Origin of the sequence: Flavobacterium geliluteum, assembly GCF_017948595.1 — a bacterium.
Taxonomy (GTDB): Bacteria; Bacteroidota; Bacteroidia; order Flavobacteriales; family Flavobacteriaceae; genus Flavobacterium; species Flavobacterium flavipigmentatum.
This window is the reverse complement of sequence record NZ_JAGFBV010000004.1, coordinates 1-115,343: the sequence shown is the minus strand read 5'-3', so window position 1 is coordinate 115,343 and position 115,343 is coordinate 1. Positions and strand designations below refer to the sequence as shown.

Below are 115,343 nucleotides of genomic sequence, written 5' to 3'. Positions count from 1 at the left end.
TTTTTATCATACAGATGAAGAAACCATTTTTTTAGAAAATGCATTGTTCAAAATTGCCTCCAATTTATTATTTGATGAAAAACAAATTCAGAATATCATCAAAGATAGCCAATCGACAATTGTAACGGTTTCTCGTGATTTCTTTGTGATTTCAAAATCAGGAAGACGTTCCGAAATTGAAGAATTATATGAAAAATTTAAACCATTTGGCATCATGCAATTTGTACGTTCGGGCAGAATATCTGTTTCTAAAGAAAAAATGGAGATATCAACATTATTGGAATCATTCAAATAATACAATTTTAATCAACGGTTAATCAAATTATTAAATTACACATTCATTAAATATTTTTAAAAAAAATGGCAAATTATTTCAACACATTACCACTTAGATTACAATTAGAACAATTAGGCGTTTGCGAATTTATGGAGCAATCTGAATTTGCAGACGGAATTTCGGCATTAGCAGGAAAAAAAGTTGTTATTGTTGGTTGTGGTGCACAAGGTTTGAATCAAGGTTTAAACATGAGAGATTCAGGTTTAGACATTTCGTATGCGTTGCGCGCTGATGCAATTGCAGAAAAAAGAGCTTCCTATAAAAATGCTTCCGAAAACGGTTTTAAAGTAGGTACTTATGAAGAATTGATTCCGACTGCTGACTTGGTTTGTAACTTAACGCCAGACAAACAACATACTGCGGTAGTTACTGCCATTATGCCATTAATGAAAAACGGTTCTACATTAGCCTATTCTCACGGATTTAATATTGTAGAGGAAGGAATGCAAATTCGTAAAGATATTACGGTTATCATGTGTGCGCCTAAGTGCCCAGGTTCTGAGGTGCGCGAGGAATATAAAAGAGGTTTTGGTGTACCAACACTTATTGCGGTTCACCCGGAAAATGATCCAAATGGCTTTGGCTTAGATCAGGCAAAAGCGTACGCTGTAGCAACAGGCGGTCATAAAGCAGGAGTTTTGAAATCATCATTTGTGGCTGAAGTAAAATCAGATTTAATGGGTGAGCAAACAATTCTTTGCGGATTGTTGCAGACGGGTTCTATTTTGTGTTTTGATAAAATGGTAGAGAAAGGAATTGAACCTGCTTATGCTTCAAAATTCATCCAATATGGATGGGAAACCATCACAGAAGCTTTGAAACATGGTGGTATCACCAATATGATGGATCGTCTTTCTAATCCTGCAAAAATTGAAGCGTATGAATTGGCAGACGAATTAAAAGATATTATGCGTCCGTTATTCCAGAAGCATCAGGATGATATTATTTCTGGGGAGTTCTCCAGAACAATGATGATTGACTGGGCCAATGATGATATAAATTTATTAAAATGGAGAGCGGCAACAGGAGAAACTAACTTTGAGAAAACGGCTCCTCAAGAGGCTTCAATTCCAGAGCAGGAATATTTTGATAATGGCGTTTTGATGATTGCAATGGTCAAAGCTGGTGTTGAATTGGCTTTTGAAACCATGACAGAAGCAGGTATCATCGAAGAATCTGCTTATTATGAATCATTACACGAATTGCCTTTGATTGCTAACACAATTGCAAGAAAGAAATTATTTGAAATGAACCGTGTAATTTCGGATACAGCCGAATATGGTTGTTATTTATTTGATCATGCTTGTAAGCCTCTATTGACTGAATTCATGAAAAAAATCGATACAAATGTAATTGGAAAACCATTTTCAACTTCAAACGGAGTAGACAATGCTGTTTTAATTGCCGTAAATAAAGAAATTCGCCAACATCCTATCGAAGAAGTGGGAGAATGGTTGAGAGCGTCTATGACCGCAATGAAAAAAATTGGATAATAAAATTGGGAATTACCACACATCAAAATGTGATGGGATTTGCACTGTATCTTTGATTTAAATATAATATTTTGAATTAGTAAGCACTTATTTTTAAATAATACAGATATAGATGCATATTACATTCACTTAACCTCATAACGATTGAAGTTAAGTTGCGGTAATCTCAAGGATTGGGGTACGTTTAGTTGATGAGCGTACTTGTTGAAATTTCTGTTTTAATTAATTAAAGTTGCTACTATTTTTACAATAGTACAAAGTTGGTAATTGTTAATTACAAGATTAATTGTTATTGAAATTGTTTTAGGGAAAAGGCATGGTATTTTTTACCATGCCTTTTATGCAGAAAGTATTCTTTGTTTAAAAAAGTGTTTTTTTATATTAAATACATAAAAAAAAGGTGTTTTTTTTATTATGTGTTTTTTTTTCATAAAATTTATAAATTAAATAGTTTTTAGAATACGTCGATATTTAATACATTTATAAAAAAAAAATTCCACAAGCTATGAGTTATTATAAAATTGAAAATTTAGAACAATATTTTAAGCATTACAATAAATCAATTAGAGAACCAAGAAAATTTTGGGGAAAAATAGCGGAAGAAAACTTCACTTGGTACCAGCAGTGGGACAAAGTGGTGGATTTTAATATGGCTGATGCCGAAGTAAAATGGTTTACAGAAGCCAAAGTTAATATTACCAAAAATTGTATTGACAGACATTTAAGCAAAAGAGGAGAGAAAACGGCAATTATCTTTGAACCGAATGATCCCTCAGAAAGTGCACTGCATATAACGTACAACGAACTTTACGAAAGAGTTTCTAAAATGGCGAATGTTTTGCGCGAGCAAGGCGTTCGAAAAGGAGATCGAGTTTGCATTTATTTGCCTATGATTCCAGAATTGGCAGTTGCTGTTTTGGCATGTGCCCGAATTGGCGCCATACATTCTGTGGTTTTTGCAGGATTTTCAGCCTCTGCTGTTTCGGCTAGAATTAATGATTGCGATTGTAGCATGGTAATTACTTCTGACGGAGGTTACAGAGGAAATAAAACCATCGACTTAAAAGGAATTATCGATGAAGCTTTAGAAACTAGTCCTTCGGTAACTAAAGTTTTGGTTGTCAAAAGAACGAATACAGATGTTAAAATGAAAGAAGGACGTGATTTATGGTTGCAGCCTTTGTTGGATGCAGCTTTGGATAACAGCGTTGCAGAAATAATGGATGCAGAAGATCCGTTATTTATTTTATACACTTCTGGTTCAACCGGTAAGCCAAAAGGAATGGTACATACGACAGCAGGATATATGGTGTATACTGCTTATACTTTTAAAAATGTTTTTAGCTACGAAGAAAATGATATTTTCTGGTGTACTGCAGATATTGGCTGGATTACCGGTCATTCATACATTGTTTACGGGCCATTATTAAACGGAGGAACTACTGTAATTTTTGAAGGAGTACCTTCATATCCTGACTTTAGCCGTTTTTGGGAAATTATAGAAAAACACAAAATAACACAATTTTACACGGCGCCAACAGCTATTCGTTCATTAGCAAAAGAAAGTTTAGATTATATTCAAAAATACCCTCTAAAATCGCTGAAAGTCATTGGCTCGGTAGGTGAACCTATCAATGAAGAAGCTTGGCATTGGTTTAATGATCACGTGGGAGATAAAAGATGTCCTGTGGTAGATACTTGGTGGCAGACAGAAACAGGTGGTATTATGATTTCGCCAATTGCATTTGTAACCCCAACAAAACCTACTTATGCCACACTGCCATTACCCGGAATTCAGCCAGTTTTGATGGATGAAAAACGTAATGAAATTGAAGGCAATCAAGTAGTAGGAAGTTTGTGTATTAAATTTCCGTGGCCAGGAATTGCAAGAACCATTTGGGGAGATCATCAACGTTATAAAGACACATATTTCTCTTCTTTTCCTGGTAAATATTTTACTGGTGACGGAGCATTGAGAGATGAAGTGGGTTACTACAGAATAACGGGCAGAGTGGATGATGTCGTGATTGTATCAGGTCATAATTTAGGGACTGCGCCAATAGAAGATGCTATCAATGAGCACCAGGCTGTTGCAGAATCTGCGATTGTTGGTTTTCCGCATGACATCAAAGGAAATGCCTTGTACGGATATGTAATTCTGAAGGAAACAGGTGAAGTTCGTAATAAAGAAAATCTGATGAAAGAAATCAATCAATACATTTCTGATCACATTGGACCTATCGCAAAATTAGATAAAATTCAGTTTGTATCTGGCCTGCCAAAGACCCGTTCAGGAAAAATCATGCGTAGAATTTTACGTAAAATAGCCGAAGGAGATTTTTCTAATTTTGGTGATACTTCTACTTTATTAAACCCTGAAATTGTAGAAGAAATTATGAATAACAGAATTGCATAACTTTTAAATTACGAGTTACAAAAGGGCCTTTCCTTCTTATTTTTAATAAAGGATAGGCATGAAAATATTTTTTAAAAAAGAGAGGCTATTTTTTGACAGCCTCTCTTTTTCTGAAACATTTGATATTACTTTTTTGTGGTCAGTAGAATTATTTTCTGGCAGTAACATTCTTAAAAAATGCTTTTAACCCCAAAAAAACCAGTGTTTTTGATACACTGGTTTTTCTTTTTATTGTGGAATATAAATTAGGATTGTTTACTTTTTTTCTCCCTATTCTTCATCTCTTTTTCCTGTTGCTTCATTTCTTTTTCACGCTGCTTCATCTCTTTTTCATACTGTTTCATTTCCTGCGCATGCTGCTTCATATTTACATCATACAGTTTCATATCAGTGCGATATTGCTGAGAGTTGGCACCATATTGCTGTTCCATATATTGATTGTATTTCTCCATATCAGAATTAAAACTTTCCATGGCAATTTCATATTTCTCCATTTCTTTGTCAAAAATAGCAGAGCGTTTTTCCATGATTTCATCAACTTCTTTTTCGTAAGCAGACATATCAGGCTCAAAAGCTTCCATTTTTTTCTCGAAATCCGCCATTTCTTTCTCAAATTTTTTCATGGCTGCCTTATCGTTATGATTGACAGGAGGTGTTGGTGGTTTTGGCAGACCAGACAAATCGGGAACTGGAGGAGTTGGCATCGGACCCGTTGGAAAAGCAGGAGGAGTCGGTGGCGTCGGAGGTGTTGGTGCCAGTCCAGCAACATCATTACTTTGTGTAACTTTAGTTTCAAATGTGCGATTCTCGATCACAATAGGCTTATCAATTGCACCGTCGGTGACTACATTTATTTTTTTTCTTCCGTTATCTGTTGTAACAATGATTCCGCAGCTTTTTATAGGATTGTTTCCTTCTATTTGAATCGTTTGAGCCTCTCCAGTACCTTGCTCAATATCAACTTTTATTGCTGTCAATTCATTATCAGAGTTTCTTTTTACCTCAGAAATTACCACTTCAACATTATGATTTTGTTTTAATTTTTCGGTGATTTCTTTTAATTCCTGATCGGTTGTTGACTTTTTAATTTTGTAAATGTCAATTTCTTGTTTCTTTTCGGAAACTTCTTTGATTTCTTTTTTCTCCTGCGCTATAGTTTCAATTTGAAAAATTAACACAAAGGCCACAAGTGCCGGAATAATGGCATAGAACTTCAGATAGTTCCACTTTTTTGATTGATTTTTGTTTAACATGACAATTCGTTTTTTGATTAATGATTGATAAAAATGATTGGTAATGGCAACACAGCTTTCATGTGTTGTTATTTTTAAAAGCGTGTATTGATACGCTTTTTTGTCTGATATTTTTTTTGCAGCTTCACTATCTGCGATAAATTCTAGATTTTGCAAAATGGCTTTTTTGTAGAGCCACATTATTGGATTGAACCAAAATAACACACAAAATACTCTCGAAATCAAAACATCTATAGTATGATTTTGCTCGCTGTGTACTTTTTCATGTTCAACAATATTTTCTAATTCTGATGCGCTGTACATTGATGAGTTGTACACGATGTAATCAAAATAAGAGAAAGGGGCAATATTTTCATTGATATCAACAAATTTAAAATCAGCTTGTTGTTGCACTTTTTTTCCTTTTAAAACTAAATTTAGACTGTAAAAATCAATTCCAAATTTGATTAAAAAAGCGATAAAACCAATCACGTAAACGGCAAACATTACATAATCCCAATTGATTGTAAAACTTTCAATAGCAACAGACTGCGGAGCATTCATCTGTGGATAATTGGTGAACTGGGAAAAAGATGCAACAGGCGTGGGGTCTACCCAAACAATTTTGGTGTATATGATTAGTGGCAATACTATCGAGCTAATTAAACCTGCCAGTAAAAACCATCTGTTGCTGTTGAAAAAAGTGTCTTTTCGCAATAAAAAATAATAGGCAAAATAGAACAGCATTAGCAACCCACTAGACTTTGCGATAAAAATGAAAAGTGCTTCCATAGTAATTATTTTTCTTCTTTTGGACTTTCGATCATGGCCAGGATTTCGCGTAATTCTGCAGCAGAAATTTTTTCCTCTTTCGCAAAAAACGAAACCATACTTTTATAAGAGCTGCCAAAATAATTATCAATGGCATTGCTCATAAACCTTTTTCTGTATTCTTCGATGCTTACAATCGGGTAGTATTGGTGTGTGTTGCCAAATGCATTGTGACTCACATATCCCTTTTCCTCTAGATTGCGAACAATAGTAGAGAGTGTGTTATAATGTGGCTGATCCTCAGTAATCTCTGCTTGAACCTCTTTTACAAAAGCTTTTTTTAGCTTCCATAAAATGTGCATGATTTCCTCTTCTTTGTTAGTTAACTTTTGCATTTTTTTAATTTTAATTCAAAGATAAACTATTTTTTTAGTTACACAACTATAAAAATAGTTATTTAACTAAAAAAGAAGTTAAAAGAAAAGTATTAGGCATTAAAAATACTTCTAATTTATATTTAATTAAATGAAAATCAAGTACTTAATTACAAGTGAACTATTTTTTATAATTTTTCATCAATCAAGGCTTTTTTTATCCAGAAGCAGCAAGCTGTTGCGATAATACCAATAGAAGCCATAAAAAACCAGTTGGTTTGGTAACCCATTCGATCGATGATTTCAAACCCAACTTTAGAGCTGACAATGTGCGCCAAGCTAAAACTCATCGTATATAAGGCCATATATCGGCCTTCCTGACCTTTTGGTGCACGACTTAACGCAAAAGCATTCGAAAAAGGAAAAGCCAAGATTTCACCAATCGAAATAAAAATCATACTTATAACCAATATTCCGACCCAAACATTAAGTAGTAAGATGTAAAAACTAATGGCCATTATAAAAGAACCCCAGATAATAATTTTGATTTTTGGAATTCCTTTTCTATCAAGGAAACCAACGGTGGGCATTTCTAAAGCAAAGATTATTAGTCCGTTGAGTGTCATTAAAAGACCTGTTTGAAGTTCGGTTAAACCAAATTTTTCGTCATGATATAAAGGTAATGTTGTAAAAAGCTGAAAGAAAATCATAGCAGTAACAAAACTCACAAACAAGAAAACCCAAAATATTTTGTCATGAAAAACTGATTTTGTCTCAATAGAATGCTGCGATTGATCATTCTGAATTACTTTTTTCTTCTCTTTAACCAACAAAGCAAAAATTAAAATAGAAATAATGCACGAAGCACCATCAACCCAAAAAAGACCCGAATACCCGATCCCCATAATAATCAAACCACCTAATGCGGGACCCGCAGCAAATCCTAAATTTACTGCCAGACGCACTAAGCTAAGCGCTCGTGTTCTGTTTTCGGGCTTGGCATAAGCTCCCAAAGAGACAAACATAGCGGGACGAAACATGTCTGCAATGGTCATTAGTACAAACATAGCGCCGCAAAGCGCCCAAAATGTAGTTATATATTGCACCAAAAACAACGAAATTCCGCTGGTAAAAAGACTGAAAATCATTACTTTATAGAAACCTATTTTGTCAGATAACTTGCCGCCTAACCAAGATCCTAACATTGATCCTAAACCAAAAGCAACCAAAATCCAGCCAATTTGAACGTAATCAAAATGAAGCTCTTCTTTTAGATATTTGGACAAAAAAGGCAGTACCATTGTTCCGGCACGATTAATAAAAGTAACAACAGTAAGGATCCAGATTTCTCTTGTAAATCCTCTAAAGTTGTTAATATAATGGTTGAAAGCGGTTTTAAGCATTGCAAAGAGGAATTTTTCGGCAAAGTTAGAAAACTTTGTAACGTATAGCGGTTGCTGCTTTGTTAGTTTTGAACTATTTTTGCATAAATTTTTGAAGATGAAAAACTTATTTTCTTTTGTTATAATCCTGATGTGGAACTTTGGCTTTGCTCAGGCAAATTTTAGTAAAATTGAAGTTGAAAAATTCCAGAGCACCATTAATGCAGAATATACTGACGCTAAAACAAGTCCGTTGATGGAGGAAGATTTAAAAACCTTCAAAACCCTAGAATTTTTCCCGATCAATAAAAACTATTTTGTTGATGCAAAATTTGTAAAAGCAAACAACGAGAAAGTTTTTGAAATGAAAACTACGGGAAAAAGAACACCAAAATATATAAAATACGGAACCGTTTTTTTTATCATTGATGGAGTAGCATTGCAACTGAATGTTTATAGAAATATAGAACTTTCTAAACAGGAGGAATACAAAGATCATTTGTTTTTACCTTTTTCGGATGTCACTTCTGGAAAAGAAAGTTACATTGGCGGAAGATATATCGATTTAAAAATTCCAAAAGGAGATACAATCGCAATAGATTTCAATCAGGCTTATAATCCGTATTGTGCTTATAATCATAAGTATTCTTGTCCGATTGTACCCTTAGAAAATGATTTGAAAGTAGCTATAAAAGCAGGAGTTAAAGCATTTCATTAATGGATTTTTTTAATTTTCATACCCATCGCTTTACCAATCAACCTCTTATTTTGGAGTTGGTCAATCAATATCCTCACGAATTTGATAGTACAATTCTGTTTTATTCAATAGGGATTCATCCGTGGTATATTGATGAAAACAGAATTGATTATGATTTAAAAATTATAGAAGAAAAATTGCAAACTAAAAATTGTTTGGCAGTTGGCGAATGCGGCTTAGATAAGCGAATCGAAATTCCGCTGGAACAACAAATGAAAGTTTTTGAAAAACAGTTGGCTTTGGCCGAAAAATATCAAAAACCTGTTGTAATACATTGTGTAGCGGCTTTTCAGGAAGTAATAGCCATCAAGAAAAAGATGAAAATTTCGGTACCGATGATTGTACATGGTTTTTCTAAAAACAATCAAGTAGCACAACAACTGATTAAAGAGGGTTTTTATATTTCTTTTGGAAAATATTTGCTCCGTAATCCAGACTTAAAAACAGTTTTTCAGGAAGTTCCCATTGACAAATTTTTTCTTGAAACCGATACTATCGATGAAAGTATTGAACAGATTTATGAGTTAGCATCAGAATATAAAAACATCACAATCAGAGAATTGAAAGATGTTATTGCAAGTAATTTTAGAAAAGTATTTGAGAGATAAAATAGTCAGGCGGGTACCTTTAAACTTGAAACAGAGAAAACTTGAAACTAAAAAATAAACAAAAATAAAAATAAACAAAAATAAAAAAATATATGGCAGAATGGACGGAAAGAGCCGAGCTTTTATTTACAAAAGAGGGATTAGAAAAACTACAAAACGCTAATGTTTTGGTAGTTGGTTTGGGAGGAGTAGGATCGTTTGCAGCCGAATTTCTGGCACGAGCAGGAGTAGGAAGCATGACCATTGTGGATGGTGATGTAGTAGATATTACCAACATCAACAGGCAATTACCCGCTTTGCATTCGACAGTTGGCGAACCTAAAATAAAGATTGTCGGCGATCGCCTAATGGATATCAACCCAGAACTAAAACTTACTCGTGTGCAGGAATTCCTGTCGCCAGAACGTGCTTTTGAGATCGTTTCGCCTGATTTTGATTATGTTTTAGATTGTATTGACAGTATCACTCCAAAACTAAATCTAATCATCGCTGCAAAACGCAAAAGAGTCAAAATATTAAGCAGTATGGGCGCCGGCGGAAAAATGTTAGCCTCAAAAGTAAAAGTCACCGATATTTCTAAAACGATAAATTGCTATTTTTCTAAGACAATCCGAAGAAGATTGAAAGAGTTTAAAATCAATAAATTAAAAGTAGTTTTTTCGTCTGAAATTCAGGATACAAAAAGTTTAAAATTAACAGACGGGAAAAATTTTAAAAAATCCTTCTACGGAACAAACAGCTATATGCCCGGATTATTTGGTCTGCATGCAGCCGAAACCGTGATCAGACATTTACTTAAAAACGAGTAATGTTTGAAGTCTAAAGTTTCAGTTTTTGGTACAAAGCACTTGAAACCTGAAACAAAAAACTTATAATCTTAGTAACTAAGAACCTTAGCACCTAAAAAAAGATGATAAAAACAGTAATTTTTGATATGGATGGCGTAATTGTAGACACAGAACCTGTGCACCGTTATGCGTATTACCAACAATTTTCGGAGTTGAATATTGAGGTAACCGAAGAAATGTATACTTCGTTTACAGGATTTTCTACCCGCAATACTTTTCAAACCTTAAAAACTCATTTTCCGGAAATTGAGCACGAAGTTGAAGATTTGATTCAGAGAAAAAGAAGCATATTTAATGATGCTTTTGATACAAAAGAAGATTTATTTTTATTGGAAGGCGTAGAAAATCTTATAAAAGATTTGTATCAAAGCGGAATTCAATTGATTTTGGCCTCATCGGCATCAAAAGTTACTATTGACCGCGTTTTTACAAGATTTAATTTACATCAATATTTTACCGCTATTGTAAGTGGTGAAGATTTTCCGCAATCAAAACCCGATCCTGCTATTTTCCTGTATTCAGCCTCGCTGTCTGTGGCTCCAAAAGCGAATTGTATTATTATAGAAGACAGTACAAACGGAGTAAAAGCAGCCAATGCAGCAGGTATCTTTTGTGTAGGTTACAACAGCACTCATTCTAAAATGCAGGATTTATCAACTGCCGACCTTATTATTAATGATTTTAGCGAATTGAATGCTCAAAAAATAGCACAGTTACATTTCTGAATTATATAAAATTTAACATTTGTTACTTAATGGAATTTGTAAATTTGAAGAAAACTAAATAAACTAAGAAAATGAAGAAATTACTTATCGCATTGGCCATTGTTTTGGCTCCTTTTGCTACAGAAGCACAAATAAAAACTCCGCAAGCGAGTCCTAAAGCTATTGTAAAACAAACTGTTGGCCTAACAGATGTTGAAGTAGTATATTCAAGACCAGGATCAAGAGGCAGAGCTGTGTTTGGAAATTTGGTTCCGTTTGGAAAACTTTGGAGAACGGGTGCCAACGAAAATACGATTATTTCTTTTAGTGATGATGTCGTAATTGATGGAAAAACGCTAAAAAAAGGCAAATATTCACTTTATACGATTCCTAAAATCGAGAGCTGGGAAATAATTTTTTACACAGCCACAGACAATTGGGGACTACCGGAAAACTGGAATGAGGCAAACGTAGCGCTTAAAACTACTGTAAAAGAAGACGCTTTACCAACTCCAGTAGAGACATTTACGATCGGAATTAATGGTTTGGATCCTAATTTTGCATACCTCGAAATGGCTTGGGAAAACTCTCATGTTGCTCTAAAATTTGAGGTTCCTACCGCAAAAATAGCTACAAGCAGTATTCAGAAAACATTAGGCGGTCCTTCTTGGAGCGATTATTTTGCTGCTTCTCAGTACTTATTTCAAACAAACGGAAGCATTACTGAAGCTAGAACTTATATCGACAAAGCTTTAGAATTGAGTACTGAAAAACCTTTTTATGTTACCCGTTTAAAGTCTCTAATTCAGGCCAAACAAGGTGACAAAGCGGGGGCAATAGAAACAGCAAAAGTTTCGCTTGCAGCGGCAGAAGCAGCTAATAATCAGGATTATGTAAAAATGAACAAAGATAGTATTACGGAGTGGAGTAGATAAAACATACCCTATTTTATATTTATTGAAAATCCAAATTTCAGGTGCTTTGCTGCATGTTGAAATTTGGATTTTTTTGTCATGTTAAACTTTTATCAGCTACTAAAAATAGAAAGAATTATAGATGAGCATTATTAATTGCTGGTGAAGTATAAGGAGCTATTTCCTGCTGTTCCTTCCAAATCTTTTGCTTTTTGAAAGAAAAAAGCAAAAGGATTTTCCCTCCCATCAGGGCTAGGGCACTTGTTTTTCAGAGGTTATTAAACGGTAAAAGAACTTTTAAAAGCAAAAGATATTTTTGTGCCACGGTTTTGCGTGAGTGATAGGAGCAAGCTACCGAAGTAGCGCGGATAGCACGCCACCCTCTAAGAAAAGGCCTCATCAACGTTGCGTTCATGAGGCCTTTTCTTAGAGGGTGGCACGCCCTTATTATTACAATTTACTGCCGTAAAATTATGAATGTGTTTTGCTTTATGCTAAATCGGTTGTGACGGCTTGTTTTCTAAAAAAAGTAATTTGCATGAACAGCGAAAGGAGAATGGTAAGCATGGCGCCAATAAAATTGAGCCATAAATAACCCAGTTTTTCCTGACCACTAGGGTAAATATAAATCATAAAGTAATAAATTACAAAAATGGTAATTTGACTTATAATGGCACTGTAAAACATTGCTTTTTCCTGTACGCGGCGTAGGTAAAACCCAACCAAAAAGATGCCTAGAACGGTTCCGTAGAAAATCGATCCGATGATGTTAACCAACTGAATTAAATTTTCGAACAATGTGCCCACGCAGGCAAAAAGTATCGCTACGATTCCCCAAAAAAGCGTAAAAAATTTGGTAGCATTAAGATAATGCTTGTCTGATTTTTGAGTTTTGAGATTTCGTTTATAAATATCGATTGCTGTTGTTGATGCCAAAGCATTTAAACCCGAAGCAGTAGAAGACATGGCGGCTGAGAGAATAACGGCCAGCAACAATCCGATGAGTCCTTTTGGCAAATAATGCAAAATAAAGTGGAAAAAGACATAATCTTTGTCGTTGGTTTCGCTATTGCTGTCGGCTTTAGAAATGATTTCTTTGGCGCGATCGCGAAGGTCTTTTTCTTTGTTGGATAAAGTAACCAATTCTTTGCGCAGAATTGGGTTGTCGTAATCGAGATTTAACTGCTCAATATATAAAAGATTAATTACTTTTTTGTCTTCAGAGAGTTTATTGAGTTTGGTCTCTAAAGCATGATATTCGTCTTTATAAGCCGATTTTTCGATCACAATTTTATTATTGGGATTGAAATTTAGAGGCACGGGATTGAACTGAAAAAATACAAAAACCATGACACCCGTAAGCAAAATAAAAAATTGCATAGGCACTTTGAGCAAACCGTTCATGATAAGTCCCATTTGGCTTTCTTTGACTGATTTTCCGGAGAGATAACGCCCGACTTGAGACTGATCGGTGCCAAAATAGGCGAGAGCCAGGAAGAAACCTCCTGTGATTCCGCTCCAAAAAGTATATTTTTCTTCAGGATTAAAAGAAAAATCTACTATATTCATTTTGTCGTTGGCTCCAGCGATATGCATGGCACTCGAAATCGTCATGTCTTGCGGCAGATAATGTAATATTAGAAAAAAAGTGATAAACATTCCCGACATAATCACAAACATTTGCTGCTTTTGGGTGACGTTTACGGCTTTTGTTCCTCCGGAAAAGGTATAAACGATGACCAGAAGACCAATTACAATATTCATAAAAGTCAGGTTCCATCCTAAGATAGCCGACAAAATAATGGCTGGGGCATAAATGGTTAATCCGGTTCCTAAACCGCGTTGCACCAAAAATAAAATAGCCGCTAGAGAACGTGTTTTTACATCAAAACGTTTTTCTAAAAATTCATAAGCAGTATATACTTTGTTTTTATGATACATTGGGATAAAAGTCACGCAAATGACAATCATGGCAATTGGCAGTCCGAAATAGAATTGTACAAAACCCATTCCGTCGTGATATGCTTGCCCTGGAGTAGATAAAAAAGTGATAGCGCTGGCTTGTGTTGCCATCACCGAAAGACCTACCGTATACCAAGGAGTTTCATTATTTCCTAAAATAAAATCCTCCACACTTTTGCTTCCTTTGGTTTTCCAGGAGCCATAAATGACGATAAATAAAAGCGTAACAATTAGTACAATCCAATCAAATAGTTGCATAGTTTAAGAATATAATTGCATGATTAAGAAAAAAATTAAAATATAAACGGCGTTTGCTACCAGTACATAAGTGTAGCTTTTTTTCCATTTTTTAGTTTTTTTTGCTTCCATTATTTATCGCTTAATTTCTAGTTTAGGTGCTTCTACGGGTTGTTTCAACGAAATCATATTCGATAATAATCGAAAAGCTCCTGAAACGCCTTCCGGTAATTCTCTAAAAAAGCTCAACCCCGTGTAAATATAATATCCTTTTCCGTACGGAGCCACTAATAAAGCCCCTTTTTTGGCAGATTCTCCTTTATCATGCGAAGAAAGGATAGGAGTAAAAGCAGCATCATATTCGTTAGGGTAATACAAACCCTGTTCTTGTGTCCAGCCCTGAAAATCCTTTTCTGTTATTGTATTAGGTGTATTTAAAATAGGATGATGAGGCGCTAAGAATGTAATTTTTGCATTTTCATCCGTTACTCTATCAGCAGATATTTTTAAAGGAAAAGGCGCTATTTTATCGGTAATCAAACCATTTAGCGTATTGTATTGTACAATCATATTTTTACCGCTTTTTACAAAATCAAAAAGAATATTTTGCTTGTTAGACAATGCATTTACGGTATTATAAGTTCGAACTCCAGTCATTACAGCATCAAAAGCATCCAGTTTTTCGGGGGTAATTTCTTCTGGTTTCAGGATGGTTACCTTGTACCCCATTTGAGCCAGACTTTCAGGAACTTCATCACCGGCACCCATGATATAAGCTATTTTTTCTCCGTTGGTTTTCAGATCTAATTTGATGCTTTTGGATTCTGCTGGTTTTAAAACCATTTGCTTCGTTATATGACTGTAATTGATGATAGTTTGGTCCTTATCAAAACGCTTTCCATCAACAATGGCAACCGCTTTTGCAGTGGTTTCTTCTGGTTGTGAAGGAGCACTTACCTCAAAATAAAAAATTTGCTCTGTTCCTTTTTTATGTAAAGTAAACGGAATTTGTTTAGGCGAAATCATCCAGCTTTTTGGTAATTCTAGTTGCAGATTCCCTTTTATATTATCTTTTCCGGCGCGAACTTTTACGGGAATCATTTTAGTCTTAACGCCATTAAAAATTAGTACTTTTTCTAGGATCGAAGTCGTAACTTCTGGCACAATATCAAGAAAATTGTACATTTCTCCTTTTACATCGTCATTGTATTTGTAAACGACCGTACGTTCGAACGGAATTTCGGTTCCGTTAATTTTCACATTAAAAACAACTTTTACTTCTCTGATAATATCCGGAATTCCAATGCTTTCTTGGTTTAAAACGGTATACATACCTACACTTGCTTTATCTTTCAACCAATAAGGCTGTGTGTATTCCAGAGTAGCTGGAAGCTGTATTTGTGTTTTGAATTTCAGATCTTTGTTATTATGTAAAGAACTGTTTTGAGGAATAATTTTATGATCTGGTAATGACATTATACTAACTAATTCCATACCTACTGTACTGCGATTTATAGCTTCGAGAGTAAGGTTGACGATACTTCCTGGAGTAGCCTCCTGCTCTTGTACAACTGCTTCGAGGTACAAACCTGCACTTGCCGCAATGATATTTTTTATCGCTGCCAATTTAAGCGTTTTCCAGTGTTCATCTTCTAAAGACAGCATCATACCATATGCTTTTATCAGGTCAGGAATACTAGCCGACGGATTATTAAAATCGTATTTGTCGATGATTTTTGAAATTAACTCTCCAACTGCTTTACCATTTTTAATGCGGTTCCAAGTCGTGTCAATACCATCAAAAAGATTGTCTCTTTCTTTTGGATCTTCACCGTTTATTTGTTCTAAGTATTCCGTTTCATTTCCACGCGCTCCAGTACTTCCAAAACCTTGCGATTGGTGTCGACTGCGACTAAGTGCCGCAATTTCCTGATTGGATTTCCCGATTCTATTGTAGTAAACTCCAGTTTCCAGTTTAGTGAATTTTGATTTATTTGCAGCGTCAAATTTTTCCTGACTTCCGTAAAACCACCACGATGGATTAAAAAACTGTCGTTTTACCTGCCATGGTTTTACATATTGCAGTTGTTCAGGGTATTTTTTGGGATCATTTGTCAAATTAAAACTTTCTACACTCAACATAGCTGATGATGTATGATGTCCGTGTGTCGTGCCCGGAGAACGGTGATCAAAACGATTTATAATAACGTCTGGCTGAAATTTTCTGATGGTCCAGATCAGGTCTGCCAGAACTTTGTCTTTGTCCCAAATTTCCAAAGTTTCATCAGGATTTTTTGAAAACCCAAAATCATTCGCACGAGAAAAAAATTGCTCTCCGCCATCTATTTTTCGGGCTTCTATCAATTCTTGCGTACGAATTACGCCTAACAATTCTCTCAATTGCGGACCAATTAAATTTTGTCCGCCATCACCACGAGTTAATGATAAATAACCAGTTCTGGCGTTCATTTCGTTAGATAAGTAAGAGATCAAACGTGTATTTTCGTCATCGGGATGAGCTGCTACATACAAAACAGAGCCTAAAAAATTAAGCTTTTTTATTTGATTATAAATTTCTACCGAACTAGGTTTTTGTGGCTGTTGGGCAAAAGAAGATAATAGTCCTATTAAAAAAATAAAAAAAGATTGTGTTGCAATTTTAAGCATATCGTGAATAAATGTTTTTGTAATAGCTTCAAAAATACTAATAATATTCTTGTAGCGTATTTAAACGATATGTTAATGTTTGTCTTTTATTTGTTAACACAGAAAAAAATTAAATAATAAAAGCCGCAAGGATCACTAGCAGCTTTTAAAAAGAATTGATTTGTAAACAAATCTTGTGGTATTCTTAGGATATAAAATTTGAATTTTATTTTTTCAACTTATTTAATTTGTTTTTGCAACTTTCTTTACTAAATCAGGAGTTTGTAACAATTTATGTCTTGCTTTTTTTTGTATAATATTGATTTTTAATACTTTATCAATTTATTTTTCCAAAAAAAACAATTATCTCTACTATTAAAGAAATTTATTAAGTGCAAAGTTAATACATTAAAGACAGAAAAAACCTATTGTTAACGTTTTTTTCAACAAATTATTTTTTTAAATATCATTTTTTTTATTTCAGGAGTAAATTAACAATTCTGTCCATTATTTAAAAAAAATAGCAGCACCTTTTAACGATGCTGCTATTTTTTATGTATAATTGAAAAACTATGTAAACTTGATCAAGAAGAGGTTAAAATAACTAGTCTCTGTGATGTTTCCCATGTCCTCTATCATGACGATCATCGTGGCGATCATTTCTGCGGTCATCGCGACGATCATTTCGCTCGTGTTTGTAATGACCATTTCCTTTTCTTGGTTTGTAGCATTTTTGAGGTGCACCGTGGTATCCTTTGTAATATTTTACTCTGTGATTCTTAAAATATGTGTAAGGACGTCTTCCGTGATAATCATTCAAAACTACTTTATAACCTCCGTACAAATCATAATTTCTGTATTGTCTTGGTAAACGGCTGGAACGAATCCATTTTCCCCCTCCAAAATAAATAAATTGTGTAGCTCGAACATCATAATAGGCTTCGATATCAGGCAAGTAGTAATATTCCATTTCTGTGTAACCTACAGGTCCCCATTCTGGAGGAGAACCAATATTAATATTTACAGAAACTTGAGCTTGTGTGGCATTGGCAACCAAAAGAAATATTCCGAAGATTGTTAATTTTAGCGTTTTCATTTTTATTGTTTTTATGTTAATCTGTATGTGAATATTCATATACTGTGCCAAAATTAAAAAACAAATGCATTTTACTCTTAAAATTTAGTCTATTTGTTTATGAAATTTCACTATTTAAAAGGAAAAATACTGATTATTAAATATTTATAAAAACATTACGAAATTGTTTTTATTTGATAAAATACTACTAAAATTTAAAACAGAAGTTATTTATATTCTACAATTCGAGGTTTTCCAAGTCCAAAGCTTTGCATTCCAAAATCTGAATTTTGAAAAGTATTGGTTTTAAAGATATTGTCTCCCTGATTTGGAATCGTTGGATAGTAGGAAATCGAAAGCTGAAAAGAACTAAATACCAAATAGTCATTATTAATAGTGAGACCAAGGCTTAATTTCTGATAATATTTATTTTGCAATACGCCCACATTACTATTTCCTAAAACAGCAATAGAATAATTAAAAAACGGATTAATCCTAAATCCTAAAATTTCGTTCGGAGCGTACGTTTGTGTTTGTAGCGTTAGTAACATTTTGCTGGTTCCGTAAATTGCGGTGTTAAAACCTTGGATGCCATAATCTTCATTTATATTAAGCTGGTCGCCCATAGAACCGGCTCTATTAACACCTATTATAAATTCGGGTTTAATAAATTGCCTCAGTTTCCAGTTGCCCATTTCAATTAAGTTGGTAAAATAATTGGCTTGAAAAGAAAACGCTGTCTGATATGTTTTTGATTGATGAAAGTAGGTTCCGACTTCAAAATTGGTACTTAAAAATCCCCAGGGAAAATAATCTCCAAACGAAGCCTGCGCGCCTGCATAAGGACGCCAAATTTTATTTTTGTATTGATAGCCCAATGTAATTCCGTAAATTCTTCCAACGGGTACATCCTCAGGGTTTCCATTTCTAAAAATATAATTGTCTCTAACGAATTCACGGGTATTCAATCCAAATCCAAGCAACATTTGCTTTTCATCAGAAAAAAATTGAATCGAATCATAAGCAGGAAGTGGGCTTTCGACATAATCAACGTCTAACAATCGTGTTGCTAAAATAAGATTTGTTGTCCGCTCTTTTTTAGGATTATCACTGGTAACATCGAATGCTTTTGCGATCCAAAAATCGTGTACATTGTATTTGAAATTTTGATAAGCAAAACTCAAATCTGCAGCTTGCAAAGTATCTCGCTGGTATCTTTGCCCCAGAATGATACCGCCTGCATATTTTGTTAGAGGAGAATAAAACGGACGCTCGATAGCAATACTTTTGCTATAATTATTATCCAAATCAATTCTATATTTTACGCGAGTACTTATAAAAGTATTTTTGATATTCGGAATTGTATAGGTACCATCGTGACCATCGCGACCATCCTGAAATCTATTGGTAAAGCGATATTCTAATTGTTGCCCTGTACCAAAAATGTTTCGATCTAAAAAACCGGCATTAACTCGGGAACTTGATATAGAAAATCTTGGCAGTATGCTCCAGGCATCCAGAACACGAACTGTAATATCTATAGAATCGTTGGTGGTTGTAAGTAATTCTTCAGAGATAGTTACTTTACTCACATAACGTTGCGACCTGATAATACGTTCAGATTCTTGTACTTTGTAAGCATTGTAAGGTGTGTTTTTTTTAAAAAGCAATAAATTTTGTATGGCAAATTTTTTGGTTTTGAGATGAAATTTATTGCCGTTTCTTTCTCCCCAATTTTTAGGAACGACAGTAGAATCAGTATCTGAACGACCAAAAGGATCAAGCGTTACGATTCGGATTTTTCGAATAATTTTGCCCTCAAATTTCGCTGTATCTTTTATGATTACAGGAATTTGACTGGTTTTAGATTTTGGAGATCGAAAAATTACTTTCTTAAAGAATTTTGCTGCTTTAATCTTTTTGGCTCTTTTTTTTATCTCAGAATACGTTTCTGTTTTGTCTTTTTCTTTTTTAGTATCTTTTTCTTGCGATAATACTTCATTAGAGTACATGCAAAGTAAAATAAAAAACAATATTTTAAAATTTCGAAACATCAAAAAAAAGGGTGTATAGATAATTATATCATGAATATAAGTCAAATAATATAAATATTCTCAAATAAATTCGTTTTTAACTTTCAATTTTAATTTTTCGAATTCTCCATGTGAATTTTTTAGGCATGTGATTTCCCATAAAATAACCCCAGGGTTCCAGAGATTCTATTCTGTCAAAGATAATTTTTAGAATGGCCAAAAGAGGAATGGCAAGAAACATTCCAGAAATTCCCGAAGCTGCACCGCCAATAATGATTCCGATAATAGAAACCATAGCATTTATTTCTACTTTAGAATTAATAATTAAAGGAACAAGTATATTGTTATCAATTAGTTGTACTATAACGTTTACAATCAAAATACTAATAATTACAGAGGTTTCCGGAGTTCCTGTGAGCGAAGCAAAAATGGTAATTACACCAGCTAGCATGATACCAATATACGGAATCATATTCAAAATACCAGTAATAAGTCCTAATAATACAAAATATTTAACCCCAATAATCCAAAGTCCTAATGCCGTTAAAATAGAAACAATGATCATTTCCAGAATTAGGCTTATGATATAATTGTTGACAGAAACCTTTATCTGACATAAAATATCTTTTAGAGTATTGTGGTTTTCTTTTTTGATCAATTTGGCCAGAAAAAGAATAAAATGATCTTTATAAATTAAAAATAAAAAGGTATAAATTGGAATTATTGTACAATCTAAAAGCAAATCAGAGACAGAGATTAGGGCAGAACCCAAAGTAGCCTTGCCATTCTTTACAGAATCCTTTGCCACATCGTCAATGTATTTATTTTGTTCGCCAAGACTAAGATTAAAATTGTCTTTTATAAACTTTTGAATGTCGACCAGAAAGCTATTTGCATTTTTTTTGATAGTAGAGAAATCATTGGCAATATCGCTAACCTGATACGATATAAAGACCATAATACCAATGATACAGGCAGCAAAAAACAGTACACTAAGGATCGCAGCCAAATAACGGGGAAATCTAAATTTTACATTTAGAAAAGTAAATATGGGTAATAATAAAACGGCAACCAGAAAAGCCATTAACACAGGCGTAATAACGTCTTTACCAATATAAAAAAGGAATCCGAGCGAGAGTAATGTAATTAAAATAAAGGCGATCTTTGCGAAAAAAGGCAATTCTATCTGCTTAATCATGTTTTTGAAAGTTTGGTGAAACTAAAATTTGGATGAAGCAAATATGGTATTTTACAAAGATTTTATTGTTTTAATTTTTTAAGATTAAATTACAAAATTCCCATTAACAATTTAATCAAAGAAGTCTTTCTCTTCGTAAGAATGGGCAGGCATGATCGAAATACCTTTTTGAAGCAGTAAATTATTGGGGTAAATAATTCGTTCGCCATCTTTGGTTTTTAAATTGACATGAAAGGCGCTTATATCCTCAATTTCTGCTTCTATCGGAAAATCTTTGTCGTGAATTTTTATTGTATCTCCGATTTTAAAAGGAAACGAAAAAAACAAAATCATCCCCGAAGTAACATTACTTAAAATAGACCATTGTGCAAACAGCGCTACTCCAATAACGGTTGTAATGGAAGAAATCGTGATAAAAATGTCTTTAGTATCAACACCCCAGATCACAATCAAACTCGTGATTACCAGGATATTCATTAACAAATGAACATATTTAATTACCAAATTGGTTCGGTGCTCTAATCTTTCACTGGTTTTTGCAAATTTTCGAATCAATTTTGCAACAATAACTCTCAGTAACATCAATACGATAAAAAGTACGATTGTTACCAGTATTTCCTGTGAATATTCTTTGAAAGAAAACATAATTTTAATTTTATTCTAAAGTACTTAAATATTCGTAAACTTTAGCAGTTGGAAGCCCCATAACATTTGTATGCGAACCTTCGACTTTGGCTACAGCCATAAAACCAAACCATTCCTGAATGCCATAAGCACCAGCTTTGTCGTACGGCTGATAATTTTGAATGTAATACAAAATAGCTTCATCAGAGATATCATTAAAGGTAACTTTGGTAGTATCGTGTAAAAGGGTAGAAGCAGTACTAGTTTTAAAACAAACAGAGGTAATCACTTCGTGAGTAGTATTCGACAATGATTTTATCATCGTAAAAGCTTCCTCGGCATTTTTTGGTTTTCCTAAAGCTTTATTCTGATGCCAGACGATAGTATCGCTGGTTACTAAAATTTCGTTAGGCTGCAATTCTCCTTCAAAAGCGCTGGCTTTCAATTCAGCAAGAAAATTTGTTATTTCGACTGCTTTTAATTCCGGAGGATAAATTTCTTCGATATCTTTCAATCGTATTTCGAAATCCAAGTCCAAATCCTTAAAAAACTGTTGTCTGCGTGGTGAACCTGAGGCTAGTATTAGCTTGTATTTTTTTAATTTTTCTTTAAGCATTATAGCGAATATTGAATGTGATGACTACAATTGATAAAATTCCGAAAAGTAAAATCAATTTTAAAACGGTACTCAAATGATGAAAATCTTTTTTTGATTTTGCTCCATAGATTTTTACAATAAAATAAAGCAGGGGAGCCAATACAAAGGCAAAAGCATAAAAAGTGACGAAAAAAAGACCGTTTTCTACAAAATATTTGTTGCAGTAAAGAAGCAGTAAAATAAAGGAAAAAATGGCCAAAACCAACGCTATGATAGCTGCTCTGCGATTTCCTATGGCAATAGGCAGCGTATTCATTCCTTGATTGTAATCACCGTCTACATCTTCTATATCTTTGATGATTTCACGAATTAAATTAATCATAAAAGCAAACAAAGCATAATCTGTTAAAATAGAAAAAAAACTTGCCATTTGCGCCTGATTTTCTGAGTTAGTGGCAGGAAATAAATCAAATACCCCAATGATGACAACGCTCGAGGCGAGCAATAGTGCAACAACAATATTCCCTAACACCATAATTTGTTTTAAAGCAGTAGCATAAAAATAAAGAAGTGTGGCAATTAGAATAAAAAGTACGGCAAAACTAGGTCGCATTATCACATTAGACAAATAACAACCAATGGCAACGCCTGTAATATTGAGGGTAATATAAATATTATAGGCTGCTGTTTCTGTAATTCCTTTACCAATGACAACATCTTTTGGTTTATTGATGGTGTCACTTGCGACATCCATGATATTATTGATTACATAACCTGCGGCCGCAATCAAAACTGTACTTAAAATTAGCAATCCATATTGCCAGTCGGCCAAAGCCAGCGGAATATTTTGCAATTTTAAAAAAGCATATCGAAACAATACCTGCATAAAAGCAAGCATGAGTAAGTTCTGGTATCGAATGAGTTTAAGGAATTTCATTTTTTTTTAAGAGACAAAGGTTCAGAGTTACAAAGGTTCAAAGGTTTTTCTAAAATAAAGTTGCTAAAGCTATATTTTACTTTTTACAAAATTCATTTCAAAAAAAATCAATCGTGTTTTCCATCAAAATAATCCATCCATTTTCCTTGTACTTTCATGACTTGCTCAATCACATCACGTACCGCGCCTCTTCCGCCTTTTATGTGCGAAACGTAGCGGCAAATATTCTTGATTTCTGGACTCGCATCCTGTGGACAGGTAGGTAATCCAACTAATTTCATCACATGAAAATCTGGAATATCGTCACCCATATACAATACTTCTTCCGGTTTTATGCTGTAAATATCAGTGTATTCTTTAAAAGTTGTTACTTTATCAGGAGTACCTAAATGAATATCGGTAATCCCTAAATTGCGCAATCTAATGCGAACGCCTTCGTTGCTTCCTCCCGAAATAATACAAACATTATAACCACTTTCTACAGCTGCTTTCATGGCATAACCATCGCGAATATTCATCGTGCGAAGCATTTCTCCCTCGTTGGTTACAAAAACAGATCCGTCTGTAAGTACGCCATCAACATCAAAAACAAAAGTTGTGATGTCATTCATTATTTCTTTAAAATGTTTTGCCATTATGCTGTATAGATTGTGTTAGGAGTTTATAAATATTTTTTTGATTCTCATTGGTGAGATAGTCCAAATGTGCTTCGATTGTGCTAGAATCATTGCGTTTTGCAGGGCCCGTTTGTGCATCAGCGGGATTTAAAATTTTTATTTTTTGTGCAGTTTCCTGAATCAAAGGCTTCAGAATTTCAAAAGGAACCTGATGTTCTACGCAAATTTCATGACCTATTTGATACAAATAATTGGTGAAGTTATTTACAAATACGGCAGAAACATGTAATGCTTTTCGTTGTTCTGAACTAATCGGAAAAACGGCATTCGAAATGCTTTTGGCTACAGTTTCTAAAACACTGTAATCGGAATGATTTTCGGTTTCTAAACAAAACGGAATTACGGAAAAATCAACAGCTGCGTTTTTAGAAAATGTTTGTAAAGGATAAAAAACACCACGTCGATTTTTTGGATCTAAAGCGTTTAAAGAAACCGTTCCTGAAGTATGCACCACCAATCGATTTTTAAAAGCTAATTGCTCTGAAACGCTTGCAATAGCATTATCCGCTACTGCTATGATATATGCATCTGACTCTTGTAAAGCGGAATAATCAGTTACAATTTGAGTAGGATCGAGTAGGTGAGACAACGTTTCTTTTTGCCTCGAAAATACCTGTACAATGTCGACAAGCTCACTTTTAGCGAAAGCTTGTATCAAATGTTGCGCAACATTCCCAGAACCAATTAGCGTTATTCGAATCATAGCGCAAAATTAGCATTATTTTTTAAATTGTGGAGACGCTACTGTTTTGCGTCTCCACAATTTATTTTTATTAAAACTTCACAGCTCCTTTTGCAACGGTTTCTCCAATGGTTGTTTTTTTAGAAAAATCTAGATTTTTAGAAGAGGCTAACTCGATGTTTTTACTTTCTGATCCATCTATAGTAATTGCTTTTGCAGAAGTCGAACTGAATTCGATGTCCTTGAAAGACATGTTTTTACTGTTGTAAATTTCGAATACCGTTGGGTTTTCAATATCCAATTTTGCATTGCTAATTTGGATTCCGTTCGCATCAATAATAGAGAAACCTTTTTTAGCTTTGGCTATTAAATTTGAAATTTCGATATTTTCTAAATTCATTTCAGGCAAACCTTGCAAAAATACGGCTTGATAAGCTCCGTTTATCGTTATGTTTTTTATCGAAATATTTTTAAACTGAGGTGTTTCTTCGTTTACAGGAACCGCTTTAGTATTGATTTTATTGCCACCTTCCGCTAATGTTTCGGCAATAGATTTTCCTCCATAATAAAGATCGAAAGAAATGGCTTGAGAGGGAATATCAGTCATGAAAATATCCGAAATATAGATATTTTCAACGATTCCGCCTCGTCCGCGCGTGCTCTTAAAACGCAATCCTACATCTGTACCCATAAAAGTACAGTTAGAAACATGCAGATTTTTTACACCGCTGGACATTTCGCTTCCTACCGTAACACCACCGTGACCATGATAAACTATATTGTTTTTGACGATAATATTTTCGCAAGGAATACCGCGATCGCGACCGTCTTTATCTTTTCCAGATTTAATACAAATAGCGTCATCACCAACATCAAAACTAGAATTTTCTATGATTACATTTTTGCACGACTCAACATCAAGACCATCACCATTTTGAGAATACCAAGGGTTGCGAACCGTTATATTGCGTACAATTAAATCTTCTACCATGAGTGGATGAATATTCCATGCAGGTGAATTTTGAAAAACAGGACCGTCAAAAAGTACTTTTTTACTATTTTGAATACTCACCAAAACAGGACGAAGAAAATCATGAATGGCTTCAAATTCTTCTTTGGTTTTTAGATCAAGACGTACATTTTGATCCGCTCCTACAGCCGCCTTCATAAAGGCTTCAGAGGGGTACCAAGTATCTTTTTTTTCGTTTAGGACTCCACCTGAGGCAACAAGTTCTTTCCATTGGCTCTCGTTAAGTTTGCTTTTTTTGACTTGTCTCCAAGCTTCTCCGGAACCATCCCAAACACCATTTCCTGTAAAGGCTATATTTTCTAGATTTTTGCCGTAAATGGGCGAGATGCAACGCCAGGTATTGAGTCCTTCAAAACTAGTCTGAATGATCGGATACAATTTTTTGTCAGTAGAGAATTTTATTAGAGCGCCCGTTTGAGCGTGCAATTCGATGTTGCTTTTAAGTATAATTGGTCCTGTTAGCCAAATGCCTGGTGGAATTATAACTTTTCCGCCACCTTTTTTTGATACAGCTTCAATAGCATCAGCGAAAGCTTGAGTATTTAAAGTGTGACCACCATTTACAGCGCCAAAATCTTTGAGGTTTACTACATTATTTGGAATCACAGGTTCTTGAACCTTAGACATCTTAAATTCGATGTTTTCGTAGGTATCATAATCCTTAACTGTTTGAGCTATACTTTTGTTTGGATAATTTGCTGTTACAATTGCAAAAGCAATATACAATAGCCGAATTGTTTTAGTTTTCATTTTTTTTATGTTAGATGCGGTTGGATAGTTATGTATTAAATCGTCGTGTGATGTTATCTGTTTTTATTAAAAGTGGAAAAAATATTCTGTTAAATAATCACAATAACAATGTAATCGATTACACAAATTTAATAAAAATTTTTTAAAAAGAGAAAAATATTGTGTTCAGTTGTTTTGTAAACCTAAACTTATGATTGAGGTAAATTTGATCAAAATGGCAGTTTTTTTTGGTTTTAATTAACAAATGCCAAATATTAGAACTCAACAATTTTGAGTACTTTTGTGGCACTTTTATACAATGTAATTCGTTAAAAATGGATAAAAAAATATTCTCTTTTTTGTTTTCTACACGTTTAATGGCCACTCTTTTTTTAGTATTTGCAATCGCGATGGGTGTCGGAACTTTTATAGAAAGCAAGTACAATACAGATACTGCCCGCATTTTAGTTTACAATTCTTGGTGGTTTGAAGCAATAATGGTCTTTTTCATGATTAATTTCATAGGAAATATTAAACGTTATCAATTACTTAAAAAAGAAAAATGGGCCACCTTATTGTTGCATATTGCTTTTATTTTTATTCTTTTAGGAGCTTTTGTTACGCGATACATTAGTTATGAAGGTGTAATGCCCATTCGAGAAGGCGCTGCCGAAAATCAGGTTCTTTCTGAAAAAACGTATCTAACGATTTTTGCTGATGGCGAATACAAAGGCGAAATGAAGCGCAGAGTTTTCGAAAAAAGTCTTTTATTATCTCCAGTAACCAACAATGATTTTACGGTTTCAGGTAAGTTTGACCAAACTCCTTTTGAAGTGACTTATTCTAATTATATTCTGGGGGCCAAAGAAATGGTAAAACCCGATGCAAAAGGAACTTTATATTTAAAATTAGTAGAAGCAGGTGAAGGCGGGCGTGAAGAGCATTTCTTGAAAGAAGGAGAAGTTCAGAATATTCATAATGTTTTATTTGCTTTGAATAAATCAACGGCAGGTGCTATAAACATTAATACTACGGGAGAAAAATATACAATTCAAACACCATTTGAAGGTACTTTTATGCGAATGGCCGACAAATTACAAGGAACAGTAACCAAAGAAAATATTCAGCCTTTGATGATGCGTTCGTTGTACAGTATTGGCGATATCCGTATTGTATTTCCAGATCCTGCGGTGAGAGGAACTATTGCCTACGAATCAAATAATGATTTTAAAGCAAAAGCGCATAACGATGTTTTGGTGGTAAAAGTAAAAGCAGAGGGTCAGGAAAAAGAAATAACACTTATGGGGTCAAAAGGCAGGTTAGGGGAACCAAAATCGGTAAAAATTGGCAACATCGATTATACTTTATTCTACGGAAGTAAAGCTTATGTTTTACCTTTCAAAATAAAACTAAACGATTTTATTGCTACTAAATATCCGGGAACCGAAAAAAGTTATTCTGCTTTTGAAAGTAAAGTAACCGTTCAGGATTCTGCCACTACTTTTGATGCAGATATCTACATGAATCATGTCTTGGATCATGAGGGATTCCGCTTTTTTCAATCTTCATTTGATCCAGACGAAAAAGGAACTGTGTTGTCTGTCAACCATGATTTTTGGGGAACTTCTATAACGTATTTAGGCTATTTTATGCTATATTTTGGTATGATGGCCATTATGTTCACCAAAAATTCTCGTTTTACAGATCTAAAACGCAAATTAGACGTAGTAAAAAAGAAAAAAGAGAAACTTATTACTATTTTGGTTCTAATGCTAAGTTTTGCAGGTTTTGCACAGGCGCCTCATGTACATAAACATCAAAATAATGAAGACCCGAATGATCATGCTAATCACGTAACAGCTCCACCTAGCGAAAAGCAAATCGATTCGCTATTGAATATTTACAAGGCACCTGAGGCTCATGCTGCAAAATTTGGTCGTTTGATTATTCAGGATGCGGGTGGAAGAATGAAGCCAATTAATACTTTTTCATCAGAATTACTTCGAAAAGTAAGTCATAATGATACATATAACGGAATGAATTCTGATCAGGTATTTTTGTCCATGACGCAATATGCTCAGGTTTGGATACAGGTTCCTATTATTCATTTAAGAGCTGGAAATGATAGTATTAGAAAAATTATCGGGGTGGAGAAAGACGCGAAAAAAGCCCCTTTTGTGAAGTTTTTTGACGCTAACGGAAATTATAAATTATCACCTTATCTGGATGCTGCTTACAAAGCAGCAAATCCAAATCAGTTTGAGAAAGATTTTATCGAAACTGATAAAAAAGTCAACTTAATGGAATCTGCTTTGAGCGGAAGCATCCTTAAAATTTTCCCAATTCCGAATGATCCCAACAACAAATGGGTCTCGTATTTAGAGCTGGAACATGCTGGTTTAAAAGGAATGGATGCTACTTATACCAAGCAAATTATCCCGTTGTATTTTAGTGCTTTAAATAATGGCGCTATCACCAAAGATTTTAAAACTGCAGATCAGTTAGTAGAAAGTATCAATGGTTTTCAGAAGAAATTTGGAAGCAAAGTTCGTCCGAGCGAAAGAAAAATCGATCTTGAAATAGCCTCTAACAAATACAATATTTTACCAAAAATGGTTTATTGGTATTCGCTTACCGGAATATTTATGCTGATTTTTACACTTTTCAGTACTTTTTTCGATAAAAAGTTTTTACGCGTTACAGTAAATGGTTTTCATATTTTAATCGGATTAATATTTGGAGTTCATACACTAGCTTTAATCGCACGCTGGTATATTTCTGGCCATGCACCTTGGAGTAATGCATACGAGGCGATTGTATACGTTGCATGGTCTACGATGTTCTTTGGATTAGCTTTTGACCGAAAATCAAAACTTACTGTAGCTTCAGCAGCTTTTGTTACGGCAATGATTTTTATGTCTTCAAATTTAAATTGGATTGATCCTGAAATATCAAATTTACAGCCAGTACTTAATTCGTATTGGTTGATGATACACGTAGCGGTAATCGTAGCGAGTTACGGACCTACAGCACTTGGAATGATTCTTGGTTTTGTGGCGTTGATATTGATTTTCTTCACCAACGAAAAGAATAAAGAAAAAATGAGCCTGAACATCAAAGAAATTACCTATATCAACGAAATGGCTTTGACAATTGGTTTGATCATGCTTACAATTGGTAACTTTTTAGGAGGTCAATGGGCCAACGAAAGCTGGGGACGCTACTGGGGATGGGACCCGAAAGAAACTTGGGCATTAATATCGATTATGGTTTACGCCTTCGTAATTCATGCGCGTTTTGTACCGTCGCTTCGTAGTGCTTGGTTTTTTAATGTGATGAGTATGTTTGCGTTTATATCAATTTTGTTTACCTACTACGGAGTCAATTTTCACTTGGTTGGGTTGCACTCGTATGCAAGCGGAGAAGCGCATTCTCTCAGTTGGATTTGGTATTCTATGGGCGCAATTGGTGTTATTGCTGCAATCACATACCCTGCTTATCGTAAATATTATAAAAAATAAAACAGTAAATTCGTTATATTAATTCACAAAAAAAAAGGTTCAATTTGAACCTTTTTTTTATTTAAATTTTAATAAGAAGCTATTCCTGCTGTCCTTCCAAATCTTTTGCTTTTTAAAGAAAAAAGCAAAAGGATTTTCCTTCCCATCAGGGCTAGGGCAGTTGTTTTTATTAGAAATATTTCAAAAAAACTCAGCATCTCAGTCACGAAGCAGCTTAGTGCCTTAAAAAAAATTTTTTCCTAAACCAAAAAGCCACATTTACCAAAGCAATCAAAGCAGGAACTTCGACCAAAGGGCCAATTACGCCTGCAAAAGCTTGCCCGCTGTTAATACCAAAGACACCAATAGCAACGGCAATGGCGAGCTCAAAATTATTTCCCGTAGCCGTAAAAGCGATCGCAGTACTTTTAGAATAATCTGCACCAAAATACTTTCCGATAAAAAAACTAGCGATGAACATCAGTACAAAATAAATCAATAACGGAATCGCAATCCGAATAACATCCATCGGAATCTTAACGATCAATTCACCTTTTAGGCTAAACATCACTACAATTGTAAATAGTAGCGAAATCAGTGTAATAGGAGAAATAAACGGTACATATTTGTCTTGAAACCAGGTTTCACCTTTCCATTTTATCAAAGCATATCGACTGAGGATACCCAGCGCAAACGGAATTCCTAAATAAATACCAACACTTTCTGCAATTTGCCCGATGCTAATGGTAACATTAAATCCGGTGTAACCAAAATAAGGAGGCAAAACGGTGATAAAAATGTACGCATAAACGCTGTAAAGCAAGACCTGAAAAATACTGTTTAAAGCGATTAAACCAGCCGCATATTCCCTGTTTCCATCTGCAAGATCATTCCAAACTACGACCATAGCAATACACCGCGCTAATCCAATTAAGATCAAACCAATCATATATTCAGGATATCCTTTTAAGAATAAAAGCGCCAAAATAAACATCAAAATGGGGCCTACAATCCAGTTCAAAAACAAAGAAGCGCCTAATACTTTTGTGTTTTTAAAAACGTCGCCCATCTTCTCGTATTTCACTTTTGCCAAAGGAGGGTACATCATCAAAATAAGTCCAATTGCGAGCGGAATATTAGTAGTTCCGCTCGAAAAAGCGTTGATAAAATTTCCGCTTGACGGAATAAAATAACCAATCGCAACGCCAATAAGCATGGCTAAGAAAATCCAAAGGGTTAAAAATCGGTCTAAAAAACCCAGTTTTTTTCTCGCGACTGCGGGAGTACAATGATTGATAGCCATATTATTTTTTTATTAGAGAAAAAACATAAAACATTTCGTTTGCAATCTGAAGGCTTCTTTCCTCATATTTCGCGGCTTGTTGTGGCGTACCATCAAATGCTTTTGGATCTTCAAAAGTAATGGGAATACGTTTTTCGGCACCCGCAATAAAAGGGCATCCGCCATCAGCTTGCGAGCAGGTCATGATCGCTGCAAAACCATTTTCGGGGTTAAAATCAGCATCATAGGTTTTAGAAAAACCGATTACAGGAGCTTGATTCTCTGCAAATTTTATTGCGTAAACAGGATTGTTTTCTTGAGATAATTTCTGAATTTTAAAGCCTGATTTCTCCAAAGTTTTAGCTACTTTTGGGAATAGGGCAGTAGCTTCTGTACCGCCAGAATAGCAAAATACGTTTGAAATGCCGTAAAAATAAGCCGCTGTTTGCGCCCAAACCTGAGACAAATGGCTGCGTCTGGAATTGTGTGTGCAAATTAAATTTAGCCTGATTTCGCTTTGTGTATCTACTTTTTGCTGAATAAAATCTGCCAGCGGTTGCAGAATGTTTTTACGTTCCGGACTTATTCCTTCAAAATTAAAAGATTGAACTATAGTTTGAATTTCCGGGAATAATTGGTTTTGACTTGACATCTTATATAAATTGTTAATACATAGGTTTATTGGTTTTCGATAAGTTAAATATTAGCAGCAACCTCCGCCGGGAGTGCAGGAATTGGCGCTGTCTGCATTTAATTGTGTAAGTTTTAGTTTTGGCTTTTCAGAAGGGATTCCGCATTGGTCTTGCGCCAGACAAGCCGTTTGTTTGTTTAAAAGCATAAAATCTTTACCATTAAAACCTAAATCATATTTGCCAATTGTCGTGTCCTGATATTCTACTTCAATTTCAAAATCTTCAATTCCTAAAACTTTTTCCGAAAGTTCAATAATGTTAAGTAATTTATTGGGTTTTAAGCGGTGATCAAAATCATTGGCGTCCCAAAGCTGAAAGTTGACAACGGTTTCTTTGCGTACCGTTCCGCCACAATCAATAAAGCTTTTGGTGATCAGGCCGACTTCAGTGACGTGAAAATGTTCCGGAACAAAGTTTCCGTTTGGTAACTGAAAATTTACAGTTTCAACTGTTTCTAATGTTTTTTTAATTTCTGATAGTTTCATAATATTTTATATTGATTGTTTATTGCAATATTGCGATGCTAAAAAGCAAAAAAATGCTCTTTAGCAACATTTTTGATTGGTAACTGTTGTGATGATTTTTGAAAAATAGTCTTTTAGGATATCAAAAGTTTTTTCGTCAATACAATAGCAAATTGAGTTTCCTTCTATACTTCCTTTTATCAAGCCTGCATTTTTTAGCTCTTTTAAGTGTTGTGAAATAGTAGGTTGTGCAAGTGGTAATTCGTTTACGATATCGCCACAAATACACGAATTTACTTTGAGCAAATAGTCGATTATGGCAATTCTGGCGGGATGTCCCAATGCTTTTGCGATAATTGCAATTTGGTTTTGCCTGTCTGTAAAGTGATCTGTTTTGGTAGCTCCCATTTTTTGTTTATATCTATATTGTAATATTACGATAAACATTGTGTAAAAAAAAGAAAAATCACTATTATTTTGTTTGCCCTATTATTAATGTCTTTGATAACTAATATTTTAGAGTTCTCATCTTAGCCTGTAAAGAGAAAAAGGGTTATTGTAAAGATGCGATCATATCTTCGACTTGCTTTTTTTGTCTGGCGTATTTTTGCTGCAGCTCAGAACCTTCGCCCATGCGTTGGTAATATTCCAGACCTTTTTGAGCGAAAAACTTTTTATGAAAAGTCGAGATTTCGGGAATTTGCGGAAATAAAATATTAAAATTCATTTCGTAATAGGCCTGCCATTCCCGTTCATTTTTGTCTAAAACATAGGGTTTTATCGTTTTTTGATTGACATGTACCATTTCGTGCACGATTAAAATTAGCATTAATTCTAACGGAAATTCGAAGGTGTTTTCTGGAATTCGGATGATTTGTGGTTTCCCGAAGTCGCCTTCGGTGGTCATGAGGATAAAGTAGGGTTTGGCTTTTTCTCTGAATTCGAATCCCTTTAGATTGGCATTTTTGAGATTGTATTTTTTTAGCAGCCAAAATACGGCGTTTATTACTTGCCCGTTTTGATGGAGTGTTGCTATTTTTTGCTTTATTTGGTCAAGAGTCATTAAACAAAAATAAGTAAAGATTTCTAATTTGAAATTTAGTTTTTTGGGAGAGTTCTAAAAAAGTCCTTCACCTCTAATCTAGCCCCGATAGAGCCCAATATCCTTTTATGGCAGTGTTTGCCATAAAAGATAGGGGCGAAAGCGGGACTTTTGGTCTTGAAAAGCGATAAAAGTGCTGCTTCTGAGCAATTGACTGATAATCATCGGTTATTTATTTTGCAGGTACAAATAAATGTATTAATTTTGCAATCCTTTTGGCAAAGAAGAGTTTCCATTAGGAATCAACTATTTATGTAAAACAACTTCTGTTTTTTCTACTGCTTTATGAAACTCGAGGAAAACAGAATACAAATTTTTTATCAGCATGTCTGAACAATTAAAATCACAAGAAGAGTTTTTAGCAAATTTTAACTGGCACAATTTCGAAGAAGGTATTGATGCAGTAGATGAGAAAAACTTACAAGAGTTTGAAGACTTAGTATCAAAAACTTTTATCGCTACAGATCAAGAAGAAGTAGTTGAAGGAGTTGTTGTTAGAATTACAGATAGAGACGTTATCGTTGATATCAATGCTAAATCTGAAGGTGTTATTTCTTTAAACGAATTCCGTTACAACCCAGCTTTAAAAGTAGGTGACAAAGTAGAAGTATTAATTGACATCCGTGAGGACAAAACAGGTCAATTGGTATTATCTCACAGAAAAGCACGTACTATTAAATCTTGGGATAGAGTTATTTCTGCAAACGAAACAGGAGAAATCGTTAATGGTTTTGTAAAATGCAGAACTAAAGGTGGTATGATCGTTGATGTTTTTGGAATTGAAGCTTTCTTACCAGGATCTCAAATTGATGTTAAGCCAATTAGAGACTACGATGTATATGTAAACAAAATGATGGAATTCAAAGTGGTAAAAATTAACCACGAATTCAAAAACGTTGTTGTATCTCATAAAGCGCTTATCGAAGCGGATATCGAAGTACAGAAAAAAGAAATCATCGGTCAATTACAAAAAGGACAAGTATTAGAAGGTGTTGTTAAAAACATTACTTCTTATGGTGTGTTTATTGACTTAGGTGGTGTTGATGGATTGATTCACATTACAGACCTTTCTTGGAGCCGTATTAACCACCCAAGTGAAGTTCTTGAATTAGACCAAAAATTAAACGTTGTAATCCTTGATTTCGATGATGAGAAAACAAGAATTCAATTAGGATTGAAACAATTAAACGCTCACCCATGGGATGCTTTAGATGCTAATTTAACTATTGGTGATAAAGTAAAAGGTAAAGTAGTTGTAATCGCTGATTACGGTGCATTTATCGAAGTTGCTGAAGGTGTTGAAGGTTTAATCCACGTTTCTGAAATGTCTTGGTCTACTCATTTACGTTCTGCTCAAGATTTCGTAAAAGTAGGTGATGTTGTTGAAGCTGTTATCTTAACATTAGATAGAGATGACCGTAAAATGTCATTAGGTATCAAACAATTATCGCAAGATCCTTGGACTGATATTACTTCTAAATACCCAGTAGGTTCTAAACATACAGGTATTGTTAGAAACTTTACAAACTTTGGTATTTTCGTAGAATTAGAAGAAGGAATCGATGGATTAATTTACATCTCTGACTTGTCTTGGACTAAGAAAATCAAACACCCATCTGAATTTGTAAATGTTGGTGAGAAACTTGATGTAGTAGTATTAGAATTAGATGTTGACGGACGTAAATTATCTTTAGGTCACAAACAAACTACTGCTAATCCTTGGGATCAATACGAAGATTCTTTCGCTGTAGGAACTATCCACAATGGTGAAATTTCTGAAATCGTTGACAAAGGAGCTACTGTAGAATTCGGAGATGATATCGTTGCTTTCATTCCTACTCGTCACCTTGAAAAAGAAGACGGAAAGAAATTGAAAAAAGGAGATTCTGCTGATTTCAAAGTAATCGAATTCAACAAAGAATTCAAAAGAGTAGTTGCTTCTCACACTGCTATTTTCCGTGAAGAAGAAGAGAAAAATGTGAAAGCTGCAACTGAAAATACTTCATCTAACTCTTCTACAAATGCACCAGCTGCAACTTTAGGAGATAACAATGATGTATTAGCTGCATTGAAAGCTAAAATGGAAAAAACTGAGAAAAAATAATTCTTAGATTTTTATAAATAGAAAGTCCCACAGTGATGTGGGACTTTTTTTTTGCTTTTGTTTCAGAATTTTGTTTGTTTTAAGTTTTCTTTGTTTCAGGTTTCAAGTTTGTAATCGAGAACCTTTTTGCGCTTTTTGTAGAGACGCGCCGCAGCTCTCTTACTTTTGTTAGAGTAGTAATATTAGAATTTTCAGAAGCTATTCCTGCTATCATTCCAATCTTTTGCCCCGCTAAAGGAGCGGTACAAAAGGATTTTCCCTTCTATCAGGGCTAGGGCAGTGGTTTTCAGTAAAAAAATTCATTTTTTCAGAATCTTACCATTTTGAGAAAGACGAAGAATCTCTGCGATATTTTATTTCAAAGCCAATAATTTTGATTCTTCAGGAGTGAAGTCGTTTACAATTGCGTAGGTCTCAATTTTTGCAATTGCCATTTCATCCAAAATGTCAACCAAATTTTTAAAGTTGCATTTTTTACTTGGTTTTATGATTACAATCGCGCCTCTTCCTGATCGTCCTTTATAACTTGAATATTCAAATTCGCTTTTATTTCTCCTTAAAAGTTCTTTACGTATTCCATTTTTACCATATTCTATTTCTCTAGCTGGAGCTATAGGGCTTGCTAAAATTCCCATATAAGATACTAATTTATTATTTTCACCCAGCAGTATTGTTATTGTTCGGTCTTCACCACAACCACGTCCATAACGACCACAAGTCAAACCATTATCAGGTAAACTTAAATCAATACCTTTTGGTTTTGCCAATTCAATTGTCACCATAAAAAAGATGATCAATAAAAAAGAAACACTCACCATTGCGGTCAAATCAACTCGTGTATTTAACTTTTTACTTCTTACTTTTTTTGGTAGATTTTGCATATTGAGCTAATTTTTATTAAAGTTATCGAAAAAAAGAATACCAAAAAGGCACGGAATCGAAAAATTTTTAAAAATAATTTTAATCAGTAAAGCCTTGTTTTACAGTGTTTTTTTATAATGTTTTAATAAAGGGATCTCTTTTTTAATTTTTTTATAAAACCAAAACGAATCTTACGCCGTAAATGAGCTTATAACTTAAAACATTAATTATGAAAACTAGAAATTTTTTAGCCGTAGCAGTATTAGCATTAGGATTTGGATTTACATCATTTGCTCAAAAAACAGTAATGGTTGGTGGAGCAGCCATGTATCCAAATAAAAATATTGTAGAAAACGCAGTTAACTCAAAAGATCACACTACATTGGTAGCCGCTGTAAAAGCTGCTGGATTAGTAGAAACATTACAAAGTAAAGGACCATTTACCGTTTTTGCCCCAACAAATGCCGCGTTTGATAAATTGCCTGCAGGAACAGTAGATACATTATTGAAACCTGAAAATCTTAAAACATTACAAACGGTGTTAACCTATCATGTTGTTGCAGGAAAAATGAATGCCTCTGATATTGCAAAAGCAATAAAAGCCGGTAACGGAAAAGCAACTTTTACAACAGTTAGTGGTGGTACTTTGACTGCCTGGATGCAAGGAAAAGATTTATACATCACAGATGAAGGTGGAAACAAATCTAAAGTAACAATTGCAGATGTTAACCAATCAAATGGTGTAATTCATGTAGTTGATACAGTATTATTGCCAAAAATGTAATACTCTTTTAAAATTTAAAACCTAAATTCCAAATTCCAATTTTTAAAAAGTTGGAGTTTGGAATTTTTAAGTATTTAGAATTTTGTAAATTTATTTCTTGGCCGTCAAAGTTGATCCGGCAGAAGCTATTACAACACAAATTACTGCCAAAATTTCGTAAAAAGTTAGATTTTCTTGTAAAAATATAAAGGCGCAAATGGCTGCTGCTGCAGGTTCTAAACTCATTAAGATACTAAAAGTACGTGGAGGAAGTTGGCCTAAAGCTTTCATTTCTAATGTAAACGGAATAGCACTTGATAAAAGTGCAAGTGCGACACCCATACCAAAGAATTTTGGAGTGAGATTCGCAAATCCGTTCTCGTAAAAACCAAAAGGGAGAATAAGAATTGCAGCAAAAAGCATTCCTGTAGAAACGGCCTGACCACCGTTCATTATTTTAGAAATTTTCCCTCCCAAAACAATATAAGCAGCCCAAAGCGCTCCCGCAACAAGCGCAAATAAAACACCCAAAGAATCAATTCGGGTATTGGTCCACGGAGCAATCAAGGCGATTCCTGCTGCAGCCAGTACTACCCAACAATAATCAACCAGGCGTTTAGAACCAATTATAGCAACTAACAAAGGCCCGATAAATTCAAGTGTAACAGCGAGCCCAATTGGAATTCTTTCTATAGCGAGATAAAAAATCAAGTTCATGGCTCCCAAAGACAGTCCGTACGGAATGACTATTCGCCATTGTTTGGGTGTAATTTGAAATAAATTCGGTCGATACGCCAACAATAAAATTAGAGCCGAAATTCCGATTCGAATAGATGCCGTGCCCGCCGCTCCAATTGCAGGAAAAAGAGTTTTGGCAATTGCTGCGCCACTTTGAACACTAATGATAGCTAAAAGAACTGCCGGTACAGGAGGAATATTAAATTCTTTATTTTTCATGTTCAAATTTAGCTTCTAATTTTTAAAATAGTCAATTCATCTACTTTTCTGTCAGTGAATGTTTTATAGACAACATAATACCATTTTTGCTGATTCAGATCAACAGTAAAAATATCATTTTGGAGGTGATTTTTTACGGCTGCTTCAAATTCTTTTACCATCATGCCTTCCGCAAACCAGCCTAAATCACCGTTTTTATTGCTGTCCATGTTGTATTCATTGGCCAGATCAGTAAAAGAAATTCCGTTTTTGTATTTTTTCAAAATAGTATTTCGCAAATCATTTATCGATTGTATCGAAATTTTATTTCCATCCAAAAAAATATAACTTACCCTGAAGGCATTGGTTTTTTTCGAATTAATAACTTTATAAAGACCATTTTGATCCGAGAAAACATCACCTGGTTTCTTCTTGTTAAAAATTTTATACGCTAAATTCGTTTCAATTTCGGGATTAACTTTCCAGATTTCACTTTGAAGTTCTGAATGGCTTTCAATAAATTCATTGGCCTGATCAATCGTATTTATTGACTTTAATTGCTCTTTGATACCTTGTCCTAAAACAGATAAACAAATCAGGGAAAAAGTTATAGCGAAAAAAAATTTCATATTAAAAAAATAAAAGCAACAAAATACCTGACAAAAAAGAATGCGTTATCAATAATCTTGCGGAATAATAAAATTGTTTATCCCAAAGCTCGTTTTGTAACATAAGCACGATAGCCAATGATCGCCATTTGCCATTTTTTTGCTTTCGAAATATCTAAACCTTTTTTGGTAAAACTAGGTAATAGAATTTTGTTGAGTCGGGCTAGAATTTTATACATAGTAGGTAGATTTTTGCATAGATTTTTTCAAAGATATAAAAAAAGACCTTGTGTTGATACAAAGTCTTTTGGTTTTAGATTTAACATAGAATATCTTAATATTTTATTTAATTCCCAATCTTGATTTTAATTTTAAGAATAAAAGTGCAATTCTATAGGCATTTTCAGAAGTAGAAGGTCTGTCGCTTTTTGGGATTTTATAAATTTCACATAAATCATCTAGCGTAAATTCCTTATCGGTGATATCCTTGTGCTTTCTGTACATCATGTCTACATCTAGTGCTTCGTTTCTAAGTCTGCCGCAATCTAGTCGTTCCAGCGCCTCGTTGAGCATTTCTATATTAAAATTGATATGATGTCCGACCAATACAGCATTGCCAATGAAGTCAATTAATGACTCAATTGCTTCTGGTTCAGTAAGTTTCTTCATTTTGCTATCAATAATAAAATCATTCGAGAGCTGATGATCTTGCAGGAATTGATATTGAAGCAAAACGCTCTCAAAGCTATCTTTGATTATAATGGCATCCTCTACAATAGCAAAAGCGCCCACTGACAAAATAACATCCTTATCTGGGTTTAAACCAGAAGTTTCAGTAGAAAGTACAACAAATCTATTCGGTTTTGAATCGAATTTTGTTAAGTAGTTTTTCCAGAATTCCGGATGTTCTTTATTTATATTTTTAAGCCAGTCTAACATGTTTATGAAAATTGTGTAAGTTGAAATTTGCTCTTAATAAGCTCCTCAAGATCTTTCATAGGCTGCAAAGCATTTTTTAATTTCTCTCTGTCAATTTTAGAAAACTCCTTGATATTAACATATTCACCAGAATCATCATTTTTTAATCCTTCGATCGTTCTAAATTTAGACAAGGTCAAAAAAGCTTCGGCACAGCTCAAATAAATTTCAGCATTTTTAGAATCGGTTATTGCCAATTGCTTGAATCTTAAATAAGTATTTTTAATTCCTTTGATGTTTGAACTCAAAATTAAGAGGCGTGCAGAATCGATCAACGGCATCAAGGCTCTTGTTTTTATATCAAATTTTCCTTTATGCGGTCCTTCTTCCTCCAAAATTAACTTTTTGAAGAAACTCAAAGGCGAATTTTTTCGTAATGCATCATTTCCTAAGAAATCAAAGAAAAGAGTGTTATTGGTCGCATTTTTGAAAATAACATTTTCCAGTGCTTCCTCAATTTTAGGTTCACCAAAAACAATTTCATAATCAAAGAAAATACTGCTCAAATCATTACTGTTTTCACCTGGAGTATTCATCCAACTATTGTATTGTTTTGTCCAGTCTGTCAATGATTTACACCACAACATATTGCTTCCCATGTGTCCGTTAGGGCAATAACTGTAACCAACTTTTTCTAAGATAGAAGAAGTTCTTTTGGCCAATCTTAAAAAATAATCTTTTACATCACGGTATTTTTCTGGAGCCACATCTTCAAAAATCAAAATACTATCCTGATCGGTAAGCAATAATTGTTCTTTACGTCCTTGACTACCAGTGCTTAACCATGCAAAACGAGCAGGAGGGGAGCCCAAATCTAAAATAGACAGCTCTACAGCACGCCTGATGATGGCCAAATTAATCTCTCCAGCAATGTTTGTAATATGAGATAGCGGTACATTTTTTTGAATTGAATTTTGAATCAAATCTGACAAACGATCGCGTATTTGTTTTAAATCTTTTGCCAGTTGTGCACGTTTGATTTCTTTGATCAAGACCCCGGGATTACTGGCTTGCGCAACAATTAAATCGTGCTCAGAAATAATTCCTTTTACAACAGATTTACTTGTGCCATCTTTGGTAACGCACAAGTGCGAAACATTGTGTTTTAGCATCAATAATTGTGCTTCGGCCAAAGAAACATTTTCAATAACGGTAACCACCGGAGACGACATGATTTTATCGATAGTCTCGGTAATAGGATAGCGTCCTGTTGCAATTTTTGACGATAAATCGGCTTCTGTAACAATACCAATCGGATGCTTTTTTTCGGTAACGACAACATTGTCGACCATTGCATTTGTCATCAATTGCGCGACATCTTTTACAATACTGTTTTGATCAGCTGTAAGAGGCGAATTGTTGTATGAAAGTGACTGAATGTATTGCATTTCAGTCTGTTGGTCTACATAGAAACCCGTGTCTGAAATTTGTTTGCTGCCCGATACAGTGTCTTTTGTATGACGCGAGTTTACAGCGAAACTTTCTAACAGAAAATTCAGTACATTAGAATTATTGGCGACAAAAGGTCTAAAAACAGCTATCGGAATGGCGTAAATGATACTTTCTTCCCGTGCTTTTGCCGTCATCATATAATTGTTCTTGGCAAAAAACGGGCGAAGTCCAAAAACGTCACCTTCATGACATTTATTTAGAATTGTTTCCTCTGCATCAGCAATGGTGCTCAGATTGATCGTTCCGCTGGCAACAACGTAAAAACTATCGTGCAATACGTCATTAATCTGGAACAAAATAGCGTTTTTTTCTAAATTCAGTACATGAATATTAGAAGCAATTTCAGATAATTCTTGAAAAGTTAGATTGTCAAATGGCGGGTATTCTTTTAAAAAATCTGCAATATGCTCAGCAATAGTATTCATACGTTTGATATTTTTTTTAAAGTATCGAATGTAAAAATAATAAAATAAAACCTTACAATGAAAGCATCTTAAACAGAATATATTTATTTTAATAAAATGCTAATTTTTAGATATTTATAATTTGTTAATAGTTTTTTTAAAGGCTTTAATGGAGTAATTGATCAATTTGTTTTTTTGAATTTTAAGAATCGAATGATAATTAGGTAAAATGATAGTGTAATAGGTAATTTTTAAAATATTCTATTTTACATAATATAAATTATAGTTCAAAATATATACACTCTTAAACCGTTATGTTTTTGATTTTCAAAGATTTGTTATTTCTTTCTATCATAGAACTTTCGTTTTGTAATGATATACACTTTATTCTAATTATACAAATCTTACAGCAGAAAAATTTTGAACATAAAAAAAAAACGTTTTATTGGGGTTTATTTATTAGTTTTTATATACCTTTTAACAAGCAGAATAATTAGTATTTTCGTCAAGAATTAAAAAATAAAATATGTCAGAGTTTATTTCAAAAGTTGTCGAATATAGTCCTATTTGGATTATTGCTTTTTTCTTTGCTTATAGTTTTATTTCGTCGAGAACTGCTAAGATGAAACAAAATGAATCGTTTAGAAAATATGAATTTCTCTTTAATTCAAAAGTAAAAAATGTTTTAAAACTAATAGTTTTTATTCCTGTAACATTTATAGCTTGTGTGTTACTTGAGTTTACAGTTAGAACATTAGGTATATACTTTGAAGGTAATATTGATAATACTTATCCAAAAAATGATTCTGAAGCTATTAGATTTTTTTGTAACTGTATTAGATTAATTACAATAACATCTTCAGCATTTGTCTTTATTCCGACAAAACATAAAGGAATTAATTTTTTGTTTGGGTTTCTATACCTTTTTATTGCTTTTCTTTTGCCAAACGAAATACACGTAAGCAATTTTACAATTGTAATTTACAAAGGCTTTACTTCATTTATTGGAGGATTATTTGGAATTTTAGTAACTGGATTTATTATTAGTTATGAAGATGAATTTTATAAATCGTTAATCAATAAAAAACCTTTGTAACTCAATACAAAGGTTTATCTATTATGTAATCATTACAGTATTGTCTAGAAATATATTTTCCTGTTTTTCGGTTCTAAATATTAATGTAATAATAATCAAATCCAACTTTTTTACACCAATTATGCAAGTAAAATATTCATTCACTAAACTCCACAAAAACAAAAAAAAGCACCATAAAATGGTGCTTTGAAAGTCTAAAGAGTAGAAATTTATTTTTTCTTATTTTTTTTCACATAAACAGCTTTACCATTCATAGAAACTTCGATTTCGTTTGTTGCTTTATCAAATTTAGTTCTTAAAACATTACCGTTAAAAACCGTGATATCACCGTAAACTGTTGCTCCTTCTTTTGTAGTGTACTGATAAAGAAGTTTTTGGTTATCTGGCTCAATTCCTAATTTGTATTTTGAGAAACTTGATCCTCTTAAGTCAAATTCTTGTTGAGAATCAATGATTTTATCATCTGCATAGAAATTTGTGATGTTTTTGTTTAGAGTAATGTCTGGATAAAACTCATTTACTTTTTTTAGCAGCTCGTATTGGCTAACGCTCACTTCTTCAATTTTAGTAGTAATCGTTTGAGCAAAAGAAACGCTTGCACAAATAAGCGTAAAAAATAAAATGTACTTTTTCATAATTTTTATTATTAGATTATTATTGGTTTTTAAACACTCTCTTTTATAGAGGAATATTATGGTACTAAGGTACTACACAAGTCATTGTTATGAGTTTCAGAACATTTCTCAAAACTTACAGAATAACCACTTTTGTCATAAAAAGTAATTATTATACGTGATCCGATAGTAAATTTTTACCTTTGCAAAAAAAATAAAAGCAGTTTTTGAAGCAAATGACAACAAAAAAATACATTAAACTCATCCTTATATTAGGCTTTCTAACAGCCCTTGGACCTTTTTCTATCGATATGTACTTGCCTGGTTTTTCGGGTATTGCAAAAGATTTAAACACAACTATCGCCAAAGTTTCGATGAGTTTGTCCAGTTATTTCATCGGAATTTCAGTCGGACAATTACTTTATGGTCCTTTATTAGATCGTTTCGGACGAAAAAAGCCTTTGTTTGTAGGTATTATGGTTTATATTCTTGCTTCTTTAGGATGTATTTATGTTACAAATATTGATTATTTTATACTTTTACGTTTTATGCAGGCCATTGGCAGTTGTGCAGCGACAGTGGCTTCAGTAGCCATGGTTCGAGATTTATTTCCTGTAAAAGACATTCCGAAAGTATTTTCATTATTGATGCTTGTCCTTGGGCTATCACCAATGCTGGCACCCACAATTGGAGGTTATGTAACCGAGGATTATGGCTGGCACACAGTCTTCTTTATTTTAATGTGTATGGGAATTGCTATTTTGGTGGCTTCGCAGATAGGTTTGCCCAACAGCTACAAACCAGATACTACAATTTCGCTAAAGCCCAAACCCATTATTACCAACTTTCTAAAGGTGCTTAAAGAACCTCAATTTTATACGTATGCCTTTACGGGTTCGATTGCTTTTTCGGGATTGTTTACTTATGTGGCGGCTTCTCCTACCATTTTTATGGATATTTACCATGTAGATGCCAAAACATACGGATGGATTTTTGCCTTTATGTCGGTTAGTTTTATTGGCTCCAGTCAGTTAAATTCTATTTTATTGAAAAGATTTTCCAGCGAACAAATGATTTTTGGTGCTTTGGTTTTACAATCTGTGGTGAGTATTGTTTTTCTGTTACTTTCTTTAAATAATTTATTAGGATTGTATGAAACTATTGGTATGCTGTTTTTGTTTTTGGCGTGTTTAGGAATTTCAAACCCCAATACTGCTGGTCTGACAATGGCTCCTTTTGCCAAAAATGCCGGAAGTGCTTCTGCTTTAATGGGTGCCATTCAGCTGGGATTAGGTGCTTTGGCTTCTTTTGCGGTTGGAATTTTTGTAAAGGATTCAATAACACCAATGGTTGCTATTATGACCGTAACAACCATTATCGCATTTGTTTTTCTCAATATTGGAAAGCGTTTTATCAAACAAAAAGTTGATGTATCGCCAGATGAAGAAACTCATATTTCGCATTAATGATCAAAACAAAAAAGCCAGAAAATATTCTGGCTTTTTTGTTACTGTTTTCTATCAGGTCTGATAATCATTCTGAGTGACTGATCACTGGCAAAATAAGCGATCATCCAGTTATAAAAGGTCTTCAGCCTGTTTCTGTACGTGATCAAAGATATTAAGTGAATAAACAGCCAGATTATCCAGGCAAAAAATCCTTTAAAATGCCATTTTGGGCTAGGTAAATCTACTACAGCTTTGTTTTTTCCGATAATCGCCATAGAACCTTTGTCATTGTAAGCAAAAGGCTTGAGAGGTTTATTTTGAACTAAAGCTTTAAAGTTTTTGGCTAAATTTAATCCTTGCTGAATTGCTACCTGAGCAACTTGCGGATGCCCATCAGGAAAGTTTTTATCTCCGGCAGTAATCGCAGTGTCGCCAATAGCATAAATATTTTCAAAACCTTTTACCTTATTATACGGATCCGTTGCCATACGTCTGCCACGACCATAACTTTCTTTTGGAATTCCTTCGAAAATTTTAGCAGTAACACCAGCAGCCCAAATTAAGTTTTTAGTTTTAATAGTTTCTCCATTTTCAAAAAACACGGTATCATCAACATAGTCTGTCACTCGGCTGTTCAATTTTACAACAACACCCAGATTTGTCAGTGCTTCTAAAGTATCTTTTTGTGAAGCCTTACTCATTGGCGAGAGTAATGCGTCTCCTCCATCGACCAAATACACATTGCTCGCAGAAGTTTCGAGCTCTGGATATTCTTTTAAAAGTATATTTTTTCGCATTTCAGCAAACATTCCAGAAACCTCTACTCCTGTCGGACCTCCTCCAGCCACAACAATAGTCAATAATTTGCGACGTTTGCGAATATCTTTTGTAATGGCCGCTTTTTCGAGGTTTTTAAGTAATGTATTTCGCATTTCGATGGCATCGTTCAATGTTTTCATCGGAATGGCGTTTTTCATTACATTTTCCATACCAAAATAACTGGTTTCGGCACCAGTGGCAAAAACCAGATGATCGTAAACCAATTCGCCATTATTAAGAATGATTTTGCTTTCGGAAGGTACAACAGAAAGCAATTCTCCTAAACGAAATTGGAGATTTTTTTTACCGGCAAAAAATTTCCTAAAAGGATAACTAATGCTAGAAGGCTCCAAAAAAGCTGTAGCAACCTGGTATATAAGTGGTGGAAAAAAATTGTAATTGTTTTTATCTACAAGTGTAACCTGTATTTGAGGATGATTTACAAGTTCTTTTGCCAAATTGATGCCCGCAAAACCACCTCCAATGATGACTATATTCATATAAGTTGTTTATTAAGTAGGTTTTATTAAAAAAATACCTCCTAAATGTACGACATAAATTTGCAAAGTCAACAGTTTGAAATATTACTTTTTGAATTTTTTAACAGGTTTTTCAGTTACATCTACTTTGTTTTGCAAAACATAATTGGCCAATAATTTTTCTATTAATTCGTCTTTGGTAAGATGATGAAATACTGTTTTTACCTTTGTTTTTAAATCCCCAGAAAGTTCGTGATTGGGTTTGGTTTTGAAGATTTGCTTGGCCCATAAAAGCGTATTATTCTCTTCTAAACTTGCTACCGAAGGTTTTTTGAACTCGGTAAATTTTAAACCTAATGCTTTTTCAAATTCAGGAATTTCTATTACTTCTTCCTGTTGTAAAACTGTTAACGAAAGCCCCTTTGCTCCTGCTCTGGCAGTTCTTCCACTTCTGTGCACATAGGTCTCGTAAACGTCTGGTAAATGATAATTGACCACATAAGAAATCTCTTTCACATCAATTCCTCTGGCAGCTAAATCTGTCGCTACCAAAATATTAATGTGTCCTTCACGAAATTGTTCCATAATTCGGTCACGAATTCCCTGCGACAAACTTCCGTGGATTGCTCCCGAAGAAAAACGGTTTATCGCCAGATTTTTAGCCAATTTATTAACAGCAGCTTTGGTTTTGCAAAAAATAATGCCGCGTTCTCCGTCTCTGGAGTTCAGAAAATGCATTAAAACATCTAATTTTTCTATAGGATCAACCACAATGTATTCATGATCAATTCCTTGGTTACCAACTGTCTCCATGTTGGCACTTACCTGAACAACATTTTTGTTTAAGTAATTCTGAATCAGTTGTTTGATCGTTCCTGGCAAAGTTGCTGAAAACAATAAAGTACGGTGTTTTTTTGGAAGCTCAGCCACAATTTCGTCTAGACTTTCTTTAAGAATCGTAACCATTTCATCGGCTTCGTCTAACACTAAAAATTGTGTTTGTTTTAAATCTATTGCTTTACGCTGAATCAAATCGATCAAACGTCCCGGCGTGGCTACCACTATATGAGTTGGATGTGCAAGTCGCTCTATTTGAGGTTTTATCGGGATTCCTCCACAAGTTGCCGCTATCGAAATGTTGGGTATGTGTTTGGCAAAATCTTCTAAATTTCTAAAAATCTGATGTCCTAATTCTCGTGTTGGCACCAAAATAACAGCCTGTACAATGGGCGATTGTGTATCTATCAATTGCAACAATGGTAATCCGAAAGCGGCTGTTTTACCCGTTCCCGTCTTGGCCAAACCCACTACGTCATGAGTTTCAGCCAAAAGCAACGGAATTGTTTTTTGTTGAATTTCTGTTGGCTCAACAATGTTCAATTCGTTTAACGCTTTTATAATCGGTGCTGAAATCCCTAATGCTGAGAATTGTTTAGACATACTTTGTATTTTAGAGTTCTGATGTTAGATTTTTAGATTCTGCCACAGATTACTCAGATTAAAATGATTTTTTATTAGAACTTTTTATTCTTAATTTTTATTGTGTATCTATTTTTCTTGTAGAACCTAAAGCCCTAGCCCTGATGGGAGCGGCATCCTTTTGTGCCGGGTTTCGGCATAAAAGATACAGCGGACAGCAGGAAATAGCTCCTTAAATTATTGTTTAAATTCCAATGTTTAACGTCACAACCTGAAACTTGAAACCTGAAACAAAAAAACATAAAACAAATTGCTATTCATCCGGTTCGTTCATGATTTTTTCACGGTATTTTTTACCGATTAATAGTACCATTTTTAGTTTGTAATCATCAACCAGCCATTCGCGGTAGTTTTTACTGCATTGGCTCAAACATTTTGCATAGCGTTTGATGCGGCATTCGATATCATCATCCAGCTCTTTTCCTAGTGCTTTTGCTTCCTGAAGGGTTTCAGAATTGTCGACGCACATGGCGGCGTGTTGTTCCAGCGACTTGTCTAAAACCACTTTTGAACGTAAATTTTGCTTGATAATTAATTTGTGTTCTTCGTCTACATCAAAAGTTACATCGGCTGTTTTGCTAAATTTAGCACGTAATTCCGGTGGCATCGTATACTTAAAATACAATTCGATTTCGGTATCATCACGTAGGTTTTCCAGGTAAAATTCAGGTGATTTAAAGATATGTTGCCAGTTTACAGGCTCGCTCCACAGTCCAAAACGAGCTGCGTTGTTCCCTAAATCAATTACCGTAAATTCGTCTTTACCGGGTAATTTACGAGAACCACGACCAATCATTTGGTAGTACAAAGTCAATGATTTTGTGGCTCTGTTTAAAATAATAGTTTCTACCGTTGGCTCATCAAAACCAGTGGTTAAGATTCCGACAGATGTTAAGATTGCATCTGGAGTTTTCTTAAACCATGCCAAAATATCTTTTCTTTCTTCGGCACTACTTGTATTATCAAGGTGTCTGATGTCGTAACCGGCTTCTCTAAAAGTTTCATAAACGTATAAAGAAGTATGGATACCGTTGTTGAAAATCAGGGTTTTTTTGCCCAAAGATCGTTCTGTATATGCATGCAACAATTTCTCCTGCATGATGGTATTGGTGTACAAATCATCTGATGATTTTACGGTATAATCTCCGTTGATACCCACTTTTAGCGATGTCAATCCTACATCATAGCTATATGTTGTTGCTTTTGCAAGAAAACCTTTGTCGATCAGGGAACTAATCGTATCGCCTACGATAAGCTCATCATAACTCTGATGCATTGGCAATTTTATATTCGAACTCAAAGGTGTTGCCGTTACTCCAAGAATAAAAGCATTTTTGAATGAGTTTAATAATTTTCTGAACGAATTGTAATGTGCCTCGTCAATGATGACCAAACCAATATTATCAAGGTGTAATTTTTCGTCGTTGATACGGTTTTTAAGCGTTTCTACCATCGCAACAAAGCAAGAATAATCGTTTTGATCCGGCAATTCTTTTACTTTACTGTTGATAATTTTATTTGTAACTCCAAAACCTTTAAGCATTTTAGAGGTTTGCTTACAAAGTTCGATACGATGCGTTAAAACCACTACTTTTTTATCATTATTGGCTAGATAACGACGAACGATTTCGGAGAAAATCACAGTTTTTCCTCCACCCGTTGGCAGTTGATATAATAAATGATGTTTTGAAGAAGCATTGTCTAAACGTTCAAAAATGGCGTCGATGTCACCTTTTTGATAGGCATAAAGTTCTTTTTTCTCTTCTCTTTCTATTTCTAAAGTGTTTTGAGACATTGTAAATTTTTGGATTTTTGCAAAAATACACCTAAAAAACAGTTATTCACCTTATTTTAACGTAAAATAAATGATTTTTTTAAATAAGATTTTTTATAAGAAAACCTTTCAAAAGTCGATTTTCTCCAGAACCACCTCAAAATCATGCTTATTCTTCCATTTTTGTTGGGTTGTTTCTTCTTTTATGGAGACAATTCGGGATTTAAATTCTGATAAAATTCCGTTTGAAATTATAAAATTTACCGCCTGTTCAAAGGAGTTAAAGATGCTTTTGTAAAATAATTCTTGTTTAATATAATTTCCTGAAGAAAACGTTTGCGCAATTTCAATATTGTACAGCATAACATCGGCGATCACAAAAGGATCGACACCAAGTAAAATAAAGTGTTTGATGTATTTTTGTGCCACAGAACGGCGCATTTTTGCCTTTGACCGCGATTTGGTACCCGGTTTTCTGACAGGAAAATACTCCTGCGAGATTTTTGTCTTGCATTCTTGCAAAAGTTTGTCTTCTTTCGGATTAAAAACAAAATCGTAATACACTTTTACAGGACTGAATTTCTCGTACAACTCGATAATTTGTTCTTCGAGTTGCTCTTTGGTCAGTTCGCCCAGGTATTTTTTTAAATCGCGTTTACTCATTATCAAAGTTTAAGAATACAAAAGTAAATTACTTTTAGCATTCCTAATCAAAAACCAAGGATAATACTTAATTTTGCTTTTACAAATTAAAAAAATAATTAAATGCTCAAGATTTTTAAGGTTACAGCAATTTTAGAAGGAATCTCTTATTTGGTATTAATTGTCAATATGCTTATTTTAAAAAGCAATAATCCGGAACTTTACCATACAATAGTTCGTCCTTTCGGAATTGGACATGGTGTTTTGTTTATTGGTTATATTATTTTGGGTATTTTGCTTAGAAAATCTCAAAATTGGGATCTTAAAACATTCGGAATTATATTGATTGCGTCTCTTATTCCGTTTGGTACTTTTTATATAGAGAAAAAATACTTAGCTGTAAATGCATAATATTTTGGATAAATTATTCAACTTTTTATATCCTGTTTTTAGACATTGGGGAATGAGTCGCAACTTTGCGTCTTACATCAGCCTTGCCTTCAATATTGTCCTCATGCTCGCTTTGGCGTATGCTATTTATTATGTTGCCAAATTTGTTTTGGTAACATTAATGGCCGTTTTTGCGCAAAAAACCAAGACAAAGTTTGATGATTATCTCATTCATAATAAAACAACCAAATATACCGCTTACCTTATTCCGTTTTTCTTTATTTATAAGGCGGTTCCCATCATTTTGGACAAATATGAGTACTGGGAATCTGTTTTTGGAAAAATAGTGGGCGTTTATATCGTTTTGATCAGTTTATGGATTACCAGAACTATTTTTAATGCTTTAAAAGATTATCTAAAACAGAAGCCCGAATACAGCGACAAACCAATTGATAGCTTTATTCAGGTAATCATGATCGTGCTTTGGATTTTTGGAATCGCAATGATCATTTCGACTTTATTTGGAGTAAAAAAAGGTGAATTACTAACTGTTTTAGGAACACTTTCGGCTATTATTATCTTGATTTTCAGAGATACTATTTTAGGTTTTGTTTCGAGTGTACAAGTAGCGATAAACGATATGGTGCGCATTGGCGACTGGATTACAATGGACAAATTTGGTGCTGACGGTGATGTTATCGAAATCAATCTGACCACCGTAAAAGTTCGAAATTTTGATAATACCATTACCACGATTCCAACTTATGCATTGAGTTCGGATTCTTTTCAGAACTGGCGCGGCATGCAAAAATCGGATGGTAGACGCATTAAAAGACATATTTTAATCAAAAGCAGCAGTATTCGTTTTCTATATCCCGAAGATTTGGAGCAGATGAAAAAAGTACAGCTTATTACTTCTTATATCGAAACCAGACAGGTAGAAATTGAGAAATACAATGCATCCAACGGAGTAGACAAAACCCTCGCCCTAAATGGTCGCAATATGACTAATTTGGGTTTGTTTAGAAAATATATCATTCAGTATTTGGTGACGCATCCGGGTCTTAACAAGGATATGCATATTATGTGTCGTCAGCTGCAATCTACTGCGCATGGTGTTCCTCTAGAAATTTATGCTTTCTCGAGTGACAAACGCTGGGCCAATTACGAGTATATCATGTCGGATATTTTTGATCATGTAATGGCGTCTGTACAATATTTTGATTTAGAGATATTTGAGCTTCCTTCTAAGATTGGAAACACAGAATAAGGTCATTGTAACGCAAAATGATATAAGTAAATATTGTTTCATTTAATATAAAACTTAAAATTTACTTATATCATATTGTCCCTTATTTTATTTTTTTTCTACTTTTATTTCTTCAAAAAGAAACTCAGGATTTGTATAATCTATAGGAATATCAGGTATATAGCAGGGAAGATTAAGATAAGTTCCTATAACGCCTGTACCCAGAAAAAGTTTGTTGTCTTTTTGTAACAAAGCCAGTGGCACTCTTTTCCAGCTCCCGCCATGAGTTTTATAATGAAAACTCCCTTTTAGCGTATCTCCTACTATATTTCCTTCTACATCGCCAGAATCTTTGCCAATTTCATAATGGGTTATTTCGTATTGGCCAAAAAAGCGTTTTTCATTTTTGTTTAATGTTAAAGTTGCAGTATCGTTTTTATTAACTGCACGGTACAAAGAAAATTTGTACGTATCTTTATCTTCCTTTGAATTGCAAGCGACTAAAATACTTAAACTCAGCACAACAAAAAGCAGTGATCTTTTTGACATTTTTAATGTTATTTTAAAAAATATAACTTAACTAATAAAACTCTTTACAAACGATCTTTTACAAACTCAATTTGTGTTTTTCCGTGTGCTTTTGGCTTCCCGTCTTCATCCAGATTTACCATAGTCGTACTGTCAATAGTGATGATAATTTCGCGGGTCATCATATTTCGAACAGCACATTTTAAGACGAGAGAAGTATTTCCAAACTTTACCACATCAATACCAATTTCGACAATATCACCTTGTCTGGCAGAGCTTTTAAAATTGATTTCAGACATGTGTTTGGTTACTACTCTTGGGTTTTCTAATTGAACAATCGAGTACAAAGCCAGCTCTTCATCAATCCAAGCGAGTAATTGTCCGCCAAATAAAGTACCGTTTGGATTTAAATCTTGGGGTTTGACCCATTTTCTGGTATGGAATCTCATATTTTACTATTATATAAACAAAAATAACCTTTTTGTATGTTATTTTTTTTTAAATTTAAAGAAAAAACATGGCAGACAGAGATACTTTTTTAAGAGAATTTAGAGGCGAAACTTTAGGAACCGTTGGTACTCAGTCTTCACCTGATGAATTATTTCAAAATCAAACAATTAGACCAATTTTAAAGCTTCAAAATGAGCTGTTTATCGCAGTTTTTATCAATTATGTAAATAAAAACAAACCTGACTTTTATTCGCATACGATCGAAAAGAAGATACAGACGATCGAAAATTCAATTCAAAAAGATATTAAATTTAGAAATGCTCTAAAAGGAATGGTGATTGGGCTTTTTACTGTCGAAGAATACACTACTTACATTCAGAATTCTTCCAGTTTAAACAAAAGAATGATGAATTTATTGGTTGAAAGACTGAAAAGTCAATTGCAATTGTTTGAGCTAGAGTCAAACTCAAAGTAAATTGTATTACAAGCAAAAAGGTTTGATGAAACTCTAATCTCATCAAACCTTTTTTACAAAATATCTTAAGGATTTACTCTTTCGACAACATCAATTCCTTAATGTATTTTACGGGAGCGCTTCCAAAACTTAAGAATTTTTCATGAAATTCTTTCAATTTGAATTGATCTCCTTGTTGTTTTTTAAGTTCTTCTCTTAAGTTAAAAATCTCTGTATAACCTGTAAAATAAGAACACAATTGCACTTGAGAAAGTGTTACACGTTTCCATTTTCCATCTGCTTCAGCTTGTTGCTGAAATGCTTCTTTAGTCAATAAATCGATCGCAGCTTCTTTAGACATGTTTTTGGTATGTACACTATAATCCAAAATAGTATTGCATGTCGTTCTTAGATTCCATTTGTAGTACATCAACCACATTTCATCTGAGTTTTTATAGCCACTTTCTAGCATCATCAATTCGGCATAAACCGCCCAACCTTCAACCATTGCACCGTTTCCTAAAATAGATTTTATAATACTTGGCGATTGGTTGCTGTAAACCAATTGGGTGTAATGTCCAGGAATTGCTTCGTGAATATTCAAAATTTGAAGGATATAATCATTGTATTCACGTAAATAGCTTTCAGAGTTTTCTGCAGTCCAGCCCGCCATGCTTCCCACATTGTAATAGGTATTTGCATTTTTATCGTAAGGTCCAGGAGCAGAGATTGAAGCGCCTGCAACACCCGCCATATAAGCCGGTTCTTTACGAACCACTAATGGTTTTGAAGGATCGATGTACAATAAATCCTTGGCTTTTACATACGCTGTAAGTTCCGGAATTTGTTTTTCTATTTCAGATTGAAATTTCTCCGGAGTGGTATGTTTGAGCGAGATTTTATCAATTACTTGTTTGATTAAATCTAATTTCTCAGCTGGTTTTGGCTCGTTTCCTTTGTATTTGGACCATAATTTATCGGCCAAAACAAACATTTTCTCGTGTAAATCTTTTTTATGCTCGGTTGCGATTTTAAAAATTTCATCGGCAGAATAACCTGATTGAATATTAAAATCGAATTTTTTAGCATATAATTCAGTTCCTAATCTAAAAGAACGAGGCGTTTTATTGGGAGTTTTTTCTAGCCATGCAGCATAATCCGTAATGGCTTTTTTGGCTAATTTGGCTTTTTCCTGAATTTGTTTTTTCTCGACATCACTCAATTTACTTTTAGCCAAAATATCGTTTAATTCGCCCTCAAATACCGAAGAGCCGCCTAAATTTTGAGCAATTGCTAGTGCTGTATGCTCAACAGTTGGGTTTTTAATGTTCTTTTTTGCCGCTTCATAATACGCAGGAACGGCACTTAATTTTGCACCAAAAGCACGTAAACGAACCTCTTCCGAGGCGTATTTACCATTTAAAATTTCAGAAAAAGAACCGCAAACATTGTATTCAGAAGGATTCCATTGCCATGATTTTAATTCTTTGATACTAAAAACAGTACTTTCAAGCTGATTTTTTATCATTCGAAAATCGGTTTTATTATTATCCGACAGATCTTCAATTTCAAACTGTTGTAAAGAATCGAGTTGCGCTTTTACAAAATCAAGCTCTTTTTTTTGTTGTGCGCCATCGGGAATAACCAAAATACTATCAAATTTGTGATAGCCCTGACTTGAAGCCCAATCAGGATTTAGTTGCCATAAAGAAGTGACAAAACCTTCTTTGTATTGATCAAATTTTTTATCGGAAGCTTTACTCTCATTGGTTTTTGTGCTTTTATTACACGAAAAAAGAAGCGTAAAGGCAAGAATTGTAACAAAGATTTTTTTCATAAAGTAGATTGTTTTAATGGTTTAAAGATAAAAAAATCTGCTTTATAAAAGACAAATAAGTTATATAGCTGTTAGGCTATTTTATGATGAGTTGTTCTCCTGCAAGGTTTTTTTAATCTTGCTGGCATCTTTGACACATAAAATAAGACCTACAAGGTTTTGAAAACCTTGCAGGAATGTGAAAACTTAAATTTTAGTAATCCAATAATTCTTTTAAAACTTCTTCAAAACGATTTTTAGGCAAAAATTGATCTTCGAGAGCTTTTGTAAACGGAATTGGCGAATCTAAACTTGCTACTCTTTTTACGGGAGCATCCAAATATTCAAAACATTCTTCCATAATAAGTGCCGAAATATCGCTCGCAATTCCGCCAAACATTGTATCTTCCTGGTAAATAATCACTTTTCCGGTCTTTTTTACCGATGCAAAAATAGTTTCGGTATCCAAAGGCTGTAACGTTCTCAAATCGATTAAATCCGCCTCTATTTCAGGATTTTTTGCCAATGTATCCAAAGCCCAATGCACGGGAGCTCCGAAAGTAATAATCGTTACCGAATTTCCTTCTTTTAATAAAGCTGCTTTTCCCAGCGGAAGCGTATAATAATCGCTCGGAACGTCTTGATAAATACTTCTGTATAATTGTTTGTGTTCAAAAAACAACACAGGATTCGGATCATTAATTGCCGTATTGAGAAGGCCTTTAGCATCATACGGAAAAGCTGGGTACACCACTTTTAAACCTGGTGTTTTGGTAAACCAAGCTTCGTTTGTTTGCGAATGAAAAGGACCCGCTTGCGTTCCGCCGCCACAAGGCATTCGCACGACAACATCGGCCTTTTCTCCCCATCTGTAATGTGATTTTGCTAATAAATTAACAATTGGATTAAAACCTGTAGAAACAAAATCGGCAAATTGCATTTCGACAATAGCTTTGTAACCGTTGATGGATAATCCCATCCCGGCAGAAACAACAGCGCTTTCGCAAATTGGCGTATTGCGCACACGTTCTTTACCAAAAAGTGCTACAAAACCATCCGTAATTTTAAAAGCACCACCATATTCGGCAATATCTTGTCCCATAATTACCAGATTTTCATGACGTTGCATCGATTGTTTTAAACTGCTACTAATAGCATCAATAAAACGAATATTTTCTGTTAATAAACTTGAGCTAATCTCTTTATATTCAAAATCTTTGTAGACGTCATCTAATTCTCCACTGTAAGTCGGAATTATTTCTGGTTCGGCATTTGCTATGGCTAAATTTTCGTCAATTTCTTTTTTAATTTCTTCATGTAACTGGGCATCATATCCTTCAGATAAAATACCTTCATCCAATAAAAACATTCTGTAATTGTCTACTGGATCTTTTGTTCCCCATATTTTCATCAATTCTTCAGGAACATATTTGGTGCCACTCGCCTCTTCGTGACCGCGCATTCTAAAAGTTTTAAATTCTAATAAAACCGGATGTGGATTCTCTTGCATTTCGGCCTTTAGTTGTGCTAATTTAGTGTAGACTTCCAGAATGTTATTTCCATCAATGATATGACTTTCAATGCCATAGCCAATACCTTTGTCTGCCAAATTCTCACATAAATATTGCTCATTTGTAGGCGTAGACAGCCCGTAACCATTATTTTCGATAATAAACATGACAGGCAATTTCCAAACTGCTGCAATATTTAGCGCTTCATGAAAATCGCCTTCGCTGGTAGCTCCTTCGCCAGTAAAAACGGCTGTAATTTTTTTATTGTTTTGAAGTTTATTTGCCAAAGCGATTCCGTCTGCGATACCTAATTGCGGGCCCAGATGCGAAATCATTCCGATAATATTATATTCCTGCGTTCCGAAGTGAAAGCTGCGATCTCTGCCTTTTGTAAACCCGTTGGCTTTTCCCTGCCATTGCGAAAACAAACGGTACAAAGGAATATTTCGGGATGTAAAAACGCCTAAATTACGATGCATGGGTAAGATGTACTCAGAATCATCCAATACTGCTGTAACCCCAACAGCAATAGCTTCCTGACCGATTCCGGAGAACCATTTAGAAACTTTTCCCTGTCGAATTAAGATTAGCATCTTCTCTTCGATCAAACGTGGCTTTAATAATTTTTTATATAAATCTAATAATTGAGTATCGCTAAGGTTTTGTCTGTAAAAGATCATGTCGGTTGTCGTTTTTAGTGTTTCAAAGATAAAAAATTATAACAATTTTAGTTGTTTTTGTTATATTTTTTTGATTTTAATATAACTTTTAAAATTCAAATCTAAAATATTCTCTACCTTTGTTACAGAAAGGCTTTACAACTCCTTTCATCTTAAAATAAAAATGTAAAGTATGCAAAACATTCCTAGTGTAGACTTACGTGATTTCCTTTCGGACGACCCGAAACGTAAACAAAAATTTGTAAATGAAATCGGCAGTGCATTTGAGAACATTGGCTTCGTAGCCCTAAAAGGTCATTTTCTTGATGACCAGTTAGTAGACGAGCTTTATGGCGAAATTAGAAAATTCTTCGCTTTGCCAATAGAAACCAAGCATAATTATGAAATTCCTGGAATTGGCGGTCAAAGAGGGTATGTTTCTTTTGGAAAAGAACATGCTAAAGGACGTAAAGAAGGAGATTTGAAAGAATTCTGGCATTTTGGCCAGTATGTTGACGCAGCTTCAAAATACGCTGCAGAATATCCTGAAAATGTAGAAGTAAAAGAGTTGCCCCGTTTTAATGTTGTCGGTAAAGAAGCGTATCAAATGCTTGAAAAAACAGGTGTTTACGTGCTTAGAGCTTTGGCTTTGCACTTAGGACTTGATGAGTTTTATTTTGATCAGTATGCAAAAGATGGAAACTCTATTTTAAGACCGATACATTATCCGCCCATTACTTCTGAGCCAGAAAATGCAATTCGCGCTGCTGCTCATGGTGATATCAACCTGATTACTTTGTTAATGGGTGCTCAGGGCAAAGGTTTGCAAGTACAAAATCATAATGGAGACTGGATTGATGCGATCGCAGAAGACGATCAATTGGTGATAAATGTGGGAGATATGTTGTCGAGACATACCAATAATAAACTAAAATCTACGATTCATCAGGTAGTGAATCCTCCGAGAGAATTATGGGGAACTTCACGTTATTCTATTCCGTTTTTTATGCACCCCGTAAGCGATATGCGTCTGGATTGCCTTGAAAACTGTATTGATGCCGAGAATCCTAAGAAATTTGAAGATATTACAGCGGGAGATTATTTATACGAACGTTTAGTGGATTTAGGTTTAATAAAAAAATAAACTAAAATAAATTCAATTAAAAAATTCCAAATCCCAGCATTTCTAGTGGGATTTGGAATTTAATTTTTAGAATAAAAGAGCTATGGACTTACAAGACCAACTTAAAAATCTGTTTCCAGACCACGTAGAATCAAATGAACCGGAAGAAATTCAGGAGCAAGAACATGTACTTTATGTGCAAAAAGAGCCCATGATTTGCAAATTCGAAAAAAGAAAAGGAAAAGCAACCACTATAATCGAAGGTTACGAAGGATCAGACGAAGATTTTAAAATCCTGGCCAAAGAAATTAAAACAAAACTAAGCGTAGGCGGAACTTTTAAAGACGATTCGATTATAATACAAGGCGATTACCGCGATAAAATAATGACAATTTTAAAAGAAAAAGGATTTAAAACGAAACGTGTTGGCGGATAATGGTTTCATGTTTCAAGTCATCACAGCATGAAACTTGAAACTTGAAACAAAAAACCTTAGAACTTTAGCAACTCAGAATCTTAAAAAAAACCTTAGCAACTAAAAGAAATGATACAAAATTCAGAATTAATACTTAATCCAGACGGAAGCGTTTATCATCTAAACCTTCGTCCTGAGCATATTGCACACGACATCATTTTTGTGGGCGACCAAAATAGAGTCGAAAAAATCACACAGTTTTTTGATTCGATAGAATATTCTACTCAAAAAAGGGAATTTAAAACCCAAACCGGAATGTATAAAGGCAAAAGAATCTCTGTTATATCAACCGGGATTGGTCCTGACAATATTGATATTGTTTTGAATGAATTGGATGCCTTGGTCAATATTGATTTAGAAACCCGCCAACCCAAAGAAGACCTGATTTCTCTAAATATTATTCGAATTGGAACTTCTGGCTCTTTACAGGCATCTATTCCTGTGGATAGTTTTGTAATGTCTAAAATGGGTTTAGGATTAGACAATATGCTCCGCTCCTATTTGATTGATGAAGTTTCGAATCATGCGGTCGAAGACGCTTTTGTTCTACACACCAATTGGGACATTAAAAAAGGAAAGCCTTATGCAATTGCGTGCTCAGAAAAATTAGAAAAATTAATTGAAAGTGATATTATTTTTAAAGGAATTACCGCTACAGCCGGAGGTTTTTATGGCCCTCAAGGACGTATTTTACGTTTGAATATTCAAGATGAAAATTTGAATGCCAAAATGGATAATTTTGATTTTGATGGCAATCGAATTACTAATTTAGAAATGGAAACCGCAGCTATATATGGGCTTTCTGCGCTTTTAGGACATAACGCCTTATCATTAAATGCGATCATCGCCAATCGTGCTTCGGGAACTTTTAGCGAAGATCCGTACAAGGCTGTTGATGAATTGATTGCATATACGTTGGATAAATTGGCAGAAAAATAGTGTTCGGTTTTTTAATTGACCACATGATTTTTAAGCCTCTAAGAAAATTTACTTTAGGTATGGGAGGTTTGTTCAGATGGAGTTTTTTTCAACTTCTAAATGTATCTATTGAAGAAAAATATCCTAAAAGCTTAGATTATTACTGGGATAATAACAATGAAAATATTGATAAAAATGGATTCACGACAGCTCAGAAAAATTTATTTGCTGGATTTATACTTTTTATCTGTTTTATAATTTTAATTGAAAAAATAGAAAATTGATTCGACAACAATCAATTTGAAAATTAGATAATGGCAGAAACACATAAAAAAATACTATTCAAATATTACAGCACTTACTTGGAAGAAATCGTTTCAGAAACCATGTGGGGTGAGATTGTTGATTTAGAAAAAGGATATTTTAAATTGGATAATATTCCGTTTTTTGGACCTTTTATAGCGACAGACGATATCTTTCGCGCAGAATATGATGAAAATGAAAAGTGTTTCTTTCACAAGGAAACCCTTCAACATTCTGGAAATTCGATAATTCAGGTCTTGATTTTAGAAGAAGGTTTTGACAAAGAAATCATTAGAGAAAAGTTAAAATCAATCAATTGTGTATCTGAAGCTTTAAACGATACTTTTTTTGCTGTTGAAGTGATAAAAGATGTTGATTATGCTGTTGTAAAAAGACTTTTGAATGAATATGAATCACTTTCTATTATAGAAGTTGCAGAACCTTGCCTTTCTGAAAAACACAAAACGGATTTATTGAAGAATTAGTTGATTTTGAACTAACAAACTTATAATACGCATACCAAACTAACTTAAACTTGAACAAAAATGAAGACTGTAAAAATTGTAGGTGTGCCCGAACACTTCAATTTGCCATGGAAAATATGCATTGAAAATGGCGAGTTTGAAGCAGAAAATATTGATTTGCAATGGCAAAATATTCCGGAAGGAACAGGTAAAATGTGCCAAATGTTGCGGGATGCCGAGACAGATATAGCGGTTATTTTGACCGAAGGTATTATAAAAGATATTACGGCAGGAAACCACAGCAAGATTGTACAAATCTATGTTCAATCTCCTTTGATTTGGGGAATTCATGTGGCTGAAAAATCTGATTTTCATAACATTAAAGATTTAGAAAATAAAAAAGCAGCAATCTCCAGATTGGGTTCTGGGTCGCAATTGATGGCCTATGTCAATGCAGATAATCAGGGTTGGAATACTGATAATCTTCAGTTTGAGATCGTGAATACCATTGATGGTGCTGTAGAAGCTTTGACCAACGGAACGGCTGATTATTTTATGTGGGAACATTTTATGACAAAACCACTTGTCGATCAGGGAATTTTTAGACGTGTCGGCGACTGCCCAACTCCGTGGCCTTCGTTTGTTATTGTAGTTCGCGATGAATTTTTGAAGAAAAATTCGAAAATAATAGAGAAAATCCTCGAAATTATTAATAAAACGACACATGATTTTGCTAAAATTCCGGATATTGATAAAACTTTGGCAGAACTTTTTAATCAAAAGCTGGAAGATATTCAAGAATGGTTGAAGCTTACACAATGGTCGCAAAAAAATTTAAACGAAAAAGCATTCATTAAAATTCAAAATCAATTATTTGATCTCGGAATTATTGATAAAAAAAGTACATTTGTTGAAACCGTAAAAGCACTATAAAATATTGCTTTTTGTAAGTATGATAAGAATTCCTAAAATTAACTTTCCGCAATTAAAATCCAAACTACAGGTAAAATCGCCTTGGGACCGGATTATCATCATGTTGCTGAGTGTTTTAATAACGATTCCTGTCTTCATTATTCTACATCAGAATTTAATCGATCTGCAATGGCCTTTTAACATCGACAGAGTGTTTATTTTCTTGTTTGTTTTGGCCTGTTTTTTTCTAATTTTAATGTATTTGCGAACCATTATAATTGTTTGTATTGCCTTATATTTGTTGGTTTTGGTGTATGGTTCTGTATTTGGAAACTATGGTTTTAATGAAATTTCGGAAGATTACAATTCGATGATTTACACCATGTCAGACAATCCGTTTCCTCAGGATATTATTGTGGCCAAATTGCTTCCGTTCCCTAATAAATCAAAAATTATCAATGCCATCGAATACCAAGATCCAAAGGTTCGAAATTTTGCGATTATGGCCACTACAGAACATTTTAAAGGTATAAAAGGCTATTCGGATTATCGAACCATTATACAGTGTTTTGCCGTTTTTAAAGAAATTAATAGCCGTTGGAATTACGTTAACGACCCAAAAGAAGGTGATTATATTGCTACCGCAAGCGAGTCTTTGCAATATTTTTCCGGGGATTGCGACGATCATTCTATTTTGATGGCTGCGGCGATTCGCTCTATTGGAGGCACTCCGAGGCTTATACACACCAAAGGTCATATTTATCCTGAAATTCTTATTGGCTCTTTAATCGACTTAGAAAAGGTCAATTATTTGATAAAAAATGTACTTTTTAAGAGAGAAAGTTACAAGAAAAAGCTACACTACCATATTGATGAACGTGGTCAAGTATGGCTAAATCTCGATTATACGGCTCAATATCCAGGAGGGCCATTTATGTATGAAGAAATTTTAGGAGCATTGACTTTAAACTAAATTACAACTATTCTTTATTTTTTTCTAGTAAGGTTGCTATCATCATACTTTTGGATCATTTTTTATCAATATTTTAGTTTTTCATCCTACTTTTACACATTGGTTTATCGCTAGATTATATTATTTTCTTGTCGTAATACTATTTAATTTCGAATTCATCTATGTTAATTCTCCTTCTATAAATAATTGATTTTTAGCAACATGTAATTGTTTTTTTTGTATCTTTTGCTTTCTAACTTTAAAACCAAAAATCATGAAAAAATCAAAATTACTTATTGTTGCGATTGCCATCTTTGCACTGTTATTTGTTTCCTGTCACAAGGGGAGAAAAAAGCTTATTAATTCCTGGAAAGTTACCGCTGTGGAACTTAAAAAACCACTATCTGATTCGTTAAAAAATTTAATTTTGTCCAAAGGAAATCTAACCTTTACAGAAGATGGAAAAGTAACCGGTTTTTTGGAACATGACATGAACGGAACTTTTATTTTATCAGAAGGAGGAAAAAGTCTGGTCTTAAAGGACGAAACGCAAACACCTTATAAGTATGTAAGTGACATCGAACATGAGGGTTTAATACTAGATAACCCAACGATGAAAATAACACTTACCAGCAAATAGAAACCTGTTTATACCAAAAAACTCCTCATGTGTGAGGAGTTTTTTATACTATTTTTTTGGGCTTATAAGCACTTGTACGCATTGTCTGCGTTGGTTTTCTTGAATAAGATGTTAAAGAAAAGCATTAATCACTTGCCTCTATTTTTAGCACTTTTTTCTCAATATGGTGCGTCATTTTCTCGGCTTTAAGCCAATATTCAATAATAGATTTGATCGTATTCTTGAATTTTTCATAGTTATAGGGTTTTACAAAATAGCTTTTTGTTGGATTAGAATAGGCATCAATTATAAAATATTGCGCTACTGCCGTAGTAAAGAACATGTAAGGACAATTAAGCTCTTTGCTTACATTTTTGTACGTTCGGTCAATTAACTTATGATCTTCCATTTGAAGCAGTACAATATCTGAAAATATTAGAAATGGATTTACTTTATTTTTAATAATCGTATTGTAAGCCTCTTTTCCCGATTTAAAATAGGCTATTTTATTAGAAAACCCCAATTCTCTAAAAACCTCAATAAATAAATTTTTATCACGTTGATTATTTTCTATTACTATAATATCTCCTTTTTTATTCATTTGTTTCTTTTTTAAAGTCAGACAAAATGTTCAAAAAATATTTTTATACGAAAACCAAACGGTAAAATCGTACTATTTATAATACAAATATTCTATTTTGTTTTTAATTCTTTTTTACAAAATTTTAAAAAAAAACTTCGAAATTTTCATTTTAACGCTCGAAAATATTGAATATTTTATCACAAATAATGATAATTTTCTAATGTTTTTATCAGTAATGTATAAGCTTAGACAAAGAATGTGCCTGAATAAAAAATCCTTGCATTCACATTTTATTTTTATTGAACAAATTAGCGTTATTTAAAAAATTATAATTGACTTTTTAAGAAAAATATGATAAAAATCATATCTTTAAGGATATTTAAGTCGTTCATTTACATTTCATTTTAAAAGAACAAATCGTCATGCTACATAAATTGACTTCTCCGCCTCTTTTTTTATCAAAAAAGAAAATGTTCTTAATTGCTTTATTTTCAATTATGCTACCATCGTTGGCGCAGCAAAAAGACAGGACATCTTCTACAGATACCATTACCAATTATTCTGCTTACAAGAGAAAACTGAGTTTTGCGGGCGTACTGCAAACCCGCTATGTCTATTCGCTGACAAAAGACGCAGACGTTGATGGAAAAAATTTTGAACCTAACACAACAAAAGGCATTACCAATACCTTTATGCTAAAGCGAGCAAGAGTAATGCTCAAAACAGATATAAATGACCATTTTTCCGCCAATGTACTGGTGAATTTTGCCGAATTCAATGATAATCCGTCTAATAAGGTACTTGAAAATGCGTATATAAAGTACAAACTCAATCCATATTTCAGCCTACAGGCAGGACAATTTCGTCCTTTTTTCGGAATAGAAGATGTTGTTCCCGTTGATATCATACGCACACTTGATTTTTCAAATCAGTATTATGCATTTGGAAAAAACGGATGGCAGAGTTTCCAGATCGGGGTATCTATATTTGGAAATATAGTACCAAGTGGCAGTTTAAGATATTATGCAGGAGTCTACAACGGAAACAATAAAAACCAGAAGAAAGATAACAATAATACAAAAAATACCTATCTGAGGCTAGAAACTGATGTAGCCAAAACGATAACAATCGGAGCCAATATTGCGAGAGGAAACCTTGGCGAAAGCGGTATCGGAAATGCTTACGGTATTGATCTTACGGGTAAAATTAATTTCTCAGAAAAATGGCAACTGCTACTGATGACCGAAGGAAAGACAGGTACCAATTTTCTGGCATACATGGCAAGTAATTCAGATGTAAATCAAGTTATAAAACCATCTATAAGTGAGTTTAAAATGCAGGGTTTTTACCTGCTTCCTACCCTAAGATACGATTGTAAGAATAGAAGATTGCGGGCTATCGAATTTTCTTCCCGTTATGAATATTTTGATGAAAATTACAAAATAGACAGTAATATACGCCAAACCTTAATTCCTAACCTGTCTCTGATTTTTGCGGATGATTTTTATGCCGCACTACAGATGGGAGTTTCTATAGATATTTATAAAAAAAGTATTCCTCTTACGACCACAAATTCTAATAGCCTTGCTTACGTACAATTGCAGGTAAGATTCTAAATTAATTATTATGAAAGAGATCAATTTCAAATCTGTTTTTATTACCTGCGCCATAGGCCTTACAATTTGGTTTATCCCAAATCCAGAAGGCGTGCAGCCCAATGCATGGCACCTCCTTGCTATTTTTGTCGCTACTATTGTGGGGATCATTTCAAAAGCTGCTTCAATGGGAACTATGGCTATAATCGGAATAACATTATGTGCCGTCACCCAAGTACTTGCTCCCGGAGATCCTGCAAAATCTATTGTGAATGCGCTGAGTGGATTCGGAAACGCTACAATATGGCTAATCGGACTTGCTTTTTTTATTGCTAGAGGATTTATTATAACAGGTCTTGGGACAAGAATAGCGTACAATTTTATTAAAATATTCGGAAAAAGTCCGCTTGGTCTAGCCTACGGATTAAATACGGCTGATCTTATACTTGCCCCGGCTATTCCGAGTAATACAGCAAGAGCCGGAGGAGTTATCTACCCTATCATGAAATCAATTGCCACAAATATGGGATCGCATGCTGAAAAACCTGAAACACACAGAAAAATTGGCGCTTACCTTACCCTTAGCAGTTATAATGCTAATATGATTACCTCAGTACTGTTTTTAACAGCTACCGCCAGTAATCCTATGGCGCAGAAATTCGCTGCCGATCTGGGCGTAAACATTACATGGGGAAGCTGGGCACTTGCTGCCTCTGTCCCTGGTCTTGTTTGTTTTTTACTGATTCCGTTATTTCTTTATAAATCCTATCCTCCAGAATTAAAAGAAACGAAAGAAGCACCCGCAATAGCAGCAAAACAACTTGACGAAATGGGGCCTGTTTCTCTAAAAGAATGGTTAATGGTCGCTACTTTCATCATATTGCTCGTACTTTGGATCTTCGGAAATTTATTTGCCATTGATGCCACTACGGCAGCATTAATAGGACTTTGCATCTTGCTATTGAGCGGCGTACTAACTTGGGAAGACGTAAAATCTGAAAAGGGAGCTTGGGATACCATTGTCTGGTTTTCATCTCTTGTAATGATGGGATCCTACCTAAATTCACTTGGACTTATTGGTTGGTTTGGCAAATTGGTCGGTAGTGAACTTTCTCAACTAAGCTGGCATTGGGCTTTTCCGCTTATTATTATCGTATATTCTTACTGCCATTACATGTTTGCCAGTGCAACAGCACAAGTAGCCGCAATGTATTCTGTTTTTTTATCCGTAGGAATTGCAGTAGGAGTTCCGGGAACGATGCTTGCCATATTCCTCGGAGCCTGTGCCTCACTCATGGGGTCGCTTACTCATTATGGTCATGGTCCCGCTCCTATTTTCTTTGGAAGCACCTACGTAGACTTAAAAGATTGGTGGAAACAAGGATTTTATATGAGTGTTCTTTTTCTACTGATATGGTTTACTGTAGGAGGACTTTGGTGGAAAGCTATCGGGCTTTGGTAATAATATCTTTTACTATGAATTTTTATAATATTTTGATCTTATGAAAAATAGCACACTAAAAAAGAAGCTATTTATAGCTAACACAGGTCTTTTTCTGTGCTTTTTTCTCGTGATACATTTACTGGGAAATCTTCAGCTTTTACTGCCCGAAGATGTGGCAAGAGAACAGTTCAATTGGTATTCAAAGATGCTCTCCAGCAATATTCTGATCAAAATAATTTCGTGGATATTGTATGTATCAATTATGGGTCATGTTGTGTTGGCTCTTCTTATCACGATAAAAAATAAGACAGCAAGCGGAAAAAATTATTACTATGATAAGAGAAATTACGCCAGCGCATGGAACAGCAGAAATATGGGAATTCTCGGTACTATATTACTATTGTTTCTTATAATTCATTTTAAGGATTTCTGGTATGTGTACCAATTTACAGAATTGCCTCTCGACAGCAACGGTCACAAGGATTTATATGCAATAGTTGTACACTCTTATTCTCAGTTTTGGTACGTTTTGATTTACGAAATATCCTTGGTTGCACTGGGCTTTCATCTACTGCACGGATTTTTTAGTGCTTCCGGAACATTGGGGCTTTATCATCCTAAATATATAAAAGCAGTAAAAATAATCGGATGGGTATATACACTCATTATTACAGGAGGTTTTATGGCAATACCTCTTTACATTTATTTTAAATAAGTATCAAAATGATCGACTCAAAAATACCTGAAGGTTCTCTGGAAACTAAATGGGACAACTATAAAGCCACAGCAAAGCTTGTCAATCCTGCTAATCGAACTAAACTCAACATCATTGTAGTAGGTACGGGATTGGCAGGCTCTTCTTGTGCCGCTTCTCTTGCAGAACAGGGTTATAATATAAAATCCTTCTGTTTTCAAGATTCGTCCAGAAGGGCACATTCTGTTGCGGCGCAAGGCGGTGTTAATGCTGCAAAGAATTACAAAAATGACGGCGACAGCGTTTTTAGAATGTTTTATGATACCATAAAAGGCGGTGACTTTAGATCTAGGGAAGCAAACGTGTACCGACTGGCCGAATGTTCTGCCAAACTGATTGACCATGCCGTTGCTCAAGGAGTTCCTTTTGCAAGAGAATATGGAGGATATCTAAACAACAGATCTTTTGGAGGAGTTCAGGTATCAAGAACGTTTTACGCTCGCGGACAAACGGGACAGCAACTTTTATTGGGAGCTTATCAGGCACTTCTACGCCAAGCAACTGCTGGAAAAGTTGCCTTGCACACACGTCATGAGATGGTAGAACTTGTCCTGATTGATGGAAAAGCCAAAGGAATCATAGCCCGAAATCTGGAAACAGGAGCTCTGGAACGTCATGAGGCAGATGCTGTAGTGCTGGCAACAGGCGGATATGGCAAGGTTTATTACCTTTCTACTCTGGCAATGGGCTGCAACGGATCGGCTATATGGCGGGCACATAAAAAAGGCGCATATATGGCGGGCGTTAGCTGGATTCAGTTCCATCCTACCTGCCTTCCTCAACGGGGCGAAAGCCAATCTAAGCTAACATTAATGTCTGAATCACTTAGAAATGATGGACGTATTTGGGTACCATTGAAGGCGGGAGACCAACGCAATCCTAATAGTATTCCTGAGGAAGAACGAGATTACTACCTCGAGCGCCGCTATCCTGCTTTTGGAAATCTTGCGCCAAGAGATATTTCTTCACGCGCCGCAAAAGAGCGTATTGACGCAGGTTTTGGCGTTGGATCTATGAAAAATGCAGTTTATCTTGATTTTTCTAAAGCAATTGATTTTCAAGGAATTGAAAAAATAAAGTCGAAATATGGTAATTTATTTTCGATGTATGAAAAAATTAACGGAATCGACGCTTACAAAGAGCCGATGCTCATTTCTCCTGCCGCACATTTTACGATGGGCGGACTCTGGGTTGATTATGAACCAATGACGACTATTCCCGGACTTTTTGCATTGGGAGAAGCTAATTTTTCGGATCACGGAGCCAACAGACTCGGAGCCAATTCTCTTCTGCAAGCTTGTGTAGACGGTTATTTCATTGCACCTTACACTATTCCAAATTATTTGTCCGGTGAGCTAAAAACACCAAAAATAAATACGGATCATCCCGCTTTCGCGGAAGCGGAAAAATCGGCTCAGGAACAAATAAATATGTTTTTGAACTGTAAGGGAAAGTATTCTGTAGATTATTTTCATAAAAAAATTGGAAAACTTCTCTATGAAAAATGTGGGTTGTCGCGAAGTAAAGAAAAACTGCAGGAAGCAATCGATTCGCTACAATTATTGAAGAAATCTTTTGAAAACGACCTTTTGATAACGGGAGACGAAAAACTAAACAGTGAACTGGAAAAAGCAGGACGTGTAGCAGACTATATCGAGCTGGCCGAACTTATGTGCCATGATGCGCTGCAAAGAGAAGAATCCTGCGGGGCACATTTTAGAGAAGAATTTCAGACGACAGAAGGAGAAGCAGTTCGAAATGATACTGATTTTTGCTATGTCTCTGCTTGGGAATGGAAAGGAGAAGGACAGCTTCCGGAACTTCACAAAGAACCGTTAGTCTTTGATTCGGTAGAACTTGCGGTAAGGAGTTACAAATAATTTCAAAAAAATAAAAAATGAAACTGCATCTAAAAATATGGCGCCAACTTGACACCGCTGCCAAAGGAAATATGGTCGATTATGAAATAGATGATATCTCTGAACACATGTCTTTTCTCGAAATGCTGGATCTTTTAAACGAATCGCTTTTACAGCGTGGCGAGCGAGTGATAGAGTTTGATCACGACTGCCGAGAAGGTATTTGCGGACAATGCGGAATAATGATAAACGGCAGGGCGCACGGCCCGCTCAAACATACCACCACCTGCCAGCTGCACATGCGAAGTTTTAAGGATGGAGACACTATTTACATTGAACCTTTTCGAGCTTTAGCATTTCCTGTGCTGAGAGATTTAAAAATCAACCGAAAATCGTTGGATGCGATCATCGGCTCAGGAGGTTATATTAGTGTTTCGACAGGGCAAGCGCCAGAGGCCAACAGCATTCCTATCACTTACGAAGCAAGTGAGGCTTCTTTTGATGCTGCAGCCTGCATCGGATGTGGTGCCTGCGTTGCAACCTGTAAAAATGCCAGTGCTGCATTATTTACAAGTGCAAAAATAACACACTTGGCCTTATTGCCACAAGGAAAGCTGGAAACCTCAAAAAGAGTCATTACAATGGTAAATCAGATGGACGAAGAAGGCTTTGGAAGTTGCTCAAATACTGGAGCTTGCGAGGTAGAATGCCCTCAGGATATATCGCTATTGTCGATCGCTCGAATGAACTATGAATACAATAAAGCACAACTTTTAAAAAAGTAAAGCTGTTTTTTTGTAAAAATAAACTTATCTTAAAAACAAATTGTATCACTCCAATTGTGTTCTTTATTTAATATTTTCTGTAACTTAGCTACGTTTAAAGTAAAAAAACTTCTTTGACAGCTATTTTACGTACTTCGAATATGAAAGAACTTCTAAAACAGAACATTAGAAAACATATTGTACTTTCTGAAAATGAAACAGAAGAATTTTGTGATTTATTCGAGCAAAAGTCAATTCAGAAAAAAGGTTTTTTACTCAGAGAAGGCGAAGTCTGTAAGTTTGAAGGTTTTGTTACAAAAGGTCTTTTTCGGGTGTACCATATAGATCAGAATGGTTTTGAGCAAATTCTCTATTTTGCAGTAGAAAATTGGTGGATTACCGATATTGATAGCTTTTGCAATGAAACTCCTTCACAGCTTTATATAGAAGCTCTCGAGGATAGTGAAGTGCTGGTCATTACAAAAATAAACAAAGAATTTTCATACGCTAATTTGCCAAAAATAGAAAAATTATTCAGGGTAATGACGCAAAAAACGCACGTAGCGCTTCAAAGACGAATGATTGATAATCTGAGCAAAACAGCAGAATCTAGATATATCGAATTTAGAGAGAAATACCCACACATCATACAACGACTCTCTAATATACAAATAGCTGCTTATCTTGGGATTACCAATGTTTTTTTAAGTAATATTCGAAAAAAAATTGCTTTGAAAAAATAATTTTTTAGCTCTATTTACTGATCCGTTTAGGGGTTATTACAAAAACAGCTTCTATATCTGCAAATTATTCCAAAAACACAAATACCTACTTGATTTTGATATTGTATCCGCAGGAATGCGGAAACATGGTATTGCACAAAAACAATCCACACTTATTTTGCACTAATTTATTAAACTAGTTTAATGTTTTCGGACAGTAAATGACTGCATTTTTGCAGTATTAATTTTAATATAAAAATATGAAAACCAGAATTATAACAATATTATTAATGTCCTTAACTTTATTTAATATGGAAACACAAGCACAAAGTTTTAAAACATTCGAAACAAAAGAATTAAAACTTCAAATATTCAATGCATCCGAAAATAGTTTCGGTGTTGCATCGGTAATTGTCTCTGGGAAAACAGATGCCGTTCTAATTGATGCACAATTTACTTTAGCGGAAGCTGAAAAAGTAGCACAAGAAATTAAGAATTCAGGCAAAAAATTAACTGCTATTTATGTTTCTTACGGTGATCCTGATTTTTATTTTGGATTAGAAGTATTTAAAAAATATTTCCCCGAAGTTACCGTTTATGCGGTTCCTAAAACAATAGAACACATCAAAGAAACCGCTCAGAAAAAACTGGAAGCTTGGGGAGAACGATTAGGCAAAAATATTACCTCAAATGTTGTTTTGCCTCAGGTTTTAAAAGGAAATAGTATTGATTTGGAAGGAAAAAAGTTAGAGATAATGGGTTTGGAGGATTTTCCGGAGAAAACATTTGTCTGGATCCCTTCTATGAAAGCCGTTGTGGGAGGAATTAATGTTTTTGGCTCTACTTTTCACTTATGGATGGCGGATGCGCAGACAGCAGAAGAGCGTAAAAGTTGGATAACTGTTTTGGACAAAATTACGGCTCTAAATCCGGAGATTGTAATTCCGGCTCATGCCAATTCTCTAAGTCCGTTTGATATCTCGGCTGTTAAACATACTAAAAGTTATATTCAGTTTTACGAAGAGTCTCTAAAAACAAACAAAACTTCAGAAGCATTAATTTTAGCTTTGAAAGCAAAATATCCTACACTCACTTTTGAAACCGCTTTGATGATTGGTGCAAAAGTAAATACTGGAGAAATGAAATGGTAAAATGGTTATTCAGTTGCAGCTTGGTGGTGCTTTTTGCACTGTCAGGCTGTACTTTAAAGAAAACTAAAATGACAAATCTTGAAATAGTAAAAAGTACTTACGAGGGAAAAAGTTCAGAGGAAAATGGTCAAAATTTGGCTAAATATGTTGCTGATGATGTTTCCTGGACAGAAGCAAAAGGTTTTCCTTATGCCGGGACTTATATTGGTTTGGAAAACGTGACTAAAAATGTGTTTAAACGTTTGGGCAGCGAATGGATAAACTACAAATTTACTCCCGAAGATTATGTTGCCCACGATGATAAAGTAGTCGCTTTTGGTACTTATACGGGTACTTACAAAACAACTGGAAAATCATTTGAAGCCAGAGTAGCTCATATTTGGAAATTGAAGGATGGTAAAATAATTAGTTTTGAACAGTTTGTCGACAGCAAAACTGTCACCGATGCGATGCAATAAGAATCATTTTTTATACCTTGCACTGGTTTAATGTAATTATAAAAACCAATGCACGAAGCACTTTTTACCTATATTAATCGGCATATTGGATTACCGCTCACAATTGATGAAGAAGCATTGATTGAAGCTAATTTTCAGCCCAAGAAACTCAGAAAGAAACAGTATTTTTTGCAGGAAGGCGATGTTTGCAAACAGATTGGTTTTATTGTAAAAGGTGCTATGCGACAGTACAGTGTAGATGATAAAGGCGTTGAGCACATTGTACATTTGTATATCGAAAATTATTGGGCAGGTGATCGTGAAAGCTCGATTATGCTTACCCCGTCTAAATACAATATCGATGCTTGGGAAGATACTGAATTGCTTCTTATCACGAGAGCAGAGATGCTTGATCTAATGCACAAAATACCTGCATTGGCACAAATGATACGTACAATGGACGAAAGAAATGCTATTGCGAACCAACGAAGACTAAGCTCTACTATCAGTAATTCAGCTGAAAAGCGTTATGAAGAATTTGCCAGCAACCATCCACAATTTGTACAGCGTTTTCCGCAACATTTAATCGCATCTTTTTTGGGAATCACAAAAGAAACGCTAAGCAGAATTAGAAAACAAGCATTCAAATGAATATTGAATTTAATTGTTATTTTTTACAAAACCGTTGATAAATATCAACGGTTTTTTTTATCATATCTCATTCTTATGAGGCTTCCTTCTGATGCAACTTTGCCTTATCAAAATGAATAAAAAAATAACTTTTAAATTTTAAAAAAATGGAAAACTCAAAAAATACTTCAGCAGTTCAACTTCTTCGTAACAGTTTAGACACTTTTCTTGCCAAAGATATGAAAGGCTGGTCGGCGCTTTGTGCAGAAGATGTAGTGGCAGAATTTCCTTTTGCTCCAGAAGGTTCACCATCTAGATTTGAAGGTCGTGAGGCGCTGTATGCCTACCTAAAAGACTACCCTGGTTTTATAGATGTAAAGACAATTCCAGCCTTAAAAATCTACGGTACCGATGATACAAATGTCGCCATCGCAGAATGGAGTGCATCCGGAGTAGTAATTGGTAATGGAAATCCGTATGAAATGAGTTATGCCACTTTTGTAACTTTTCGTGATGGCCTTATTGTAAATTACCGTGAATATTGGAATCCACAAGCTTTTCAGAAAGCAATGAGTGGTGGAAGTTTTGCTTCAGAATAAACATCAGGTAAAAATATTGTTTATAAATTGAAAATCGCTGACTACTATCAGCGGTTTTTTTTATGAGATATTATTCATTTAAGAACTATTAATTAAATTTAAAACAAAAAACAATTTGACATTCGAGAGAACAACTAAACACTATTTGTTTGGCGGTTTTTCCGAAAATTTTAAAGTAATTTTGTACTGCAAATCTTTTAGATAATGAAAAGATTTGCATTTAATTATAAAAAATTGAAAAATAACGAAACAAGCTGGACTGTTTGTGAGGAATGTCAAGGACGTGGCAAGAAAAGTCGGGGTCTCACCAAGAAAGCAAGACTCCGCTATCAAACGGAATTAGCACAATTTGAAAAAACAAATGGTGAAGGACAAGCTCCTATTCCACCAAAAGGGCATCTACATTTATGTTCGAAATGTTCGGGATCTGGATTGAAACCTGCTATTAGCCCTCCTGCCCCTGATGATGAGAACTTTCCGCATATTGCTATTGTGGGTGGCGGTATCGGAGGCGTGGCTCTGGCTGTGGCTTGTTTGCATCGCGGAATTCCTTTTACTCTCTATGAGCGAGATAGTGAATTTAGTGCACGATCACAAGGTTACGGACTCACTCTACAACAAGCCAGCAAAGCAATGGAAGAGTTGGGTATTTTATCGTTAAAAGAAGGTGTAATTTCAACAAGACATGTCGTACACACTACAGAAGGAAAAATAATTGGGGAATGGGGAATTAGAAAATGGCTCCATTCGGACAAAAAAAAGGCTCCAAAACGTACCAACATACACATTGCCAGACAATCTTTGCGTCTTGCGCTTTTGGAGCAACTAGGTGAAAGTAATGCTGTAAATTGGGGACATCAACTAATAGACTTTAAGGAAGTTAATGATGATGGCATTGAACTAACTTTTCAGGTTAATGGTGAGTTGAAGACCTCAAAGGCAGATCTTTTGGTCGGAGCCGATGGTATTCGTAGTATCGTACGCAAATTACTGATTGGGGAAGATAGTACCCCGCTTCGTTATCTGGGCTGTATTGTAATATTGGGTATTTGCCCACTAACAGCTCTCGAAGGTCTTAACAGTTCTTTACTAGATTCAGCTACTGTATTTCAAACTGCCAATGGCCACGAGCGCATCTATATGATGCCATATACAGCCAATGCTGTCATGTGGCAACTTAGTTTTCTAATGTCTGAAAAAGAAGCTAAGGCGTTAAGTATTCAAGGATCTCAGGCCCTAAAGGAAGAAGCGTATCGTAGAACACAGTGGCACGATCCGATTCCACAAATAATGGCAGCAACGCCTGAAGCTCAGATTTCGGGCTATCCAGTGTATGATCGAGAATTACTTCAATCTGAATTATTAGAAAAAAAAGGTTCCGTAACATTAATTGGTGATGCAGCTCATCCGATGAGTCCGTTTAAAGGACAAGGAGCCAATCAGGCACTGTTGGATGCGCTTACACTTGCTAGAGAAATCTCCAGAGGATGTAAATCTGCGAGGTGGAAAAAAGCAGGTATTAGGGAAAGTGTGCTAACTGATTTTGAATTGAAAATGTTACAACGCAGTACATCAAAAGTAAAAGATTCTGCTGATGCTGCTGAGTTTTTGCATTCTGAAGTTGTACTTCATGAAAGTGATGCGCCAAGAGGAACGTATTTCCAACAAAAAGACAAATAAAAACGGCTTTTTACAGTGAGATAAAAAGCACTATTGTTTCTCTATATTCGTTTTATTTGCTCATTTTAGAAATAAACGGTAACATAATTACAAATAAAAAAGGCATTTGCTTGATACAAATGCCTTTAGAAGTAACTGTTATAGTGTGATTATGCTATTACTACGTTTACTGCGTTTGGACCTCTACGGCCTTCTTCTACGTCATAACGTACTTCATCGTTTTCACGAATGTTTTCTGATAGACCTGAAACATGAACAAAAACTTCGTTTCCTCCATTACTAGGAGTTATGAATCCGAATCCTTTTTCTTCATTGAAAAATTTTACTGTACCTTCTTGCATTTTTAATGTATTTAATTCCTCAAATGTAATCATTTAAATTGAGAACTAACTGAAAATAAGTTTTTTATTTTAAAAATAATATAGGAACTCCTAATTTATCTCAAATTTTGATGAGATAATACCGTTTCAAAAGAGTCAATTATTACCAATTCTCTATCTCTATTTTATGTTTAAACGAAAATGCTATTTTTTATAGAAAATAGTGTTTTTTAATTTTCTTATTTTACTACAATCGTCATGTTAGGCACAATTATCGAATCACCTGTACCTCCTGTAAAACGCTGTGCAAAAATTTCGATATAATCGTTATTTGATAGTTCAACTGTTGCAGTTATTGGAAGAACTACTATATCATTGGCTGCGAGACCTCTTCCATAAACTTTGTATTGAGTTAATGCTGTGCCGTTTTTTGCGACATAAATTATATAGGTTCCAACAGCAGGGACTTGAAAAGAAATAGAACCTGAAACCTGAAAAATTCTTTTCTTTTTTCCCAAGTATCGTAATCTATTGTTATTGTTAGGATTAGCATCTATGGCAAACCTAAATAAGTTATTTGATGTAGAAACTCCATTAACTTTTACAATATTACTAGGATTTGAGGTATTAAAAGTCGTAGCTGCCCCTGATCCTACTGCATAATCCACAGAAAAATCTCCAACAGCAGTTGCATCCGTTTCAGTAGGTATTCCTGCTGACCTCACATTCCAGCTGTTGTTAAAATTATATCCTGTGTAGGTTCCTGTGGTGTAAGGTTTTACATATCCTGCAGTATTAGTACCGGTAAAAACAACCGATTCTAACACAGCGTCACCAGTAATAGTCAGGCCTGTGGTAGATACATCAAAGCCAATGGCGGTACCATTTACAGTACTAAATCCGCCTTGTTTTTCTATTAAGGTAAAAGTTCCTGTAAATTTTTCATAAGTGCCTGTATTACTGCTAAACCATCCCAGATTACTCAGTAATAAGTTGCCTATATTATCGTATGTAATACCTGTTGTATTTGCAGCATACTGAACGATGCTGCAAAAAACCAATCCAAAACCTGATATTGTACCTACACTAGCAGAACTAGCTACTACAGAATCTCTAAATATCAGAGTTTGAGTTGCAGCACCACTAAGATTAAATACACTACCAGCAGCAGCTCTTAAAGTAAGGGTCTTAATAGTTCCGCCAGTAGCGCCCTCAAAAAGATTTCCTGAAGCCTTAAAGATAACATCATTTTGGGAATCTAAACCTTGAATGTAAGCATTGTTTATCTCTATAGGCAAGGTAAAAGTAACGGTACCATTGATTTCGTATAAAGTATTAGAGTCCAACAAATATTTTGCACCCGCACCAGCTGCTAGCTCTGTTGCCAAAACAGTTGCCAAATTATCACCTGTGCGTATTCTCTTAAAATTTTGTCTTGGTGTAGCGCCATTATTGATCACTGTCCATGAAGATGAAGTTGATACGTAATAATAAAATGATTTTAAATCTGTATCATAGACAATCAACCCATCTGCAGGCGTTGTTATGGCATTTCTTTGAGTTGTTGTCATTCTCGGAGCCAATAAACCTTGTGTAGTAGAGGAAATATCTAAAACAGAACTTGCATTGGGTGTAATTGTACCAATACCAATTTGTGCATTTCCAATAGATGAGAGTATGAAAAATAGCAACAAGAAAAATGTCTTATTGGTTTGTGCGATAAATTTATGTACCATAATTTTTGTTATTAGCATTGTTCGTAATAAAGTAGATTTGAGAAATTGTAAAGTGTTTAAAAAATATAAAAATTGAAAGTAAAATTTTAGAATTTTGATTATTGCATTCCTGAATTTGAGATAATAATCTTTTGAGTTATTTTTTCATTATCTGAAGTCACAAATGTGGCAATGTAAATTCCTGAACTCAGCCCCGAAGTAGAAAATGTATAATTTTGATCAGCTCCTAAGTTCTTTTGAGATAATATCGTCTTACCCAGAATATCAAACAATGCAAATGAAGATATGTTTTTATTATCAGGATTTGATACTTTCAAGACCTGATTAGTATTATCCTGAGAGATAAAAAAAGCATATTTTGTAAGATTATTAGTACTTAATGTCTGACTTGTAAAAGCAATTTTAAATCGCTCTCTATCAACTCCTGGCGGGATAGTAACTTCATAAGTTCCATTTTTAATATCATGGTATGTTGAGTTAGATCCATCAAACAAATAAATGTTTTGTGTAGGATCAAAATTTATAATTTCAGGAATATAAAATTTTAAAGTAGTACTGGTGGCAGCTTTTACTGTTAAAGGTATTTTTTTTGAAACATCAAAAGTAAGTCCTTGTATCACGTAGTTACCGTTTTCCAGCCAAAATGAAGCATCATTTGGAAGGCTTCCATCCATATTCAAAGCATCAATTCCGGCGTCTACGCCATCCGTTGCTTCTGGCAAAAACGCCAATGCAAGCTGTCTCGTAAATTGATTATTGATAATAGTATTTATTTTAAAATGCGAAATTTCTGCAACTGCTTCAGTAAGCTCACCTTTGCTTTCCGATTTATCAGTGGTTTTATTTTCTGATTTATTTTTTGAAGGTTTTGCAAATTGCGACAAACCAGCACCTTCGATATAATAAACTCTGTGGGCATTTTTAAAAGTAACCGAACCGTTTGCAGTACCATTTATTAAAAAACCCTGCCCAATAGGCGAATATTTTCTTTCTATCACCAAACCAGATGATGTTCCAGCGGTATTTAATGATCCATCAGGGTTATAGCTACTAAAAGTCGCCGCAGTATAAATTCCGTTTGAACCTAAAGTTCCAGGCGAATATGTTCCGTAACCTCCTCTATAAGCAGAAAGATAATGAGAATTTACTGTTTTGTCCTGTTCCCAAAAATAAGCCACACGCGTACAGGCACTATTTGTTGGATCTAATAAAAAGGCATTTAAATCTAATGCAGAAGGGTACGGATTTCCTGTTAAGGTTGCGGCATTCCCACTACCTACTGCTACCGTAATAGTCCCATCATTGGGTTTTCCTCTAAAATCATATCGCTGTAAGCCAGTTCCCGGATTGTTGACCACACCTGTACTTTCAGGATCTGTGGTATCTGTACCGCCTGTTCCTTTCATCGTAAAACCTTCTCCCGGAGCAATAGTGGTAGCACTTGCAACTTGTACCCATTGTGAGTAGTTATTTGCGTTGGTCAATTTGTAAATCCAATAAGGCGCTATTGCCAATGGACTTGCAGTTCCGTTGTAATTTCCTATAGGAAGAATCGTAGCTGGAGTTGCGAGAACCGAAGTAGTGGGACGATTTAATAAAGTGATTCCAAAATTGTTATTTACCGATGAAGAAGTCGGCTCACCAACAGGTGAACACCAATAATTATATTCAAAGTTGTCTGAGGTTCCTTCTTGGTAAACAGAAAGTATTCCTGTTCCCACGTTGGCAGATGATCCCGCTGTACCCTGTACCAACTGAGAATTATTTCTTAAATAAAGATTTGAATTGGTATCTAAGTTTAAATTCTGTCCGACATATAACACCTGACTTTTTACATAAACGGGTGTATTAGCACCAATAAAGAGCTGTGAATAGGCCTGTAACGAAATAAAAAAAGAAAATAAGAGTAATTTTGTTCTCATAATTTTTAATCTATTTTACATCAAAAATTAGATTTTAAATCAACCTAATTTTTAGTGTATTCTATTTAATTGATTTATCTTTTCTTACTGATGATGTAAGTTCCCAAAATAATACCGCCAATAAACAAAACACTTATCATACTATCTACTGGTAGTGGCGGCGGTGGTTCATCGGGTAAACCAGGTGGTGGCGGATTATCCGAAAAGCACCAAAAAGGAACTAAAACAAACAAAAGGATAAGAAATTTTTTCATTATTATTTTGGGGTTAAATTCGTTGTAATAGTGATGTAAGATTGTTGCGTAAAAAAAAAATAACCTAAGGGGTTATAAGGAAAAAAAAGAATTTCTTGAAAACGGCGTGTAGTAGTAATCTTTTGCTGCACTTCTATATAACTTCTTAAAAGTGAGTTACTCAAATTTACTAAAAAAAATAATTATTCTTACATCATTAAGTGTTAAAGTTTTATAATTCTCACCTGTTGTGTTTTTTTTGTAATCAAATATTTACACTAGTTGCATTTTTTAAAATGAGTTATTGAATTTTTTCTTTGTAAATTAAAAACCTTTTACATTTTTTAGGCAAAAGATTGCTATCTTAGTATTATTCTGAAATTAAAAAGTTCAATTTACTATGATCCCTCAGTTTAAATCACAAATTCAAGAATGAGAAAAATTATAATCATATCGTTTGTCTTTACTTCTTTGTGCAGTTGGTCTCAAAATCAGAAGGAAAACGACAGCATCAGTAGTGATACGGTACAAAATATTAAATACAGTTATAAACAACTTATTATTCCCGGCGTTTTGATAGGTTATGGTTTTTGGGGAATTGAAAGCGGTCAAATAAAAAGCTTCAATCACCAGATTCGCGAAGAAATTACAGAAAACATAGATCGCAAATTTTCTGTTGATGATTTTTCGAGATATGTACCTGCGCTTTCTGTTTATACTTTAAATGCTTTTGGAGTAAAAGGAAAAAATAACATCAGAGACCGATCGGTTATTTTAGGTACTTCACTTATTATCATGACAGGAACCGTTTTTGCATTAAAATCAATCACAAAAGCCGAACGACCTGACGGAACATCAAATGATTCTTTTCCTTCAGGTCATACTGCTGTAGCTTTTGCCGGTGCCGAATTTTTGTATCAGGAATACAAACACCAATCTATATGGTATGGTGTTGCAGGATACGCTGTTGCTGCTGGCACAGGAATCTTTAGAATGTACAATAACAGACACTGGCTCACAGATGTGGCGGCGGGTGCTGGTATCGGAATATTGAGTACTAAGGTAGCTTACTGGATGAATCCTTATTTGACCCGAAAACTTTTTGGAAATAAAGAAAACAACTCTACCTCTTTTTTAGCTCCAACTTATGATGGCAAAAATTTTGCTGTTAACTACATCAAAACATTTTAATTGCTATTAAAAAGGCTTCAAATATCGATTATTTTTTGAGTTTTAAATATTTATTTTCAATTAATAAAAGCTATTCTAGATTAAAAACATTTCCTAAATGTTCTTCCATAATAAACGATGGATCATGAGTTTGCGTCACCGACCTTATATGAATTAAACTAGTTTTACTCATCATCCTGAGCATCTGGCGACGTTCGCACTTTATAATTTTTCCGTTCTCTTCGCGTTGTCCGGCAACAAAAGCACTTCTGCCATGAGCACACAAATGATTGTTGACAAAGATTACATCTCCAGAATTTGGAATGTAATCACTATTGATAAACTCTTTAGCTTCGTTCCAAAATTCTGTCAAATTATAAAGAGCTTCCGGAGTTTGTCCTGCATTTTCGTTGAAGATTTGTTCGGCAGCGTCAAAACGAATAAAGGGAAGCTGTTTATTTCCATATAAAACCGAAGCCGTTGGTCCTGAAACGACTTGCTTATCGCAATAATTGGCATCTTTTGGACATTGATAGATAGGATCAAACAACTTTTGCATAGTTTCATTAACTTTTCCATGAGAACGAATAGAATATAGTGTAGAAGGAACTCTTTCTTCATTTCTTAGATAAAGAAAACTTAAAAAATCAGCTTGATGAAGTAAAAAAGCATCTTCTGTATGCACATATAAATCTGTTTTGGACCCAGATCCCGTTTGTGTTACTGCCATTTTTTCATCCGGAATTACAGCATGCAAGAGTCCTCCACCCTTTCGTTGCGCATAATATTGCACTGGTTTAGAAGGTACAGCGCCATGAAGAAGCGAACAAATAAAACCGTATTTATTCAATTTTGCATAATCCGTTTCTTGCCAGTTTGGAGGAGTTGGTCCCAACTCTTCTTGGTCAACCTCTAAAAGTCCCTGAAAAACAATTGCGCCATATTGATTTGCTGAAAAATCACTTCCAAAGTGACTTAAGATTCTACTAATTCGTTCCGGAAGCAATTGAAAAGCTTGAAGATGGAGTGCTGCGATATAATCTGGATTTTCGTAATTGCCAAATGCTTTTACTAAAAGATTACCAACATTTGATAAAATATTCCTTTCCTGAGACGTTACCACTACGATTAATGGTTTTGTAGGAATGTCAAAATGTAAATTAGTTTTTGCAGGTCTTTCTTCTGCAACAATAGTTTGTGATTTCATTTTTTTAACTCGTTTTATAGTTATTAAAAGATAGAGGAATTAACAAAAAATAATTATTAATCAGTATTATAATAAATAATTAGCTACTAATTAAACATTGCTATGTACGTCCATTCGTATAAAATTTTCATATTTATTTTTTTTATTGATATTAATTTATACATTTGTTTTTCATTATTCTTATTTATTCTAAATAGTAATTACTTACAAATATATTTTTATTTAATCTAAATAAAAAGAAAATAGTTAAAAAAAATCAAAATATATATGAAAATTAAAGACAATCCCAGTAAAAACAATAGCTCCGAATATTCTGAAAAATTAAATAAAATTTCGAAGAATATTCGTAAAAGGAGAAGTGTTTTCGCCAATGACTTTATTAAAAAAGAGTTACCCGAAAAACTGCTTGAAGAAATACTAATTAATGCTACTTGGGCACCAACTCATAAAATGACAGAGCCTTGGAGGTTTATTGTTTTTAGAGAAAAATATCTAAAAGAATATGGCCAATATATGGCGCATTATTACAAAGATTTTTATGATGAATTATCTGCCGAAGCCAAGAAGGAAAAGCTAAATTATCTCGCAAACTACCCATTAAATGCTGCTTGCCTTATTGGTGTGATTATGGTGCGAAATACAAAAATTGATTTGCCAGAATGGGAAGAGATTGCCGCAATATCTTCGGCGGTACAAAATATAGCACTTACCTGCACTGCTCATAAAATAGGCAGTTATTGGAGCACCAAGCAAGTAGCCCTTGATTATGTAGCCCAATTTGGTCTTGCAGCAAATGAAAAGTCACTTGGGCTTCTCTATCTGGGCTATTATCCAGAAAACCTCAAGTCATCTAGTAAGAAAAGAACGCCTTTATCCAAAAAAGTAATCTATCTCGAATAAATATAACTAAAATCCTTAAACAATTATTTTATGAACAACACATTGATCCATAAGGAAGAGTCTGTAAAAGTACCTCTTATTAACGAAGATTTCTACAAAGACATTTTTCACCAGAATTCTGGAGCTGAATATGCTCAGGCTGTAAAATTAGCACAAGAACGTGTTGCTAATTTCTTAAAAAACAATCGTAAACCTTTTAGCGGAATAAGACCTGAAGAAATTCGGACAAAAGTCGAACAAATAGATTTGGCATCCCCTCTACCGGATTATGAAAGTTTGCTTAATGAAGTTGATGAGCTTTATGTTAAACATGCTACCGCTTATCACCTTCCGGAGTATATCGCACACTTAAATTGCCCTGTTGTAATACCAGCATTAGCAGCAGAAATACTTATAAGTGCTATAAATTCTTCGCAAGATACTTACGATCAAAGTGCTGGCGGAACTTTTATAGAGCGCAAATTAATTGATTGGACAAGTGAACAAATTGGGTACAGAGAAGGCGATGGTATTTTTACTGCTGGTGGCTCTCAAAGCAATTTAATGGGGTTGCTTTTGGCTCGAGATTATTATGCTTTACACTATCAAAAACAGAATATCAAATTGGATGGTCTTCCTTCAGATGCCTCAAAATTTAGAATTTTTGTTTCAGATAAAGCCCATTTTAGCAATCATAAAAATGCTTGGATTTTAGGTCTTGGAGAACAATCTATCGTACATGTGGGAGTTGATCACAGATATCGTATGAACCCGGAAGAGCTAGAAAAAGCGATTGCTGACGAAATAGAAAAAGGAAATATTCCGATTGCAATCACTGCTACTGCGGGAACTACAGATTTTGGAAATGTTGATCCGCTAATAGCGATTGCAGACATTGCCGGTCGATATAATTTATGGCTTCATGTAGATGCTGCTTATGGTTGCGGATTGCTTTTGACCGACAAACACCGTCACCTTTTAAACGGTATCGAACTAGCCGATTCAGTAACTATTGATTACCATAAATCATTTTTTCAGCCTATTAGCAGTAGTGCTTTTATTGTAAAAAACAAATTGCACCTCAATATCATTAAGCATCATGCTGATTATTTAAATCCAAAAGAGCAAAATTACGACGCACTTCCGGCTCAAATCAACAAATCGATTATACAAAGTACACGTCGTTTTGATGCGCTGAAATTATGGTTTACGCTTCGCTACATGGGCAAAGAAAAACTAGGACAGTTTACAGACACTATTATCGAAACAACCCAAAAAACAGCAGAATATATAGAATCTGACCAAAAATTTGAGCTTTTGTGCCACTCAGATATGGGGGTTTTGGTGTTCAGATATCTTGGAGATTCAGCAAAAAATAGCTCTTGTAAAGTCAATCAGTATATCAAAGAAAAACTCTTTTTTAGCGGAGAAGTTTTAGTAGCCAGTACCAAAGTAAACGGAGAATTCTATTTGAAGTTTACCATTTTTAATCCCATAACTACCCTTAGTGATATTAAAAAAATTCTTAACCTCATAAAACAAAACGGAGATGAATACTACGGACTTAACTAATTTTCCCCAAGCGGCAGAAGAGATAAATTTTAAATCTCTGCTCAATTGTTATTGCCGGGAATTCAATAATTGGAGCCGTTACGAAGGTATTCCAAGGTACGACCAGACATTAGCCGATTGTATGCAAACGATAGGTCATACCTCTTTTATGAGATTTGATTTTGCGTCTATTAGCCAGGAAGTTTTTGCGCCTTTGACTTATTTTTCAGAGAGTGGCGTGCATTCTTTTGGTTTCCCTGTTGTGGTTCGTGATGTTGCTACAGAAAAGATTACTGCAATAGATCCGTTACAATTTACGGAACTCGTAGCTGCATACAGCACCGAAAATTATCCTGATATTGATTCTTTGCCAACAAAAGAGCGTTTAAAAAATAGTATTGATAATCTTGCGCTATATCTATCGCATTATAAAAATAGTGATCATGCCGCCAATACTATTGAGCAAACCTTTATTGAAGCAGAACAATCCCTTATTTTAGGACATACCGTACATCCTTTGCCAAAAAGTAGAGAAGGATTTACAAATGAAGAACTCCAAAAATATTCTCCGGAAACCAGAGGTGAATTTCCTCTACACTTTTTCTTAATTCATCCCGAAAATGTACATGAAAAAAGCGCTGTAGATTATTTAATTACAGACTATTTAAAAAAAGAAATTCTAAAGTACGCAGATCCTGCAAGCAAAGGATTACTAGGTCGCTACCCAAATTATAAAGTGGTACCAACTCATCCTTGGGAAGCTCAATATTTATTGAATCTGACCGAAGTAAAGGAAATGCAGACAAAAGAAATTCTATTTAGTCTCGGGGAGTTTGGTCCCTCCTACACCGCTACATCCTCTGTTCGGACGGTTTATAATGCCGAAAGTGAATGGATGTACAAATTCTCTTTGCATGTAAAAATCACCAATTCGTTTCGTGTTAATTATCTTCATGAATTAAATCGTGGTTACGATGCAGCAGAACTCATGAAAACAGATTGGGGAAAAGGCATTCAAAAAGACTATCCTCAAATAGAACTTATTACTGATCCTGCTTTTATTACGGTTACTTACGAGGGTAAAACTATTGATGGTTTTAGCACTAGCGTTCGCCAAAATCCTTTTAGTGGAGTCAATGTCAACAAAAATGTAACGATGATTGCCTCTCTTTGTCAGGATGGTATTTTAGGCGAATCTCCGCGAATTCTCAATATTATTAATGAAGCTGCGAAGAAACGAGATGCAACGGTAGCTGATACTGCGCTTTTATGGTTTAAACACTATTTAGATATTAGTCTGAAACCGCTAATAGGTATTTTTAATCAATACGGATTTGGAGCTGAGTTTCATCAGCAAAATATGCTTGTCGAGTTTGACGAAAATCTTTTTCCTTCAAAGCTTTATTTTAGAGACAATCAGGGCTATTTTTTCCGTGAAGGAATAGTAGAAAAACTGGAGGAATTGATTCCTGGTTTTGGTAAAGAAAGCAGATCTTTTATTGCCGAAACTAAAATTATTAATCTCTGGGGATATTATTTGTTGGTAAATCATTTATTCGGAATTGTAAATGCTTTTGGTAAAAATAAACTTGCCGAAGAAAGCACACTTCTTAGTTTGATATATGAAACGATAAAAGAGGAAGCCAAATCTGATACCACGGGTTTGGTTGCTCAGCTCACAAATAGTGTAAAGTTGATGGTAAAAGGCAATTTGCTAACAAGCCTGAACAACATGGACGAAGCAAGTGCTCCGAGAACAAATCCTGCAGTTTACAAAACGTATCCAAATCCTTTAAACAAATCCTTTTTTTCTAAAAAAATGATTAATCCAGAAGGAAAGGAATCTGTTTTCAGCAGGTATTTTGAAAAGGAAAATGTAACAATCACATTACGACCTGTAGATATTGATAAAGATCTGGAGATGCTTCACGAATGGTTTCATCGCGAGCACGCGCTAAAAATCTGGCAAATGAATTGGACAATACGCAAATTAGAAGCTTATTATCGCACGCTTCTTCCGGGAGATCACGCACATAGTTACATAGGTGAAGCCAACGGTGTTCCAACTTTTAATATTGAAGTGTACTGGGTATGCCGCGACATATTGGGCGAATATTATGATGTGAAACCCTCAGATTACGGCACGCATCAATTTATTGCGCCGGTTGATCCTAAACTAAAATATGGTTCGCCAGCCACGCAATCTATGATGGATTTTGTATGGGCAGAGTCAAAAGTAGGTAGAATGGTTGGTGAAGGTGCTGTAGATTCGATCGCATCGATGATGAACAAAGCTCATGTAGGATTTAAAATTGATAAAGTTATCGAAATGCCTCATAAAACTGCCAATCTAAACTTTTGCTACAGAGAATGGTATTGGGCAAAATTTCCTGCCGCAAAAGATTTTCAAAATAATCCAATAATTGCCTCTCAAGTTTAATCCTTAAACAAAATAACAATGCATACAGAAAAAATATATTCGGTTATAGGGATCGGGATCGGCCCTTTCAATCTTGGTATGGCGGCTTTAATAGAGCCCGTAGAAGAATTAACATCATTATTTTTTGATCAGTCTGAAAGCTTTGACTGGCATCCTGGATTAATGTTAAATAACGCAACGCTTCAAGTTCCTTTTTTGGCAGATTTGGTAACAATGGCAGACCCTACGAGCAAATATAGTTTTCTTAATTTTATTAAAGAAAGCGGACGTTTATATCCTTTTTACATTAGAGAAAATTTCTTTATTTACAGAAGAGAATATAACGAATATTGTAAATGGGTGGCGTCTCAATTAACCAATTGCAAATTCTCACATAAAGTAGTTGCTATAAATCATACAAATGATTTGTATGAAATTATAGTTAGAAACACAAAAACATCTGAAACAACTACATATTATTCTCAGAAAATTGTTTTAGGAACTGGAACTTCACCGTATCTACCTGATTTTATTGATAATGAAGCATTTCCAAATGTAATTCATGCATCAAAATATTTATACTATAAATCGCATATCCCAAAAAACGCCACTGTTAGTATTATTGGTTCTGGACAAAGTGCTGCAGAAATATTTCGTGATCTTTTACCTGAAACTCAAAACGGATTGCAACTAAAATGGTTTACCCGTTCTTCGCATTTCTTCCCACTTGATAATAAGTCAAAACTAACTTTAGAACTTACTTCACCAGAATATATTGATCATTTTCATAGTTTGTCTGATGAAAAGAGAAAACGACTTTTGGCCAGACAACACGGGCTTTATAAAGGTATAGATCAGGAATTAATAAACGAAATTTTTGATAGTTTATACGAAATGAGTCTGGAAGATACTCCTCTAAACGTAGAATTACGTTCTAATATGCGCCTGACTTCTGTAAAAGAAACTGTCGATGGTTCTTATAATCTGGATTTTGTTCATACAGAACTTGATGCACCTTATGACGATCAGAGTGATTGCATTATTTTGGCAACAGGTTATAAATACAAAGAACCAGCGATTCTGTCAGGAATTGAAGGAAAGATCAATCGTTTGGAAAAAGGTTTATTTAATGTTCATCGAAATTACACAATTGATAAAAACGGGACGGATATTTTTGTGCAGAATGCAGAACTTCATACACATGGTCTCTCTACGCCTGATTTAGGAATGGGAGCTTACAGAAATTCGTGTATTATCAATCAACTTGCAAATCGTGAAGTCTATAAGGTAGAAAAACGAATTGCTTTTCAACAGTTTGGTGTACAAAAAATTACAAAAGAGTTTACAGAGGCAAATGTTATCGAATTGGTAAACGAGTCATTAAACCATTAAAATTGAATTACAATGATAATTTCAGAAAATATATTCACAGGCGCACAGCATCTTAATGCTCCTATTTGGAACAAAGTAAATCGAAACCTGTTGGCCAAAAGCATTGCAGAATTGATACGAGAGGATTTGGCAAAGCCCGAAATAATTGGCAAAGATGAGAATGAACTTACCCATTTTATATTAGCAACAGATAAAGAAAATATTCATTATCGCTTTTCTGCGTATCCGAGGTTTCTTAATTATTGGCATATTGTTGCAGAAAGTATTCACAAAATAGAAAATGGGCAACAATTAGAACATGTAGACGTACCTAATTTCTTTATCGAACTTCAAGAGACTTTTGGAGTCAATTCTTTTACACTTGCCCACTATGTTGAAGAACTATTGCATACTTTATATGCTGATGCTTTCATTCATTCAAAGCGTCGTTTGTCTGCAGCAAAACTAGCAGATGCTGATTTTCAAACTATAGAACACAGCCTTGATGGGCATCCGTGGGTAATTGTTAATAAAGGCCGAATTGGTTTTGATTCAGAAGATCATAAAAATTTTGCACCAGAGTCGGGTCAAAAAACACGTTTGGTCTGGATGGCGGCTCATAAAAACAGAGCCAATATACAGCTGCAAACCGATATGAATGAGCATGATTTTTATGAAAACGAAATAGGTTCTGAAAAAATTAATAGTTTTAAAAATAAGTTAATCCAATCTGGTGTAAATCCTGATGATTATATTTTTATTCCGGTACATTTGTGGCAATGGCAACATAAACTGGTCATGCAGTTTTCGCACGATATTGCTTCAAAAAAGCTAATTCCGTTAGACCTTTCAGACGATATTTACAGTCCTCAACAAAGTATTCGCACCTTTTTTAATTACAGCAAACCACACAAACATTATGTAAAAACTTCAATGTCGATACTGAACACAAGCCACATCAGAGGGCTGTGTCCGAAACAATTATCGATAGCACCACGTCTTACAGAATATATTAAAGAGATACTTAAAAAAGATCTTCATTTGCAAAATATGGGTGTTGTGTTGTTAGGCGAAATAGTTTCGGTAACGTATACGCATCCTAGTTACAGTAAAATTGAAAATCCGCCTTATCAATACAATGAATATTTAGGGGCAATGTGGCGAGAAAGCCCTATCAATTTTCTAAAACATGGAGAAAATTTAATGACAATGGCAGCCTTGCTTTATGTAGATGATCATGGCCAAAGTCTTATTGCGGAATTGATAACAAAATCAGGACTTTCTACAGAACAATGGTTAAAATCATATATGAGAGCCTACCTTAAACCTGTACTTCAAATTTATTACCAGCATTCTTTGTGTATCGATCCTCACGGACAAAATGTGATTCTAATTCTAAAAGATTATGTGCCAACGCGTATCGCTTTGCAGGATTTTGTGGGAGATATTTTAATCAATGAAGAAGGAAAGAAAAAACTACCGCAGGAGTTTATAGATAACATGTTTAATGCTTCTCCAAACCCTGAAAATGCGCCGTTAGTAATCCTGATTGCCGTTTTTGATGCTTTTTTTAGATACCAGAGTGATGTATTAATAACAACTGCCAATTATTCAGAAGTTTCTTTTTGGAATTGCGTTTACGACATTATTTTAGAGTTTCAGGAAGAGCATCCAGAGCTACAGGAGATGTTTGAGAAGTATAATTTATTGATACCAGAATTCAAACGTCTCATTTTTAATAGCCGACGTTTATTTAATGGTTATGAAGAAACAGCTGGTTTTCCACACATGAAAAAAAGTGGTTTTATTCCAAATCCATTGTTTCAATTGGTGAATAAAGAATTATTAATAGTAAAGGAAAATTCATGAAAGAAGCGATTCTAAAAACACGCTCTTTCTTGGGGCTTATAAGTCGCTCGCTCTCAGGAACTGAAACTAATTTTACATCTGGGAGTATCAATAAAGCCATTATTCTATTGTCTGTACCAATGGTAGCAGAACTGCTAATGGAATCTTTATTTGTTTGTTCCAATCTTTTTTTTGTGAGTAGATTAGGCACTTCTGCCATTTCGATTGCGGGAGCAACTACGACATTTATTACCTTTTGTTACTCAGTTTCAATAGGTCTTGGTATTGCGGCATCGGCCATGATTTCGAGAAGAATAGGTGAAAAAGAGTTCAAAATTGCAGGTCAAACCGCCATGCAGGTTATTTATGTAACAACACCAATAGCGATAATTATTAGTCTCGTTTGTTCGATATGGGCAACCGATATCATGAGCGCAATGGGACTTTCTAAAGCAATGGTTGAGGAAGGAAAATGGTATGGCATGGTCATGTTTGCTTCAAGCGGATTTTTGATTCTGCGAATAGTAATAAACGGCATATTTCGTGGAGCCGGCGATGCTTCTACTGCGATGAGAATCCTTTGGCTTTCGAACGCCTTAAATATTGTATTGTGCCCCCTGTTTATTTTTGGATGGGGGCCAATTCCTGCTTACGGTTTACTAGGAGTAGGTTTAGCGACCTTAATTGCCAGAGTTATCGGCGTGATTTATCAGGCCTGGTATTTGGTAAAAGGCAAAACGGTGCTTAGAATTGCTAAGGCTCAGCTCCTATTCGATTTGGCTATTTTTAAAAGAGTAGTAAAACTGGCTTTTGGCGGCACCGTTCAATTTATTATTCCTGCTTCAAGCTGGGTATTTATGATAAAAATTATGTCTCATTTTGGAGAAAATGCATTGGCAGGTTATATTTTGGCTCAAAGGGTAGCCTCAATAGCAACAATGCCAGCATGGGGACTCGGGAATGCAGCTGGAATTTTGACCGGACAAAACCTAGGAGCCAAACAACCTGAGAGAGCCGAAAAATCTGTATGGAGAGCCGGAATGCTCAATATGGGATTCCTTATTTTAATCGGGATTTGCTGGATTTTCATGGCAGCTCCCGTAGTGAAGTTTTTTACAGATATTCCAGAAGTTATCTCTTTCAGCACAAGGTACATTCATTTTATTTCGATAGCCTACATTTTGTTAGGCTACACGATGGTCATCTCCAGGGCGCTCAACGCTGCGGGCGAAGTCAAGGTGGTAACATGGCTTTATATTTTAATGTTTTACATCGTTCAGATTCCGCTGGCCTATTCGTTAGGAATTGCTTTTGAGTTAGGGGCAAATGGTGTTTTTACAGCCATCCTTCTGTCAGAAATTGTATTGGCTGTAGCCTGTATTATTGTCTTTCGTAAAGGAAAATGGAAACATACCAAAGTTTAATAAAATATCAATTTAAATACTAAAAAAAGATGAATACAATAGCACAATTACACCACGTATTTGCAAGAGCGTTTGAAATACCTGTTGAATCGGTAAACGACCAACTAGAATATCAGGCAATAGTAGAATGGGATTCTATGAGTCATCTCGTACTAATTGAAGAACTAGAAAGCACGTATAAAATCTCAATAGAAATGGAAGATATTCTAGAAATGAGCAGTGTTGAAAAAATAAAAATAGTCCTTAAGAAATACGGATTTGAAATTAATTAGAAACCCAAAGCTATGGAATTATACCATTTAATATCAGAAAATAAAAATTTAATTTTTACCGATGCTACAACTGGATTTTCTAAAACTATAAAAGAAATGCATCAATCGCTGGAGATCGAAAACCTTCGTTCTGTTGTGTTTATTTACAATGATAATCAGTTACCAGCCGTTGAAACTTTTTTAAATTTTTACCAAAGCCGTTTTACCATTGCTTTATTAGGATTGGGAGTGAATGTTGAATTTAAAGAAAATTTAGAAAAAAATTATACGCCTTATTATATTTACGATCCGTCAAGAAGCGAAATTGAAGGATATAAGGTTGTTGATGCATCACGTACAATACAATTATTCAAACGTATTGAAAATGCTATCTACCCGATACATCCAAAAGTTAAACTCTTGCTGAGCACTTCTGGAACAACAGGATCACCTAAATTTGTGCGATTGTCTGATGAAAATCTTGTTGAAAATGCACAATCGATTTTGGATTATCTGCCTGTTAAAAGTGATGATGTGGTACCGCTCAATGTTCCGATAAATTCTGTTTACGGATTATCGATATTTAATACCAATTGTATAAAAGCACATCAAATTGTCTGTACCGACAAAGATGTTTTTAAGAAGGAATTTTGGCATGACTTGAAAAATTTTGGCTATTCTACGCTAGGTGGCGTGCCTTATTTTTATGAAATGCTTCAAAGTATAGGTTTTTTTAAAAAAGACTATCCAGCATTACGCTATTTTACGCATGGAGGCGGCATTATCAATCATAAATTAATCGAAGTCATTTCTGAATATACCGAGAAATATGGTAAAAAGTTTTTTGCACAATATGGTCAGACCGAAGCGAGCGGACGTATGGCTTTTTTGCCACCTGAAGACTTACTCAGAAAAAGAGCTTCAATTGGACGCCCGATTCAAAATGGGCGCTTTGAGATTGAAGAAAATACTTCGGAACTCATTTATTATGGTCCTAATATTTTTGGCGGTTATGCCGAAAGAAGGGCAGATTTACAATTTTATCATCAGGAAGAAAAACTGCATACCGGCGATCAGGCACGAAAAGATGATGAAGGTTATTATTACATAACAGGGAGATTAAAACGAATTGTCAAATTATTTGGCAGCCGTATTAATTTAGACGAAATCGAACTTCTTTTAAAAGACACTTTCGGTGGAAAAACCTTTATTTGCTTGGATCTGAATGATAAACATTTAGCTGTTTTGTACACAGATGCTAATTTGAATAGAGAAATAATGGTACAAACCTTAAAAACAAAATTGCATTTGCATGCGAGTTCTGTAAAAATAATTCACATAACTGATGTACCATTGACGGTTAATGGAAAAGTAAATTACCCGCTTATCAAAGAATCTTTAGAATCTGAGATACTGGTACAATAGAACCATTGATTTATAAAAAAAATCACCTCTATACTTAAACAGAGGTGATTTTTAAATTTTGATTTAAAGAAATAATTAAAACTTGAAAGTTAAATTTACTAAGAAATTTGCCGGAGCCTGAGCTGCTCCCCACGTACTCCAATATTTTTCGTTAGTTATGTTATTCAATTTAAGACCAACTCTCCAAGTAGGCTGTTCGTAGAATAAAGTTTGATTAAAAATGGTGTATGACGGAATGTAAAAAGTATTGGTGGTAGCCATAAAAGTATCATCAACATAATTAGCTCCAAAACCAATACCAAATCCTTTCAGACTATTTTGAAACTTATAAGAAGCCCAGATATTCCAAACGTTTTCGGGTGCATCTGCTGCTTTTTTTCCTTCAAGAGAAGCCGTTGCCGATTTTACGATGCGATTATCATTATAAGCATATCCAGCAATGATATCAAGTCCTGCAATTGGGTTAGCGATTAACTCAAAATCAAACCCTTTACTCACTTGTTTACCGCCTTGTTGGTACGTTAAATCTGTAAACCTCATGACGGCATTATCATTAGTGATATTGTAATAACTAATGGTAGTACTTACTTTTTTGTTGAATGCCTCAACTTTAATACCACCTTCAAATTGATTAGCATATAAAGGATCTAAAATCAATTGTGCCCCATCTGGCTGATTTACTGGTGCAAGATTTTGAAATCCATTCATGTAATTACCGAATAACGAAACCTGATCTTTTACAACCTGATAAACCAACCCTAATTTTGGTGATAAAGACGTCTGATTGTATGCTGGAGTAGTACCACTTTCTTTACGGTCAAAATTATCTACACGCAAACTTAACATCACCGAAAGTCGGTCTGCAAAACTAATTACATCCGAAGCATAAGCACTAAAAGTATACTCTTCTCTACCCGCTCTTATTACGGGAGCCAGTGCTACGGCATCAATATCATTTTTTCTAACAGGAACGAAGTTTGTCGTAACATCAATTGTTCTAAAAGGAGCTGTAGGAGTTGGTGTAGACGAAAAAGTATCTGAATAATACCTGTAATTAATACCCGTTAAGAGTTTGTGTTTCAAGAATCCAGTGTTAAACTCCCCATTAATATTTTCCTGAATATTGGTATAATTACTAGAAATTGGCCCAAAAACCGTGGCGCGAATAGTAGCCGTTGTTGGCGAAGTCCAAGTAGGTGTAACTTGATAGCTATAATCGACATTCTCACTTACAAAAGAATACAAAGTAGTTGATTTCCAGTGATCTGAAATTTGATATTCTGCCTGTACGAAAGCTTTTGAAGCCGATGACTTAGCGTCTGCATCTTCATGAACCAATGATTTTTTATAATCTATTTTAAACTCCGAAGGGTTTGTTATGCCAGAAGCAGCAGTCACTGTAGGATATAATGGTTTAGTACTGTTTACATTAAATAATTCAGCATCTATGTTAAATGTAAGCCTGTCTGTCGCCTTGTAGGTAATACTCGGAGTAACTGCAAGTGTATTATTAAAACCATAATCCAAGAAGCTTTTCTCCTTATTAACCGCTACATTAAGTCTGAACAATACTTTTTTATCTTTTGTAAGAGGCGTATTAATGTCGGCCGTAAGTCGGTTTAAACCAAAACTTCCGCCAGTGTATGCTATTTCAGATGATGTTGCTTCAAAAGGTTTTTTGGTTACCAAATTCACTACGCCACCAAAAGAAGATGCTGAGGAACCAAATAAAGTTCCAGAAGGGCCTTTCAAAATTTCGATTCTTTCCAGATTTGCTATGCCAACAGAAGAACGGCCTGACAAAGTTTCCATTCCATTTCTGGAATTAATTCCAACTGTAAATCCTCTAAAAATAGCTGCAAATCCTCCTGAAGGATAATTAAGCGGAACAACTCCAGGAGAGTTTCGAACGGCACTACCAATTTCTACCGCCATCTGTTCTTGCAAAAGTTCTTTATGTACTACGCTATAAACCTGCGGATTTTCTAAATTTTTTAGAGGCATTCTGGCCACATAATCTGTTTTTTTTGAGACAATACTTTTTCTGCTACTAATTACAACTTCATTCAATTCTTTATTAGAAACCTTCAATTGTAGGTTGATTGTCGTTGTCTCATTGTCTACAACCACCACTTCTTGCTCTGATGTTTCGTATCCTATCAAAGAAATCTGCAAAGTATACGTATTGGGTTTTACTCGGCTCAATTCGAAGCTACCATCATCATTTGTTGACGTATTGTATTTTGAGTTTTTTAATATGATATACACATCGGCTGCAGGATCGCCATCAGATGTGGTAATTTGACCTTTTATTTTTCCATGATTTTGTTGGGCAAAAACAGAAATGCATGAAAACAAAAAGATAATTGTAAACAAAAAACTTGTTGTCTTAAAAGTAATATATTTCATTGTTTTGTAAATATTAGTTATTGTTTTTATTCATTCTAAATAAAAACAAGGCAAAAATATAAATTAATATTTATTTAACAAGTTATGATGAGAAGAATTAGTTTTTTTTATCAACCAATGACGAAACAGAAGAAATGTTTTTTATATTTCACTTTAATTATTTATATATAGTCTAAATAATTATAAATTTGAAGAAAATTTAAAGGATCACTCGTGAGCATCCTTTTCTCTCTAAAACGCACGGAAAAACAATGAAGAAAAAATTAATGAAAACTTTTGGAAAACTACACCTCTGGCTGGGCTTAGGTTCGGGACTTATTGTTTTTATAGTAGCATTGACAGGCAGTATAATGGTTTTTGAAAAAGAAATTGACCAATATATAAATTCAGATTTTTACTTTGTTTCCACAATTGGCAAGACAAAAAAGCCCATTGATTACTGTACCGATTTACTGCAAAAAGAATATTCGGTAAAAAAAATAACCCGAATTAGCACATTTAATGATCCTAAGCGAACACTATTAATTGTGGGAAAGGATACAGATGATCAAAGTATCATTTTTGCGTTTGATCCCTATTCCGGTAAAATTTTAGGATCAGTAGATCAGGAAACCAGATTTTTCTCTATCGTTTTGTCGCTCCATAGGCACTTATTATTAGATGATATAGGAAAACTTATCACTGGAACCTCTTGTCTGATCTTTGCTTTTATGCTTATTTCCGGACTTATTTTGTGGTGGCCCAAAAAAATAAAAAACCTCAAACAAAGATTAACCGTAAAATGGGGAGCTTCTTTTAAAAGAATCAACTGGGATTTTCATTCTACTTTTGGGTTTTACAGCTTTTTATTTTTATTAACTATTTCGCTAACAGGTCTTGTATTTACCTTCGATTGGTTCGAAAAAGGCATTTATTATTTTGCTGACGGCACTACAAAAAAGCTTTCGAATAAAGTTGAAAACCCAACCAAAACAGATCCAAAATTGAATAAAACTGCCTTTTATCAGACCATTTATAATCAAGCAGATAGTATTTTTGATTACCAAGGAAATATCCAGATTAGAATGCCAGCTGATACCATAAATAGTATTTTGGTACTAAAAGAAAATGTAGAAAAAACAATTCCATTTCAGTCCAGCGCAGCTTATTTTGATAAATATACGGCAGAAATTATTGAGTCAAGACCTTATGAGAATTTTTCAAGAGGTGATAAAATCAGACGTCTCATCTACCCTATTCATTCGGGCAGTATTTATGGATATCCTACCAAAATAATAGCTTTTCTCGTGTGCCTTTTTGCCTTGACTTTACCTGTATCAGGATTTTTAATTTGGTGGGGAAGGAAGAAAAAATAGTAGTTGTTGTGCACCACTATTTTACTGGATTTGGGTCTTTTGATGAAGTTTTTAGATGTTGGTAACTACAACTTTAGGAAAAACACCTAAACGTTTGGTTTTGAAACCTAAAAACTTAACGAGAAAACCTAAACAATTAGATTAAAATCTTTCTTGAAAGGCGTTTGATTTGCTTTTTATCTCTCACCATACATTTATAAAGTAGGCTTTCCGCTCTTTTTTGGTTATGAAAAATAAACTTCTACTCTAGCCCCGATGGAAGTGTATCCTTTTGCTTTTTTCTTTAAAAAGCAAAAGATATAGCGTACAGCGGGACGGGTGGTGATTATAAAAACAAAATTTCTGCTCCTATTCTTTAAAATCAATACTTTTCTGTGGTCTTATGTCTTTATTTTCGGCTCAATTGTATGTGAAATTTATTGTTTTAAATTAGAACTATTATCCTCCGCTTTCTTCAAAATTGGTCAATCATTTTATCTTTTTTATTTGTTTAATTAAACAAAATAAAGAGTAAACAAATTATTTTAGTGCTTCATGCAAAAAGTTTCTGTTTGAAATACTAATTAATCCATTATTTTATTCTTTTTGATTAAAAAAACACGTAATTTTGTTTAACATTAAATTCAAATAGTTAAACAAAATTATATTGCTTTTTTTAAGCTGTAAATAATCTGAAAGTAATAACCTCGATAGCATAGTAATTTTGAAAAAAAGGTTCCGTGCTTTACAAAACTGATGAGAAAAGTAAAAAAAGAAAACCTACCGACTAAAATCTGCATCGTGTGCAAGCTGCCGTTTACCTGGAGAAAAAAGTGGGAGAAAGTTTGGGAGGAAGTAAAATATTGTAGCGATAAATGCAGAAAAAATAAAAATGAAAAATAAAAATACACCAACACTTCGGCTGGTTCTTGGAGATCAACTCAATTACAATCATTCGTGGTTTGAGACTATCGACAATACGATTACGTATGTGATGATGGAGGTTCGAACCGAAACGGATTATGCAACCCATCATATTCAGAAAGTGGTTGGATTTTTTGCTGCAATGCGCCAGTTTGCTGATTGGCTGCAATTGAAAAATCATAAAGTACTGTATATAAAAATAAACGATTCAAATAATTTACAATCTTTTGAATCGAACCTAAACACGATCATCAAGCAAGAGAATATCGCTCATTTTGAGTATCAGTTACCAGATGAATATCGTTTGGACTGTGTGCTGAAAAACTTTTCGTCCAGTCTTTCTATTTCGAGCGAAGTCTTTGATACAGAGCATTTTTTTAGCACTAGAAATGAATTAGGTGCTTTTTTTGAAGGAAAAAAGACTTTTGTAATGGAAAGTTTTTATCGCACTATGCGAAAAAAACATGACATACTAATGGAAGGAAATAATCCTATTACCGGCCAGTGGAATTACGACAGTGACAACAGAAAAAAGTTGCCAAAAGGCCATCTTGCCACAACTCCTTTGCTTTTTAGCTCCGATGTTGCGTTAATAGAAGAGGAAATTTCGAAAACTACTATCCAAACCATTGGAAAAATAGAAGCAAAAAACTTTATTTGGCCCATAAACAGAGATCAATCACTAGAACTGCTGCAATTTTTTATAGCCGAGTGTTTGCCTTTGTTTGGTTCTTATCAGGACGCAATGTCGCCGGGTCAATGGTCTTTGTATCACTCGCGATTGTCTTTTTCGTTAAACACAAAAATGATTAGCCCGTTGGAGGTGATAAATGAAGCCATTCGGGCCTGGCAAAATCATCCTGAACGGATAGAATACAATCAATTAGAGGGTTTTGTGCGTCAAATTATTGGCTGGAGAGAATACATGCGTGGTATTTACTGGTTGAAAATGCCTGAATATGCGAAACTAAATTTCTTTAATCATAAGGAAAAATTACCCGACTGGTTCTGGACAGGAAAGACCAAAATGAATTGCTTAAAAGACACCATTACACAATCTTTGGAGTATGCTTATGCGCATCATATTCAGCGTTTGATGGTTACCGGGAATTTTGCACTCTTGGCTGGAATAGATCCTGACGAGGTCGATCAATGGTATTTGGGTATTTATATTGATGCAATCGATTGGGTAGAAATTACCAATACTCGTGGTATGAGTCAGTTTGCAGATGGTGGCATTGTAGGTACAAAACCGTATGTAAGTTCTGCTGCCTATGTGGATAAAATGAGCCATTATTGTGGAAGTTGCTTCTACAATAAAGCAAAAAAAACAGGCGAAAAAGCATGTCCTTTCAACAGTTTATATTGGAATTTTTATGACAAACACAAAGATAAATTATCCCAAAATCCGAGGATTGGAATGATGTACAATGTTTGGAACAAAATGAAGCCAGACGATAAAACAGTGCTTTTGGAGCAAGCGGATTATTATTTAAAAAATATCAATAGTTTATGAAAACAGCTATAGTTTGGTTTAAAACAGATTTACGACTTACGGATAACGAAGTGTTGCTAAAAGCAATTTCGCAGAGTGACAGTATCGTCCCTGTTTATTGTTTTGAGGATGCTCATTTTGAAACTACACCTTACGGATTTAAAAAAACAGGTGATTTCAGAGCGCAGTTTTTAATGGAATCTCTGATCGATCTGGATGCAAATTTAAGAGCACTAGGCTCCGGTTTAATTATTTTGAAGGGAAAGCCAGAAATTGAAATTCCGAAGATCGTGAAACAGTACAGAGCGGCTAAGGTGTATGCGAAACGTGAAGTTGCTTTTGAAGAAAAACAGCTAGAAACATTAGTACAGTCTGAACTTTGGAAAATTAAATGCGAATTGCTAACACTGAGCACCAGTACTTTATATCATGCCGAGGATCTGCCTTTCTCTATAAAAGATATTCCGGATGTCTTTACAAATTTTAGAAAAAAAATTGAGAAAGATTCGGTTATTCGAGTGTCTTTAGAAAAGCCATCGACGATCAAGTCACCAGAGATTCCTAAACTAGAATTGCCGGACCTGAAAGAATTAGGTCTAAAAAAAGTAAAAATAGACAAAAGAGCGGCGATTGCATTTAAAGGAGGTGAATCGCAGGCCCTGAAAAGATTGGATTATTATTTTTTTAAAACAAAATCAATTTCGAACTATAAAGATACCCGAAACGGAATGGTCGGTGCCGATTATTCATCCAAATTTTCGGCGTGGCTTGCTTTGGGATGTATTTCCCCAAGGCATATTTATCAGGAACTTCAAAAATACGAATCTCTTCATACTGCCAATGAATCGACATATTGGCTGGTGTTTGAATTATTGTGGAGGGATTATTTTAGGTTTATGATGAAGAAACACCAAAACAAATTTTTTCAGAAAAACGGCATTAAAAGCACTGACTCAGGAGTGAAAAAAGTTAATATTGAGCAGCTTCAAAACTGGATTAACGGTAAAACCGGCGTAGATTTTATTGATGCCAACATGATAGAACTCAAACTGACCGGATTTATGAGCAATCGCGGTCGCCAAAATGTTGCCAGCTACCTGTGTAACGACTTAAAACTTGACTGGCGTTATGGAGCAGCCTACTTTGAGCAGCAGCTTATTGACTATGATGTTTGCAGCAATTGGGGAAACTGGTCTTATGTGGCGGGCGTGGGCAATGACCCCAGAGGCAATCGTTATTTTAATATTGATAAACAAGCCTCAGATTATGACAAAAATAAATCATTTAGAAATTTATGGCTTAAGGATTAATAAAAATCCAAGCCTTTTTTTTCTAACAAAACCCATTTTTTATCACTGTTGAGCTTAAATGAGCCAATAAATTCCTTATTCCATTCCTCAGGTGATATTAGAGACAAGAATTCTTTACCATCCGTGTCAAGATAGAGATGATAAATTTCGCCCATTACAGGTTCAAACGAAAACCTGGCATTGTACACAAGTTCGTTCCATTTAAACTCTTCAATTAATTTCTGATATTCAGATTTAAGTTCATTAAACTTGTTCTCGAATTCTTTATTGACATTATGAATTCCTCTGCTCTTCCAGGCCACAACGTCATCAACTTTTATTACGGGAGCACCAATATTTGTTGCGTATGGCAACTTACTTGAGTTGTATCCTTCCTGCTCAGAATAAACAATATTGTCTGGTTTTTTATTTGGCATAATTGGGTTATCTCTTTATTTTTTTTTTTTAGATTATAAAGATACTATTGATTACAATCTTTAACAAATATTATGGATAAAATTACAGGTAAATTTGCCGTTTTAATAGCAATTTTAGTCTTAAAAAAAGAAATAAAATCTTAAAAAGAAATACAAGCAAATACCAACCCATGCTAAATGATATTTAGTAAGAAAATTGCCTGTTTTTTGCTTTTAAATTTGATACAATCGAATAGTTAAAAGCGAAAAAGTTGCCCTATTAGTTGTATTTTTTTCTTTAATTTGTCATTTTCCAGCGGTATTTGCAAAGTTTAAAAACCTTATATTTACGTTCTGGTTGACAAAATTACACTGTACAAAAAATCAATTTAAGCATCGTAAAGCAATTAATTTTAAGAAGTGAAGATGGAAAAATATGCCGTATCTGAAGCAATATTACCTTTGGTTGATAATCCAATAGCAAATAGTTTCATAAAGAAAGCCGATTTATCGCCTGATCCTGAATCTTGCCTGAATTCAATGGACAAGAAAGAAAGACCCATGCAGGATTTGAGTATTCCGTTTAGAGATGTAACCAATGCTACCACTAAAAAAGAAAGTTTTGCGCGACTTATTGAGAAATTAGACGTTGAAAATAGTATCAGATATCAAAAAACAATAGAAGATACCTATTGCAACGTGTATTCTTACGATTATTGTTATTTTTCTAAAGTCTACCTACCAACGGTTTGGTGGACACCAGAATCTATTGAAAAAATACTAGAAGGCCAGGAAATAGAAGCTGTTTTTGAAGAAACGGTTGACCGTATTTATTCTAGCGCCATACACGACTGGTTTTTGCAGTGGGGAGCTAGTTTTGGCTGGAAAAGAATGTTTACCGCTGATGAAATTCAGAATCATGTAAACACCAATGGCGGTGTTGGAATTATTTGCGCCAAAAGAAAAATAAAAGGTCTCTCTGGACACATTGTGCCTGTTGTGCCAGAAACGGATTTACATAAAGCCTATCGAGAAAATGGCGTAGTCGTTTATCCGTTGCAATCGCAGGCAGGAAAGCTCAATTACAACTATTTTTCAGAAGTTAGAAAAGATTGGTGGAATGACGAATTATACTCTTCTTATGTTTTTTATTATCATGAATAAATAAAAATGGGTAACCCAATTTCTAAATTTAAAACCGTAATTGATTTTCAATATATTAGCTACTTGTAAATAACATAAAAAAGAACTACTTTTGCAACTTAGAAAAAAGAAGAATAGCAAAAGTTGCAATTAGGTTATTCATCTGCTCAAAATACTGATTTAAAAGTAATTAATAACTTTATTGATTTTATAACTCTTTTATAAAATTTGACTTTTATATTCGTCTTTCGGTCGATACACGTGCAAAATTTCTAAGAAAAAAATAGAATTTCATACAATTTTAAAAGTAAAACAAGCCTTTTTTAGTGGATGCAACCCGGATGCTTTCTCCATTAAATGACTTTTTGGCTCTGATTATTAACCGATTACAATTGTATTTTCGAAAAAAATAATGCCTTTAAAAGAATAATTCATCATAAAAAAAGAAAATTAGTATAAATGAAAGACAATCAGACACAAAAATATTATTGGGGAATAGGATTAGAAAACGAAACCTACATGCAATTTGAAGAATCCCTAATAGTTTCTGGTGAGTTTATACAAGAAAAAATTGGTTTTGAAAAATATAGTATTGACTACAGAAAATGCTACAAACCAGAAAGTTTAGCCCCTTTGTTGAAAAAAGCTTTTGGTTTGGATAAAAACTACAAAGTGAGCCGAATGATGAACAGTCATTCGCTTGAAAAACTAGACATCAACTATCAGCACAAAACGTTATCACCCATAAAACCATTGCTTGATACAGAAGCTGGAGAAGTGATCGCACAACCCACCGAAAACCCTGAATATCTGGGACAATCGATCATGGAGCTTTTTCTTGAAGATCAGCCGTACAACATTCAGAGCATGATTACCCAAAGAAATAAAACAATGGGTTCTGTACATTTTGATGGCGATTCTATTGAATTTGTAACCAAATATTTTGAAAACAGAACAGTTGTTGATTCGTGTAAAGAACTAAAAGCAACCAAAAAATTATTCCTTGATAAAATCAATGAATCAGCAGTACTTGACGGAAAATTAAATTTTCCAGACTACAACAATGGTCTGAATATGTTTATGACCAATCAGGAGAATCTGGTTTTGTTTAATAACGGAACCTATCATTTTCATATCACTTTGCCTACGCTAACAGAAGACAGCAGAATTATTGATTACGATAATTTTGAGAAAACGCACGCCAATGCTATTTATTTATTACAATGGTTTGAGCCTTTTTTTATAGCCACTCTTGGAAGCCCTGATATTATGGGCGTAATTAGCGATAAATACAGTTTAGACAAAAAATTCACTTTGGGCTCTATGCGCAATGCGATGTCGCGATACATAGGTGTAGGAACTTTTAATAAAGCGATGCCAAAAGGTAAAATTTTAACTTATAATGTAGATGAGTTTAGAAAACTTCTGAAATTTGAAAAAGAAGAAAACATTTGGTGGCGAGACCAGATAGAAGTCGAGATGGAATATGAACTACTTTCGGAAGTTGGACTTGATTTTAATCAGGAAAAAATGTATCAAAGTGGTTTCGAATTCAGAAGTTTTGATGAGTTTCCAGCTGAGTATTTAAACGATGTTCTTTTTTCTATTATTTTAATTTGTGAGCATTCTTTAACCCTTCCAAATGTACAATGGGGACATGATAGTGTAGCCTGGAACAACTTGGTTTTTAAGACTTTAAAAATGGGTTATGCAACCGAAATTAATGAAGACGAAAAGGCTGAAGTTTTAGATTTATTACAATTATTAAACCCATCAGATGCAGATTACAATACGCTAAAATCAGAGTTTGAAGCTATTGTGATGCTGGATCAATTTTTCTTTAAAATTTTGGCTGTTTTGCATGACAGATACAAAGACAGCAACATTTGCCTGGATGCTATGTACGGTCAAAAAACGAGTGCTCCACCAAAATGGAATAACTTCAATAAATACCAAACAGAAAAGCATTTGCAGCAAATTGGTGCTTTTTGCGAAAACTAACACTAAACAAAAACGGCTCAGTCACTTTATGATTGGGCCGTTTGTTTTATTAAGGAACACTTTATATCACTCCAAATTTTTCTTTGTATCTCTTTAGTTCTAAATCAGTTTTGCAAAGTAACTTTTCTAAAAGAAAAACCTTGTCTTCATAGAGCTTTTCTACTTTACTGCAAGTAGCCATAAAATCTCCAAGGTCGTTTTCTTTGACATTCTTAAAATAACGCTGACCTTCAAAATAAACGATATCTTCTAAATTTACCTCTAAAACAATAGCTATTTTTTCTATTTTTTTATAGCTAATATTGTTTTTTCCACTTTCAATTTTGCTGTAACCGGCTTGTGTAATACCAAGGCGATCTGCCATATATTCCTGTGTATAATTTTTTAATTCTCTTATACTTTTAATATTATTTCCTATTGAAGTATTCATAAATTCAATTTAAACAAAATCACTTTACAACTAAAAGTGAAATGATGTTTGAGATTTTTTTGATTATTAAACTTTTAGAAATCTACCTCTTCGTTCGCACTACCCTACTCTCTATATAACCAAAACATTAATGAAAATATTTCATCACAACAAATAATAAAAATAAATAAAAACGGAATATACTATTTTTGTAATAAAAATAATACCAGACGTAAATTAAAACCCTATTTGCCTTTCTGAACAATAGTAATGCAAAGTAAAAATAGGTTTTTATGATAAACAATAACATTTGTTAACAGTTTGAATCAATCTTCCTTGTTTGCGTACTTCAATCGGCTTAAATGAACAGAGGTAATATTGAGATAAGAAGCGATGTAATGTTGCGGCACACGCTCGAGTATTCTGGGAAACGTAGCATTCATGCTATTGTAACGCTGCAAAGGAGTCTGAGTGTATAATGCCTTAATTTTATCATTAAGCATAAAGAAGTAATTTTCAGCAATCAACCTTCCTAATTTTTCACCATTCTTTAGATTTTTGTACAACTCTTGCACCATTTCGATCGTGATAACAAGAACCGTTGTATCCTCACTTGCCTGCATTGAAAAACTGGAAGGAATACCTTTTATAAAACTTTCATAATTGGTCGCAAAAGTATTTTCTACAGCAAAATGAAAAATTCTTTCTTCATCGTTATCATCAATATAATAACTTCTTATTAAGCCATTTATAATAAAGTATATATTTTTGCAAATTGTATTCTGACAAAGAATAACCTCTTTTTTACTGAATTTTTCAACAGTAAACTTTGGAGAATATTGAGCCCATTCTGAATCACTAATTTCAATAAAACTTGAAATCAATTCACGTATTTTTTCAAGATTATGATCCATTTACTATTATATTCTTAGAATTTTAAACCAACTTACAAAAGCATTTAGCCTTTGATACTTCAATATACTATCAAATAAATGCTAAATCATAAATTGGTAAAAGCTGTCTCTTTATTTAATGTGTAAAATTAACGCTTTTGATAGTTTCACCTTCTTATTAAAAACTTAAAAAAACAAAAAATGTAAACGATTACTTTTTTATTATTAAAAGTTAACATGAATTGGATCAATAAATTGAAAAATCAAGTACAATTATCTTTTAATTTAAAATATTGATTACTGTATTTTGGTGTAAATCCCCATCCCAAACTTCATGTTTCCTTGAAATTTCAATGCAATGTCCCCAGCATTTAAATCTATTATTCTTTGACAATTATTTACGGTGCAGGCAATAAATAGGTGAAATAAATGTTTTTAAATAAGTTTTACTGTAATGGATCATGAGGTTCATTTATATTTAATTTATTAAAAGCTAATGACTATGAAAAGGATATTTTTTACAATTATGATGATGGCTATTGCCCTGCAAGGATATGCACAAAAGGAAATGAGCAATAAATATAGAGCTATTCCGCCAGCAGATTCAAAAATGAGGGAAATTGTTCCTCCAAAGGAAATTATTCCTCGAATCGCTCCGTTAGAATTTACTAAAAAGCCAGATTCATTAGAAATCAACCCTGAGGAACTTTTTAAGAATACCATGCTTTACAAAAAAGAAGCCAATACCGATGGTATTTTTTACAGAAGAAATCAGTTTTTAGGAAATTTTAAAACGAAAGCTTTTGTTTCTACTATTCGTTACAGAGATGCTGCTTTTGTTGATGGAGACAAAATAAAAGTATATCTGAATGATAAAATAATAGAGCCCGAAGTGGGTTTGAATGGTGAATTTCAGGGATTCAAAATTAATTTGGTACCCGGAATTAACAAAATTGATTTTGAAGCGTTAAACGAAGGTTCTGCATCGCCCAATACTGCAGAATTTCAGGTTTATGACGATAAAGGAGTGGCTATTGAGGCAAGTCAATGGAATGTTGGTACGGGTTATAAAGCTACTATTGTGTTAATAAAAGAATAAATGAAAGTTGTTAAAAAACTGATATTTCTCCATTGAAATGATCGCAGCCAAAGTCATCATCAAAAAAGCATAAAATAAGAGAGCCAAAAAAAGTGACATTTTTTCATTATAGAAAATGAAAAATGCCACTTAGGTTTGTAAAATTTAATTGAATTTAGTTGATGAAGCCAAATTTATCTTCAAACATTTTTCCAATAACCGGAATAGGTTTCTTTTGTTCGTTGGCAGCATTAATTATTCCGAAAATCCACAAAATAAAAAGAGCATAACCAATGTAATTAAGAAAATAAAGCGAAGTTACCGTAAAGACCACAACAGAAAGTATAATATTTACTGCAAAAGAAAATAGAAAAATTCCGAAGCCTTGTTTAAGGTGATAGGTTACAAGATCACTTTTTGGTGTTACATCTTTGCTTTTTACAAAAGCTATAATCCAACCAATTATGGTGATGTAGCTCAGGATTGATAAGGTTTTATTATTCATTGTTTCAATTTTTAGTGTGGTTCAAAAGTAGATACAATTAGAGAAAAACAAAACAACCACTTTGTCATGTGTAGCTTTTGGTTGGTATTTGGATCAGTTGAATTTATATGCAGTGAATAATTAGATTTCGTCTTTCATTAATTTAAAAAATTGCTCTTTTTTTGCTCTTGATATGGGTAGTACAGATTTATCAATCATGTGAACCATACCTTCTCGGGAATAACTCAGAATAGCATTTACATTAATAAGATGTGATTGATGTACACGAAAGAAAACTGGTGGTAGTAAAATGTCTTCATAATTTTTTAAAGGTTTTGAAACCATTATTTTTCGGCCGTCCGTTAGAAAAAAAGTGGTGTAGGAGCCCGAAGTTTCACACCTTAAAATCTGTTCTAATTTTACAACATACATTGCTTCCAGAGTTGGTAAAACGAGTCTGTCAGGAGTTTTAGAAAGATTGGTTTGCAATTCGGTGATTTGTTGTTTTTCTAACACTCTTTCCTCTAAAATGGCAATACGGTCAATTGCTGTTTTTAGTTCTTGTGAATCTATGGGTTTAAGCAAGTAATCGACAGCACTGTATTTGAATGCGTTTATAGCATGCTGCTCGTAAGCGGTTGTAAATATGAGATGAAAAGTATTAAAAGAAATTTGCTGCAGCACCTCAAAACCAGTTCCGTCTTTGAGCATAATATCCATAAAAACCAAATCGGGTTTGAGTCTGTCAATCATTTTTGTGGCTTCTTCAACGCTTTCGGCATATCCAATGATCTGAATATTTTCTCCGGCTACCATTTCAAGCATAATAGACAAAGCTTCTCTTAATCGATGCTCGTCTTCTATAATTAAAGTTTTGTATATCATGACAATATCGGAATGTTTAAAATTACTATACAGCCCTGCCCGTCTGTTTCAGGCTCTCTCTCTTTTACAGTAAAACCGGCGTTTGGATTCTCTTTTTGCATTTTTGTCAATCTTTCATCTGTAATGGTGGTAGATAAAGATTGATGTGTATCGTTGATTTTTAATTTTCTTGAAGCCGCTAATCCAATTCCGTTGTCTTTGATGGTACAGATCAAATTTCGTTTTGTTTCGTCTTCTTTAAAATAAATTTCTATTAATCCTCGTACATTATTCTCCTGAGGTTTCAAACCATGTTCTACGGCATTTTCTATAAAAGGCTGAATCAACAAAGGCGGAATTAAAATATCAGTTTCAATAGTGCCATCACATTCAATTACATAATCAAAACCATTGTTTAAGCGAAGCTGCTGCAGTTCGATATAATTTTTTAAAGTATTTATTTCTTCTTCCAGAGAAATGGTTTCCTTGCGGGATTGTTCTAAAACCTGTCTGGTCAGTTTGGCAAATTTATTTAGATAAGAAACTGCCGGAATAGTATCTTTTTGCAGTATCATACTTTGAATATTTCCTAAAGCATTAAAAATAAAATGCGGATCCATCTGCGAACGCAATAATCGTCTTTCTAAGGATAGTCTGGCCGAAAGATTTTCTATCGTTTCTTTTTCCATCAATTGTACTTTCAATTCGCTATTGGCTTGTTCCTGCTTTAGAAAATCTTCTCTATTTTGATAATATCGCTGACGATAATAATAGGAACGAAACATAAATATTAATCCAATTAGCAAAACTCCGGCTATGGCATATCCTAATAATTTATTTTTTTGTTGTAATTCATTTTCGAGTTCAAGCTGTTTGATACGTTCTGCCTTTTTAGAAGATTCATATCTGGCTTCGGCATTTTGCAATTTAGACTGAGTTGCTTCATTATATTTTAGCTGATTGTATTTTGTATAAAGAGTATCGTAAGCATAATAGGCCTTAAAATCTTTTCTTTTTACAGAAACCTCTTTTAAACAGCTGTAAAAAGTTGCCAATAGATAATTATCAGTATATGGAAGTTTTTTTTGGTAATTGATTCCCTCTATAAAAAGAAGTTCCGCTTTTGCATAATCGCCTTTTTGAGTAAAATAATATCCTTGAAGTCCAATCGCACTGCGGTAAATAATTTTTACATTGTATCTTTTGGCAATTGTAGTCGCTTTTTCAAGATTCATCAAAAAGGCTTTTTCGTCAATCGACTTGGGGTCTTTGGTGTAAAGATCGGCAAGATTGATATAAGCAATACCTATGTTACTTTTACTAATGATTTTATCAGCGTTTTTTTCTGCTAGAGCAACGGTTTCTTTAAAAAATTTTACAGCAACTTCCCAGTCGACTACTCCACCCGTTTCCAGTTTATCGGTTAAGAAACTTCCAAAGGCCAATCTTGCATACAAGTTACTTTCGGGATCTCCAGATTTTGCTGCATGAATCATCGCTTCTCGGGCGTATTTCTCTACTTTTGGAGGAGAAGCAGGCGAGAAAAGATACGATATGTCCGAAGCTATTTTGGCACATTGATCGTGTGCGTTTATTTTAGAAAACAATTGATAAGCTTTTAGTAAATAATTCAGCGCCTGAGGTTTATCTTCTATATACGACTTTAACGATCCCATTGCAGCTGCCGCATGTGCTTTTGCCCGCACATTCTGTACATTTTTAGAAAGATAATAAGCTGTATCTGCATAATGCAAAAACTCTTTTAGATGAAGTAAACGCCTTTGTGTGAGTGCGAGATAAGCATAACAGATTACTTCATCGTCTTTGCTTTTGTTTTTTATGGCTAAGTTGAGAGCTTGATGCTGAATTTTAAGAGAACCTGTTGTATCTGAAAAGCGTTTTGCATACCCCAGACTGACTATTTTTTCGACAGAAGAAATACTTTGTGCCTGAAGTGGTGAGACAAATAACAACGATAATAATATCAAAAAAATCAGGTATTTTTTTCTTGCTTGTTTGGATCTAATAGTAAATATTGTGGGCATAAATAATAGTAATTGACGGCAAAATACAAATTGTCATTTGACTTACCAAACATTTATGCGTTGTTTTCAAACGATAAAACACTTAATCATAAGGCCTTCAGAATAAGCTGAATTTATTAGATTTCCGATATATTTCAGACGTAACCAAATAAAAATCTAAAGTATCCATTTACCAATTCGCAGTAGGTATTAATTTTTGTATGAAGTAATCTTGTCCTATTAAATTATTTAAAAAAAAAATCTACCATGAACAAGAAAAGCCTTACATTACTAGCAATTGTTTTCTTTTTTCTAACTCAAATCAGTTACAGTCAATTTGATGAAAAGCGTACTAAAATAGAAATTAGTATCAAAGATGGAAATAAAACGATAATTGTACCTGTACGCTCTTCAACAGTATCTTTTAGCAGATCAGCAAATTCTGTAAAAGATACAGAGAATAGCAATGATTCAAAAAATTATTATTTGTCCATCGATTTTGAAAAACAGGATATCAACTTATTGCGCGCTTTCGCTAAAAACAAGACGGGAATCGACGGTGAATTGACTATGATTGATATTTACGGAAAAGCACCATCAAGAAAATTTGAGTTTAAAGGAGCCACATTAGATGCTTTAAGTGACCAGTTAAATGGCGATTATTCGAGCTCGTATTTTTCATTGAATTGCCGATCCTTAATAATAGACGGTGTAACTTTAGAATAGTATAAAATGTCACAACTTAAATATTTTACAAGAAATGGCAATAATTATGTCATGAAAAGAGAATTAGGTTTTGCTATATTAATTAGCATTGGACTTGCTGCATTTGCTGTGGGAGGAATCTGGATCAATAATATGGCTATGTTTTGGATTTTTGGTATTTTATCTATTTTTTGTATTATTTCTATTTGGTCAAAACAGGTGATTATCGATTTAAAAGCAAAAGAAATAATAGTAAAAGTGGGATTAATTGGGAAACCTGTTCCTATTCCATTAAAAGATTTTCAAAATTTTGAATTGATAAGAATGAAGCATTTTTTTGTTACGATCAACACATCATTAAACGTAAATTATTTAAAGGACGGAAAAGAAAAATCTATTTTGATCGCCCAAGGATTTACTACCAGAGCAATGCAGAATTTAGCAAATGAATTAGACGAAATACTGAACAGCAATGAACATTCGTGAAAGATACAATATAAAAGAAACATCAGATTCTTTTTCGTTTCAGCCAGCAAAACCGCTGCAAAAAGTATCGCATTGGTTTTTGGCTGGTCTTTTTGCAGGAGCTATCGTATTGCCTTCTTTAAGGGAAATTTTAGACGAAGCTTTTTTTTATGCCCTTTATATTTTGTTGGCTTGTGGTACGCTCAATAGTTTATACGATATGATAGTCAAAGCAAAAATACTTTATACTTTTGATCTCAAAAATAATTCGATTTATCGAATGAGCCCCTTTTCTGCAAACAAAAAAATTATGAAACTCGAAGAAGCTGTAATTTTTGTCAGCTCCGAAATGGGAAGCTGGCATTATAGTTTGGGGGCTAAAAAAAGTCATTTTATAAAAAGTTACGCGATCAGCGAAAATTTCGGTTCAGGAAAAAAAAGCGAACAAAAAGAAGAAGAATACAAAAAACAAGTTTTAATGAAAATCAACAAATTGATTGATTCAGTTCATGCTTCAAAAAATTAAATTGATATGAAATTTCTAATCCAAAAAAAATCTCCGAAATCTAATGACTTTGGAGATTTTTTAATTTGCGGATTCTTCCGGAACTATTTAAGAATCATTTTACTCAAGATTTAAAGAAGCTTACAATTATATAAAATAGTTTTTTTTATTGAATTTATATTAGAATTTTGATTGGAAATAAACGCTATTCTAAACTATGATTCCACTAAATCATGCAATCTCTGCCAACGTATTATCAGTAGCAATAAATTTTATCTTAAAATTATTCAATACAATATTATTTCTGAAGATCTTTACTTTTTAAAATCAGTAACGATCTTTCCATCAAAACGATACACTCCATTCATAGATCCAAACCAAATATTCCCATCACGAGCTTCTAAAATCCCAAAAAGACCGTTTCCACCTGACTTAATTTCGGTTATAGTAGGCTTTTTACTAGACAAAGACTTTCCATCATACCGAAAAAGTGCCCAAACTTGGCTATTATCCCGTTGCGAACTAGTCCAAATGTTACCTTTTTTATCCTCAATGATGTAGCCCACAAAATTCTTAGTAAAATTGATCAATGCATTACCATTATAGCGCCAAAGTCCATCAGCACCACCAAGCCAGACATTTCCTTTTTTATCTTCGATTAAAGAACGAACATTTTTAAAAGGTTTGCTATCGTGTGTAAAAACAGAGAATGTTTTACCATCATAAACAAAGGTGTTACCTCTTGTGGCAAACCAAAATTTACCTTTTGTGTCTTCAATAATAGAAGTAATTTCATAAGGACGTCTATTAGGAAAAGTTTTTCCTGTTCGATCCTCATTCATTACATTTCCATCTATTATATAATTTTGAAAGGACATCCCGTCATAACAGCTTACACCCCCAGAAACACCAAACCAAATTTTGCCTTTTTTATCTTCATAAATACTTGTAACTTCATTGTTAAGCAATCCCTCATCGGTCGTAAAATTCTGAAAGGATTTCCCATCGTAACAATAAACACCTGAGCCTATAGAACCAAACCACAAATTGCCTTTTCTATCTTCTAAAATAGAAAAAAAACGTGTCGAAATCACTTTACTTGTAATGTTGGTAAAAGACTTTCCGTCATACCGAAAAATCCCAGAAAATGCAGCAATCCAAATATTGTTATTCTTATCTTGTATGATATTTCGAGTTATCCATTCAGGTCCATGAGATGTAATTACATCTTTGGTTTGGGGATTGATAATTATTTTTTTTCCTTCTGATTGGTTTTGTCGACAAGAGATTGTGATAACGATGAAGAATGTGCAACAAATTTTGAATATATAATACTTATCTAATTTTACTTTCATATAAATGGTATTTTTTAATGATGCACAATTGTATATTGTACTATCTCAGTAGAATATATAATACTTTTATTACGCAATGTACTATAAAGTTTCAAAAAAGAATATTTGAGCTTTTATTATTTTTTAAAATAACAAAAATAGAAGCTGAGAGATTTGTGAAGAAAAATAAATATAAAAAAACTCCTTAATTTCTTAAGGAGTTTTTAGTGGAGTATCAGGGATAAAAGTTTGAATACCTAATCACTATTTTAATGTTCATAAATAAGGTAAAATTATGGTAGAGTATAATTTGATCAACTTAAAAAACCAGTAACCAATTCAATAATTTTTTCAGGATTTTCCTCTATCATATAATGCCCACTATCTATAATTCCTTCTACTTTGCAGTTAATTGCCACATAAGGTAATCCCATTTTTATATAGTTGTAACTTGAGTTACTACCGATACCCAAAACCGTAATGGTCAACGGCTTATAGTTTTTCGAATCTTCTATATCTTGTGTAAAACTTTGATACCATGCATTAGAAGCACGTATATTTTCAGGGTTGTTGTATACTGATGCATAAACTTCCCGTTCAAAATCAGTCATTTTTGTATCATCCAGCATTACATAGGAAAAAAGATAATCAAGCAGGTACCTGAATCTGTCTTCTAATAATTTTTCAGGAAGATGCTTGACCTGATTAAAGCCCATCCACCATACATAGGGCATGTTAATATCCATTTTATTTGTAAACGTTCCTTTTGCCGGTATCAGCGGCATTTGCAACATACCCTCAGTAGGATGAGCACCATCCATCACAATCAATTTATTAATTACCTCAGAATAATTAAAAGCAAAACTCATTGCTATCATACCTCCAATATCATGCCCTAAAAGGTTTACTTTTTCAAATCCCAGATGCTTTGTAAGTTCATAAATATCTTTGGCCATTGTTTTTTTGCTATAACCATCTTCTGGTTTTCCAGAAGTCCCCATACCTCTTATGTCAACAACAATTACCCTATAACTTTTTGCAAGTTGGGGTGCAATTCTATGAAAAGAATACCATGTTTGAGGCCATCCGGGCAGGCATAATAAGGGCATACCGCTACCACCTTCTACATAATGAAGTTGTATACCATTCACCACTGTATATTTATTTTCAAATCCCAACCAGTTTTTAATAAGCTGTTCATCAGAGTACTGGTCAGTGCTGTTCTTTTTATTTTCAATATTCATAATTCTAAGTATTTAAATATTATCTTCTACTTTAGACCACATCAAATCGAGATACCTATCGTTATCAAGTGCTTCGTGATGTACTAAAAACATACTGTATAAGTACTGTGCCTGCTGCCATTTTGGGTATAGCTCATCTTCTCCGGCAGAGTCCTGTGCCCGCTGTATTTTATTGTAAGCAGAGAATCCTTCCATAGAACCCATATCAACAAGTTTAAATCTTTTGTCTTTATATTGCTCGCTTAAGGCAACCAAGTCGTTTGGGCTAACCCTGAAACTGGCAATTCGTAAATATCTTGGTGTTGTAGCATCGAGTGCAGCTTTCGCAGTAAAAGCCGCTGTATCGTCCATGGTTGTGAAATCAATTTTCCAGTAGGCTTTATCGTCATAATAAGCGACCGTTTGACCTTTTACATTAAATAACGGTGTATTGTATCTTAAAATATCAGCAAAGCATCCATTAAAAATAGTCGTGGCTTTGATAGAGCTTTTTTCAAGGTGCTGTCCAAACTCTTTTCTTAAATCAAAATTCCTATTTTCACCCTCGGGGATATTTGTAAATTCGGAAGAAAAATCTGAGGGTATAAAACGTGGTACTCCAGCTGCAATAGCTGCGTGTAATAGTTCTAATTGTGCATTAACAATTACATCATGTAATCCTGTAACGGCAGATACCACACATGAAGCACCCTGGCATATAGGGGTAAGTTCTTTTTCTTTAAATTGAGTAACTTCAATAATCTCAACTCCGATTTTTTTAAGGGCATCAACTTTTAAGGGATCACTGCTATCGCGTACGATTGCTTTAACATGAGTCCCCGCTTTAATTAATTCCGTACAAATACTATGGCCTAAATTTCCGGTAGCGCCGGCTACCACAATAGTGTTTTTCATTGTCATTATTTTTAATGCAAATCTAAAACGCCATTGTCATTTAAAAAGCTACCATTTGGTAGGTAATTACTATTTGATGTTTTTTCGTATCCTGCTTAATGCATTTGGAGTGATACCAAGGTAGGAGGCAATTTGTTTTACGGGCACTCTTTTCATTAATTCGGTATCACGCATAAATTCTAGGTAGCGTTCTTCTGCCGATAACGTTTGAAAACTAATAATTTGATTAATCATTCTGATAGCCATGTTTTCCCAGGTAATCCTGCCAAATTCCTGCCAGGTGGGAATTTGTTTGTACAATATTTCCATGTCATCTCTATGAATGCAAAATAATTCTGTTTTTTCGATAGCTTCAATATTAAAACGTGTGGGGAGTTGAGGATTTAAACTCGATATTTCGGTAAAAAACTCATCTTTAACAATTACCCATGCTGTTAGTTGTTCTTCATAATCTCCGTAATAAAAGCGCAAAGCCCCTTTTTTTATAAAATAATAGTGATTAGCAATTTGGCCTGTTTTTAAAATAAACTGTCCTTTTTCAAGCATCATTTCTTGAAAATTAGACAAGATATTCTCTAGTTCATCTGCGCTAATTACTACTTTAGATTTAATAAAATCAGATAATTGTTTCATTGAATATCATTAAAAATTGTGCTAAGATACAATTCAAATGCAACCGATTCTGAGAAAAAGTTACTTAGTAGTTACGAAAATAATTTGAAGTTTTGTTTGGGATTAAAAAAAAATAGGATCAACACATATTGTTGTGGGGAAATATTAAAATCTAGATATTTGTATTTTCAAATTATACCCTAATGCAAGATTCTTTTATCGATATCCTTAAGTTGTTACTGCCTGAGATACTAGTAGACTAC

105 protein-coding genes (1 of these 105 running past the window's edge) are annotated in these 115,343 nt (G+C 34.3%); 54 read left to right on the top strand and 51 right to left on the bottom strand.

Going from position 1 to position 115,343, the window contains the following annotated elements; genetic code table 11:
• The 3 genes from ilvN to acs form a co-directional block, all read left to right on the top strand.
• Positions 1 to 295, top strand: the 3' portion of a protein-coding gene (gene ilvN / locus J3495_RS03700; RefSeq protein ID WP_210665227.1) for an acetolactate synthase small subunit. Its footprint begins 227 nt before the window's first position; 295 of the gene's 522 nt are visible here — the last part of the coding sequence; its start codon lies beyond the left edge, outside the window; it ends in the stop codon at positions 293 to 295.
• A gap of 65 nt (positions 296 to 360) precedes the next feature.
• Positions 361 to 1,830: a ketol-acid reductoisomerase gene (ilvC, locus tag J3495_RS03695; protein WP_210665226.1), complete on the top strand. Its 1,470-nt coding sequence runs from the start codon at positions 361 to 363 to the stop codon at positions 1,828 to 1,830.
• Between the two features lie 505 nt (positions 1,831 to 2,335).
• Positions 2,336 to 4,246, top strand: coding sequence for an acetate--CoA ligase (gene acs, locus J3495_RS03690; protein WP_210665225.1), 1,911 nt, complete (start codon positions 2,336 to 2,338; stop codon positions 4,244 to 4,246).
• A gap of 245 nt (positions 4,247 to 4,491) precedes the next feature.
• Here the strand turns inward: acs and J3495_RS03685 are convergent, their stop codons facing one another.
• From J3495_RS03685 to J3495_RS03675, 3 genes are all read right to left on the bottom strand, one after another.
• A complete protein-coding gene (locus J3495_RS03685; RefSeq protein ID WP_210665224.1) occupies positions 4,492 to 6,270 on the bottom strand; it encodes a M56 family metallopeptidase in 1,779 nt (592 codons plus the stop codon).
• A gap of 5 nt (positions 6,271 to 6,275) precedes the next feature.
• Positions 6,276 to 6,644 carry a BlaI/MecI/CopY family transcriptional regulator gene (locus J3495_RS03680; protein ID WP_210665223.1) on the bottom strand — a complete coding sequence of 123 codons (369 nt, stop codon included), beginning with the start codon at positions 6,642 to 6,644 and terminating at the stop codon, positions 6,276 to 6,278.
• A 167-nt stretch (positions 6,645 to 6,811) separates the two neighbouring features.
• Positions 6,812 to 8,026 carry an MDR family MFS transporter gene (locus tag J3495_RS03675; RefSeq protein ID WP_210665222.1) on the bottom strand — a complete coding sequence of 405 codons (1,215 nt, stop codon included), beginning with the start codon at positions 8,024 to 8,026 and terminating at the stop codon, positions 6,812 to 6,814.
• 97 nt (positions 8,027 to 8,123) lie between these two features.
• Here J3495_RS03675 and J3495_RS03670 point away from each other — a divergent pair, with 97 nt between their 5' ends.
• The 5 genes from J3495_RS03670 (at position 8,124) to J3495_RS03650 (ending at position 11,857) form a co-directional block, all read left to right on the top strand.
• Positions 8,124 to 8,723 carry a DUF1684 domain-containing protein gene (locus J3495_RS03670; protein ID WP_210665221.1) on the top strand — a complete coding sequence of 200 codons (600 nt, stop codon included), beginning with the start codon at positions 8,124 to 8,126 and terminating at the stop codon, positions 8,721 to 8,723.
• The gene (locus tag J3495_RS03665; protein WP_210665220.1) at positions 8,723 to 9,370 is read left to right on the top strand and encodes a TatD family hydrolase; all 648 of its coding nucleotides are present in this window, start codon (positions 8,723 to 8,725) and stop codon (positions 9,368 to 9,370) included. The genes J3495_RS03670 and J3495_RS03665 overlap by 1 nt, the downstream gene beginning before the upstream one ends.
• Positions 9,371 to 9,462: 92 nt before the next feature.
• Complete coding sequence (locus J3495_RS03660; RefSeq protein WP_210665219.1) at positions 9,463 to 10,179, top strand: tRNA threonylcarbamoyladenosine dehydratase; 717 nt, start codon at positions 9,463 to 9,465, stop codon at positions 10,177 to 10,179.
• 101 nt (positions 10,180 to 10,280) lie between these two features.
• On the top strand, positions 10,281 to 10,943 hold the full coding sequence (locus tag J3495_RS03655; RefSeq protein ID WP_210665218.1) for an HAD family hydrolase: 663 nt from the start codon (positions 10,281 to 10,283) through the stop codon (positions 10,941 to 10,943).
• A 71-nt stretch (positions 10,944 to 11,014) separates the two neighbouring features.
• A complete protein-coding gene (locus tag J3495_RS03650; RefSeq protein WP_210665217.1) occupies positions 11,015 to 11,857 on the top strand; it encodes a DUF2911 domain-containing protein in 843 nt (280 codons plus the stop codon).
• Positions 11,858 to 12,325: 468 nt separating this feature from the next.
• On the opposite strand, the gene J3495_RS03645 is transcribed toward J3495_RS03650, so the two are convergent.
• From J3495_RS03645 to J3495_RS03595, 11 genes are all read right to left on the bottom strand, one after another.
• Complete coding sequence (locus J3495_RS03645) at positions 12,326 to 14,056, bottom strand: sodium:solute symporter (RefSeq protein WP_210665216.1); 1,731 nt, start codon at positions 14,054 to 14,056, stop codon at positions 12,326 to 12,328.
• Positions 14,057 to 14,170: 114 nt separating this feature from the next.
• Complete coding sequence (locus tag J3495_RS03640; protein WP_210665215.1) at positions 14,171 to 16,702, bottom strand: PIG-L family deacetylase; 2,532 nt, start codon at positions 16,700 to 16,702, stop codon at positions 14,171 to 14,173.
• Between the two features lie 583 nt (positions 16,703 to 17,285).
• Positions 17,286 to 17,777, bottom strand: coding sequence for a hypothetical protein (locus tag J3495_RS03635; RefSeq protein ID WP_210665214.1), 492 nt, complete (start codon positions 17,775 to 17,777; stop codon positions 17,286 to 17,288).
• Between the two features lie 206 nt (positions 17,778 to 17,983).
• Positions 17,984 to 19,768, bottom strand: coding sequence for a BamA/TamA family outer membrane protein (locus tag J3495_RS03630; protein ID WP_317192627.1), 1,785 nt, complete (start codon positions 19,766 to 19,768; stop codon positions 17,984 to 17,986).
• Between the two features lie 118 nt (positions 19,769 to 19,886).
• Positions 19,887 to 20,987 (bottom strand): AI-2E family transporter, encoded by a 1,101-nt coding sequence (locus J3495_RS03625; protein WP_210665212.1) that lies wholly within the window; start codon positions 20,985 to 20,987, stop codon positions 19,887 to 19,889.
• Between the two features lie 111 nt (positions 20,988 to 21,098).
• Positions 21,099 to 21,632: a mechanosensitive ion channel family protein gene (locus tag J3495_RS03620; protein ID WP_210665211.1), complete on the bottom strand. Its 534-nt coding sequence runs from the start codon at positions 21,630 to 21,632 to the stop codon at positions 21,099 to 21,101.
• A gap of 10 nt (positions 21,633 to 21,642) precedes the next feature.
• Positions 21,643 to 22,227, bottom strand: coding sequence for a Maf-like protein (locus tag J3495_RS03615; protein WP_210665210.1), 585 nt, complete (start codon positions 22,225 to 22,227; stop codon positions 21,643 to 21,645).
• Entirely contained in the window at positions 22,220 to 23,146 is a 927-nt protein-coding gene (locus tag J3495_RS03610; RefSeq protein ID WP_210665209.1) for a geranylgeranylglycerol-phosphate geranylgeranyltransferase, read from the bottom strand. The genes J3495_RS03615 and J3495_RS03610 overlap by 8 nt, the downstream gene beginning before the upstream one ends.
• Before the next feature lie 107 nt (positions 23,147 to 23,253).
• Complete coding sequence (locus J3495_RS03605) at positions 23,254 to 23,781, bottom strand: KdsC family phosphatase (RefSeq protein WP_210665208.1); 528 nt, start codon at positions 23,779 to 23,781, stop codon at positions 23,254 to 23,256.
• Positions 23,765 to 24,526: a Rossmann-like and DUF2520 domain-containing protein gene (locus J3495_RS03600; protein ID WP_210665207.1), complete on the bottom strand. Its 762-nt coding sequence runs from the start codon at positions 24,524 to 24,526 to the stop codon at positions 23,765 to 23,767. The genes J3495_RS03605 and J3495_RS03600 overlap by 17 nt, the downstream gene beginning before the upstream one ends.
• A 70-nt stretch (positions 24,527 to 24,596) precedes the next feature.
• Complete coding sequence (locus J3495_RS03595) at positions 24,597 to 26,285, bottom strand: glycoside hydrolase family 28 protein (RefSeq protein WP_210665206.1); 1,689 nt, start codon at positions 26,283 to 26,285, stop codon at positions 24,597 to 24,599.
• A gap of 314 nt (positions 26,286 to 26,599) precedes the next feature.
• Here J3495_RS03595 and ccsA point away from each other — a divergent pair, with 314 nt between their 5' ends.
• On the top strand, positions 26,600 to 29,785 hold the full coding sequence (gene ccsA, locus J3495_RS03590; protein WP_210665205.1) for a cytochrome c biogenesis protein CcsA: 3,186 nt from the start codon (positions 26,600 to 26,602) through the stop codon (positions 29,783 to 29,785).
• 214 nt (positions 29,786 to 29,999) lie between these two features.
• On the opposite strand, the gene arsB is transcribed toward ccsA, so the two are convergent.
• From arsB to J3495_RS03565, 5 genes are all read right to left on the bottom strand, one after another.
• On the bottom strand, positions 30,000 to 31,067 hold the full coding sequence (gene arsB, locus J3495_RS03585; RefSeq protein ID WP_210665204.1) for an ACR3 family arsenite efflux transporter: 1,068 nt from the start codon (positions 31,065 to 31,067) through the stop codon (positions 30,000 to 30,002).
• A 1-nt stretch (position 31,068) separates the two neighbouring features.
• A complete protein-coding gene (locus J3495_RS03580) occupies positions 31,069 to 31,698 on the bottom strand; it encodes a low molecular weight phosphatase family protein (RefSeq protein WP_210665203.1) in 630 nt (209 codons plus the stop codon).
• A gap of 51 nt (positions 31,699 to 31,749) precedes the next feature.
• Positions 31,750 to 32,223, bottom strand: coding sequence for a DUF6428 family protein (locus J3495_RS03575; RefSeq protein WP_210665202.1), 474 nt, complete (start codon positions 32,221 to 32,223; stop codon positions 31,750 to 31,752).
• Positions 32,224 to 32,283: 60 nt separating this feature from the next.
• Positions 32,284 to 32,610 (bottom strand): ArsR/SmtB family transcription factor, encoded by a 327-nt coding sequence (locus J3495_RS03570; protein ID WP_210665201.1) that lies wholly within the window; start codon positions 32,608 to 32,610, stop codon positions 32,284 to 32,286.
• A 145-nt stretch (positions 32,611 to 32,755) separates the two neighbouring features.
• The gene (locus J3495_RS03565) at positions 32,756 to 33,265 is read right to left on the bottom strand and encodes a hypothetical protein (protein ID WP_210665200.1); all 510 of its coding nucleotides are present in this window, start codon (positions 33,263 to 33,265) and stop codon (positions 32,756 to 32,758) included.
• Positions 33,266 to 33,629: 364 nt separating this feature from the next.
• Between J3495_RS03565 and rpsA the strand changes: the two genes are divergently transcribed.
• Positions 33,630 to 35,408: a 30S ribosomal protein S1 gene (rpsA, locus tag J3495_RS03560; RefSeq protein WP_210665199.1), complete on the top strand. Its 1,779-nt coding sequence runs from the start codon at positions 33,630 to 33,632 to the stop codon at positions 35,406 to 35,408.
• A gap of 353 nt (positions 35,409 to 35,761) precedes the next feature.
• Here the strand turns inward: rpsA and J3495_RS03555 are convergent, their stop codons facing one another.
• Positions 35,762 to 36,289 carry an ExbD/TolR family protein gene (locus tag J3495_RS03555; protein WP_210665198.1) on the bottom strand — a complete coding sequence of 176 codons (528 nt, stop codon included), beginning with the start codon at positions 36,287 to 36,289 and terminating at the stop codon, positions 35,762 to 35,764.
• A 209-nt stretch (positions 36,290 to 36,498) separates the two neighbouring features.
• On the opposite strand from J3495_RS03555, the gene J3495_RS03550 reads away from it, so the two are divergent.
• On the top strand, positions 36,499 to 37,053 hold the full coding sequence (locus tag J3495_RS03550) for a fasciclin domain-containing protein (RefSeq protein WP_210665197.1): 555 nt from the start codon (positions 36,499 to 36,501) through the stop codon (positions 37,051 to 37,053).
• Positions 37,054 to 37,143: 90 nt separating this feature from the next.
• On the opposite strand, the gene J3495_RS03545 is transcribed toward J3495_RS03550, so the two are convergent.
• The 5 genes from J3495_RS03545 to J3495_RS03525 all read right to left on the bottom strand — a co-directional run bounded on the left by J3495_RS03545 (position 37,144) and on the right by J3495_RS03525 (position 41,431).
• Positions 37,144 to 37,989: an EamA family transporter gene (locus J3495_RS03545; protein WP_210665196.1), complete on the bottom strand. Its 846-nt coding sequence runs from the start codon at positions 37,987 to 37,989 to the stop codon at positions 37,144 to 37,146.
• Between the two features lie 8 nt (positions 37,990 to 37,997).
• Positions 37,998 to 38,597 carry a peptidylprolyl isomerase gene (locus J3495_RS03540; protein WP_210665195.1) on the bottom strand — a complete coding sequence of 200 codons (600 nt, stop codon included), beginning with the start codon at positions 38,595 to 38,597 and terminating at the stop codon, positions 37,998 to 38,000.
• A 77-nt stretch (positions 38,598 to 38,674) separates the two neighbouring features.
• Complete coding sequence (locus J3495_RS03535) at positions 38,675 to 38,815, bottom strand: SsrA-binding protein (RefSeq protein WP_210665194.1); 141 nt, start codon at positions 38,813 to 38,815, stop codon at positions 38,675 to 38,677.
• A gap of 103 nt (positions 38,816 to 38,918) precedes the next feature.
• A complete protein-coding gene (locus J3495_RS03530; RefSeq protein ID WP_210665193.1) occupies positions 38,919 to 39,515 on the bottom strand; it encodes a 3'-5' exonuclease in 597 nt (198 codons plus the stop codon).
• Positions 39,516 to 39,517: 2 nt separating this feature from the next.
• The gene (locus J3495_RS03525) at positions 39,518 to 41,431 is read right to left on the bottom strand and encodes a DUF294 nucleotidyltransferase-like domain-containing protein (RefSeq protein ID WP_210665192.1); all 1,914 of its coding nucleotides are present in this window, start codon (positions 41,429 to 41,431) and stop codon (positions 39,518 to 39,520) included.
• Between the two features lie 505 nt (positions 41,432 to 41,936).
• Here J3495_RS03525 and J3495_RS03520 point away from each other — a divergent pair.
• Positions 41,937 to 42,506: a hypothetical protein gene (locus tag J3495_RS03520; RefSeq protein ID WP_210665191.1), complete on the top strand. Its 570-nt coding sequence runs from the start codon at positions 41,937 to 41,939 to the stop codon at positions 42,504 to 42,506.
• A 209-nt stretch (positions 42,507 to 42,715) separates the two neighbouring features.
• On the opposite strand, the gene J3495_RS03515 is transcribed toward J3495_RS03520, so the two are convergent.
• On the bottom strand, positions 42,716 to 43,141 hold the full coding sequence (locus J3495_RS03515) for a hypothetical protein (RefSeq protein ID WP_210665190.1): 426 nt from the start codon (positions 43,139 to 43,141) through the stop codon (positions 42,716 to 42,718).
• Positions 43,142 to 43,356: 215 nt separating this feature from the next.
• Here J3495_RS03515 and J3495_RS03510 point away from each other — a divergent pair, with 215 nt between their 5' ends.
• Entirely contained in the window at positions 43,357 to 44,586 is a 1,230-nt protein-coding gene (locus tag J3495_RS03510) for a multidrug effflux MFS transporter (protein WP_210665189.1), read from the top strand.
• A gap of 41 nt (positions 44,587 to 44,627) precedes the next feature.
• Here J3495_RS03510 and J3495_RS03505 read toward each other — a convergent pair whose 3' ends face one another.
• The 4 genes from J3495_RS03505 to J3495_RS03490 all read right to left on the bottom strand — a co-directional run bounded on the left by J3495_RS03505 (position 44,628) and on the right by J3495_RS03490 (position 49,782).
• The gene (locus J3495_RS03505) at positions 44,628 to 45,887 is read right to left on the bottom strand and encodes an NAD(P)/FAD-dependent oxidoreductase (protein ID WP_210665188.1); all 1,260 of its coding nucleotides are present in this window, start codon (positions 45,885 to 45,887) and stop codon (positions 44,628 to 44,630) included.
• An 84-nt stretch (positions 45,888 to 45,971) separates the two neighbouring features.
• Positions 45,972 to 47,306, bottom strand: coding sequence for a DEAD/DEAH box helicase (locus J3495_RS03500; protein WP_210665187.1), 1,335 nt, complete (start codon positions 47,304 to 47,306; stop codon positions 45,972 to 45,974).
• A 292-nt stretch (positions 47,307 to 47,598) separates the two neighbouring features.
• Positions 47,599 to 49,140 carry a DEAD/DEAH box helicase gene (locus tag J3495_RS03495; protein WP_210665186.1) on the bottom strand — a complete coding sequence of 514 codons (1,542 nt, stop codon included), beginning with the start codon at positions 49,138 to 49,140 and terminating at the stop codon, positions 47,599 to 47,601.
• 108 nt (positions 49,141 to 49,248) lie between these two features.
• Entirely contained in the window at positions 49,249 to 49,782 is a 534-nt protein-coding gene (locus tag J3495_RS03490) for a DUF6155 family protein (protein ID WP_210665185.1), read from the bottom strand.
• Between the two features lie 102 nt (positions 49,783 to 49,884).
• On the opposite strand from J3495_RS03490, the gene J3495_RS03485 reads away from it, so the two are divergent.
• Both J3495_RS03485 and J3495_RS03480 read left to right on the top strand, forming a co-directional pair.
• On the top strand, positions 49,885 to 50,172 hold the full coding sequence (locus tag J3495_RS03485) for a DUF3817 domain-containing protein (protein WP_210665184.1): 288 nt from the start codon (positions 49,885 to 49,887) through the stop codon (positions 50,170 to 50,172).
• On the top strand, positions 50,165 to 51,421 hold the full coding sequence (locus tag J3495_RS03480) for a mechanosensitive ion channel family protein (protein WP_210665183.1): 1,257 nt from the start codon (positions 50,165 to 50,167) through the stop codon (positions 51,419 to 51,421). The genes J3495_RS03485 and J3495_RS03480 overlap by 8 nt, the downstream gene beginning before the upstream one ends.
• An 87-nt stretch (positions 51,422 to 51,508) precedes the next feature.
• Here the strand turns inward: J3495_RS03480 and J3495_RS03475 are convergent, their stop codons facing one another.
• Together J3495_RS03475 and J3495_RS03470 are read right to left on the bottom strand one after the other, a co-directional pair.
• The gene (locus J3495_RS03475) at positions 51,509 to 51,949 is read right to left on the bottom strand and encodes a hypothetical protein (protein ID WP_210665182.1); all 441 of its coding nucleotides are present in this window, start codon (positions 51,947 to 51,949) and stop codon (positions 51,509 to 51,511) included.
• Positions 51,950 to 51,993: 44 nt separating this feature from the next.
• Entirely contained in the window at positions 51,994 to 52,377 is a 384-nt protein-coding gene (locus J3495_RS03470; RefSeq protein WP_210665181.1) for an acyl-CoA thioesterase, read from the bottom strand.
• A gap of 68 nt (positions 52,378 to 52,445) precedes the next feature.
• On the opposite strand from J3495_RS03470, the gene J3495_RS03465 reads away from it, so the two are divergent.
• Positions 52,446 to 52,853, top strand: coding sequence for a glyoxalase (locus J3495_RS03465; RefSeq protein ID WP_210665180.1), 408 nt, complete (start codon positions 52,446 to 52,448; stop codon positions 52,851 to 52,853).
• A 73-nt stretch (positions 52,854 to 52,926) separates the two neighbouring features.
• On the opposite strand, the gene J3495_RS03460 is transcribed toward J3495_RS03465, so the two are convergent.
• The gene (locus tag J3495_RS03460; RefSeq protein ID WP_210665179.1) at positions 52,927 to 54,669 is read right to left on the bottom strand and encodes a DUF885 domain-containing protein; all 1,743 of its coding nucleotides are present in this window, start codon (positions 54,667 to 54,669) and stop codon (positions 52,927 to 52,929) included.
• Positions 54,670 to 54,862: 193 nt separating this feature from the next.
• Positions 54,863 to 56,839, bottom strand: coding sequence for an alpha-ketoacid dehydrogenase subunit alpha/beta (locus tag J3495_RS03455; protein WP_210665178.1), 1,977 nt, complete (start codon positions 56,837 to 56,839; stop codon positions 54,863 to 54,865).
• Between the two features lie 172 nt (positions 56,840 to 57,011).
• Between J3495_RS03455 and J3495_RS03450 the strand changes: the two genes are divergently transcribed.
• The 8 genes from J3495_RS03450 (at position 57,012) to J3495_RS03415 (ending at position 62,605) form a co-directional block, all read left to right on the top strand.
• Positions 57,012 to 57,962: an isopenicillin N synthase family dioxygenase gene (locus J3495_RS03450; protein ID WP_210665177.1), complete on the top strand. Its 951-nt coding sequence runs from the start codon at positions 57,012 to 57,014 to the stop codon at positions 57,960 to 57,962.
• An 82-nt stretch (positions 57,963 to 58,044) separates the two neighbouring features.
• Positions 58,045 to 58,377 (top strand): translation initiation factor, encoded by a 333-nt coding sequence (locus J3495_RS03445; protein ID WP_026985098.1) that lies wholly within the window; start codon positions 58,045 to 58,047, stop codon positions 58,375 to 58,377.
• A gap of 108 nt (positions 58,378 to 58,485) precedes the next feature.
• Entirely contained in the window at positions 58,486 to 59,355 is an 870-nt protein-coding gene (locus J3495_RS03440) for a nucleoside phosphorylase (protein WP_210665176.1), read from the top strand.
• A gap of 23 nt (positions 59,356 to 59,378) precedes the next feature.
• Positions 59,379 to 59,618 (top strand): hypothetical protein, encoded by a 240-nt coding sequence (locus tag J3495_RS03435; protein ID WP_210665175.1) that lies wholly within the window; start codon positions 59,379 to 59,381, stop codon positions 59,616 to 59,618.
• Positions 59,619 to 59,648: 30 nt separating this feature from the next.
• The gene (locus J3495_RS03430) at positions 59,649 to 60,122 is read left to right on the top strand and encodes a DUF4265 domain-containing protein (RefSeq protein WP_210665174.1); all 474 of its coding nucleotides are present in this window, start codon (positions 59,649 to 59,651) and stop codon (positions 60,120 to 60,122) included.
• 60 nt (positions 60,123 to 60,182) lie between these two features.
• Positions 60,183 to 61,034, top strand: coding sequence for a substrate-binding domain-containing protein (locus tag J3495_RS03425; RefSeq protein WP_210665173.1), 852 nt, complete (start codon positions 60,183 to 60,185; stop codon positions 61,032 to 61,034).
• A 19-nt stretch (positions 61,035 to 61,053) separates the two neighbouring features.
• Complete coding sequence (locus J3495_RS03420; protein ID WP_210665172.1) at positions 61,054 to 61,986, top strand: transglutaminase; 933 nt, start codon at positions 61,054 to 61,056, stop codon at positions 61,984 to 61,986.
• Between the two features lie 253 nt (positions 61,987 to 62,239).
• Complete coding sequence (locus tag J3495_RS03415) at positions 62,240 to 62,605, top strand: hypothetical protein (protein ID WP_210665171.1); 366 nt, start codon at positions 62,240 to 62,242, stop codon at positions 62,603 to 62,605.
• A 124-nt stretch (positions 62,606 to 62,729) separates the two neighbouring features.
• On the opposite strand, the gene J3495_RS03410 is transcribed toward J3495_RS03415, so the two are convergent.
• Positions 62,730 to 63,185, bottom strand: coding sequence for a response regulator (locus J3495_RS03410; protein ID WP_210665170.1), 456 nt, complete (start codon positions 63,183 to 63,185; stop codon positions 62,730 to 62,732).
• A 404-nt stretch (positions 63,186 to 63,589) separates the two neighbouring features.
• On the opposite strand from J3495_RS03410, the gene J3495_RS03405 reads away from it, so the two are divergent.
• The 11 genes from J3495_RS03405 (at position 63,590) to J3495_RS03355 (ending at position 74,802) form a co-directional block, all read left to right on the top strand.
• Entirely contained in the window at positions 63,590 to 64,783 is a 1,194-nt protein-coding gene (locus J3495_RS03405; protein ID WP_210665169.1) for a porin, read from the top strand.
• Between the two features lie 10 nt (positions 64,784 to 64,793).
• On the top strand, positions 64,794 to 66,224 hold the full coding sequence (locus J3495_RS03400; RefSeq protein ID WP_210665168.1) for an anion permease: 1,431 nt from the start codon (positions 64,794 to 64,796) through the stop codon (positions 66,222 to 66,224).
• A gap of 40 nt (positions 66,225 to 66,264) precedes the next feature.
• Entirely contained in the window at positions 66,265 to 66,921 is a 657-nt protein-coding gene (locus J3495_RS03395; RefSeq protein ID WP_210665167.1) for a succinate dehydrogenase cytochrome b subunit, read from the top strand.
• An 8-nt stretch (positions 66,922 to 66,929) separates the two neighbouring features.
• Entirely contained in the window at positions 66,930 to 68,840 is a 1,911-nt protein-coding gene (locus J3495_RS03390) for a fumarate reductase/succinate dehydrogenase flavoprotein subunit (RefSeq protein ID WP_210665166.1), read from the top strand.
• A 17-nt stretch (positions 68,841 to 68,857) separates the two neighbouring features.
• Positions 68,858 to 69,604, top strand: coding sequence for a succinate dehydrogenase/fumarate reductase iron-sulfur subunit (locus J3495_RS03385; RefSeq protein ID WP_210665165.1), 747 nt, complete (start codon positions 68,858 to 68,860; stop codon positions 69,602 to 69,604).
• 140 nt (positions 69,605 to 69,744) lie between these two features.
• Positions 69,745 to 70,326 (top strand): Crp/Fnr family transcriptional regulator, encoded by a 582-nt coding sequence (locus J3495_RS03380; RefSeq protein ID WP_210665298.1) that lies wholly within the window; start codon positions 69,745 to 69,747, stop codon positions 70,324 to 70,326.
• Between the two features lie 290 nt (positions 70,327 to 70,616).
• Positions 70,617 to 71,456, top strand: coding sequence for an MBL fold metallo-hydrolase (locus tag J3495_RS03375; RefSeq protein WP_210665164.1), 840 nt, complete (start codon positions 70,617 to 70,619; stop codon positions 71,454 to 71,456).
• A gap of 68 nt (positions 71,457 to 71,524) precedes the next feature.
• Positions 71,525 to 71,914 (top strand): nuclear transport factor 2 family protein, encoded by a 390-nt coding sequence (locus J3495_RS03370; RefSeq protein WP_210665163.1) that lies wholly within the window; start codon positions 71,525 to 71,527, stop codon positions 71,912 to 71,914.
• Between the two features lie 48 nt (positions 71,915 to 71,962).
• On the top strand, positions 71,963 to 72,544 hold the full coding sequence (locus J3495_RS03365) for a Crp/Fnr family transcriptional regulator (RefSeq protein WP_210665162.1): 582 nt from the start codon (positions 71,963 to 71,965) through the stop codon (positions 72,542 to 72,544).
• A 146-nt stretch (positions 72,545 to 72,690) separates the two neighbouring features.
• On the top strand, positions 72,691 to 73,122 hold the full coding sequence (locus tag J3495_RS03360; protein ID WP_210665161.1) for a nuclear transport factor 2 family protein: 432 nt from the start codon (positions 72,691 to 72,693) through the stop codon (positions 73,120 to 73,122).
• A 204-nt stretch (positions 73,123 to 73,326) separates the two neighbouring features.
• Positions 73,327 to 74,802, top strand: coding sequence for an FAD-dependent oxidoreductase (locus tag J3495_RS03355; protein ID WP_210665160.1), 1,476 nt, complete (start codon positions 73,327 to 73,329; stop codon positions 74,800 to 74,802).
• Positions 74,803 to 74,951: 149 nt separating this feature from the next.
• On the opposite strand, the gene J3495_RS03350 is transcribed toward J3495_RS03355, so the two are convergent.
• The 4 genes from J3495_RS03350 to J3495_RS03335 all read right to left on the bottom strand — a co-directional run bounded on the left by J3495_RS03350 (position 74,952) and on the right by J3495_RS03335 (position 79,034).
• Positions 74,952 to 75,143: a cold-shock protein gene (locus J3495_RS03350; RefSeq protein ID WP_210665159.1), complete on the bottom strand. Its 192-nt coding sequence runs from the start codon at positions 75,141 to 75,143 to the stop codon at positions 74,952 to 74,954.
• A 218-nt stretch (positions 75,144 to 75,361) separates the two neighbouring features.
• Positions 75,362 to 76,858: a hypothetical protein gene (locus J3495_RS03345; RefSeq protein ID WP_236025388.1), complete on the bottom strand. Its 1,497-nt coding sequence runs from the start codon at positions 76,856 to 76,858 to the stop codon at positions 75,362 to 75,364.
• A 98-nt stretch (positions 76,859 to 76,956) separates the two neighbouring features.
• Positions 76,957 to 78,780: a T9SS type A sorting domain-containing protein gene (locus J3495_RS03340; protein WP_210665158.1), complete on the bottom strand. Its 1,824-nt coding sequence runs from the start codon at positions 78,778 to 78,780 to the stop codon at positions 76,957 to 76,959.
• Positions 78,781 to 78,854: 74 nt separating this feature from the next.
• Entirely contained in the window at positions 78,855 to 79,034 is a 180-nt protein-coding gene (locus J3495_RS03335) for a hypothetical protein (protein ID WP_210665157.1), read from the bottom strand.
• 411 nt (positions 79,035 to 79,445) lie between these two features.
• On the opposite strand from J3495_RS03335, the gene J3495_RS03330 reads away from it, so the two are divergent.
• Positions 79,446 to 80,204, top strand: a complete 759-nt coding sequence (locus tag J3495_RS03330) for a phosphatase PAP2 family protein (protein ID WP_210665156.1) — start codon at positions 79,446 to 79,448, stop codon at positions 80,202 to 80,204.
• Positions 80,205 to 80,274: 70 nt separating this feature from the next.
• On the opposite strand, the gene J3495_RS03325 is transcribed toward J3495_RS03330, so the two are convergent.
• Positions 80,275 to 81,390 carry a Fe(II)-2OG oxygenase family protein gene (locus J3495_RS03325; protein WP_210665155.1) on the bottom strand — a complete coding sequence of 372 codons (1,116 nt, stop codon included), beginning with the start codon at positions 81,388 to 81,390 and terminating at the stop codon, positions 80,275 to 80,277.
• 267 nt (positions 81,391 to 81,657) lie between these two features.
• Between J3495_RS03325 and J3495_RS03320 the strand changes: the two genes are divergently transcribed.
• Genes J3495_RS03320 through J3495_RS03285 form a run of 8 tightly spaced genes read left to right on the top strand, consistent with a single transcriptional unit; the run spans position 81,658 to position 92,558 of the window.
• Positions 81,658 to 82,290, top strand: a complete 633-nt coding sequence (locus J3495_RS03320) for a nitroreductase family protein (RefSeq protein ID WP_210665154.1) — start codon at positions 81,658 to 81,660, stop codon at positions 82,288 to 82,290.
• A gap of 30 nt (positions 82,291 to 82,320) precedes the next feature.
• Positions 82,321 to 83,841: a pyridoxal phosphate-dependent decarboxylase family protein gene (locus J3495_RS03315; protein ID WP_210665153.1), complete on the top strand. Its 1,521-nt coding sequence runs from the start codon at positions 82,321 to 82,323 to the stop codon at positions 83,839 to 83,841.
• Positions 83,819 to 86,260, top strand: coding sequence for a GNAT family N-acetyltransferase (locus tag J3495_RS03310; protein WP_210665152.1), 2,442 nt, complete (start codon positions 83,819 to 83,821; stop codon positions 86,258 to 86,260). Before J3495_RS03315 ends, J3495_RS03310 begins: the two co-directional genes overlap by 23 nt.
• 18 nt (positions 86,261 to 86,278) lie before the next feature.
• Positions 86,279 to 87,631: a lysine N(6)-hydroxylase/L-ornithine N(5)-oxygenase family protein gene (locus J3495_RS03305; RefSeq protein WP_210665151.1), complete on the top strand. Its 1,353-nt coding sequence runs from the start codon at positions 86,279 to 86,281 to the stop codon at positions 87,629 to 87,631.
• A gap of 12 nt (positions 87,632 to 87,643) precedes the next feature.
• Positions 87,644 to 89,479 carry an IucA/IucC family protein gene (locus J3495_RS03300; RefSeq protein WP_210665150.1) on the top strand — a complete coding sequence of 612 codons (1,836 nt, stop codon included), beginning with the start codon at positions 87,644 to 87,646 and terminating at the stop codon, positions 89,477 to 89,479.
• Positions 89,476 to 90,882, top strand: coding sequence for an MATE family efflux transporter (locus J3495_RS03295; protein WP_210665149.1), 1,407 nt, complete (start codon positions 89,476 to 89,478; stop codon positions 90,880 to 90,882). The genes J3495_RS03300 and J3495_RS03295 overlap by 4 nt, the downstream gene beginning before the upstream one ends.
• Positions 90,883 to 90,911: 29 nt before the next feature.
• The gene (locus J3495_RS03290) at positions 90,912 to 91,154 is read left to right on the top strand and encodes an acyl carrier protein (RefSeq protein ID WP_210665148.1); all 243 of its coding nucleotides are present in this window, start codon (positions 90,912 to 90,914) and stop codon (positions 91,152 to 91,154) included.
• A 12-nt stretch (positions 91,155 to 91,166) separates the two neighbouring features.
• A complete protein-coding gene (locus tag J3495_RS03285; RefSeq protein WP_210665147.1) occupies positions 91,167 to 92,558 on the top strand; it encodes an AMP-binding protein in 1,392 nt (463 codons plus the stop codon).
• 75 nt (positions 92,559 to 92,633) lie between these two features.
• Here J3495_RS03285 and J3495_RS03280 read toward each other — a convergent pair whose 3' ends face one another.
• Positions 92,634 to 94,967 carry a TonB-dependent receptor gene (locus J3495_RS03280; protein ID WP_210665146.1) on the bottom strand — a complete coding sequence of 778 codons (2,334 nt, stop codon included), beginning with the start codon at positions 94,965 to 94,967 and terminating at the stop codon, positions 92,634 to 92,636.
• 251 nt (positions 94,968 to 95,218) lie between these two features.
• Here J3495_RS03280 and J3495_RS03275 point away from each other — a divergent pair, with 251 nt between their 5' ends.
• The 4 genes from J3495_RS03275 to J3495_RS03260 all read left to right on the top strand — a co-directional run bounded on the left by J3495_RS03275 (position 95,219) and on the right by J3495_RS03260 (position 100,030).
• A complete protein-coding gene (locus J3495_RS03275; RefSeq protein WP_210665145.1) occupies positions 95,219 to 96,322 on the top strand; it encodes a PepSY-associated TM helix domain-containing protein in 1,104 nt (367 codons plus the stop codon).
• A 735-nt stretch (positions 96,323 to 97,057) separates the two neighbouring features.
• Positions 97,058 to 97,204 (top strand): DUF2256 domain-containing protein, encoded by a 147-nt coding sequence (locus J3495_RS03270; protein ID WP_210665144.1) that lies wholly within the window; start codon positions 97,058 to 97,060, stop codon positions 97,202 to 97,204.
• Positions 97,194 to 98,741 carry a cryptochrome/photolyase family protein gene (locus J3495_RS03265; protein WP_210665143.1) on the top strand — a complete coding sequence of 516 codons (1,548 nt, stop codon included), beginning with the start codon at positions 97,194 to 97,196 and terminating at the stop codon, positions 98,739 to 98,741. Before J3495_RS03270 ends, J3495_RS03265 begins: the two co-directional genes overlap by 11 nt.
• A complete protein-coding gene (locus J3495_RS03260; protein WP_210665142.1) occupies positions 98,738 to 100,030 on the top strand; it encodes a DASH family cryptochrome in 1,293 nt (430 codons plus the stop codon). The genes J3495_RS03265 and J3495_RS03260 overlap by 4 nt, the downstream gene beginning before the upstream one ends.
• Here the strand turns inward: J3495_RS03260 and J3495_RS03255 are convergent.
• Positions 100,027 to 100,446, bottom strand: a complete 420-nt coding sequence (locus J3495_RS03255) for a DUF2452 domain-containing protein (protein WP_210665141.1) — start codon at positions 100,444 to 100,446, stop codon at positions 100,027 to 100,029. The genes J3495_RS03260 and J3495_RS03255 overlap by 4 nt on opposite strands.
• A gap of 405 nt (positions 100,447 to 100,851) precedes the next feature.
• Here J3495_RS03255 and J3495_RS03250 point away from each other — a divergent pair, with 405 nt between their 5' ends.
• Positions 100,852 to 101,589 (top strand): hypothetical protein, encoded by a 738-nt coding sequence (locus J3495_RS03250; protein ID WP_210665140.1) that lies wholly within the window; start codon positions 100,852 to 100,854, stop codon positions 101,587 to 101,589.
• 438 nt (positions 101,590 to 102,027) lie between these two features.
• Positions 102,028 to 103,569 (top strand): hypothetical protein, encoded by a 1,542-nt coding sequence (locus J3495_RS03245; protein WP_210665139.1) that lies wholly within the window; start codon positions 102,028 to 102,030, stop codon positions 103,567 to 103,569.
• Between the two features lie 61 nt (positions 103,570 to 103,630).
• Here the strand turns inward: J3495_RS03245 and J3495_RS03240 are convergent, their stop codons facing one another.
• Together J3495_RS03240 and J3495_RS03235 are read right to left on the bottom strand one after the other, a co-directional pair.
• Positions 103,631 to 103,999, bottom strand: coding sequence for a helix-turn-helix transcriptional regulator (locus J3495_RS03240; RefSeq protein WP_210665138.1), 369 nt, complete (start codon positions 103,997 to 103,999; stop codon positions 103,631 to 103,633).
• Between the two features lie 305 nt (positions 104,000 to 104,304).
• Entirely contained in the window at positions 104,305 to 104,892 is a 588-nt protein-coding gene (locus J3495_RS03235; RefSeq protein ID WP_210665137.1) for a Crp/Fnr family transcriptional regulator, read from the bottom strand.
• Between the two features lie 481 nt (positions 104,893 to 105,373).
• On the opposite strand from J3495_RS03235, the gene J3495_RS03230 reads away from it, so the two are divergent.
• A complete protein-coding gene (locus J3495_RS03230) occupies positions 105,374 to 105,970 on the top strand; it encodes a hypothetical protein (RefSeq protein WP_210665136.1) in 597 nt (198 codons plus the stop codon).
• A 154-nt stretch (positions 105,971 to 106,124) separates the two neighbouring features.
• Here the strand turns inward: J3495_RS03230 and J3495_RS03225 are convergent, their stop codons facing one another.
• The 3 genes from J3495_RS03225 to J3495_RS03215 form a co-directional block, all read right to left on the bottom strand.
• On the bottom strand, positions 106,125 to 106,454 hold the full coding sequence (locus J3495_RS03225) for a DUF4870 domain-containing protein (protein WP_210665135.1): 330 nt from the start codon (positions 106,452 to 106,454) through the stop codon (positions 106,125 to 106,127).
• A 120-nt stretch (positions 106,455 to 106,574) separates the two neighbouring features.
• Positions 106,575 to 107,318 carry a LytR/AlgR family response regulator transcription factor gene (locus tag J3495_RS03220; protein WP_210665134.1) on the bottom strand — a complete coding sequence of 248 codons (744 nt, stop codon included), beginning with the start codon at positions 107,316 to 107,318 and terminating at the stop codon, positions 106,575 to 106,577.
• A complete protein-coding gene (locus J3495_RS03215) occupies positions 107,315 to 109,342 on the bottom strand; it encodes a sensor histidine kinase (protein WP_210665133.1) in 2,028 nt (675 codons plus the stop codon). Before J3495_RS03215 ends, J3495_RS03220 begins: the two co-directional genes overlap by 4 nt.
• A 246-nt stretch (positions 109,343 to 109,588) precedes the next feature.
• Here J3495_RS03215 and J3495_RS03210 point away from each other — a divergent pair, with 246 nt between their 5' ends.
• From J3495_RS03210 to J3495_RS03200, 3 genes are read left to right on the top strand one after another with little or no spacing between them, the layout of a single operon-like run.
• The gene (locus J3495_RS03210) at positions 109,589 to 110,047 is read left to right on the top strand and encodes a hypothetical protein (protein ID WP_210665132.1); all 459 of its coding nucleotides are present in this window, start codon (positions 109,589 to 109,591) and stop codon (positions 110,045 to 110,047) included.
• A 6-nt stretch (positions 110,048 to 110,053) separates the two neighbouring features.
• Positions 110,054 to 110,512, top strand: coding sequence for a hypothetical protein (locus J3495_RS03205; protein WP_210665131.1), 459 nt, complete (start codon positions 110,054 to 110,056; stop codon positions 110,510 to 110,512).
• On the top strand, positions 110,499 to 111,017 hold the full coding sequence (locus J3495_RS03200) for a hypothetical protein (protein ID WP_210665130.1): 519 nt from the start codon (positions 110,499 to 110,501) through the stop codon (positions 111,015 to 111,017). The genes J3495_RS03205 and J3495_RS03200 overlap by 14 nt, the downstream gene beginning before the upstream one ends.
• 293 nt (positions 111,018 to 111,310) lie before the next feature.
• Here the strand turns inward: J3495_RS03200 and J3495_RS03195 are convergent, their stop codons facing one another.
• From J3495_RS03195 to J3495_RS03180, 4 genes are all read right to left on the bottom strand, one after another.
• Complete coding sequence (locus J3495_RS03195; RefSeq protein ID WP_210665129.1) at positions 111,311 to 112,351, bottom strand: ligand-binding sensor domain-containing protein; 1,041 nt, start codon at positions 112,349 to 112,351, stop codon at positions 111,311 to 111,313.
• Positions 112,352 to 112,644: 293 nt separating this feature from the next.
• Entirely contained in the window at positions 112,645 to 113,574 is a 930-nt protein-coding gene (locus J3495_RS03190) for an alpha/beta hydrolase (RefSeq protein ID WP_210665128.1), read from the bottom strand.
• A 12-nt stretch (positions 113,575 to 113,586) separates the two neighbouring features.
• A complete protein-coding gene (locus tag J3495_RS03185; RefSeq protein ID WP_210665127.1) occupies positions 113,587 to 114,468 on the bottom strand; it encodes an NmrA family NAD(P)-binding protein in 882 nt (293 codons plus the stop codon).
• A gap of 69 nt (positions 114,469 to 114,537) precedes the next feature.
• A complete protein-coding gene (locus J3495_RS03180) occupies positions 114,538 to 115,101 on the bottom strand; it encodes a Crp/Fnr family transcriptional regulator (RefSeq protein WP_210665126.1) in 564 nt (187 codons plus the stop codon).
• Positions 115,102 to 115,343: the final 242 nt, after the last annotated feature.

What these genes read in the sequence shown, in the direction of transcription:
- J3495_RS03655 (WP_210665218.1), top strand. Translation starts at nt 10,281, where the DNA reads ATGATAAAAACAGTAATTTTTGATATGGATGGCGTAATTGTAGACACA.
- J3495_RS03600 (WP_210665207.1), bottom strand. Translation starts at nt 24,526, where the DNA reads ATGATTCGAATAACGCTAATTGGTTCTGGGAATGTTGCGCAACATTTG.
- J3495_RS03370 (WP_210665163.1), top strand. Translation starts at nt 71,525, where the DNA reads ATGACAAATCTTGAAATAGTAAAAAGTACTTACGAGGGAAAAAGTTCA.
- J3495_RS03245 (WP_210665139.1), top strand. Translation starts at nt 102,028, where the DNA reads ATGAAAGACAATCAGACACAAAAATATTATTGGGGAATAGGATTAGAA.
- J3495_RS03620 (WP_210665211.1), bottom strand. Translation starts at nt 21,632, where the DNA reads ATGTTTTCTTTCAAAGAATATTCACAGGAAATACTGGTAACAATCGTA.
- J3495_RS03300 (WP_210665150.1), top strand. Translation starts at nt 87,644, where the DNA reads ATGATAATTTCAGAAAATATATTCACAGGCGCACAGCATCTTAATGCT.
- J3495_RS03540 (WP_210665195.1), bottom strand. Translation starts at nt 38,597, where the DNA reads ATGAAATTTTTTTTCGCTATAACTTTTTCCCTGATTTGTTTATCTGTT.
- J3495_RS03215 (WP_210665133.1), bottom strand. Translation starts at nt 109,342, where the DNA reads ATGCCCACAATATTTACTATTAGATCCAAACAAGCAAGAAAAAAATAC.
- J3495_RS03190 (WP_210665128.1), bottom strand. Translation starts at nt 113,574, where the DNA reads ATGAATATTGAAAATAAAAAGAACAGCACTGACCAGTACTCTGATGAA.
- J3495_RS03280 (WP_210665146.1), bottom strand. Translation starts at nt 94,967, where the DNA reads ATGAAATATATTACTTTTAAGACAACAAGTTTTTTGTTTACAATTATC.
- J3495_RS03285 (WP_210665147.1), top strand. Translation starts at nt 91,167, where the DNA reads ATGGAATTATACCATTTAATATCAGAAAATAAAAATTTAATTTTTACC.
- J3495_RS03305 (WP_210665151.1), top strand. Translation starts at nt 86,279, where the DNA reads ATGCATACAGAAAAAATATATTCGGTTATAGGGATCGGGATCGGCCCT.
- J3495_RS03465 (WP_210665180.1), top strand. Translation starts at nt 52,446, where the DNA reads ATGGCAGACAGAGATACTTTTTTAAGAGAATTTAGAGGCGAAACTTTA.
- J3495_RS03335 (WP_210665157.1), bottom strand. Translation starts at nt 79,034, where the DNA reads ATGAAAAAATTTCTTATCCTTTTGTTTGTTTTAGTTCCTTTTTGGTGC.
- J3495_RS03430 (WP_210665174.1), top strand. Translation starts at nt 59,649, where the DNA reads ATGGCAGAAACACATAAAAAAATACTATTCAAATATTACAGCACTTAC.
- J3495_RS03275 (WP_210665145.1), top strand. Translation starts at nt 95,219, where the DNA reads ATGAAGAAAAAATTAATGAAAACTTTTGGAAAACTACACCTCTGGCTG.
- J3495_RS03230 (WP_210665136.1), top strand. Translation starts at nt 105,374, where the DNA reads ATGAAAAGGATATTTTTTACAATTATGATGATGGCTATTGCCCTGCAA.
- J3495_RS03440 (WP_210665176.1), top strand. Translation starts at nt 58,486, where the DNA reads ATGATACAAAATTCAGAATTAATACTTAATCCAGACGGAAGCGTTTAT.
- J3495_RS03225 (WP_210665135.1), bottom strand. Translation starts at nt 106,454, where the DNA reads ATGAATAATAAAACCTTATCAATCCTGAGCTACATCACCATAATTGGT.
- J3495_RS03545 (WP_210665196.1), bottom strand. Translation starts at nt 37,989, where the DNA reads ATGAAAAATAAAGAATTTAATATTCCTCCTGTACCGGCAGTTCTTTTA.
- J3495_RS03500 (WP_210665187.1), bottom strand. Translation starts at nt 47,306, where the DNA reads ATGTCTAAACAATTCTCAGCATTAGGGATTTCAGCACCGATTATAAAA.
- J3495_RS03240 (WP_210665138.1), bottom strand. Translation starts at nt 103,999, where the DNA reads ATGAATACTTCAATAGGAAATAATATTAAAAGTATAAGAGAATTAAAA.
- J3495_RS03345 (WP_236025388.1), bottom strand. Translation starts at nt 76,858, where the DNA reads ATGGTACATAAATTTATCGCACAAACCAATAAGACATTTTTCTTGTTG.
- J3495_RS03580 (WP_210665203.1), bottom strand. Translation starts at nt 31,698, where the DNA reads ATGTCAAGTCAAAACCAATTATTCCCGGAAATTCAAACTATAGTTCAA.
- J3495_RS03635 (WP_210665214.1), bottom strand. Translation starts at nt 17,777, where the DNA reads ATGAAAACGCTAAAATTAACAATCTTCGGAATATTTCTTTTGGTTGCC.
- J3495_RS03455 (WP_210665178.1), bottom strand. Translation starts at nt 56,839, where the DNA reads ATGATCTTTTACAGACAAAACCTTAGCGATACTCAATTATTAGATTTA.
- J3495_RS03180 (WP_210665126.1), bottom strand. Translation starts at nt 115,101, where the DNA reads ATGAAACAATTATCTGATTTTATTAAATCTAAAGTAGTAATTAGCGCA.
- J3495_RS03570 (WP_210665201.1), bottom strand. Translation starts at nt 32,610, where the DNA reads ATGGGAGCTACCAAAACAGATCACTTTACAGACAGGCAAAACCAAATT.
- J3495_RS03200 (WP_210665130.1), top strand. Translation starts at nt 110,499, where the DNA reads ATGAACATTCGTGAAAGATACAATATAAAAGAAACATCAGATTCTTTT.
- ilvC (WP_210665226.1), top strand. Translation starts at nt 361, where the DNA reads ATGGCAAATTATTTCAACACATTACCACTTAGATTACAATTAGAACAA.
- J3495_RS03395 (WP_210665167.1), top strand. Translation starts at nt 66,265, where the DNA reads ATGAAAAATAGCACACTAAAAAAGAAGCTATTTATAGCTAACACAGGT.
- J3495_RS03665 (WP_210665220.1), top strand. Translation starts at nt 8,723, where the DNA reads ATGGATTTTTTTAATTTTCATACCCATCGCTTTACCAATCAACCTCTT.
- rpsA (WP_210665199.1), top strand. Translation starts at nt 33,630, where the DNA reads ATGTCTGAACAATTAAAATCACAAGAAGAGTTTTTAGCAAATTTTAAC.
- J3495_RS03380 (WP_210665298.1), top strand. Translation starts at nt 69,745, where the DNA reads ATGAAAGAACTTCTAAAACAGAACATTAGAAAACATATTGTACTTTCT.
- J3495_RS03210 (WP_210665132.1), top strand. Translation starts at nt 109,589, where the DNA reads ATGAACAAGAAAAGCCTTACATTACTAGCAATTGTTTTCTTTTTTCTA.
- J3495_RS03350 (WP_210665159.1), bottom strand. Translation starts at nt 75,143, where the DNA reads ATGCAAGAAGGTACAGTAAAATTTTTCAATGAAGAAAAAGGATTCGGA.
- J3495_RS03555 (WP_210665198.1), bottom strand. Translation starts at nt 36,289, where the DNA reads ATGCAAAATCTACCAAAAAAAGTAAGAAGTAAAAAGTTAAATACACGA.
- J3495_RS03400 (WP_210665168.1), top strand. Translation starts at nt 64,794, where the DNA reads ATGAAAGAGATCAATTTCAAATCTGTTTTTATTACCTGCGCCATAGGC.
- J3495_RS03265 (WP_210665143.1), top strand. Translation starts at nt 97,194, where the DNA reads ATGAAAAATAAAAATACACCAACACTTCGGCTGGTTCTTGGAGATCAA.
- J3495_RS03595 (WP_210665206.1), bottom strand. Translation starts at nt 26,285, where the DNA reads ATGAAAACTAAAACAATTCGGCTATTGTATATTGCTTTTGCAATTGTA.
- J3495_RS03470 (WP_210665181.1), bottom strand. Translation starts at nt 52,377, where the DNA reads ATGAGATTCCATACCAGAAAATGGGTCAAACCCCAAGATTTAAATCCA.
- J3495_RS03485 (WP_210665184.1), top strand. Translation starts at nt 49,885, where the DNA reads ATGCTCAAGATTTTTAAGGTTACAGCAATTTTAGAAGGAATCTCTTAT.
- J3495_RS03405 (WP_210665169.1), top strand. Translation starts at nt 63,590, where the DNA reads ATGCTACATAAATTGACTTCTCCGCCTCTTTTTTTATCAAAAAAGAAA.
- J3495_RS03495 (WP_210665186.1), bottom strand. Translation starts at nt 49,140, where the DNA reads ATGTCTCAAAACACTTTAGAAATAGAAAGAGAAGAGAAAAAAGAACTT.
- J3495_RS03220 (WP_210665134.1), bottom strand. Translation starts at nt 107,318, where the DNA reads ATGATATACAAAACTTTAATTATAGAAGACGAGCATCGATTAAGAGAA.
- J3495_RS03250 (WP_210665140.1), top strand. Translation starts at nt 100,852, where the DNA reads ATGGAAAAATATGCCGTATCTGAAGCAATATTACCTTTGGTTGATAAT.
- J3495_RS03425 (WP_210665173.1), top strand. Translation starts at nt 60,183, where the DNA reads ATGAAGACTGTAAAAATTGTAGGTGTGCCCGAACACTTCAATTTGCCA.
- J3495_RS03515 (WP_210665190.1), bottom strand. Translation starts at nt 43,141, where the DNA reads ATGAAAAAGTACATTTTATTTTTTACGCTTATTTGTGCAAGCGTTTCT.
- J3495_RS03435 (WP_210665175.1), top strand. Translation starts at nt 59,379, where the DNA reads ATGATTTTTAAGCCTCTAAGAAAATTTACTTTAGGTATGGGAGGTTTG.
- J3495_RS03475 (WP_210665182.1), bottom strand. Translation starts at nt 51,949, where the DNA reads ATGTCAAAAAGATCACTGCTTTTTGTTGTGCTGAGTTTAAGTATTTTA.
- J3495_RS03480 (WP_210665183.1), top strand. Translation starts at nt 50,165, where the DNA reads ATGCATAATATTTTGGATAAATTATTCAACTTTTTATATCCTGTTTTT.
- J3495_RS03235 (WP_210665137.1), bottom strand. Translation starts at nt 104,892, where the DNA reads ATGGATCATAATCTTGAAAAAATACGTGAATTGATTTCAAGTTTTATT.
- J3495_RS03520 (WP_210665191.1), top strand. Translation starts at nt 41,937, where the DNA reads ATGTCAGAGTTTATTTCAAAAGTTGTCGAATATAGTCCTATTTGGATT.
- J3495_RS03505 (WP_210665188.1), bottom strand. Translation starts at nt 45,887, where the DNA reads ATGAATATAGTCATCATTGGAGGTGGTTTTGCGGGCATCAATTTGGCA.
- J3495_RS03390 (WP_210665166.1), top strand. Translation starts at nt 66,930, where the DNA reads ATGATCGACTCAAAAATACCTGAAGGTTCTCTGGAAACTAAATGGGAC.
- J3495_RS03525 (WP_210665192.1), bottom strand. Translation starts at nt 41,431, where the DNA reads ATGAATACTATTGCTGAGCATATTGCAGATTTTTTAAAAGAATACCCG.
- J3495_RS03645 (WP_210665216.1), bottom strand. Translation starts at nt 14,056, where the DNA reads ATGCAACTATTTGATTGGATTGTACTAATTGTTACGCTTTTATTTATC.
- J3495_RS03260 (WP_210665142.1), top strand. Translation starts at nt 98,738, where the DNA reads ATGAAAACAGCTATAGTTTGGTTTAAAACAGATTTACGACTTACGGAT.
- J3495_RS03605 (WP_210665208.1), bottom strand. Translation starts at nt 23,781, where the DNA reads ATGGCAAAACATTTTAAAGAAATAATGAATGACATCACAACTTTTGTT.
- J3495_RS03290 (WP_210665148.1), top strand. Translation starts at nt 90,912, where the DNA reads ATGAATACAATAGCACAATTACACCACGTATTTGCAAGAGCGTTTGAA.
- J3495_RS03325 (WP_210665155.1), bottom strand. Translation starts at nt 81,390, where the DNA reads ATGAAATCACAAACTATTGTTGCAGAAGAAAGACCTGCAAAAACTAAT.
- ccsA (WP_210665205.1), top strand. Translation starts at nt 26,600, where the DNA reads ATGGATAAAAAAATATTCTCTTTTTTGTTTTCTACACGTTTAATGGCC.
- J3495_RS03355 (WP_210665160.1), top strand. Translation starts at nt 73,327, where the DNA reads ATGAAAAGATTTGCATTTAATTATAAAAAATTGAAAAATAACGAAACA.
- J3495_RS03685 (WP_210665224.1), bottom strand. Translation starts at nt 6,270, where the DNA reads ATGGAAGCACTTTTCATTTTTATCGCAAAGTCTAGTGGGTTGCTAATG.
- J3495_RS03610 (WP_210665209.1), bottom strand. Translation starts at nt 23,146, where the DNA reads ATGAAATTCCTTAAACTCATTCGATACCAGAACTTACTCATGCTTGCT.
- acs (WP_210665225.1), top strand. Translation starts at nt 2,336, where the DNA reads ATGAGTTATTATAAAATTGAAAATTTAGAACAATATTTTAAGCATTAC.
- J3495_RS03615 (WP_210665210.1), bottom strand. Translation starts at nt 22,227, where the DNA reads ATGCTTAAAGAAAAATTAAAAAAATACAAGCTAATACTAGCCTCAGGT.
- J3495_RS03565 (WP_210665200.1), bottom strand. Translation starts at nt 33,265, where the DNA reads ATGACTCTTGACCAAATAAAGCAAAAAATAGCAACACTCCATCAAAAC.
- J3495_RS03640 (WP_210665215.1), bottom strand. Translation starts at nt 16,702, where the DNA reads ATGCTTAAAATTGCAACACAATCTTTTTTTATTTTTTTAATAGGACTA.
- J3495_RS03255 (WP_210665141.1), bottom strand. Translation starts at nt 100,446, where the DNA reads ATGCCAAATAAAAAACCAGACAATATTGTTTATTCTGAGCAGGAAGGA.
- J3495_RS03575 (WP_210665202.1), bottom strand. Translation starts at nt 32,223, where the DNA reads ATGAAACTATCAGAAATTAAAAAAACATTAGAAACAGTTGAAACTGTA.
- J3495_RS03195 (WP_210665129.1), bottom strand. Translation starts at nt 112,351, where the DNA reads ATGAAAGTAAAATTAGATAAGTATTATATATTCAAAATTTGTTGCACA.
- J3495_RS03660 (WP_210665219.1), top strand. Translation starts at nt 9,463, where the DNA reads ATGGCAGAATGGACGGAAAGAGCCGAGCTTTTATTTACAAAAGAGGGA.
- J3495_RS03670 (WP_210665221.1), top strand. Translation starts at nt 8,124, where the DNA reads ATGAAAAACTTATTTTCTTTTGTTATAATCCTGATGTGGAACTTTGGC.
- J3495_RS03205 (WP_210665131.1), top strand. Translation starts at nt 110,054, where the DNA reads ATGTCACAACTTAAATATTTTACAAGAAATGGCAATAATTATGTCATG.
- J3495_RS03625 (WP_210665212.1), bottom strand. Translation starts at nt 20,987, where the DNA reads ATGATTAAGCAGATAGAATTGCCTTTTTTCGCAAAGATCGCCTTTATT.
- J3495_RS03360 (WP_210665161.1), top strand. Translation starts at nt 72,691, where the DNA reads ATGGAAAACTCAAAAAATACTTCAGCAGTTCAACTTCTTCGTAACAGT.
- J3495_RS03530 (WP_210665193.1), bottom strand. Translation starts at nt 39,515, where the DNA reads ATGTTAGACTGGCTTAAAAATATAAATAAAGAACATCCGGAATTCTGG.
- J3495_RS03375 (WP_210665164.1), top strand. Translation starts at nt 70,617, where the DNA reads ATGGAAACACAAGCACAAAGTTTTAAAACATTCGAAACAAAAGAATTA.
- J3495_RS03415 (WP_210665171.1), top strand. Translation starts at nt 62,240, where the DNA reads ATGAAAAAATCAAAATTACTTATTGTTGCGATTGCCATCTTTGCACTG.
- J3495_RS03550 (WP_210665197.1), top strand. Translation starts at nt 36,499, where the DNA reads ATGAAAACTAGAAATTTTTTAGCCGTAGCAGTATTAGCATTAGGATTT.
- J3495_RS03270 (WP_210665144.1), top strand. Translation starts at nt 97,058, where the DNA reads ATGAGAAAAGTAAAAAAAGAAAACCTACCGACTAAAATCTGCATCGTG.
- J3495_RS03385 (WP_210665165.1), top strand. Translation starts at nt 68,858, where the DNA reads ATGAAACTGCATCTAAAAATATGGCGCCAACTTGACACCGCTGCCAAA.
- J3495_RS03340 (WP_210665158.1), bottom strand. Translation starts at nt 78,780, where the DNA reads ATGAGAACAAAATTACTCTTATTTTCTTTTTTTATTTCGTTACAGGCC.
- J3495_RS03510 (WP_210665189.1), top strand. Translation starts at nt 43,357, where the DNA reads ATGACAACAAAAAAATACATTAAACTCATCCTTATATTAGGCTTTCTA.
- J3495_RS03185 (WP_210665127.1), bottom strand. Translation starts at nt 114,468, where the DNA reads ATGAAAAACACTATTGTGGTAGCCGGCGCTACCGGAAATTTAGGCCAT.
- J3495_RS03445 (WP_026985098.1), top strand. Translation starts at nt 58,045, where the DNA reads ATGGACTTACAAGACCAACTTAAAAATCTGTTTCCAGACCACGTAGAA.
- J3495_RS03310 (WP_210665152.1), top strand. Translation starts at nt 83,819, where the DNA reads ATGAATACTACGGACTTAACTAATTTTCCCCAAGCGGCAGAAGAGATA.
- J3495_RS03315 (WP_210665153.1), top strand. Translation starts at nt 82,321, where the DNA reads ATGAACAACACATTGATCCATAAGGAAGAGTCTGTAAAAGTACCTCTT.
- J3495_RS03535 (WP_210665194.1), bottom strand. Translation starts at nt 38,815, where the DNA reads ATGTATAAAATTCTAGCCCGACTCAACAAAATTCTATTACCTAGTTTT.
- J3495_RS03295 (WP_210665149.1), top strand. Translation starts at nt 89,476, where the DNA reads ATGAAAGAAGCGATTCTAAAAACACGCTCTTTCTTGGGGCTTATAAGT.
- J3495_RS03490 (WP_210665185.1), bottom strand. Translation starts at nt 49,782, where the DNA reads ATGAGTAAACGCGATTTAAAAAAATACCTGGGCGAACTGACCAAAGAG.
- J3495_RS03450 (WP_210665177.1), top strand. Translation starts at nt 57,012, where the DNA reads ATGCAAAACATTCCTAGTGTAGACTTACGTGATTTCCTTTCGGACGAC.
- J3495_RS03410 (WP_210665170.1), bottom strand. Translation starts at nt 63,185, where the DNA reads ATGAATAAAAAAGGAGATATTATAGTAATAGAAAATAATCAACGTGAT.
- J3495_RS03630 (WP_317192627.1), bottom strand. Translation starts at nt 19,768, where the DNA reads ATGTACTCTAATGAAGTATTATCGCAAGAAAAAGATACTAAAAAAGAA.
- J3495_RS03650 (WP_210665217.1), top strand. Translation starts at nt 11,015, where the DNA reads ATGAAGAAATTACTTATCGCATTGGCCATTGTTTTGGCTCCTTTTGCT.
- J3495_RS03420 (WP_210665172.1), top strand. Translation starts at nt 61,054, where the DNA reads ATGATAAGAATTCCTAAAATTAACTTTCCGCAATTAAAATCCAAACTA.
- J3495_RS03330 (WP_210665156.1), top strand. Translation starts at nt 79,446, where the DNA reads ATGAGAAAAATTATAATCATATCGTTTGTCTTTACTTCTTTGTGCAGT.
- J3495_RS03675 (WP_210665222.1), bottom strand. Translation starts at nt 8,026, where the DNA reads ATGCTTAAAACCGCTTTCAACCATTATATTAACAACTTTAGAGGATTT.
- J3495_RS03680 (WP_210665223.1), bottom strand. Translation starts at nt 6,644, where the DNA reads ATGCAAAAGTTAACTAACAAAGAAGAGGAAATCATGCACATTTTATGG.
- J3495_RS03365 (WP_210665162.1), top strand. Translation starts at nt 71,963, where the DNA reads ATGCACGAAGCACTTTTTACCTATATTAATCGGCATATTGGATTACCG.
- J3495_RS03460 (WP_210665179.1), bottom strand. Translation starts at nt 54,669, where the DNA reads ATGAAAAAAATCTTTGTTACAATTCTTGCCTTTACGCTTCTTTTTTCG.
- arsB (WP_210665204.1), bottom strand. Translation starts at nt 31,067, where the DNA reads ATGGCTATCAATCATTGTACTCCCGCAGTCGCGAGAAAAAAACTGGGT.
- J3495_RS03320 (WP_210665154.1), top strand. Translation starts at nt 81,658, where the DNA reads ATGAAAATTAAAGACAATCCCAGTAAAAACAATAGCTCCGAATATTCT.